This window comes from Vibrio sp. 1CM2L, assembly GCF_023161695.1.
Classification (GTDB): domain Bacteria; phylum Pseudomonadota; class Gammaproteobacteria; order Enterobacterales; family Vibrionaceae; genus Vibrio; species Vibrio coralliirubri.
This window is the reverse complement of the sequence record NZ_JALNTT010000011.1, coordinates 1-82,208: the sequence shown is the minus strand read 5'-3', so window position 1 is coordinate 82,208 and position 82,208 is coordinate 1. Positions and strand designations below refer to the sequence as shown.

The 82,208-nt window shown below is 45.1% G+C and carries 79 protein-coding genes, 5 tRNA genes and 1 other RNA gene; 36 read left to right on the top strand and 49 right to left on the bottom strand.

Annotation, left to right across the window (positions count from 1 at the left end; all coding sequences use genetic code 11):
• Window position 1 precedes the first annotated feature (1 nt).
• From MSG34_RS23210 to MSG34_RS23170, 9 genes are all read right to left on the bottom strand, one after another.
• Window positions 2–75 (bottom strand) — tRNA-Arg (locus MSG34_RS23210).
• A gap of 89 nt (window positions 76–164) precedes the next feature.
• Window positions 165–257, bottom strand: a tRNA-Ser gene (locus tag MSG34_RS23205).
• Between the two features lie 44 nt (window positions 258–301).
• Window positions 302–378: transfer RNA gene (locus tag MSG34_RS23200), tRNA-Arg, on the bottom strand.
• Between the two features lie 43 nt (window positions 379–421).
• Window positions 422–514 (bottom strand) — tRNA-Ser (locus tag MSG34_RS23195).
• A gap of 474 nt (window positions 515–988) precedes the next feature.
• Window positions 989–1,186 (bottom strand): carbon storage regulator CsrA, encoded by a 198-nt coding sequence (gene csrA / locus MSG34_RS23190; protein WP_004415691.1) that lies wholly within the window; start codon window positions 1,184–1,186, stop codon window positions 989–991.
• A gap of 92 nt (window positions 1,187–1,278) precedes the next feature.
• Complete coding sequence (locus tag MSG34_RS23185) at window positions 1,279–2,460, bottom strand: aspartate kinase (protein ID WP_248339522.1); 1,182 nt, start codon at window positions 2,458–2,460, stop codon at window positions 1,279–1,281.
• Between the two features lie 220 nt (window positions 2,461–2,680).
• Window positions 2,681–5,263, bottom strand: coding sequence for an alanine--tRNA ligase (alaS, locus tag MSG34_RS23180; protein ID WP_048615632.1), 2,583 nt, complete (start codon window positions 5,261–5,263; stop codon window positions 2,681–2,683).
• A gap of 332 nt (window positions 5,264–5,595) precedes the next feature.
• Window positions 5,596–6,636 (bottom strand): recombinase RecA, encoded by a 1,041-nt coding sequence (gene recA, locus MSG34_RS23175; protein WP_017056586.1) that lies wholly within the window; start codon window positions 6,634–6,636, stop codon window positions 5,596–5,598.
• 139 nt (window positions 6,637–6,775) lie between these two features.
• Window positions 6,776–7,288: a nicotinamide-nucleotide amidohydrolase family protein gene (locus MSG34_RS23170; RefSeq protein ID WP_050711941.1), complete on the bottom strand. Its 513-nt coding sequence runs from the start codon at window positions 7,286–7,288 to the stop codon at window positions 6,776–6,778.
• A 278-nt stretch (window positions 7,289–7,566) separates the two neighbouring features.
• Between MSG34_RS23170 and cobA the strand changes: the two genes are divergently transcribed.
• The 5 genes from cobA to mutS all read left to right on the top strand — a co-directional run bounded on the left by cobA (window position 7,567) and on the right by mutS (window position 13,958).
• The gene (cobA, locus tag MSG34_RS23165; RefSeq protein WP_248339520.1) at window positions 7,567–8,394 is read left to right on the top strand and encodes a uroporphyrinogen-III C-methyltransferase; all 828 of its coding nucleotides are present in this window, start codon (window positions 7,567–7,569) and stop codon (window positions 8,392–8,394) included.
• Window positions 8,387–9,448 carry an anaerobic sulfite reductase subunit AsrA gene (gene asrA / locus MSG34_RS23160; RefSeq protein ID WP_248339518.1) on the top strand — a complete coding sequence of 354 codons (1,062 nt, stop codon included), beginning with the start codon at window positions 8,387–8,389 and terminating at the stop codon, window positions 9,446–9,448. Before cobA ends, asrA begins: the two co-directional genes overlap by 8 nt.
• On the top strand, window positions 9,435–10,235 hold the full coding sequence (gene asrB, locus MSG34_RS23155; RefSeq protein ID WP_248339517.1) for an anaerobic sulfite reductase subunit AsrB: 801 nt from the start codon (window positions 9,435–9,437) through the stop codon (window positions 10,233–10,235). The genes asrA and asrB overlap by 14 nt, the downstream gene beginning before the upstream one ends.
• A 10-nt stretch (window positions 10,236–10,245) precedes the next feature.
• Window positions 10,246–11,247: a sulfite reductase subunit C gene (asrC, locus tag MSG34_RS23150; RefSeq protein ID WP_048615636.1), complete on the top strand. Its 1,002-nt coding sequence runs from the start codon at window positions 10,246–10,248 to the stop codon at window positions 11,245–11,247.
• Window positions 11,248–11,396: 149 nt separating this feature from the next.
• Window positions 11,397–13,958, top strand: coding sequence for a DNA mismatch repair protein MutS (gene mutS / locus MSG34_RS23145; RefSeq protein WP_248339516.1), 2,562 nt, complete (start codon window positions 11,397–11,399; stop codon window positions 13,956–13,958).
• A gap of 140 nt (window positions 13,959–14,098) precedes the next feature.
• Here mutS and rpoS read toward each other — a convergent pair whose 3' ends face one another.
• The 13 genes from rpoS to rlmD form a co-directional block, all read right to left on the bottom strand.
• A complete protein-coding gene (gene rpoS, locus MSG34_RS23140) occupies window positions 14,099–15,079 on the bottom strand; it encodes an RNA polymerase sigma factor RpoS (RefSeq protein WP_017059027.1) in 981 nt (326 codons plus the stop codon).
• Between the two features lie 98 nt (window positions 15,080–15,177).
• Window positions 15,178–16,092 (bottom strand): murein hydrolase activator NlpD, encoded by a 915-nt coding sequence (gene nlpD / locus MSG34_RS23135; protein WP_248339515.1) that lies wholly within the window; start codon window positions 16,090–16,092, stop codon window positions 15,178–15,180.
• A 34-nt stretch (window positions 16,093–16,126) separates the two neighbouring features.
• Window positions 16,127–16,753, bottom strand: coding sequence for a protein-L-isoaspartate(D-aspartate) O-methyltransferase (locus tag MSG34_RS23130; RefSeq protein WP_017059029.1), 627 nt, complete (start codon window positions 16,751–16,753; stop codon window positions 16,127–16,129).
• A complete protein-coding gene (surE, locus tag MSG34_RS23125; protein ID WP_050644146.1) occupies window positions 16,754–17,497 on the bottom strand; it encodes a 5'/3'-nucleotidase SurE in 744 nt (247 codons plus the stop codon). It lies immediately after the preceding gene.
• A gap of 81 nt (window positions 17,498–17,578) precedes the next feature.
• Complete coding sequence (gene truD / locus MSG34_RS23120; protein ID WP_248339514.1) at window positions 17,579–18,625, bottom strand: tRNA pseudouridine(13) synthase TruD; 1,047 nt, start codon at window positions 18,623–18,625, stop codon at window positions 17,579–17,581.
• A 22-nt stretch (window positions 18,626–18,647) separates the two neighbouring features.
• A complete protein-coding gene (gene ispF / locus MSG34_RS23115; protein ID WP_004739053.1) occupies window positions 18,648–19,127 on the bottom strand; it encodes a 2-C-methyl-D-erythritol 2,4-cyclodiphosphate synthase in 480 nt (159 codons plus the stop codon).
• A 2-nt stretch (window positions 19,128–19,129) separates the two neighbouring features.
• Window positions 19,130–19,831: a 2-C-methyl-D-erythritol 4-phosphate cytidylyltransferase gene (gene ispD, locus MSG34_RS23110; protein ID WP_193841615.1), complete on the bottom strand. Its 702-nt coding sequence runs from the start codon at window positions 19,829–19,831 to the stop codon at window positions 19,130–19,132.
• Window positions 19,831–20,112, bottom strand: coding sequence for a cell division protein FtsB (gene ftsB, locus MSG34_RS23105; protein ID WP_010435786.1), 282 nt, complete (start codon window positions 20,110–20,112; stop codon window positions 19,831–19,833). Before ftsB ends, ispD begins: the two co-directional genes overlap by 1 nt.
• Window positions 20,113–20,676: 564 nt before the next feature.
• On the bottom strand, window positions 20,677–21,975 hold the full coding sequence (eno, locus tag MSG34_RS23100; protein WP_017059033.1) for a phosphopyruvate hydratase: 1,299 nt from the start codon (window positions 21,973–21,975) through the stop codon (window positions 20,677–20,679).
• Window positions 21,976–22,056: 81 nt separating this feature from the next.
• Window positions 22,057–23,697: a CTP synthase gene (locus MSG34_RS23095; RefSeq protein ID WP_048605791.1), complete on the bottom strand. Its 1,641-nt coding sequence runs from the start codon at window positions 23,695–23,697 to the stop codon at window positions 22,057–22,059.
• Window positions 23,698–23,847: 150 nt separating this feature from the next.
• Window positions 23,848–24,645, bottom strand: a complete 798-nt coding sequence (mazG, locus tag MSG34_RS23090) for a nucleoside triphosphate pyrophosphohydrolase (RefSeq protein ID WP_248339512.1) — start codon at window positions 24,643–24,645, stop codon at window positions 23,848–23,850.
• Window positions 24,646–24,855: 210 nt separating this feature from the next.
• Entirely contained in the window at window positions 24,856–27,078 is a 2,223-nt protein-coding gene (gene relA / locus MSG34_RS23085; RefSeq protein WP_050620522.1) for a GTP diphosphokinase, read from the bottom strand.
• 134 nt (window positions 27,079–27,212) lie between these two features.
• On the bottom strand, window positions 27,213–28,532 hold the full coding sequence (gene rlmD, locus MSG34_RS23080) for a 23S rRNA (uracil(1939)-C(5))-methyltransferase RlmD (protein WP_248339511.1): 1,320 nt from the start codon (window positions 28,530–28,532) through the stop codon (window positions 27,213–27,215).
• Between the two features lie 165 nt (window positions 28,533–28,697).
• On the opposite strand from rlmD, the gene barA reads away from it, so the two are divergent.
• Window positions 28,698–31,511: a two-component sensor histidine kinase BarA gene (barA, locus tag MSG34_RS23075; RefSeq protein ID WP_050646161.1), complete on the top strand. Its 2,814-nt coding sequence runs from the start codon at window positions 28,698–28,700 to the stop codon at window positions 31,509–31,511.
• Window positions 31,512–31,636: 125 nt separating this feature from the next.
• Here the strand turns inward: barA and acpS are convergent, their stop codons facing one another.
• The 11 genes from acpS to rpoE form a co-directional block, all read right to left on the bottom strand.
• The gene (gene acpS / locus MSG34_RS23070; RefSeq protein ID WP_017059039.1) at window positions 31,637–32,017 is read right to left on the bottom strand and encodes a holo-ACP synthase; all 381 of its coding nucleotides are present in this window, start codon (window positions 32,015–32,017) and stop codon (window positions 31,637–31,639) included.
• A gap of 78 nt (window positions 32,018–32,095) precedes the next feature.
• Window positions 32,096–32,833 carry a pyridoxine 5'-phosphate synthase gene (gene pdxJ, locus MSG34_RS23065; protein WP_048605801.1) on the bottom strand — a complete coding sequence of 246 codons (738 nt, stop codon included), beginning with the start codon at window positions 32,831–32,833 and terminating at the stop codon, window positions 32,096–32,098.
• Complete coding sequence (recO, locus tag MSG34_RS23060; protein ID WP_019826299.1) at window positions 32,830–33,558, bottom strand: DNA repair protein RecO; 729 nt, start codon at window positions 33,556–33,558, stop codon at window positions 32,830–32,832. Before recO ends, pdxJ begins: the two co-directional genes overlap by 4 nt.
• A 102-nt stretch (window positions 33,559–33,660) precedes the next feature.
• Window positions 33,661–34,632 (bottom strand): GTPase Era, encoded by a 972-nt coding sequence (gene era / locus MSG34_RS23055; RefSeq protein ID WP_017059042.1) that lies wholly within the window; start codon window positions 34,630–34,632, stop codon window positions 33,661–33,663.
• Window positions 34,625–35,302: a ribonuclease III gene (rnc, locus tag MSG34_RS23050; protein ID WP_017059043.1), complete on the bottom strand. Its 678-nt coding sequence runs from the start codon at window positions 35,300–35,302 to the stop codon at window positions 34,625–34,627. Before rnc ends, era begins: the two co-directional genes overlap by 8 nt.
• A 26-nt stretch (window positions 35,303–35,328) precedes the next feature.
• On the bottom strand, window positions 35,329–36,225 hold the full coding sequence (gene lepB, locus MSG34_RS23045) for a signal peptidase I (protein WP_017068697.1): 897 nt from the start codon (window positions 36,223–36,225) through the stop codon (window positions 35,329–35,331).
• A gap of 245 nt (window positions 36,226–36,470) precedes the next feature.
• On the bottom strand, window positions 36,471–38,264 hold the full coding sequence (gene lepA / locus MSG34_RS23040; RefSeq protein ID WP_017059045.1) for a translation elongation factor 4: 1,794 nt from the start codon (window positions 38,262–38,264) through the stop codon (window positions 36,471–36,473).
• 137 nt (window positions 38,265–38,401) lie between these two features.
• On the bottom strand, window positions 38,402–38,872 hold the full coding sequence (locus tag MSG34_RS23035) for a SoxR reducing system RseC family protein (RefSeq protein ID WP_048605807.1): 471 nt from the start codon (window positions 38,870–38,872) through the stop codon (window positions 38,402–38,404).
• Complete coding sequence (gene rseB, locus MSG34_RS23030; protein ID WP_048605809.1) at window positions 38,869–39,831, bottom strand: sigma-E factor regulatory protein RseB; 963 nt, start codon at window positions 39,829–39,831, stop codon at window positions 38,869–38,871. Before rseB ends, MSG34_RS23035 begins: the two co-directional genes overlap by 4 nt.
• A complete protein-coding gene (locus MSG34_RS23025; protein WP_048605810.1) occupies window positions 39,828–40,451 on the bottom strand; it encodes a sigma-E factor negative regulatory protein in 624 nt (207 codons plus the stop codon). The genes rseB and MSG34_RS23025 overlap by 4 nt, the downstream gene beginning before the upstream one ends.
• A gap of 26 nt (window positions 40,452–40,477) precedes the next feature.
• Window positions 40,478–41,056: an RNA polymerase sigma factor RpoE gene (gene rpoE, locus MSG34_RS23020; protein ID WP_008223963.1), complete on the bottom strand. Its 579-nt coding sequence runs from the start codon at window positions 41,054–41,056 to the stop codon at window positions 40,478–40,480.
• A 389-nt stretch (window positions 41,057–41,445) separates the two neighbouring features.
• On the opposite strand from rpoE, the gene nadB reads away from it, so the two are divergent.
• Entirely contained in the window at window positions 41,446–43,062 is a 1,617-nt protein-coding gene (gene nadB / locus MSG34_RS23015; RefSeq protein ID WP_050620518.1) for an L-aspartate oxidase, read from the top strand.
• Window positions 43,063–43,196: 134 nt separating this feature from the next.
• On the opposite strand, the gene MSG34_RS24265 is transcribed toward nadB, so the two are convergent.
• Together MSG34_RS24265 and MSG34_RS23005 are read right to left on the bottom strand one after the other, a co-directional pair.
• On the bottom strand, window positions 43,197–43,616 hold the full coding sequence (locus tag MSG34_RS24265; protein ID WP_348983381.1) for a protein YgfX: 420 nt from the start codon (window positions 43,614–43,616) through the stop codon (window positions 43,197–43,199).
• Window positions 43,564–43,824, bottom strand: a complete 261-nt coding sequence (locus MSG34_RS23005) for a succinate dehydrogenase assembly factor 2 (RefSeq protein ID WP_004735374.1) — start codon at window positions 43,822–43,824, stop codon at window positions 43,564–43,566. The genes MSG34_RS24265 and MSG34_RS23005 overlap by 53 nt, the downstream gene beginning before the upstream one ends.
• 168 nt (window positions 43,825–43,992) lie before the next feature.
• On the opposite strand from MSG34_RS23005, the gene ygfZ reads away from it, so the two are divergent.
• From ygfZ to MSG34_RS22990, 3 genes are all read left to right on the top strand, one after another.
• Window positions 43,993–44,964: a tRNA-modifying protein YgfZ gene (gene ygfZ / locus MSG34_RS23000; protein WP_248339508.1), complete on the top strand. Its 972-nt coding sequence runs from the start codon at window positions 43,993–43,995 to the stop codon at window positions 44,962–44,964.
• 4 nt (window positions 44,965–44,968) lie between these two features.
• Window positions 44,969–45,430 carry a YbaK/EbsC family protein gene (locus tag MSG34_RS22995; protein WP_248339507.1) on the top strand — a complete coding sequence of 154 codons (462 nt, stop codon included), beginning with the start codon at window positions 44,969–44,971 and terminating at the stop codon, window positions 45,428–45,430.
• A gap of 562 nt (window positions 45,431–45,992) precedes the next feature.
• Entirely contained in the window at window positions 45,993–46,199 is a 207-nt protein-coding gene (locus MSG34_RS22990; protein WP_009847660.1) for a DUF1107 domain-containing protein, read from the top strand.
• Window positions 46,200–46,310: 111 nt separating this feature from the next.
• Here the strand turns inward: MSG34_RS22990 and MSG34_RS22985 are convergent, their stop codons facing one another.
• Genes MSG34_RS22985 through MSG34_RS22975 form a run of 3 tightly spaced genes read right to left on the bottom strand, consistent with a single transcriptional unit; the run spans window position 46,311 to window position 49,324 of the window.
• Window positions 46,311–47,534 (bottom strand): FAD-dependent 2-octaprenylphenol hydroxylase, encoded by a 1,224-nt coding sequence (locus MSG34_RS22985; protein WP_050653623.1) that lies wholly within the window; start codon window positions 47,532–47,534, stop codon window positions 46,311–46,313.
• Window positions 47,535–47,545: 11 nt separating this feature from the next.
• Window positions 47,546–48,724: a 2-octaprenyl-6-methoxyphenyl hydroxylase gene (ubiH, locus tag MSG34_RS22980; protein WP_248339521.1), complete on the bottom strand. Its 1,179-nt coding sequence runs from the start codon at window positions 48,722–48,724 to the stop codon at window positions 47,546–47,548.
• A gap of 24 nt (window positions 48,725–48,748) precedes the next feature.
• A complete protein-coding gene (locus tag MSG34_RS22975; protein WP_048605821.1) occupies window positions 48,749–49,324 on the bottom strand; it encodes a YecA family protein in 576 nt (191 codons plus the stop codon).
• Between the two features lie 308 nt (window positions 49,325–49,632).
• On the opposite strand from MSG34_RS22975, the gene zapA reads away from it, so the two are divergent.
• From zapA to serA, 5 genes are all read left to right on the top strand, one after another.
• Window positions 49,633–49,941 (top strand): cell division protein ZapA, encoded by a 309-nt coding sequence (zapA, locus tag MSG34_RS22970; protein ID WP_004735366.1) that lies wholly within the window; start codon window positions 49,633–49,635, stop codon window positions 49,939–49,941.
• An 11-nt stretch (window positions 49,942–49,952) separates the two neighbouring features.
• Window positions 49,953–50,136: non-coding RNA, 6S RNA (gene ssrS, locus MSG34_RS22965), on the top strand.
• Window positions 50,137–50,142: 6 nt separating this feature from the next.
• A complete protein-coding gene (locus tag MSG34_RS22960; RefSeq protein ID WP_050621005.1) occupies window positions 50,143–50,742 on the top strand; it encodes a 5-formyltetrahydrofolate cyclo-ligase in 600 nt (199 codons plus the stop codon).
• 102 nt (window positions 50,743–50,844) lie between these two features.
• Window positions 50,845–51,501 (top strand): ribose-5-phosphate isomerase RpiA, encoded by a 657-nt coding sequence (gene rpiA / locus MSG34_RS22955; protein ID WP_248339506.1) that lies wholly within the window; start codon window positions 50,845–50,847, stop codon window positions 51,499–51,501.
• 261 nt (window positions 51,502–51,762) lie between these two features.
• Window positions 51,763–52,992: a phosphoglycerate dehydrogenase gene (gene serA / locus MSG34_RS22950; RefSeq protein WP_050646169.1), complete on the top strand. Its 1,230-nt coding sequence runs from the start codon at window positions 51,763–51,765 to the stop codon at window positions 52,990–52,992.
• A gap of 112 nt (window positions 52,993–53,104) precedes the next feature.
• Here the strand turns inward: serA and MSG34_RS22945 are convergent, their stop codons facing one another.
• Both MSG34_RS22945 and MSG34_RS22940 read right to left on the bottom strand, forming a co-directional pair.
• Complete coding sequence (locus tag MSG34_RS22945; RefSeq protein ID WP_048611414.1) at window positions 53,105–53,818, bottom strand: oxidative stress defense protein; 714 nt, start codon at window positions 53,816–53,818, stop codon at window positions 53,105–53,107.
• 111 nt (window positions 53,819–53,929) lie between these two features.
• Entirely contained in the window at window positions 53,930–54,826 is an 897-nt protein-coding gene (locus MSG34_RS22940; protein ID WP_248339505.1) for a LysR family transcriptional regulator ArgP, read from the bottom strand.
• Between the two features lie 142 nt (window positions 54,827–54,968).
• On the opposite strand from MSG34_RS22940, the gene MSG34_RS22935 reads away from it, so the two are divergent.
• On the top strand, window positions 54,969–55,598 hold the full coding sequence (locus MSG34_RS22935) for a LysE/ArgO family amino acid transporter (RefSeq protein ID WP_048611419.1): 630 nt from the start codon (window positions 54,969–54,971) through the stop codon (window positions 55,596–55,598).
• Between the two features lie 95 nt (window positions 55,599–55,693).
• Here MSG34_RS22935 and mscS read toward each other — a convergent pair whose 3' ends face one another.
• From mscS to tkt, 5 genes are all read right to left on the bottom strand, one after another.
• A complete protein-coding gene (gene mscS / locus MSG34_RS22930; protein ID WP_048605830.1) occupies window positions 55,694–56,560 on the bottom strand; it encodes a small-conductance mechanosensitive channel MscS in 867 nt (288 codons plus the stop codon).
• 377 nt (window positions 56,561–56,937) lie between these two features.
• Window positions 56,938–58,014 carry a class II fructose-bisphosphate aldolase gene (gene fbaA / locus MSG34_RS22925; protein WP_010435694.1) on the bottom strand — a complete coding sequence of 359 codons (1,077 nt, stop codon included), beginning with the start codon at window positions 58,012–58,014 and terminating at the stop codon, window positions 56,938–56,940.
• A 155-nt stretch (window positions 58,015–58,169) separates the two neighbouring features.
• Window positions 58,170–59,333 carry a phosphoglycerate kinase gene (locus MSG34_RS22920; RefSeq protein WP_017059064.1) on the bottom strand — a complete coding sequence of 388 codons (1,164 nt, stop codon included), beginning with the start codon at window positions 59,331–59,333 and terminating at the stop codon, window positions 58,170–58,172.
• Window positions 59,334–59,499: 166 nt separating this feature from the next.
• A complete protein-coding gene (gene epd, locus MSG34_RS22915; protein ID WP_048611458.1) occupies window positions 59,500–60,549 on the bottom strand; it encodes an erythrose-4-phosphate dehydrogenase in 1,050 nt (349 codons plus the stop codon).
• A 215-nt stretch (window positions 60,550–60,764) separates the two neighbouring features.
• Complete coding sequence (gene tkt / locus MSG34_RS22910; protein WP_248339504.1) at window positions 60,765–62,759, bottom strand: transketolase; 1,995 nt, start codon at window positions 62,757–62,759, stop codon at window positions 60,765–60,767.
• Window positions 62,760–63,116: 357 nt separating this feature from the next.
• Between tkt and metK the strand changes: the two genes are divergently transcribed.
• From metK to MSG34_RS22865, 9 genes are all read left to right on the top strand, one after another.
• The gene (gene metK / locus MSG34_RS22905) at window positions 63,117–64,271 is read left to right on the top strand and encodes a methionine adenosyltransferase (RefSeq protein WP_017062234.1); all 1,155 of its coding nucleotides are present in this window, start codon (window positions 63,117–63,119) and stop codon (window positions 64,269–64,271) included.
• Window positions 64,272–64,639: 368 nt separating this feature from the next.
• Window positions 64,640–65,437: a DUF2189 domain-containing protein gene (locus MSG34_RS22900; protein ID WP_017069586.1), complete on the top strand. Its 798-nt coding sequence runs from the start codon at window positions 64,640–64,642 to the stop codon at window positions 65,435–65,437.
• Window positions 65,438–65,517: 80 nt separating this feature from the next.
• Window positions 65,518–66,018 carry a SprT family zinc-dependent metalloprotease gene (locus MSG34_RS22895; RefSeq protein WP_248339502.1) on the top strand — a complete coding sequence of 167 codons (501 nt, stop codon included), beginning with the start codon at window positions 65,518–65,520 and terminating at the stop codon, window positions 66,016–66,018.
• Between the two features lie 96 nt (window positions 66,019–66,114).
• The gene (locus MSG34_RS22890; protein ID WP_248339500.1) at window positions 66,115–66,846 is read left to right on the top strand and encodes an endonuclease; all 732 of its coding nucleotides are present in this window, start codon (window positions 66,115–66,117) and stop codon (window positions 66,844–66,846) included.
• A gap of 153 nt (window positions 66,847–66,999) precedes the next feature.
• Window positions 67,000–67,731, top strand: coding sequence for a 16S rRNA (uracil(1498)-N(3))-methyltransferase (gene rsmE / locus MSG34_RS22885; protein ID WP_048615674.1), 732 nt, complete (start codon window positions 67,000–67,002; stop codon window positions 67,729–67,731).
• A 9-nt stretch (window positions 67,732–67,740) separates the two neighbouring features.
• Entirely contained in the window at window positions 67,741–68,691 is a 951-nt protein-coding gene (gshB, locus tag MSG34_RS22880) for a glutathione synthase (RefSeq protein WP_248339499.1), read from the top strand.
• A gap of 104 nt (window positions 68,692–68,795) precedes the next feature.
• Window positions 68,796–69,359, top strand: coding sequence for a YqgE/AlgH family protein (locus MSG34_RS22875; protein WP_050653615.1), 564 nt, complete (start codon window positions 68,796–68,798; stop codon window positions 69,357–69,359).
• Between the two features lie 60 nt (window positions 69,360–69,419).
• Window positions 69,420–69,842, top strand: coding sequence for a Holliday junction resolvase RuvX (gene ruvX, locus MSG34_RS22870; RefSeq protein ID WP_017062240.1), 423 nt, complete (start codon window positions 69,420–69,422; stop codon window positions 69,840–69,842).
• Between the two features lie 99 nt (window positions 69,843–69,941).
• Window positions 69,942–70,112 carry a hypothetical protein gene (locus MSG34_RS22865; protein ID WP_156172492.1) on the top strand — a complete coding sequence of 57 codons (171 nt, stop codon included), beginning with the start codon at window positions 69,942–69,944 and terminating at the stop codon, window positions 70,110–70,112.
• Between the two features lie 58 nt (window positions 70,113–70,170).
• Here the strand turns inward: MSG34_RS22865 and MSG34_RS22860 are convergent, their stop codons facing one another.
• Window positions 70,171–71,280, bottom strand: coding sequence for a PilT/PilU family type 4a pilus ATPase (locus MSG34_RS22860; protein WP_017062241.1), 1,110 nt, complete (start codon window positions 71,278–71,280; stop codon window positions 70,171–70,173).
• Window positions 71,281–71,294: 14 nt separating this feature from the next.
• The gene (locus MSG34_RS22855) at window positions 71,295–72,332 is read right to left on the bottom strand and encodes a type IV pilus twitching motility protein PilT (protein WP_017062242.1); all 1,038 of its coding nucleotides are present in this window, start codon (window positions 72,330–72,332) and stop codon (window positions 71,295–71,297) included.
• A 26-nt stretch (window positions 72,333–72,358) separates the two neighbouring features.
• Here MSG34_RS22855 and MSG34_RS22850 point away from each other — a divergent pair, with 26 nt between their 5' ends.
• The 7 genes from MSG34_RS22850 (at window position 72,359) to hemW (ending at window position 77,190) form a co-directional block, all read left to right on the top strand.
• A complete protein-coding gene (locus tag MSG34_RS22850) occupies window positions 72,359–73,063 on the top strand; it encodes a YggS family pyridoxal phosphate-dependent enzyme (RefSeq protein WP_059021997.1) in 705 nt (234 codons plus the stop codon).
• Between the two features lie 78 nt (window positions 73,064–73,141).
• Window positions 73,142–73,960, top strand: a complete 819-nt coding sequence (proC, locus tag MSG34_RS22845) for a pyrroline-5-carboxylate reductase (protein ID WP_248339497.1) — start codon at window positions 73,142–73,144, stop codon at window positions 73,958–73,960.
• 57 nt (window positions 73,961–74,017) lie between these two features.
• Window positions 74,018–74,575: a YggT family protein gene (locus MSG34_RS22840; protein WP_017067798.1), complete on the top strand. Its 558-nt coding sequence runs from the start codon at window positions 74,018–74,020 to the stop codon at window positions 74,573–74,575.
• Between the two features lie 29 nt (window positions 74,576–74,604).
• Window positions 74,605–74,895, top strand: coding sequence for a DUF167 family protein YggU (yggU, locus tag MSG34_RS22835; RefSeq protein ID WP_009847703.1), 291 nt, complete (start codon window positions 74,605–74,607; stop codon window positions 74,893–74,895).
• A gap of 28 nt (window positions 74,896–74,923) precedes the next feature.
• On the top strand, window positions 74,924–75,355 hold the full coding sequence (locus MSG34_RS22830; RefSeq protein ID WP_048605845.1) for a DUF4426 domain-containing protein: 432 nt from the start codon (window positions 74,924–74,926) through the stop codon (window positions 75,353–75,355).
• 48 nt (window positions 75,356–75,403) lie between these two features.
• Window positions 75,404–76,003 (top strand): XTP/dITP diphosphatase, encoded by a 600-nt coding sequence (locus MSG34_RS22825; protein WP_248339496.1) that lies wholly within the window; start codon window positions 75,404–75,406, stop codon window positions 76,001–76,003.
• Window positions 76,003–77,190, top strand: a complete 1,188-nt coding sequence (hemW, locus tag MSG34_RS22820) for a radical SAM family heme chaperone HemW (protein ID WP_248339495.1) — start codon at window positions 76,003–76,005, stop codon at window positions 77,188–77,190. The genes MSG34_RS22825 and hemW overlap by 1 nt, the downstream gene beginning before the upstream one ends.
• Window positions 77,191–77,307: 117 nt before the next feature.
• Here the strand turns inward: hemW and glsB are convergent, their stop codons facing one another.
• Window positions 77,308–78,228, bottom strand: coding sequence for a glutaminase B (gene glsB / locus MSG34_RS22815; protein ID WP_248339494.1), 921 nt, complete (start codon window positions 78,226–78,228; stop codon window positions 77,308–77,310).
• 349 nt (window positions 78,229–78,577) lie between these two features.
• Window positions 78,578–79,297 carry a tRNA (guanosine(46)-N7)-methyltransferase TrmB gene (trmB, locus tag MSG34_RS22810; protein ID WP_248339493.1) on the bottom strand — a complete coding sequence of 240 codons (720 nt, stop codon included), beginning with the start codon at window positions 79,295–79,297 and terminating at the stop codon, window positions 78,578–78,580.
• 165 nt (window positions 79,298–79,462) lie between these two features.
• Between trmB and mutY the strand changes: the two genes are divergently transcribed.
• The 4 genes from mutY (at window position 79,463) to MSG34_RS22790 (ending at window position 82,207) form a co-directional block, all read left to right on the top strand.
• A complete protein-coding gene (mutY, locus tag MSG34_RS22805) occupies window positions 79,463–80,524 on the top strand; it encodes an A/G-specific adenine glycosylase (protein ID WP_248339492.1) in 1,062 nt (353 codons plus the stop codon).
• A 28-nt stretch (window positions 80,525–80,552) separates the two neighbouring features.
• Window positions 80,553–80,825 carry an oxidative damage protection protein gene (locus tag MSG34_RS22800; protein WP_010435637.1) on the top strand — a complete coding sequence of 91 codons (273 nt, stop codon included), beginning with the start codon at window positions 80,553–80,555 and terminating at the stop codon, window positions 80,823–80,825.
• Window positions 80,826–80,894: 69 nt separating this feature from the next.
• Complete coding sequence (gene mltC / locus MSG34_RS22795; RefSeq protein WP_048605852.1) at window positions 80,895–82,028, top strand: membrane-bound lytic murein transglycosylase MltC; 1,134 nt, start codon at window positions 80,895–80,897, stop codon at window positions 82,026–82,028.
• A gap of 103 nt (window positions 82,029–82,131) precedes the next feature.
• Window positions 82,132–82,207, top strand: a tRNA-Phe gene (locus MSG34_RS22790).
• The last annotated feature ends 1 nt before the right edge of the window (window position 82,208 follow it).

The window sequence follows — 82,208 nt, the reverse complement described above, 5'->3', positions numbered from 1 at the left end:
GCGCGTCCTGGAGGATTCGAACCTCCGACCGCCTGGTTCGTAGCCAGGTACTCTATCCAGCTGAGCTAAGGACGCACGGTGTTCATTCATTAAGAATGAAGTTGTGAAATATATCACATTCTTCTTGCTACGAAGAAAAAAAAAGGCCATCGGCCTGTAATGAATGGCGGTGAGGGAGGGATTCGAACCCTCGATGCAGCTACAAACCACATACTCCCTTAGCAGGGGAGCGCCTTCGGCCACTCGGCCACCTCACCTAATTCATTATTCTCAAATCACTTACAAGTAAGAAAAGAGAGAATGGCGCGTCCTGGAGGATTCGAACCTCCGACCGCCTGGTTCGTAGCCAGGTACTCTATCCAGCTGAGCTAAGGACGCACATTTACATTGTCTAAATTGCTAATTTTAGACTCGCAAGAAATGGCGGTGAGGGAGGGATTCGAACCCTCGATGCAGCTACAAACCACATACTCCCTTAGCAGGGGAGCGCCTTCGGCCTCTCGGCCACCTCACCGTCTTGCGGAGGCACATATTACGTTTTACCGAAAATATGTCAAACACTTTATTGAAAAAAATTGGACAAAAACACTCAACCGTTTGCTATTTAATCAAAGCGCTTGCAAATTGAACTTATAAGATTCAAATCGCGCTTTTTCCCTTAAAAATTAAGGTGAAAGATTGGCAATAATAAACAGCCGAAAACAATTATCTAATTTCTCCAGCAGCAAGTGCTACCGCTGATGGCACAATACTACGGGATGCGTATTTGCGCCATAGGGGAAGCGAATAAATCTTGAGTTTTGCCAAACAAAATACAGAGCAACCGTTCTGTTCTACCTTGTCTGTATCTCACAACATCACAAAGCATTCACTTCACCACTTTGAGACAGAACCGTTATCCAACTCATCTATGTCCCAATGAGTGTTTCGATTCCCCAAGATCAAAAAAGGCTAGCAACAATGCTAGCCTCTTCTCTACGCAAAAGTATTAGTAGTTGCCAGATGCAACGTTACCATTACCTTTTTCAGCTTGAATGCGCATGTAGATCTCTTCACGGTGAACAGATACTTCTTTAGGTGCGTTAACACCGATACGTACTTGGTTACCTTTAACGCCTAGTACAGTAACTGTTACTTCATCACCAATCATCAGTGTTTCGCCAACGCGGCGAGTCAAAATTAGCATTCTTTGCTCCTTGAGTAATCTCTAAATTTATCTAGCTACGAGAGCATTATCCAACAAAAGTTATATTTTCGTAAACTATCGATTGAGTTTATTTAACCAAAATGCACTTCTTTTTTAGGATAACCCTGTGTTTCACGCGCTACGATGTATGCATTGTGTAATATGTTAGCAGCCATATCGACTTGCGTTGGTGATATCACCAAAGTTAAAGACTGCTGCTGCAATAAGTGATGCTGTACATCAATTTCGCCTTCAGACAACAATCCATGTGAACTGACCACAATTTCTTGTGTTCGGCTTCCTACCACAGTTAACAAACTAACCTGTTCACTATTACGGATTTTCTCATCAAAAACTAGTTTTAATTTGGCACTTATGTCTTGTTTAATAATGAGTGCTGCCCGTTCTGTTTCCTCGATCACACTACAGACTTCAATCCCCAACAGTTGGCAATGTGAAATGAAAGACGGTAAATCTTCATTCAAACACTCGATACGCACCATATCTCTTTGGATGGCGATGCCAGCAATATCATTCAAACACTGATTACCCGCGATCAATGTGCCCTCGCCTTGTTCAAAGCTTGAAAGCACTCGCAATGGCACGTTGTGCTGCCATGCATACTGAACACAAGGAAGGTGCAATACCTTAGCGCCTCGGCGAGCCATCTCTTCCATAGAAGGGAAGTCTAAAGTATCTAATTTTTGAGATTGCTTTACGACTCTAGGGTCACAAGAGTAAACACCATCTACATCAGTATAGATCTGGCATTCTTTCGCCTGCAAGGCACCTGCAAGCGCTACCGCTGTAGTATCTGAACCACCGCGGCCTAATGTTGTGATATCACCTTTCGCATTGAATCCTTGAAAGCCTGCAACAATAACAATCTGGTTGTCATCTAGCAGAGCTTGAATCGGAGCAGTATCAATACGCTCAATCGCTGCATTATTATGATTAGAATCCGTGTGTATCTTGGCTTGGTAGCCAGTCATCGATGTCGCTTCATAACCTAACTTGTGTAACGTCATTGCTAACAAGGCCATGGAAACTTGCTCGCCAGTCGTTAACAACACATCCAGTTCTCTAGCGTTTGGTACGCTATCAACTTGTGTGGCTAAGTTAACTAACCGATTTGTTTCACCAGACATAGCAGAAACGACAACCACAATCTGGTTCCCTTCATTTTTCGCTTCAATGATTTTTTCTGCTACATGATGGATTCGTTCAATTGAACCCACCGACGTTCCACCAAATTTCTGCACGATAAGAGGCATTTTCACCCGTCCTCACCTTCCCAAGACCAATGTCTATATATGACAAAAAAACACATACTCCGCGTCAGGGCGAAGCAATAAAAAATTAACCAAGGAGTCTAACGCCACCATTAGACTTCTTGGTTAATCTCAATCAAACCTTGTTTAAACACACTTCCAATAAGCCAAATAAAAGATGCCCAATCAACTGATTGGGCATCTTTGTATCAATCACTTAAGCTTAAAGACGTTCTTCTAGCCAAGTACGTACAGATTTAAGCGCTTCTGGCAGTGCTTCAACATCTGTACCGCCCGCTTGAGCCATATCTGGACGACCGCCGCCTTTACCGCCAACTTGCTCAGCAACCATCTTAACGAGATCACCCGCTTTTACTTTGCCGATTAGGTCTTTGGTTACACCAGCAATCAAGCCAACTTTACCGTCTGCTACGTTCGCGATCAGGATGATACCGCTACCCACTTGGTTTTTAGCGTTATCAACCATAGTACGTAGGTTCTTGTTGTCGGCGCCTTCAATTGCAGCAACCAGAACTTTAGTACCAGAGATGTCTTCTACTTTGCCCATGATGTTTGCGCTTTCTGCAGCAGCCATCTTTTCTTTAAGCAGTTGGATTTCTTTCTCTAGCGATTTAGCTTTCTTAGCTGATTCAGCAAGTTTCTCTTCGTAAGCGTTAGCCTGAGCTTCTACTGCATCTAGAGCAGCTTCACCCGTTACCGCTTCAATACGACGAATACCTGCAGCAATACCACCTTCAGAAGTGATCTTGAATAGGCCGATATCACCCGTGTTGCTTGCGTGGATACCGCCACAAAGTTCAGTAGAGAAATCGCCCATAGATAGAACGCGAACTTCATCATCGTACTTCTCGCCAAACAGTGCCATTGCACCTTTTTCTTTCGCTGACTCGATGTCCATGATGTTGGTTTCAATCACGTGGTTCTTACGAACTTGTGCGTTAACCAAACGCTCTACTTCTTTAATCTGTGCCGGTGTTACCGCTTCAAGGTTAGAGAAGTCAAAACGTAGATTGTCTGGCTTAACTAAAGAACCTTTCTGAGCAACGTGCTCACCTAACACTTCGCGCAGTGCAGAGTGAAGTAAGTGAGTTGCAGAGTGGTTTAGTGAGATAGCAGCACGACGCTCAGCGTCAACCGTTGCTTCTACTTTATCGCCCTTAGCAAATACACCCTCAACTAGCTCACCGTGGTGCGCAAATGCGTTACCTAGCTTCTGAGTGTCTTGTACTTTGAAAAGACCCGACGCTGTTTTTAGTGTACCAGCATCACCACATTGACCGCCTGACTCAGCGTAGAATGGTGTCTCTTCAAGGATGATGATTGCTTTGTCGCCAGCCGATAGTGAAGATACTTCTTCGCCGTCAACGAATAGCGCAGAGATTTCACCAGCACCTTCAGTTGCTGTGTAACCACAGAACTCAGTGTTGGTGTCTACTTTGATCGTCGCGTTGTAATCCGTACCGAATTGGCCCGCTTCACGTGCACGCTTACGCTGCGCTTCCATCGCCTTCTCAAAGCCTTCTTCATCGATAGTAAAGTCGCGTTCACGAGCTACATCGTTAGTAAGGTCAGCTGGGAAGCCGTATGTATCGTAAAGTTTGAAAACTGTTTCACCGTCAAGCTCTTTGCCTTCAAGTGCATCTAGTGCGTCATTAAGAATAACCATGCCGCGCTCTAGAGTACGACCAAAGTTCTCTTCTTCAATGCGAAGTACTTTTTCAACAAGCTCTTGCTGTTTCTTAAGTTCATCTGCCGCAGAGCCCATCACTTCAGCCAGTACACCCACAAGTTTGTGGAAGAACACGCCTTGTGCGCCAAGCTTGTTACCGTGACGAACTGCACGACGAATAATACGACGTAGAACGTAGCCACGACCTTCGTTTGAAGGCATCACGCCGTCAGCAATTAGGAATGAACAAGAACGGATGTGGTCAGCAATAACGCGTAGCGATTGGTTAGATAGATCGTCATGACCAACCACTTCTGCTGTCGCTTTGATTAGCTTTTGGAATACATCAATTTCGTAGTTAGAGTGAACGCCCTGCATAATTGCAGAAATACGCTCAATACCCATACCTGTATCTACAGCAGGCTTAGGTAGCGGTTCCATTGTGCCGTCAGCGTGACGGTTGAACTGCATGAATACGTTGTTCCAGATCTCGATGAAACGGTCACCATCTTCTTCAGGTGTGCCAGGACGGCCGCCCCAGATGTGCTCACCGTGATCGTAGAAGATTTCAGTACATGGACCACAAGGACCTGTGTCACCCATCGTCCAGAAGTTATCAGACTCGAACTGTTTACCGCCTTCTTTGTCGCCAATGCGAACGATACGGTCAGCAGGAACACCTACTTTTTTGTTCCAGATATCGAATGCTTCATCATCTGTCTCGTATACCGTTACCAGTAGACGATCTTTTGGCAGTTGAAGAGTTTCTGTCAGGAATTCCCAAGCAAAACCAATCGCTTCTTCTTTGAAGTAGTCGCCAAAGCTGAAGTTGCCTAGCATTTCGAAGAACGTGTGGTGACGAGCCGTGAAACCTACGTTTTCAAGGTCATTGTGTTTACCACCCGCACGTACACAACGCTGAGCCGTAGTTGCTCGAGTGTAGGCACGCTTTTCGGCGCCTAAGAAGCAATCTTTGAATTGGTTCATACCTGCGTTAGTAAATAGCAGGGTTGGATCGTTATGTGGAACTAACGATGAACTGTCTACGATTTGGTGTTCTTTGCTCTCAAAGAACTTAAGGAACGCGTTGCGAACCTCATCAGTGCTCATGTACATGCAGCTCTTCCTGAAAATAGTCGAGTTAGAATTTTGCCGTATTGTAGATCATGGTTAAGGCTTCGACTAGTTTTCTTGTAGAAAAGACACCCTTGGGCAGGATTTTAGTGGGAATTCGATAAAATGAAGAATATTCCACTATATCTAACCGTGGAAAAGCAGAACTAAATTGACGACCTAATACCGAAGAAACTCAGTCAACGAAAGAGAGTTGACCAAAGACATGCTCGACGGAGCTGCTCCAATAAAAAAGCCCCGCATAAAATATGCGAGGCTTTAAGTTCTTTCAAAGCGGATGATTCTTTCAAATATCCACTCTATAAAACGTTAGCTTATAGCTCTTCGTTTTCTTCTTCTTTCTCTACGTCTTTCTCTTCAAGAACAGCAGGAGTCAGTAGTAACTCACGAAGTTTAGTATCGATCTCTAGAGCAACTTCTGGATTTTCACGTAGGTATTTACCAGCGTTAGCTTTACCTTGGCCGATCTTATCGCCTTTGTAGCTGTACCAAGCGCCTGCTTTTTCTACTAGCTTATTCTTAACACCTAAGTCGATAAGCTCACCTTCGCGGTTGAAGCCTTTACCGTAAAGGATTTGAGTTTCAGCTTGTTTGAATGGTGCAGCAATCTTGTTCTTAACGACCTTGATACGAGTTTCGTTACCAACAACTTCATCACCATCTTTAATCGCACCAGTACGGCGAATATCAAGACGAACAGATGCGTAGAACTTAAGTGCGTTACCACCTGTTGTTGTTTCAGGGTTACCGAACATCACACCAATTTTCATACGAATTTGGTTAATGAAGATAGCCATACAGTTAGACTGCTTAAGGTTACCCGTCAGCTTACGCATCGCTTGAGAAAGCATACGAGCCTGAAGACCCATGTGGCTATCGCCCATTTCGCCTTCGATTTCTGCTTTTGGTGTTAGGGCTGCTACTGAGTCAATAACAAGAACGTCGATTGCACCTGAACGAGCGAGTGCATCACAGATTTCAAGCGCTTGCTCACCCGTATCTGGTTGAGAAACAAGAAGTGCATCGATATCAACACCAAGCTTTTGAGCGTAGATAGGGTCTAGTGCGTGCTCCGCATCAACGAATGCACACGTTTTACCCACTTTCTGTGCTGCAGCAATAAGCTCAAGCGTTAGCGTTGTTTTACCTGATGATTCTGGACCGTAAACTTCTACGATACGTCCCATCGGCAGGCCACCAGCACCTAGTGCGATATCTAGAGATAGAGAACCTGTAGAAATAGTTTCTACGTCCATTGTGCGGTTATCACCAAGACGCATGATAGAACCTTTACCAAATTGCTTTTCAATCTGACCAAGGGCTGCGGCTAACGCTTTTTGTTTATTCTCGTCCATTTCTATCTCCACATAATCGGTTGTCTCAACAAGCGATCTAGAATCTATTTCTAACCCACATAGGGGTGACTAATTGGCTTTCATTATACTGTTGATTCATACAGTGTCTATACCTGTATGAAAATAATTTGTACAAATGTTACTTACCTTCCATTGATAGGTAATCATAAATAACTTGCAGGGCATGGTGCGTGGCTTGTTGGCGTACTTGTGATCTGTCGCCTGTAAATACATGCGTTTCTACTTTATCCCAGCCATTTAACGCTTTCCACGCGAAGCATACCGTACCAACAGGCTTATCTTCGGTCGCGCCACCTGGGCCAGCAATGCCACTGATTGATACAGAGATCGTCCCGTTTGAATGTTGCAATGCCCCGCTCGCCATTTCTATTACGACAGGCTCACTAACAGCGCCAAACTCCATTAAGGTTTTAAGCTGTACACCGATCATCTCTTGTTTGGCTTCATTGCTGTACGTAACAAAAGCGCGATCAAACCACCCAGAGCTGCCCGCAATATCGGTGACTGCACTTGCGACACCTCCGCCAGTGCAAGATTCAGCCGTCACTAACACGTGTTTGTGTTTCACTAGTAATACACCTAACTTCTCACATAGTGTCTTTTCTATTTGCACAACGATACTCCTTCTCATGTTTAACGACTAACGATGGAAATGATCATTAAAATTGATTTACAACATCGTATTACTCAACCACAGTAAACGAAAGAGCAAAACCTAAACTCGATAACAAACAGCCTCTCATAACTTCCACGAATTCCAACTCAATGTTGTCGCTATTGCCTAGTTCACACGCAACATCTTTTATCTCTAAATATTCAATAATGATTAACGCATGTTAATTAGAACTTAATTTTCCTGAACACTTCCGTCATTTACCATTCTCATATAACCACAATTTGAGTAATGAAATGAAACTAACCCCAAGTATTAAACAAAAAGGGCATGTGTATATTGTTGGTGCTGGAACCGGTGACCCTGACCTTCTTACGGTTAAGGCATTACGCATCATTTCAACAGCCGATGTAGTTATTTACGACAATCTGATATCCGCTGACATTCTTGCATTTATCCCCGAAGAGACTGAAAAGGTCTACGTCGGCAAAGTTTTCAATTCAAAGTGCATACTTCAATCTGAGATCAACCAGAAGATCCTAAAACACGCAGAGCTAGGCAAGACAGTTTGTCGCCTTAAAGACGGAGACCCTTTCGTATTTGGGCGTGGTGGCGAAGAAGCGCTTTTTCTCGACTATGCAGGCATAGCATTTGACATAGTCCCCGGGATCACAGCTGCAGTTGGTTGTTGCAGTTACGCTGGAATCCCCGTCACTCATCGCGGCATATCTAACGGCGTCACGATTGTCACTGCACGCGACCAACATGATTCAGACCACATTAACTGGAAAGGTCTCGCGAATGTAAATCACACCATTGTGTTTTATATGGGTCTACACAAAGCGGGCAACATTTCAAAGAACCTCATCGACCATGGGCTAAGAAAAGAGACTCCGACAGCCATTATCAGCAACGGTACGCGACATGACCAACGCGTCATTCGGTGCTCGTTAAGTGAACTCCCCGATGCTGTCGATATCTGTAATCCACCCATGCCTGCCGTCATCGTCGTAGGCCACGTCGTCAAACTTTCAGAAACCATTGACTGGTTCACCAAGCGTGAAACGTTCGATGGTTACGTACGCAGATTTTTCACAAAAATGCCAGAGGCAGAACATGTCTAAATTTTTAACTAATGATGAACTCCAAGGTGTCATTTCAGATTTGAAAGAAACCTACCGAGTGATGTCACCGATGTACGAACGTATGGGCGGTCGGTTTGCTCATACTGATAACCTAATCTACGACGAAATAGAGTCTTTTAGCGATATCGTCTGGAAGGAAAAGTCTCATTTCTCTCCAAAAGAAGTGGTTTTTCCTATCACTGAAACTCTGTTTTGGTTAGATGGAAACGAACTCAGAGAGTCAAAAGTCGACCCTCGACCTGTTGTTTTATTTTTGCGAGCTTGCGATATCAATGCCCTAAAAAGCTTGGATCACATGTTCTTAAAAAATGGTGGAAATGAAGATTTCTACTACAAACGTCTACGCGAAAAGCTCAAATTAGTTTTAATTGAGTGCGAATCAAGCTTTGAAAATTGCTTCTGCGTATCAATGAATGCCAATACGACCACTAACTTTGCAGCCTCTATTCGCTTCTCTCTTGGTGGCGGCGCTGATGTGGTAACTCAAGATGAAGTCTTTGCTAAATACTTGGCTGAAGTTGGCATTGAATCAAATCATAAAACAGGTTTTGTTCAAGAAAACCACGTAAAAGTACGCACACCTGACCAAATATGTGGTGACCCAATTAAGGTTCGCGAGATCCTAACAGGCAACCCGGTTTGGAATAAATACGACAGCCGCTGCATTGGCTGTGGTCGCTGTACAACATCATGCCCTACCTGTAGCTGCTACAGCGTATTTGATGTGGTTTACAACCAAGAAGCTAAAGTGGGTGAGCGCCGTCGTCAGCATGCGAGCTGCATGACAGGGAACTTTACCGATATGGCTGGTGGACACCAATTCAGACAGAAGACGGGCGAACGACTTCGTTACCGCGCTCTGCACAAAGTTAATGACTTCAAAGCACGCCAAGGTGAGCACCATATGTGTGTTGGCTGTGGTCGCTGTGATGACCGCTGTCCGCATTACATATCGTTCAGTAACATCATCAATAAAATGTCTGATCAAATTGAATTAACTTTGAAGAATGAGGCCGAAAATGTGCCAGTGTAAAAATCAATTAGTACCTCAACCGTACAAGATCTTGGACATCACTAAGCATACTGAGATCGAATGGAACTTTCGTGTCGAGTGTGACTTCGATGTGAAGTTCGGCCAATTTGTTGAAGTTTCATTACCATTATTCGGTGAAGCACCTATCTCCATTTCAGACTTTGGTGAAGGCTATATCGACCTACTGATCCGTAAAGTCGGTAAGGTTACCGATGAGCTATTTACTAAACATGTTGGTGACATGGTATGGATGCGTGGTGTTCATGGTAATGGTTACCCAATGGAAAAATACCACGGTAAGCACTTAATCGTGATTGCTGGTGGTACTGGTGTCGCGCCTGTAAAAGGTTTGATCAACCACTTCAGTTACGAGACTCAGTTAGTAAAATCAATGGACGTGGTTGTCGGTTACAAAAACGATCAAGCCGTCCTTTACAAAGAAGAAATGAAGCATTGGAACGACACAATCAACCTGATTTGTACGCTGGATGAAGAGTCCAATAACGAGTTTTATCAAACTGGTCTTGTGACTAAATACATCGAAACGCTTGATTTATCAGATATACACGACGTGCAACTGATTGTTGTTGGCCCTCCAATTATGATCAAGTTCGTTGTAAAAGCTTTTCTAGATCTTGGTCTTAAAGAAGAACAAATCTGGGTAGATTACGAGCGAAAAATGGCTTGTGCTGTAGGTAAATGTGGGCACTGCCGTATTGGTGAAAAGTACGTGTGTGTTGACGGGCCTGTATTCCAATACGACGAAGCACAGTCAATGGTTGATTAGGGAGACGACGATGAGTTTAGATGTAGATATTATCAAGATGCGTGCTGATGCGGACTATCGTCTATCGAAAGTTCGTGGCGAATGCATGATCAGTGTCCGAATCCCTGGTGGCATCATGCCCGCTCACCTACTTGCAACAGCGCAAGAGATTGCCGAGAAATGGGGTAACGGTGTTATCCACCTCACAACTCGCCAAAAATTGGCGATGCCAGGTATACGCTACGAAGATATTCCAGAAGTAAATAAAGCACTGCGCCCATTTATTGAAGACATTACTCAAGATATTTGTGGCATTGAAGTGGAAGATCTTGAGGCTGGTTACCAATCAATTGGTGGACGAAATATTGTTGCTTGCCAAGGCAGCCAAATTTGTCAAAAAGCCAATACAGATACAACAGGACTAGCACAGCGCTTAGAGCATCACGTATACCCAAGCAAATATCACTTGAAGATTGTCGCTGCGGGCTGCCCTAATGATTGCGCTAAAGCCAACATGGCTGACTTCGGTATATTAGGCATAGCAAAGATTGATTTCACATCAGAGCGTTGTATTGGTTGTGGTGCTTGTGTTGACGCTTGCTCCCACCATGCTGTGAACTGCCTATCTATTGTCGATGGCAAAGCAACCAAAGAAGAAAGCAAGTGCATCGGTTGCGGTGAGTGTGTTCTTGCCTGCCCAACTTTGGCATGGCAACGTAATCCAAAACAGTTGTACATGGTTAAGCTAGGTGGACGTACGTCGAAGAAAACCCCACGTGTGGGTAAATTATTCTTAAATTGGGTAACCGAAGAAGTGATTCATCAGGTTATTGAAAACCTATTTGAGTTTGAGAAAGAAATGCTGAAAGGTATTCCTAAGTATTTACATATGGGTCACCTCATTGACCAAGGTGGCTACCTAAGATTCAAAGAACGCGTATTAGACGGTGTTGAATTGAATCCAGAAGCCAAAGTAGCACAACGAATGTACTGGGCTGAAGATGAATATATGGCGAACATACATGTAAAATAAGCCGATAAAATCAGACAGCACAAAAACAAAACACCTCTCACGAGGTGTTTTTTGTTAGGGCTTTTGCATCTTTTCGCTTGAGCTGCTTTTCGCACGAAACGCTTTCACGTATCCTAAGCCGCAATAGAAATAAACGAAAGAAGTTAACTGTGAAAGCCGATCAAAAACATACTCCCATGATGCAGCAGTACCTAAAACTGAAAGCAGAAAACCCAGAAATTCTGCTGTTCTACCGCATGGGCGATTTCTACGAGCTTTTCTACGATGATGCTAAAAAAGCTTCTCAACTCCTCGATATTTCACTGACTAAACGCGGTTCATCAAACGGTGAACCTATTCCTATGGCGGGTGTTCCTTACCATGCCGTTGAAGGGTACCTTGCAAAGTTAGTGCAACTTGGTGAATCCGTAGCTATTTGTGAACAGATTGGTAATCCAGCAACTTCAAAAGGCCCTGTTGAACGTGCTGTTGTACGTATCGTTACACCCGGTACCGTGACCGATGAGGCATTGCTTTCTGAGCGCGTTGATAACCTGATTGCTGCCATCTACCATCACAACGGTAAGTTTGGTTACGCGACACTGGATATTACCTCCGGTCGATTCCAACTCTGCGAGCCAGAAACCGAAGAAGCAATGGCCGCAGAACTGCAGAGAACCTCACCACGTGAGCTACTGTTCCCTGAAGATTTCGAGCCAGTCAATCTAATGGCAACCCGTAATGGCAACCGCCGCCGCCCGGTATGGGAATTTGAATTAGACACCGCTAAGCAGCAATTGAATAAGCAGTTTGGTACTCGCGATCTGGTTGGCTTTGGCGTAGAAGGTGCGAAACTGGGCCTATGTGCGGCTGGTTGTTTGATCCAATACGTAAAAGATACCCAACGAACTGCCCTTCCACATATCCGTTCTTTAACGATGGATAAGCAAGATCACTCGGTGATCCTTGATGCTGCGACTCGACGCAATCTAGAGATCACGCAAAATCTTGGTGGTGGTACTGATAACACCCTTGCCGAAGTACTTGATCATACTGCTACGGCAATGGGCAGTCGTATGTTGAAGCGTTGGTTACATCAACCAATGCGCAATATCTCTGCACTTGATCAACGCTTAGATGCGATTGGTGAAATGAAAGATTTGGCTCTATTTACAGAGCTACAACCAACCTTAAAGCAGATTGGTGATATCGAACGTATTCTTGCTCGATTAGCACTTCGCTCTGCTCGCCCTCGCGATATGGCACGACTTCGCCAAGCGATGGAATATTTACCAGAGCTTGCAGAGACACTGACGCAACTTAAGCATCCGTACCTAACTCAACTTGCTCAATATGCTTCTCCTGTGAATGAGGTTTCTGAACTGCTTGAGCGTGCAATCAAAGAGAACCCACCGGTGGTTATCCGTGACGGTGGTGTGATTGCAGAAGGCTACAATGCCGAGTTAGACGAATGGCGCGACCTTGCAGCAGGCGCAACCGAATTTCTTGATAAGCTTGAGCAAGAAGAGCGTGAGCGCCATGGCATCGACACGCTTAAAGTTGGCTACAACAACGTACATGGTTTCTTCATTCAGGTAAGCCGTGGGCAAAGCCACCTTGTGCCGCCACACTATGTTCGTCGTCAAACGTTGAAAAATGCAGAGCGTTACATCATTCCTGAGCTAAAAGAGCACGAAGACAAAGTACTTAACTCTAAGTCGAAAGCACTCGCTATCGAGAAACAACTGTGGGAAGAGTTGTTTGACTTACTACTGCCGTATCTAGAGCGCCTACAAAATATCGCCTCTTCAGTATCTCAGCTTGATGTTCTACAGAACTTGGCTGAGCGTGCAGATACCCTTGATTACTGTCGTCCAACCATGACAGAGTCTGCTGGCGTACAAATTCAGGCCGGTCGTCACCCTGTTGTTGAACAAGTGATGGACGAACCTTTCATTGCTAACCCTATCGACCTGAATGATCAACGTAAGATGCTGATCATCACGGGTCCCAACATGGGTGGTAAATCGACCTACATGCGCCAAACGGCACTCATCGCATTGATGGCTCATATCGGTTGTTATGTTCCTGCAGAAAGCGCAACCATCGGCTCTATCGACCGTATCTTTACGCGTATTGGCGCATCCGATGATTTGGCTTCTGGTCGTTCAACCTTCATGGTTGAGATGACAGAAACCGCAAATATCCTGCACAACGCGACACCAAATAGCCTAGTGCTAATGGATGAAATCGGTCGTGGCACCAGTACTTACGATGGTCTGTCTCTGGCTTGGGCAAGTGCAGAGTGGCTAGCTAATCAAATCAATGCGATGACACTGTTTGCAACGCACTACTTTGAGCTAACTGAACTGCCTAACCAACTTCCAACTCTAGCAAACGTACACTTAGATGCGGTTGAGCATGGTGACAGCATTGCCTTTATGCACGCAGTTCAGGAAGGTGCAGCAAGTAAATCTTACGGCCTAGCGGTTGCAGGTTTAGCTGGCGTACCGAAAGCGGTGATTAAGAATGCTCGTGCGAAGCTGACTCAGTTAGAAGCGTTAAGTATGGAGTCGCCAACATCGAAGCCAAGCGGTGTCGATATCGCAAATCAGCTGAGCCTGATCCCAGAACCGAGTGAAGTAGAGCAAGCACTGGCGAATGTTGATCCTGATGATCTAACTCCTCGCCAAGCATTAGAAGAACTTTACCGCTTGAAGAAGCTGCTTTAGTTTCTTACCAAGTAGCTTGTTATGGCCGTACTGCTATTTTCATTAGACGGCATGAAATACCAAAGCCACAAACAAAAAAACGCTGACTTAAAGTCAGCGTTTTTATTTGTCTTCTATTTAGAGAAGCATCATCCGTTCAATTAGTCGTTTTCTACGTTGAACAGGTTTTCCATATTCAGACCTTGCTTGATAAGAATCTCACGTAGACGGCGAAGACCTTCAACTTGGATTTGACGAACACGTTCACGAGTCAGGCTAATTTCACGGCCTACTTCTTCTAGTGTTGACGGTTCGTAACCCAGTAGTCCAAAGCGACGTGCAAGCACCTCTTTCTGCTTAGGATTCAGTTCATCAAGCCAGAAAATCAACGAGTTCTTGATATCGCTATCTTGAGTTGAAACCTCAGGATCTGAATTGTTGATGTCTGGAATAATATCCAACAGCGCTTTCTCACCGTCACCACCAATTGGCGTATCAACAGAGCTCACTCGTTCGTTTAGACGAAGCATCTTGCTCACATCACCAACCGGTTTATCTAGCTTAGAAGCAATTTCTTCTGCCGTTGGTTCATGGTCAAGCTTTTGTGATAGCTCTCTTGCAGTACGTAGGTAGATGTTCAGCTCTTTCACAACATGGATTGGCAAACGGATAGTGCGAGTCTGATTCATTAACGCACGTTCAATGGTTTGACGAATCCACCATGTCGCGTAAGTTGAGAAGCGGAAGCCACGCTCTGGATCAAACTTCTCTACGGCGCGAATTAAACCTAGGTTGCCTTCTTCGATTAGATCGAGAAGTGCAAGGCCGCGGTTGCTATAACGACGTGAAATTTTTACCACCAAACGCAGGTTACTTTCGATCATGCGTTTACGTGCTGCTTCATCACCGCGTAGAGCTCGACGTGCGTATAGCACTTCTTCTTCAGCGGTTAGTAGTGGTGAGAAACCGATTTCGCCTAAGTAGAGTTGAGTGGCATCTAAACTTTTAGACGTAACTTCAACTTCTTCTTTTGCTTCGGTTTTCTTAGTGACTGTTCGTTTTGCTTTTCCAAGAGCTTCCGGTTCCGTGGTTGCTTGGTCAAGATCGAACTCTTCTTTGGTTACTGCATTGCTTATACTCATAACGCCTCCCCCTGGCGAAATTAGCATGACATTACAACTTCATATGTCGCTAAATAACTATGTCACTCCATACAATACGTAATTTTTGCATATTGTATTTAAGGTAAATATCGTTTTGGATTAACGGATTTACCTTGGTAACGAATCTCAAAGTGCAGCCTAACACTGCTGGCTCCAGAGCTTCCCATTGTTGCAATCTTCTGCCCTGGTTTCACACTTTGCCCTTCAGATACTAATAGTCGGTCGTTATGCGCGTATGCACTTAAGTAATTATCATTGTGCTTCACAATCACTAGATTGCCGTAGCCTCGTAGTGCATTACCCGAATAAACAACCGTTCCCCCTGCAGTAGATACTATTGGCTGACCTCGCTGTCCTGCTATGTCTATGCCTTTATTTCCTTGTTCGCCTACAGAGAAATTCTTGATTACTCTCCCTTTAGTTGGCCATAACCATTTGGATACTTTATCACTTGTTGGTTTGGTGGACGGTGTAACATTCTGTTTACCTTTAGAACCAACATACTCCTTTGATTTGGATTGTTCAACCTTCTTTGGTGGATCATTTTTCACCACTTTGGTGGTAGTTTGAGCTGGAGCCGGTTTAGAGTTTTTGCTCTTTTGTGATGTGGTTTTTGGTTTACTTGCCGTAGATGACGTTGTGGATGCGGCGACAGGCGCAGCAACTGCTGCTGCCGCTACCGTTGACTTACCATACGCTGGCGCATTATAGCTAGGACGCCACAACTTAAGCTTCTGCCCTGGGTGGATAGTGTAAGGAGCAGACAACTTGTTATAACCGATGAGGTCTTTAACGTCTTTATTGGTGACATAAGCAATGAAGTAAAGGGTGTCGCCTTTTTTAACTTCATAGTAACTGCCACGATAACTACCACGATCAATCGATGAGTAATTCTTGTTTAGGCTTGAAACGGGCGCAGGCGAATTCGCTGCACACCCAACAAGGGCACAGCTAAGCAGTAAAGTACTTCCTTTTAACAACTTCGAACGCATCGACTCTCTATCCACCTACACCATTAGTCTTTTATTAAGCTAGCTCACCAGGAACAAGAGGTACAAATCTCACCATCTCGATAACACTCGATAAAAACTCATCGCCGTGTCGAACGATCTTCAATAGTTGCTGTTCGTCATCACCGACTGGAATCAGTAAACGACCGCCATCTTTCAGCTGTTGCAGAAGCGCTTGAGGAATCGACTCTGCAGCAGCGGTTACAATAATCGCATCAAAAGGGGCTTTTGAAGACCACCCTTGCCAACCATCACCATGCTTAGTTGAGATATTGTAGAAATCGAGTTGCTTCAACCTACGTTTCGCATCCCATTGTAGCGACTTTATTCTTTCAACCGAATACACATGATCAACAAGTTGAGCCAATACCGCAGTTTGGTAACCAGAACCCGTTCCGATCTCCAAGACACGGCTATCTTGTTGTAATTCAAGTAGCTCTGTCATTTTAGCAACAATGTATGGCTGTGAGATTGTCTGACCCTGACCGATAGGCAGCGCATTATTATCATAGGCTTGGTGATACATCGCCTGTGATAAAAAGCTCTCTCTCGGCAGTTGGTAAATCGCATCAAGAACCTTTTGATCCTGAATACCATTTTCAATCAGGAAAGTAATTAAACGCTCAGCTTGCGGATTACTCACTTACTTCTCCCCTAACCATGTGGCCATCGCACCCAACGACTCATGCGCCGTTAGATCAACTTGTAACGGTGTTACCGACACAAAGCCATGCTCAATCGCGTAAAAATCGGTACCTTCACCGGCATCTTGCTCTTTACCCGGAGGGCCAAGCCAATAGATATCGTGACCACGCGGGTCTTTTTGCTTGATCATATCTTCAGCGTGATGACGAGCACCTAAGCGCGTCACCTGAGTACCAGACAATTGTTCTAAGGCTAAATCAGGAACGTTTACGTTCAACAAGCGGTTGGTCGGGATTGGATTCGCTAAATGTTGTTCGACAATACGACGAGCAATCGCTGCCGCTGTCTTAAAATGTTTTTTTCCCACCAGAGAAAACGCTACCGATTGAACGCCTAGAAAGTGCCCTTCCATTGCTGCAGCCACCGTGCCTGAATAAAGCACGTCATCACCCAGGTTAGCACCGTGATTAATGCCCGTTAATACCAGATCTGGCATGTCATTCTTTAGCAGTTCGTTTAACGCAAAATGCACACAGTCGGTCGGTGTTCCTTGTACCGAATAGGTATTTTCAGCAATCTCTTGAACACGCAGAGGCTGTTCTAAAGTTAATGAATTTGACGCACCCGAGCGATTACGGTCAGGGGCAACAATGATAACTTCAGCAAGATCACGTAGCTCATTTGCCAGCTCATGAATACCTTGAGCGTGCACACCATCATCATTGCTGAGTAAAATCTTCATCTTGTATCCTTTCTTTTGTTCCCATACTAAGCCAAGTCACTTAAATTCCAATATCAAGTGACCCAGCTCCAAGCAGAATCGTTATTGCTCGTAGGTTCTTTCTACGTGTACTTCTTCAACCAACTCACGAACGATAGCGGTTGCGAAACAACCTGCGTCCAGAGAGAACTTAAGAGTGACATTATCTTCGTTCACCTCCCAAGTTAGATCGGTTGGTTTTAACGATGCTTCACGACGGTCATGGCGCATGCGGTTACCGCGAATCAGCGCCATTAGGTCAGGTTCAGAATCAAGATGTTTTTGCTCTAACGCTTGAGACTCATCAGTCGTTGGCAAAGCATTATCGCCAGCCAAAGCAACAGTAACCCATGCAGATCCATTCGCGACGTCTTGGTTTACTGCTTCGATATTGTCCGCTGTTACCGTTAGTTGAGCGCCTTCTTTCATGACAATATCGCCAACCAATGCCGATGCAAACGCATCTTGCTCAATACGGTCTGACAGGATCAGGTTGTAAATCCACGAGCGAGCCGCAGAAAGGTACAAGCTGCGCTTATTCTGGTTACGAGTACGAACGTTATCACGGCCCCAACGACGAGCTTCAGATAAGTTGTTACCTTCATTACCAAAACGCTGAGCACCGAAGTAATTAGGCACGCCGACTTGAGCGACTTTTTCCAAACGTTTTACGACATCATCACAGTCTGTTACTTCAGACAAAGTCAGCTCGAATTGGTTGCCAACTAAATCACCCGGACGTAACTTTTTGTTATGTCGTGCTGTCGCCAAGATCTCAATGCTTGGGTACTGTGCTAAGAAAGCTGAAAAGTCAGGTTCACCTTTTGGTAGGTGCACACTCAACCACTGCTCAGTTACTGCGTGACGGTCTTTTAAACCTGCCCAGCTCACGTCTTTCGACTTAACACCGCAAGCTTTAGCCAGCTCGTTTGCTACGAAGCTCGTGTTTTCACCAGTTTTACGAATACGAACCATTAAGTGCTCGCCTTCACCAGTAAACTCAAAACCCAAGTCTTCATTAACGACAAAGTGTTCGGCTTTTGCTTTTAGTTTTGCTTTCGCAGTTGGTTTACCGTTTAGATAAGCCAATGAAGATAAAATATCTGACATGCTGTTCTTTTCGTGTTGGTGCTTACGCACTTTTAGTAATTAGGACCACCGCTTCACATGCGATGCCCTCTTTGCGACCTGTAAAGCCTAAACGCTCAGTAGTCGTCGCTTTTACATTCACATTGCTAATGCTGGTTTCTAGGTCTTGAGCAATAGCTTGGCACATAGAGTCTATATGAGGTGCCATCTTTGGAGCTTGCGCCATGATAGTAATATCGGCATTACCAATCACGTAACCTTGTTCTTTTACTCGACGGTAAACATCTTTCAGTAATTCACGGCTATCCGCGCCTTTCCATTCGTCATCGGTATCAGGGAAATGACGACCAATATCACCCGCAGCAATCGCACCCAATAAAGCGTCACACAACGCATGAAGGGCAACATCACCGTCTGAGTGTGCAATAAGACCTTGCTCGTAAGGGATGCTTACACCACCAATAATTACCGGGCCTTCACCACCAAACTTATGTACATCAAAGCCATGGCCAATACGAATCATCATTATTCCTTATTCTGACTTAAATAGAACTCAGCAAGCGCTAAATCTTCAGGCTGAGTAATCTTAAAATTATCTGAACGCCCTGCTACTAAAGCGGGCGATAAACCTTTCCATTCAAAGGCTGAGGCTTCATCAGTAATTGAAGCGCCTTGTTGCAACGCCTCACTTAATGCCTTCCACAGAGGCTTTGCTCTGAACATTTGTGGCGTAAGTGCATGCCATAAATCGGCACGCTCAACGGTATGCTCGATCTGCCCTTGGGCACCTCGCTTCATCGTGTCACGAACTGGAGCCGCTAGAATAGCACCCACATCATGGCTCATCGCGCCGGAAATTAGCTTGTCGATATCACTTAGCTGAACACACGGCCTTGCCGCATCGTGAACCATGACCCAATCACTAAGCTGCTGCTCAGCGATATAGTTTAGCGCAGAGAGTACAGAGTCTGCTCGCTCGCTTCCGCCAGACACTCTGATCACTTGCGGGTTCAGGTTGAGAGCTAGCTCTGGGTAGTATGGGTCATCATCGCTGATCGCAACGACAATTTGAGCGACTTGTGGGTGAGACAGTAATTTCTCAACGGTGTGCTCTAAAATTGTTTTGCCGTGAATCTTGAGATATTGCTTAGGGCGGTCTGCCTTCATTCGGCTACCGACGCCCGCCGCAGGTACAACGGCAATCACGCTTTGAAGTTGAGTCGACATTAATGGGATTCCTCACCAATGATGCGATAAAACGTTTCGCCTTCTTTGACCATTCCAAGTTCATGACGTGCGCGTTCTTCTATCGCGTCTAAGCCTTGGCGTAGATCGTCAATTTCAGCAAACATTTCTGCATTTCGAATATGTAGCTTTTCATTTACTTGCTGTTGAACTTGGATTTCGTTGTTAACACCGTAGTAATCAGAGATACCATTTTTACCGAGCCACAGTGTGTGTTGTAGCCAGCCAAACACTATGAGCAGTACTAAAGCAAAAATTCGCATAACACCTTTCGCCGGTTGAAAAAGAAGGAACTAGAATAAGGCACATATATACCATAATGAGCTTATTGGTGCGAGATATGTGGTGTCAGGGAATCAATAAGTCCGGGAATTATTGTTATTCAAAATCCACAATGAGATTCCCGACTCCCTCCTCCATCAGTCTTGAGAATGACGGGTAATGCAAATCACTGCAGGCAAAAAACTCAAAGAGATAGTACCTTCCTTAAGCCACATACTCTCGTCATTCCCAAGAAGGAGGAACGACTGAGTTGGGGATATATCGCGTCAAAGGTAAATCAGAGATTCCCTATTCCTTCCTTCGTCAGTCTAGGGAATGACGAATTTTAGGCAAAAAAAACGCCCTACCGAAGTAGAGCGTTTTCAAAAGCTTTAAGTTAATAATTCAGAGTGAATTATTAACTTTTAACTTCTTTAAGGCCGCTTTCGTTGTAAAAAGGAGGAGCTTTAGAACCTAGAGCCTCTATACCTCACTTTCCTACAGACAAAAAAATGCCCCGCATAAGCGAGGCATTTAAAAAGCTTAGATGAATAATTCGCTAGGAATTATTGACCTTTAACTTCTTTAAGACCGTTGTAAGGAGCTTTAGAACCTAGAGCTTCTTCGATACGGATAAGTTGGTTGTACTTAGCAACACGGTCAGAACGGCTCATAGAACCAGTTTTGATTTGACCTGCAGCTGTACCTACCGCTAGATCAGCGATAGTTGCATCTTCAGTTTCGCCAGAACGGTGAGAGATTACTGCAGTGTAGCCAGCGTCTTTAGCCATCTTGATAGCAGCTAGAGTCTCTGTTAGAGAACCGATTTGGTTGAACTTGATAAGGATAGAGTTAGCTACGCCTTTCTCGATACCTTCAGCAAGAATCTTAGTGTTTGTAACGAACAGGTCGTCACCAACGATTTGAAGCTTGTCGCCTAGAAGTTCAGTTTGGTGCTTGAAGCCATCCCAATCTGACTCGTCAAGACCGTCTTCGATAGAAACGATTGGGAAGTTGTTCGCTAGCTCAGCTAGGTAGTGGTTGAACTCTTCAGAAGTGAAAGTTTTACCTTCGCCCTTCATGTTGTAGATGCCAGCTTCTTTGTCGAAGAACTCAGATGCTGCACAGTCCATAGCAAGAGTAACGTCTTTACCTAGTTCGTAACCAGCAGCTGCAACAGCTTCTGCGATAACTTCTAGAGCTTCAGCGTTAGACTTAAGGTTAGGAGCGAAACCACCTTCATCACCAACTGCAGTGCTGTAGCCTTTAGACTTAAGAACTTTAGCTAGGTTGTGGAATACTTCAGCGCCGATACGTAGACCTTCTTTAAGAGTTTTAGCGCCAACTGGTTGGATCATGAACTCTTGGATGTCAACGTTGTTATCTGCGTGCTCACCACCGTTGATGATGTTCATCATTGGTAGAGGCATAGAGAACTGACCAGCAGTACCGTTTAGCTCAGCGATGTGCTCGTATAGAGGCATGCCTTTCGCAGCAGCAGCAGCTTTTGCGTTAGCTAGAGATACAGCTAGGATAGCGTTCGCGCCGAACTTAGACTTGTTATCAGTACCGTCTAGGTCAAGCATGATTTGGTCAACGTCAGCTTGTGCTTTAGCGTCAGTACCAACTAGAGCTTCAGCGATTGGGCCGTTTACAGCTTCAATAGCTTTAAGAACACCTTTACCTAGGAAACGTGATTTGTCGCCGTCACGTAGCTCAAGAGCTTCGCGAGAACCAGTAGATGCGCCAGATGGAGCAGCAGCCATACCTACGAAACCGCCTTCTAGGTGTACTTCAGCTTCTACAGTTGGGTTACCACGTGAATCGATGATTTCACGACCTAGAACTTTAACGATCTTAGACATTGAATGTTTCCTTCTCGTTGAATATATAAATGTCAAATTTAAAGGTAGCAGCACAACTTACGCAGCTACCTGTATTCCTTTTTACTTCTCTAACTCGCCGCGCTGGAACTCGCCAGCCGCTTTAACGAAACCTGCAAACAATGGGTGACCATCGCGAGGTGTTGAAGTGAACTCTGGGTGGAATTGAGCAGCAACGAACCATGGGTGGTTCGGGTTCTCAATAACTTCAACCAGTTTCTTGTCCGCAGATAGACCCGATACTTTTAGGCCCGCTTTTTCGATTTGTGGACGAAGATTGTTGTTCACTTCGTAACGGTGACGGTGACGTTCATGGATCGTCGCGCTACCGTATAATTCGTAAGCTTTGGTCCCTTTCGCTAGGTGACAAAGCTGTGAACCAAGACGCATTGTGCCGCCAAGGTCAGATGTTTCTGTACGCTCTTCAACTTTACCTTCGCCATCAGTCCACTCCGTGATAAGACCAACAACTGGGTACTTAGTTTCAGTACAGAATTCAGAAGAGTGTGCCCCTTCCATTTTCGCAACGTTACGAGCGTACTCGATAAGTGCTACTTGCATACCTAGACAGATACCTAAGTACGGTACTTTGTTTTCACGAGCGTATTGAGCAGCAAGAATCTTACCTTCAACACCACGGTCACCAAAGCCACCAGGAACTAGGATTGCATCTAGGCCTTCTAAAACTTCTACGCCACGAGACTCAACGTCTTGTGAATCTACGTATTTAATATTAACGCTTAGGCGATTTTTCAAGCCCGCGTGTTTTAGCGCTTCATTTACTGATTTGTATGCGTCTGGTAGTTCAATGTACTTACCAACCATACCAATCGTCACTTCACCCGTTGGGTTAGCTTCTTCGTAAATTACTTGTTCCCATTCAGACAGGTCTGCTTCTGGAGCTGTGATGCCGAAACGCTTACATACAAGTTCATCAGTGCCTTGAGCTTTAATAAGCTGAGGGATCTTGTAGATAGAGTCAACATCGCGCATAGAAATAACTGCATTTTCTTGCACATTACAGAACAGAGCAATTTTCTTACGCTCGTTCGAAGGAATGTTGCGGTCTGAACGACAAACTAAGATGTCTGGCTGAATACCGATAGACAGTAGCTCTTTTACAGAGTGTTGCGTTGGCTTAGTTTTCACTTCGCCTGCAGCTGCTAGGTATGGCACTAGAGTAAGGTGCATGAACATTGCGCGTTCACGGCCTAGTTCTACTGCTAGCTGACGAATCGCTTCCATGAATGGTAGAGATTCGATATCACCAACCGTACCACCAACTTCAACGATCGCGATATCGTGGCCAGATGCGCCAGAAATTACACGCTCTTTGATAGAGTTAGTGATGTGTGGGATAACCTGAATAGTTGCACCTAGGTAATCACCGCGACGCTCTTTAGCGAGTACGTCTGAGTAAACACGACCTGCAGTGAAGTTGTTACGCTTAGTCATCTTGGTGCGAATGAATCGCTCATAGTGACCAAGGTCAAGGTCTGTTTCAGCGCCATCTTCCGTAACGAACACTTCACCGTGCTGAGTCGGGCTCATAGTGCCTGGATCAACGTTGATGTAAGGGTCAAGCTTCATCATAGTCACTTTAAGACCACGAGCTTCTAAAATAGCCGCAAGAGATGCTGCAGCAATACCTTTACCTAGAGAGGATACAACCCCGCCAGTAACAAAAATGTAATTTGTCGTCATGTTTAACCTGAAATTGGTTGAATGAGGGAAATGGACTACTTCTGGACGGGATGAAAATATACCAGAAGCCCCTTATCGCCACAACGTGAAATCTATCACACTGCTATTTTTTATTTTTTGCTTCAAATCAATTCATGATAAAAGCTTTGGTTATCTTTTCTCCGCCACCTTGACTTCATCCCACATGGAATCAAGCTGTTGTAGTGAAAAATCGGTCAAAATTTTATCTTGCTGACGAACTTTTTGTTCCACCCCTTTAAAGCGACGTGAAAACTTCAGATTGGCTTTATTGAGAGCAGACTCTGGATTTTCACCCAAATGTCGCACCAAATTGACCGTCGCAAACAGCAAGTCTCCCAACTCTTCTTCAACCAAATCTTCGTTTGGCGTCACTTGAAGTGCCTCTTCCAGCACCTCATCAACTTCCTCTAAAACCTTATTCGCCACAGGGCCAATAGAGTCCCAATCAAAGCCATATTTCGCTACCTGTTTTTGAATCTTTGTAGCACGTGAAAGCGCAGGTAGAGAGTTTGGTATTGAGTCTAGAATACTTTCTTGAGTTTTGCCTGCCTGAGCTTTTTCTTTGGCTTTTTCAGCTTCCCAGTTGGCATTAATTTCTTCATCGCTCGCAAACTCGGTATCAGAAAACACATGCGGATGGCGGCGCGTTAGCTTCTCATTGATGCCATCGACCACATCAGAGAACTCAAACAGCCCCTGCTCTTTGGCGAGCTGGCTGTAAAAAATCACCTGAAATAGCAGGTCACCCAGTTCTTCTTGTAGGTTCGGCCAATCTTTGTTGTGAATCGCGTCCACCACCTCGTAGGTTTCTTCGATAGTATGCGGCACAATTGTTTCAAAATTTTGTTTCAAATCCCAAGGACAGCCACCTTCTGGATCGCGCAGCTTAGTCATGATCTGTTCAAGTTGTTCAATCGGGTGATTCATTGTTTTCTTCCTATTCACTCTCTTTGATTTTTAAATTTATAACGTCTTCTAAAACTAAAAAAGGTGAGCAGTCAAAACCACTCACCTTTCTATTCTTTCCGTCATCCTCAAGAGCGAAGAATGAGCGAGTTGGGAATCTTAAATCGCTTGGCGAGATTCCCTATCACGTTCGTCCCTCACTGTAGGGAATGACGAGGATGATACCAAGTATCATCCTAATCTCTTGACACTCATAACATCTTTGATCTGCTCAACTCGACTGGTCACTCGACTCAGAATTTCAATATTGGTCACTTCCAAATCGAAATCCATTACCGATAGCTGACGTTTGTAGTCGATTCGGCTCTTCATTGTGGTCACGCTGATCTTTTCATTCGAGAACAGTGAGGTGATGTCTTTCAACAAGCCATTACGCTCTAGCGCTTCAACACGCAGCGTTAGGATGTATGAACCAACAAAGCCATTGCCCCAAACAGTATCAATGATACGTTCTGGCGCATGCATACTAAGCTCGCCTAGCTGTTCACAGTCAGCGCGGTGCACTGAGATACCACGACCTTGAGTGATGTAACCTTTAATCACATCACCTGGGATTGGCTGACAGCAACGCGCTAGGTGCGTCATTAAGTTATCAACGCCCTCAACCACTACTGCGTCTTTCTTCGGACGACTCTGTTGTGCTGGCTTGTTTTCCGACTCAAGCAATTTCTCGAGCGCTTTCTTGTCTTCTTCTTCCGCCGTAGGCTTGTTGACCAACGCATTGATGTGATTAACCACTTGGTTGATACGTAAGTCACCACTGCCAATACCAGCATAAAGCTCATCTGGCGTATTGACGTTAAAGCGTCTCAGAGCGTATTGGTCTGCATCTTTTAAGGTTGCACCCACTTTCGCAAGTTCCGCTTCAAGAATGTCACGGCCTGCCTCTAGATTCTTCTCACGACTTTGCGCGCGGAACCATGCGTTGATTTTCGCGCGAGCACGACCAGAGTGAACGAAGCCTGTGGTTGGGTTTAACCAATCACGTGATGGGTTCGGTTCTTTCTGAGTAATGATTTCAACCTGATCACCCATCGATAATTTATGAGTGAACGGTACGATACGGCCTGCTACTTTGGCACCGATACAGCGGTGTCCAACCATCGAGTGGATGTGGTAAGCGAAGTCCAGTGGGGTTGCACCCATAGGTAAATCGACCACATCACCGCGCGGTGTAAAGGCATATACGCGATCATCGAATACTTGGCTACGAACTTCATCCAGCATCTCGCCAGAATCCGACATCTCTTCTTGCCAATCGATAAGTTTACGCAACCAAGTGATTTTCTCGTCGTAACCACTGCGTCCGCTTGAAGCACCTTCTTTGTACTTCCAGTGCGCAGCTACACCAAGCTCAGAGTCTTCGTGCATCTGCTTGGTACGGATCTGAATCTCAATGGTCTTGCCTTCTGGTCCCAGAACCACGGTGTGAATAGACTGGTAACCATTTGGCTTAGGGTTCGCCACGTAGTCATCAAATTCACTTGGTAGATGTTTGTATTTGGTATGAACCACACCTAGGCCGGCATAGCAGTCTTGGAGCTGGTCGGCGATGATACGTACCGCACGTACGTCAAAGAGCTCATCGAAGTCCAAGCCTTTCTTCTGCATTTTACGCCAGATGCTGTAGATGTGTTTTGGTCGACCGCTGACTTCAGCATTGATGCTTGAACGGTTCATTTCCGCCGTTAAGTCGTCAACGAAGTCTGTGATGTATTGTTCACGTACGATGCGACGCTCAGACAGCTGTTTAGCAATCTGCTTGTAGGTATCTGGCTGTTGGTAGCGGAATGCGTAATCTTCGATTTCCCACTTAAGCTGACCAATACCTAAACGGTTAGCGAGCGGAGCGTAGATGTTAGAACACTCTTTTGCTGCCGCGCGACGCACAGCATCAGGCGCTTTTTTCACCTCAATAAGGTTACAGATTCGTTCAGCGAGTTTGATGACTACGCAGCGGAAGTCGTCAACCATCGCCAGTAGCATGCGGCGAACGTTATCAACTTGACCCGAGGCAGCACTGCCTTCAAGAGTCACGTTTAACTGGCCTAAAGCCGCCATTTCTTCAACGCCATCGATCAACTTTACGGTTTCTTTACCGTAGCTTTCTTCAAACGCTTCGCGCTCAAAAACGCCGCTTGAGACGACGGGGAAAAGTTGCGCTGCAATTAAAGTGGCACGGTCCATGGACAGCGTAACCAAGATTTCGATCATCTCGCGGCCACGCCAAAGCAAGAGCGATGCTTGCTCGTGATCTTTTAATAGCTCTTCACAGTGACGATAAACTTTGATCAGTTTATTCGAGGTTTTTGCGTCTTGATTCAATGACGCAATCCAACTTTCTAGCTCAAACTGTTCGCTTGGGTTTAAATGTGCGCTTCGTACCGCAACCATCATGCCTTCCTAGTTATTATGTTTTATACCCAATTCAATATGACTAACTGGTTCCAAGTTAGTTCGACCATATTGATATCAGCGCAGGCTTCCCTGCGCCTTTGTGATTCATTTGAAGCCTTGTTTAAGGGCCTCTAAGCCTTGATAAAGAGAGCCATCGATTCGAGATGACTGGTGTGTGGGAACATGTCCAACATACCCAGTTTGGCTAATTGATAGCCTTGTTTTTCTAAGCTCTCAGAATCTCTAGCTAGAGTAGCAGGATTACACGAAACATAAACCACACGCTTCGCTCCTAACGCTGAAATTTGATCAACGATCCCACTCGCTCCCGCACGTGCCGGGTCAAGCAATACTTTATCGAATTTCTCTTTTGCCCAAGGCTGTGAAGATAAGTCTTCTTCAAGGTTAGCTTGGTAAAATTCCGTATTGCTTAACTGGTTTAACGCTGCGTTAGATGCGGCTTGCTGAACCATTTCATCAACGCCTTCTACGCCAACCACAAACGCCGATTGTTGCGCTATCGGCAGACTGAAGTTCCCTAAGCCGCAAAACAGGTCGAGCACTCGCTCATCCGCTTGAGGTTCTAGCCACTCAATCGCTTGAGCCACCATCTGCTGATTCACTTTCTGATTGACTTGGATAAAGTGGTTTGGCTCAAACGGTAACGTCACGCCAGTTTCACTATAAGAAGGTGCACCGCCTACTAAGCGAACCAACTTATCGGTTTCAGGCATCGAGTACAGCGTAGCGCCTTCTTCTTTTGCTAACGCAATCAGCGCTTGCTCATCTTTTTCAACCAAAGGCTTAAGGTGACGTAGCACCATTACAGGGCCAGTATCGCCCAACACCAATTCAACGTGTCCTAAAGACGTAAGGTTGTTGAAAGTGTTCAGTAAATTTTTCAGTTTTGGCAGCAATACATTGAGGCGAGGATCAAGCACGGCACAGTCGGTGATATTTTCAATCTGCTTACTCTGCTTCTTACGGAAACCGAATTGAAGCAGCTGTGTCTTCTTATCAACAAATAGGCTGATACGTGCGCGACGTCGATAACCGGTTTCATCACCGACAATAGGTTGTGCAACTTCAGTGTTGGCCGTTTGGTATTGGCTCATCAGGTGCGTCAGAGATTGCGATTTATGCTCAACCTGAGAAGAGTAACCAAGGTGTTGAAGGTGACAGCCACCACACTGATTAAAGTGCTTACAAAACGGCTTTAAACGTTGCTCGCTCGGCTTCAATAACTTGATGAGTTTAGCTCGCGAAAACTTACTTTTGCTCTCAGTAAGTTGAATAACCACCTGCTCACCGGGCAACGCGCCATCAATGAAAACCGGTTTATTCTTTTGATAAGCGATGCCAGCGCCATTGTGATCCATTCGTTCAACCAAAACCGATTGATGCTTGGTCTCGAGTTGAGTTTTCTTTTTTGGTTGGAAAAAACGTGCCATTGCTTGTGCCTAATGTATCTTTTAATAAGTAATTGGTATCCAGGACTCACTATTATGTCTTGGAATCATTGTCGAACGTCACGGCTTTGATTAAGCTTACCGTTCACTTAACCGCCATTGTGTGCGTTATTTTCCCATATCCAGACCTCGATGTAATTAAAGAACATGACCAGATATGGCTTAAGAGCCCGTGTAATTACCTTAACTCTAGCTCCAACCCTGATTATTGGGCTGCTATTGAGTGCATTTTTCTCATTTAACCGCTATCAAGACCTTGAGGGTCAGGTGGTTAACACTGGTACTAGCATCATTGAACCACTTGCGATTGCGAGTGAATCAGGCATGAAGCTCGAAAGTCGAGAGTCTGTTCGTCAGCTTATTAGCTATGCGCATCGAAAAAACTCTAAGCTGGTGCGCAGTATCGCGGTGTTTGATGAACGTCATGAGTTGTTTGTAACCTCAAACTTCCACCCCGATTTTGAAAGCCTAACCTATCCGAAAGATAAACCGATCCCGCATTTAAGCTCATCGAACCTGCTCGATAATACGCTGATCCTGCGGACACCTATCATCGCCGAAGGCCAGTACATCAACTCAGCCAACGGTCAATCTCAAGCCAATCAAGCGATCGGCTATATTGCGATTGAGTTAGATCTGTCATCACTTCGATTGCAACAATATCAAGAAGTATTCTCTGCCTTCTTGGTATTGATTCTCGGGCTTGGTTTATCGGGCGTGTTTGCGTTCCGCTTAATGCACGATGTGACTCAACCGATCACGCACATGAAAAATATGGTCGACCGAATTCGTCGAGGTCACCTAGATGTACGTATCGAAGGCAAGATGCATGGTGAGCTAGATTCGCTGAAAAACGGTATCAACGCGATGGCGGTATCGCTTTCAGAATACCACGTCGAGATGCAGCACAGTATCGACCAAGCCACATCAGATTTGCGTGAAACCCTTGAACAGCTAGAGATTCAAAACGTTGAGTTAGACATCGCGAAGAAACGCGCTCAAGAAGCAGCTCGTGTTAAATCGGAGTTCTTGGCGAATATGTCTCACGAACTGAGAACCCCATTGAACGGTGTGATTGGCTTTACTCGTCAGATGCTAAAGACTCACCTATCGAACAGTCAAACCGATTACCTGCAAACCATTGAACGCTCGGCAAACAACCTGCTTAGCATCATCAACGATATCTTGGACTTCTCGAAACTTGAAGCCGGTAAGTTAGCGCTAGAGAACATTCCATTTGAGTTCCAAGCCAGCCTTGAAGAGGTAGTAAACCTTCAAGCAACCAACGCTCATGAGAAAGGCCTAGAGCTGACACTGAAGATCGATCCTAAAGTGCCGCCAGGCGTGGTAGGCGATCCACTGCGTATTCAGCAGATCCTAACTAACCTAGTGGGTAACTCAATCAAGTTTACCGAGCGCGGCAACATTGATATCAGCGTTGAGCTTCGTTCACAAAGTGAAGACAACATCGAGCTGCAGTTCATGGTTCGCGATACGGGTATTGGTATTTCTGAGCGTCAACAAGCTCAACTGTTCCAAGCCTTCAGCCAAGCCGATGCAAGTATCTCTCGTCGTTATGGCGGTACAGGCTTAGGTCTGGTTATCACCCAAAAACTGGTCAGCCAAATGGGCGGAGAGATCAGCCTAACCAGTCGTCTGCACCAAGGTTCCACCTTCTGGTTCACCTTGAGGCTATCAACGACTGATATGCCGATGACTGAGCTGATTGAGACTCAGTGTCTGCAAGACAAACAACTGCTGCTTATCGAGCCAAACATGCAAGCGGCATCGATTACTCAGCAAATCCTAACTCAAGAAGGCTTAGTGGTAACGTATCGTTCGGTGATGCCAGACGAGACCACCTCGTATGACTACGTTCTGCTTAACCTAGCCGCCAACCAAGAATATCAATTTGATACCGTGAGTGGTTGGGCGATAGGTGCGAAGAAGATTGCTCAAAACGTGATTATTGGTACACCAAGTACCGAGCTAGCGTTAGGTGAGCAACTAATGAAAGAGGTCGATGTTCAGTGCATCACTAAACCTCTTTCTCGTAAGAAGTTGCTGCAAACTCTGGTATCGAATCAGGCACCAACCTTGATTGCACCAGCGATTGAAACACATTCAGAAGAGAAGCTTCCGCTTACGGTATTAGCGGTCGACGACAACCCAGCCAACCTAAAACTGATCACCGCACTGCTCAAAGAGCGAGTAGAAACCGTCATCAGTTGTACCAGTGGTCAGCAAGCGATAGACAAAGCGACAGAGACGCCATTTGATATCGTCTTCATGGATATTCAAATGCCACAGATGGACGGTGTGACCGCTTGTCAGAACATCAAAAAACTGGCGAACAATGCGCATACACCTGTAATTGCCGTGACCGCACATGCAATGATTGGCGAACGAGACCGACTGCTTGAAGCGGGCATGGATGACTACCTAACCAAACCTATTGAAGAGCATGTTTTACAGCAGGTTCTGATTCATTGGAGCTCGACCTCTGAGGTTGAGCACATCGAAAAAATAGATCCGGACCACCCAGCGGTCTCTGCTGAAGTCGACAACGGTCCGGTGTCAGAAACTGAAGCCAGCGTACACACAAACATCATCATTGATTGGCAAGCTGCGATGAAGCAGGCCGCCAATAAAGAAGACCTCGCACGCGATATGCTGCAAATGCTCGTAGACTTTATTCCAGAGGTGTATGAGGCAGCAGACAAAGCGATAGAAGACAGTGACTACCCAGTTGAAGAGCTGATACACATCATCCACAAGATGCATGGCAGCAGCTCGTACAGCGGTGTACCAAGACTAAAATCGGTGTGTGCGACGATAGAGAAAGAGCTGCGTTCAGGCACTTCTGTTGAAGACATTGAACCGGAGCTTTTCGAGCTTCAGGATGAATTAGATAAGGTTCAAGCAACCGCGATTCATTACTTGAAACCGGCGAAGACCTAGCGGGCACTTGTTACTCACCAGTATTCGTTAGAGGGTTTACCCGCTAATAAAAAAGCAGAGCTCATGAGCTCTGCTTTTTTCTGTCTAGAGCCAAGAGCACTAGATATAAAGTAGCGATAATCTGTTTACGATTCGAGTAACACCGTTGCCACTGCGTAGTGACGCTCATCCGAGATCGTAAGATGAATTGATGTTGTGCCGTTCGCCTCTGCGATTTCACGCGCTTTTTTATGCAGGCTCAGAACTGGCTTGCCATGCTCATCGTTTGAAATCTCAAAGTCGTGGAAAGTCACACCCAGCGCGATCCCCGTGCCCAACGCCTTAGATGCCGCTTCTTTGGCAGCAAAACGTTTTGCAAGGTAACGTCCTTTTTGCTTCAGTTGCTGGAATACTTCAAATTCAGAATCGGTCAAAATACGCTGAGCAAAAGCGTCACCACTTCGTGACAATGCCTTTTCAACACGTTCAATTTCTGCGATATCTGTACCTAATCCAACAACAGCCATGCTTACCCTACTACTAAACTTCTATCTATTAATTCTACTAATTCGTCGCTTACGACTTAACGCTTACGGTTTAGGAAATTAAGCGTTGTTGCGTGCTGTTTCCATCACGGCTTTCATGTCTGCAACGGCTTTGTTCAAACCATCAAACACTGCACGTCCCATGATCGAGTGACCGATGTTCAGCTCGTAGATCTCAGGAAGAGCCGCAATCGGTGCAACGTTGTGGTAAGTCAGACCATGACCCGCATTGACAGTGATACCAAGATCGTCCGCGTAGCTTGCGCCTGCAGCAATCTTTTTCAGCTCGTCTTGTTGATCTTCTTCTGTTTTAGCATCCGCGTAATGGCCAGTGTGCAGTTCAATGAACGGTGCGCCACACGCTTTTGCTGCGTCGATTTGCTCACGATCTGCATCGATAAACAGAGACACCTTAATGCCAGCAGCAGACAGTTTTTCCGTCGCCGCTTTGATCTTTTCAAGTTGACCAACCACGTCCAAGCCACCTTCAGTGGTTAGCTCTTCACGCTTCTCTGGAACCAGACAAACAAACTCAGGATTAGTATCGAGGGCAATTTGAACCATCTCGTCCGTTACTGCCATCTCCAAATTCATACGAGTTTGAAGTGTTTCAGCCAGAATACGCACATCGCGGTCAACGATATGACGACGGTCTTCACGCAGGTGAACAGTAATGCCGTCAGCACCCGCACGTTCAGCAATTTCAGCTGCGTGTACTGGATCTGGGTATTTAGTACCACGTGCATTACGTAGTGTTGCAATATGGTCGATATTAACGCCTAAAAGGATTGAGCTCATTTTCCAATACTCCGTGCTCTAGAGAGGGCTATTGTTGGCATAAATAGCTCTCTACTTTTTAATGGTTTGCCGCCAAGATACGGCTTTAAGGCTATGCGTGTAAAGCGTTTTGCCGCTTTTAACTGCTCTTTAGTGATAAACCTACGTTCACTGATTGCGATAAGTTCATCGCCCATAAAAGTCAGGTTGTCTCGACGCACCGAAGCGATGAAACCTTTCTGCTCTCGATAGCGATAAGTCATGCTCGGATCGATCGCTTCGCCAGTGCCCGCGCAGTGTAAAAAGTCGACGCCATAACCCATAGCGGATAATAGAGCCAGCTCAAAGCGACGCAGTGCTGGCTCAGGGTTATCATTATGCGCCAGCTCTGTTAAAGCATGAAGATAGTCGTGAAAAAGTGCAGGCATCGGTACTTCTGCCATCAATACGCGACCGATAAGCTCGTTCACGTACATGCCTGAATACAGATTAATACCGGCGAGAGGAAGCCCCAAGCTAATCGGTTCAGCTTGGCGTAAGGTTTTCATCGAACCATTACCAGACCACTTCAGCAGTAGCGGCGTAAAAGGTTGTAATGCACCTTTCAAATTGGAACGCTTGCTGCGAGCGCCTTTAGACATCAACGTCACCCGACCGAACTCTTCGCTGAAGACGTCCAAGATCAGGCTCGACTCACTGTATGGTCGACGGTGCAACACAAAGCATCGCTGTAACCCTTCGCTCAATCACTTACCCTTATTACAGATACAAAAAGAGAGAGTTCGCACTCTCTCTTGGATTTATCTTCAGTTCAACTTTCTTAATCTCAGAAAGTGACGTTCAATATATTATAGATCGTCGATGTAGCCTAACGAGCGAAGTGCACGCTCATCATCAGCCCAGCCAGATTTAACCTTGACCCAAGTCTCTAGGTAAACCTTACGGCCGAATAGCTCTTCCATATCGATACGCGCTTCACGACCAATCGTTTTGATCTTCTCGCCCGCTTTACCAATCACCATTTTCTTCTGGCCTGTACGCTCAACAAGAATCAGTGCATTGATGTGGAAGCCATCGTTATCTGGGTTGTAATCGAAACGTTCGATTTCAACCGTTACTGAGTAAGGTAGCTCGTCACCCGTAAAGCGCATCAGCTTTTCACGGATAATTTCAGAGGCCATAAAACGTTGCGAGCGATCAGTCACGTATTCTTCAGGGAAGTGGTGTGTCGCTTTAGGTAAATGTTCACGTACGTGCTTACGCAGTACATCAATATTTTTACCTTGCTTCGCTGAGATTGGCACTACATCAATGAAGTCCATCTTCTTAGAGACTTCCATCATGTGCTGCATCACGTTAGTACGGTCTTGAACGTTATCTACTTTGTTGATGCAAAGTACAACTGGGAAGTCAGTCTTCTTCAGTTTGTTCAGAACCATCTCATCGTCGTCAGTCCAGTGAGTACCATCGACAAGGAAGAATACTAGGTTTACATCACTCAATGAGCTATTCGCCGCACGGTTCATCAAGCGGTTGATGGCACGCTTTTCTTCAATATGAAGTCCAGGAGTATCAACAAAGATCGCTTGGTAATCACCCTCAGTTTCAACGCCCATAATACGGTGACGTGTCGTCTGTGGTTTACGTGATGTAATAGAAATCTTCTGACCCAGAATATGGTTCAGAAGCGTCGACTTACCTACGTTTGGGCGACCGACAATAGCGATGAAGCCACAGTGTTGGTTTTCCGGTAGGCCTGTTTTTTTGCTATCAGATGAAAAGAATGCATCGATATCGAAATCTTGGTTGTTATCAGACATTGCTTAGTTGCTCTAATGCTGTTTCAGCAGCCGCTTGTTCTGCCTTGCGGCGGCTAGTGCCTTTACCGATAACAGGTTTATCCACACCTGCCACTTCACACTCAACCGTAAACTCTTGGTTGTGTGCTTCACCTTTAATATTAGTCACTGTGTAGACAGGTAGAGGGTTTCTTCGACCTTGCAAAAACTCTTGTAGGCGAGTTTTCGGATCTTTTTGAGATACTCCAGGCTGAATAGCATCTAGGCGAGATTGGTACCAGCTTAAAATAATGCCGCGAACCGTCTCGGTATCACTGTCTAAATAGACAGCGCCGATGATCGCTTCAACCGCATCCGCTAGAATAGAATCACGACGGAAACCGCCACTCTTCAACTCACCTGGACCTAATTTTAAGTAATCTCCTAGCTCGAATTCACGACCTAGTTCTGCCAATGTATGACCACGTACTAATGTTGCGCGCATGCGGCTCATATCACCTTCGTTTACCTTAGGAAAACGGTGGTAAAGATCATCAGCGATAACAAAACTTAAAATTGAATCGCCCAGAAACTCAAGACGTTCGTTATGTTTACCTGCGGCGCTGCGGTGAGTCAGCGCCAAGTGGATAAGATCGGCATCATTAAACTGATAGCCAATCTTTCTCTCTAGTTTATCAATTGGAGAATTCATGCTCTCTCGATGTGTTATGTGATCGATTAATGAATCCCACCGATGCGATTAAAACGCACACCAGTAGGAATCCATGTTGGAAGTACACTGTCTGAACCGCGTTCGAATTCGAAGCTGATCCAAATAGCAACGGCCTTACCAACAAGGTTTGCTTCAGGGACAAAGCCCCAGTAACGGCTATCTGCACTGTTGTCACGGTTATCACCCATCACAAAGTACTGGCCTTCTGGAACGACCCATTCGTTAACACCATTGCGAGGCTGATATGCTTGCACACGATCACGGCGTAATGGGTTAACTAAAATCTGGTGCTCTACGTCTCCAAGCTGTTCGTTCAGCTGAATCAGAGGCACACCATCTTGAATAAATTGGCTCTCTTCAACATTACTTAGTTTCACTGGTTCACAGCTACTTGTACCCTTCGCCTGAATGCAGATCTCTTTACGACTGCTGTAGCGAATCGTGTCACCAGGCATACCAACAACACGCTTAATGTAGTCGATGTTTGGCTGAGGTGGGTACTTAAATACGATTGAATCACCGCGTTCTGGCTTGCCTGTTTCTACCAATTGAGTGCGCCATACTGGGTCTTTTAGACCGTACGCGTACTTCTCTACCAAGATGAAATCACCAACCAAAAGGGTTGGCATCATCGAGCCAGAAGGGATTTGAAACGGTTCATAAATAAATGAACGCAGAACCAAAACAAATGCAATTACCGGGAAAATGGACACACTGTTCTCAACCCACCAAGGCTGAGCCGTAACTTTTGCGCTGGTTTCAGCGTCTAGGCCATTCGATTGTGCTTCAACGTCAGCAAGTTTTTGCTGGCGCTTCTTCGCCCACACAAACTTTTCCAACGCCCATACAATGCCGGTCACTAGAGTTACGATCACTAAGATAAGCGAAAATGTATTAGCCATTGATATCCCTTAAATTTCATTTCTTTAAAAATAACGAAAGTGAAAGAGTATAACCCTTTCACTCTGCTTAATATTTCTAATCTGTATCAATCATGCTGACTAAATGCTGGGGAGATTTCGCAGGAAAAATCGTTTAGTTCGAGGCGCAAAGTGCAGTGACTAGTGGGCCTAATTGCAATCTTTGCAACAAAGAAATAAACGATTTTAACCAGTAATGTTCAGCAGATAGTTAGTGCGATTGATACCTAGTCTTTACCAACATGAAGAATTGCTAAGAATGCTTCTTGAGGCAGTTCAACGTTACCGATCTGCTTCATACGCTTCTTACCTTCTTTTTGTTTCTTAAGAAGTTTCTTCTTACGACTGATATCACCACCGTAACATTTTGCGATTACGTTCTTACGCAGTTGTTTCACTGTAGAACGAGCAATGATGTGGTTACCAATCGCTGCTTGAATCGCGATATCGAACATCTGACGAGGGATGAATTCTTTCATCTTCTCTACCAGTAGACGACCACGAGACTGAGCAATATCTTTGTGCGTAATGATCGCTAGTGCATCAACCGTTTCGCCATTCAGCAGTACGTCTACACGTACCATGTTTGATGGCTCGTAACGTTGGAAGTTGTAATCCAATGATGCGTAACCGCGAGACGTTGACTTCAGACGGTCGAAGAAGTCTAGAACTACTTCTGCCATAGGAAGGTCGTACGTTACAGCAACTTGGTTACCGTGGTAAACCATGTCTACTTGTACGCCACGCTTCTCAACACACAGTGTAATTACGTTACCTAGGTAGTCCGAAGGTACCAAAATATTACAGCGTGCAATTGGTTCACGAATTTCTTCTAGGTCATTAACCGCTGGCAGTTTAGCCGGGCTATCAACGTACAGAACTGTTTTATCTGTTTTTACAACTTCATACACTACTGTTGGTGCAGTTGTGATTAGGTCTAGGTCATATTCACGCTCTAGACGCTCTTGGATGATCTCCATATGAAGCATTCCTAAGAAGCCACAACGGAAACCAAAACCAAGTGCTGCTGAACTTTCTGGTTCAAAGAACAGTGATGCATCGTTCAGGCTTAGTTTGCCTAACGCGTCACGGAAGTTTTCGTAATCATCAGATGATACAGGGAATAGACCTGCGTATACCTGAGGCTTCACTTTTTGGAAACCAGGTAGACGTTCAGTGCTGCCGCCTTTTGCAAGCGTCAACGTATCACCAACTGGTGCACCTAGGATGTCTTTAATACCACAAACAACCCAACCTACTTCGCCAGTATTTAGCTCTGTAGTATCGATTTGCTTAGGCGTGAAGATACCTAGACGGTCAACACCCCAAACTTGGTCTGTCGACATTACTTTGATCTTGTCATTCTTCTTCAGCTTACCGTTTTTGATACGAACCAAAGAAACTACGCCAAGGTAGTTATCGAACCAAGAGTCAATGATCAACGCTTGCAGAGGCGCTTCAGGATCACCTTCCGGTGGCGGGATTGCCGTTACGATGTTTTCTAGAACATCATCAACACCCAAACCTGTTTTCGCAGAACAGCGAGTCGCTTCCATCGCATCGATGCCAACGATCTCTTCGATTTCTTCAGCAACACGTTCTGGTTCAGCTGCAGGTAAGTCAATCTTGTTCAAGATTGGTACTACTTCCAGTTCCATTTCGATTGCTGTGTAACAGTTTGCTAGAGTTTGTGCTTCAACACCTTGGCCAGCATCCACTACAAGTAGTGCGCCTTCACAAGCCGCTAGAGAACGAGATACTTCGTAAGAGAAGTCTACGTGTCCAGGAGTGTCGATAAAGTTAAGTTGGTAAGTTTCACCATCTTTAGCTTTGTAATCTAAAGTCACACTCTGCGCTTTAATTGTAATACCACGCTCGCGTTCTATATCCATAGAATCGAGGACTTGAGCTGCCATCTCACGTTCACTTAATCCTCCACAAACTTGGATTAAGCGGTCAGAAAGGGTCGACTTACCGTGGTCGATGTGGGCGATAATCGAAAAATTACGAATGTGCTTCATAGGCTTGGTGTGACTAAACTCTTTGAATAGGGATAATAAGAAAGCCGCGACACGTCCAATCTACAGTCAGCATTGGTGGCGGCATTTCAATCAAGTTGGCAGATTCTACCCAATTTAAGGGCAAGAAGCATCATAAATTAGACGAGAGACTCACCTAGGATTCGAATCAAGACGACTTCTTGCTTGGATTTGTCTTCCATGGGTTTGGCTAACCGCTTCGCTAAGGCAATCCCACCAGCAGTAAACAGCGCTGCACTTAAGATAACAATGCCCTCGCCCCCTTGGAGTAAGGGTTGTAACAAGAGTTGTCCAAAACCAGCACCAATCATCAGCATGAAAAGTGGGATGAGATAAACAATCGCCGCCGACTGAAGTAGGCTTTTTTCTGGAAAGCCAATTTCTACGATTTGTCCTGCTTTGACTAAGCTTTTGGTTTTAAGCTGCCAAAACAAAGATTTATTGCCAACAGCCTTGGTCACAATACCGGTGCCACAGCTTTTTTGAGAAGAACAGCTACTACAACTGGTTTGTTGTTCGCAGCTCAGTTGAACAAAGTATTGCTTACCTTTTTGTTCAACCGAGCTAACGGTCGCCAGCGCGGTCATCATTGCGCTTGTACCGATTTATTGAATGTAACTGACTGAGCAATACGTTTTGCAGTTGCCGGCGGAATGTCACCAACCACTGAGATCTCTTTGTCGCCAATCACTAAACTGTGCAAAGTTCTACGCCCTTGACGTACTAGCTGCCCTTTCAATGAATGCTCGTCTTTTTCAGCGATATAAACCGAAAAGCTAAACAATCCATCACTGAAAAGCTGACTTTCAACCATTTTATCGGTCGCAGCCATTTGATAGCGGCTAAGCTCTTTTGACTTAAACCCTTCAGGAATCCACGACGCTTGCCAGTTAGTTTCACTCACTAAGCCTTCCGGCAGTGATAAAACTTTCGGCAATTGAGCTTGGTTCAAGCCACCCATTGCCTCAGCAATCTTATCGTTCACCACGTAAGAGATAGTGCGGTACTGTTCAAGCACTTCGCCATCACGATCCAAAAGGTCGGCACGCAAAGGAAGACTCGTTTTTTCATCGACCCAAACCACGTAAGAGTAGCGAAGGCCGTCTTTCGGCACGACACGTAACACTTGAGTGGTGCTGCCCGCTTCACGAGAGCGCCCAACTTTCACAAAGTCGTAGTACTGATTCAGAGATTCGATATCTCGATTAATCATCGGAATAACAGGTGCAACCATGCTGCCAGACTGAATCGTAAATGGCTCTGTACCCGGTTCGATGTAGCTAACTTCATTGCCACGTCGAATGACTTCACGAACAGGGCCACTTAGATAAACAAGGTGTGCAAGTTGTTGGTCGTCGTTAACCGCATGGCGATAAACAAGAGGCTCAATACTGCTCTTCTTTATCAAGATGTAGGAGAGTTCGTAATTTAGATGCTGACTGGCCTCGTTCATTTGATGCAACAACGCCTTTGCAGTGGTTTCCTCTGCAAAGGCTGTTGGAGACATCAAGCTGAACAGTGTCAGTGCACTGACCAGGATTTTCTTCATTCAATGTCCGATTCTAGATGTGCATCTTGCATTGGCGATGCATCACTGTTTAATCTTAGCTGCAGCTCATAATCTTCTAACATTGCATGAACGCGTTTGCGCTGCTCTTGCAAGTTAGCTTCAGATGCTGGTTTCTCAACAGAGTCACGCGTTAAGCTTACTGGTTCCGCAGAACCGGCAAATGGAATCGTCTGGAGTACAGGCAACTGCTCTGGTGCTGCAGGGTCGCTGCCACCATATTGTTGAACACCTAGTACAACGGCTAATGAAACACACGCTGCCACGGCAACTTGTCCAAACTGTTGTAACCACGCCGGAAGCTGACGCTTCGCTTGCTGAGGTTTAGGTTGCTCTTCAATTGGAGCAACAGTAGGTTCAACATTCACTTGGTGCAGGTTCGACATTGAACCATGTGCAGGCTCGTTCTCAAGCGCTGCCGCTACACTATTAGCAATGTTCCACTCTGGAGTTTCTGGCGCATCCCCACGCATAACATCACCAATTAAATGGTAACTCTGCCAGGTATCCATGCTTTCTTGATCGGATTCAAGATCTACAATGAGAGCTTTATCGATCGTTTCACCATCCATGAGTGCCGAAAGCTTTTCTTTATCAGCCATTATTTTCACCATAATTATTACAAGTTCTAGCGTTGCAAAAGAGGTTTAATTTTCTTTTCCACCGCTTCACGAGCTCGGAAAATACGCGAACGTACGGTTCCTACAGGGCAATCCATTACTTCTGCAATCTCTTCGTAGCTCAAACCTTCGAGCTCTCGCAACGTCATTGCAGTTTTTAAGTCTTCTGGTAGCGCTTCAATCGCTCCAAAAACGACTTGTTTCAATTCTTTTGACAGCGTTAAGTTCTCAGGGTTCGATATTTCTTTTAACGCGCTGCCTGTTTCGTAATATTCTGCATCTTCTGCATCTACATCGGTTGCTGGCGGCCTACGGCTTTGGGCAACGATATGATTTTTAGCGGTGTTCACGGCAATTCGGTATAACCATGTATAGAAGGCACTCTCGCCACGAAAGTTAGGTATCGCGCGGTAAGCTTTAATAAAAGCTTCTTGTGCTACATCAGGTACATCACCGGAATTATTCACGTATCGAGAGATAAGATTACAAACTTTGTTTTGATACTTAACCACTAGTAAGTTAAATGCCTGCTTATCTCCACTCTGAACTCGCTCAATCAACACTTGATCGGTTAGCTGCTCGTTCATTCGAGCGGGTACTCCTATTGTTATAACCCTCACCTTCACAGATATGGGTACTAATTATGCGAAATGTAGTATTGACACCACCGTCTACAAGAGCACTATTGTGACTAAGCCAAATACCGAAAGTTCCAACTTTCTTAAAATTATTTGCCATTATTGTTTCACAATGTGATGTAATAAAAATAGCTATCCCTATCAATTTGGGGAAACTTGAGCAAAAGCAATGGTATTGAGCAATTAAATATTTCTAGATAGCTGTCTATATATTGATTTTGCATAGCGTTTAAGGATGACTCTGGAGAGATTATAACAGTCTTACCCAAACTCCTAAAACAAGACAAAGTCAATTGAGAGTGGACAACTCGACTATAGCCCGGGATTTAATAAGTTTTATGAACGCAAACCGTGAACATCAGTGTGATGTATTAGTGGTAGGAAGTGGTGCGGCAGGCTTGTCATTAGCCTTACGCGTAGCAGAACATGCAAAAGTAATTGTATTAAGCAAAGGACCACGCAGCGAAGGATCGACGTATTACGCACAAGGTGGTATCGCCGCGGTGTTCGATGAGTCGGACAGTATTGAGTCTCATGTAGAGGATACTCAAATAGCTGGGGCTGGGTTATGCGAAGAAGATACAGTTCAATTCATTGCTGAAAATGCGAAAGAGTGTGTGCAATGGCTGATTGATGGTGGTGTTCCATTTGATAAAGATGAGAACAGCACAGAAGGCCAACCAAAATATCACCTCACTCGTGAGGGTGGCCACAGTCACCGCAGAATTCTGCACGCTGCCGATGCAACTGGCATGGCGATGCAAACCTCACTACAAGATAACGTCAACAACCACCCAAATATCGAGATCTTCGAGCGCCACAATGCGCTGGATTTGATCACTGAAGATAAGATTGGTGGTTCAAAAGACAAGGTGATCGGTGCCTACATTTGGAACCGTAACCAAGAACACGTTGAAACCGTGCGCGCTAAATTTGTTGTACTAGCAACAGGCGGCGCTTCAAAGGTTTACCAGTACACCTCTAACCCAGATGTCTCTTCAGGTGATGGTATTGCTATCGCTTGGCGTGCGGGTTGTCGTGTGGCAAACCTTGAGTTCAACCAGTTCCACCCAACGTGTTTATTCCACCCAGAAGCGCGTAACTTCCTACTAACGGAAGCACTGCGTGGCGAAGGTGCTTACTTGCGTCGTCCAGATGGTTCTCGCTTTATGAAGGACTTCGATGAGCGCGGTGAACTGGCGCCACGTGATGTGGTTGCTCGTGCAATTGACTTCGAAATGAAGCGCTTGGGTGCCGACTGTATGTATGTTGATATCAGCCACAAGCCTGAAGAATTCATCACAACGCACTTCCCAATGATCCATACTCGCTTGATGGACTTGGGCATCGATATGACCAAAGAGCCGATCCCTATCGTGCCGGCCGCTCACTACACATGTGGTGGTGTCATGGTGAATAAGCAAGGTCAAACCGACCTAACGAACTTGTATGCGATTGGCGAAGTGAGCTACACCGGCTTACACGGTGCAAACCGTATGGCTTCTAACTCACTGCTTGAGTGTGTGGTTTACGCATGGGCAGCAGCAAAAGATATCGTTGAGAACATCGACCAATCTCAACTGTGCGCTGAACTACCAGCATGGGATGAAAGCCAAGTCACCAACAGTGATGAAGAAGTTATCATTCAACACAACTGGCACGAACTGCGCCTGTTCATGTGGGACTACATGGGCATTGTTCGAACGGATAAACGACTAGAGCGTGCATTGCGTCGCATTCAGATGCTGCAACAAGAAACTCACGAGTACTACAGCTACTTCAAGGTTTCGAATAACCTATTAGAACTGCGTAACTTGCTACAAGTGGCAGAGCTGATGGTTCGTTGTGCAATGCAACGCAAAGAAAGCCGCGGCCTTCACTACACGTTGGATTACCCTGAACTTGCAGAAGACAGTGGCCCAACGATTCTGACGCCAGAGAAACGCCAAGCATAATAATTGGTTAAACGCGATTAGCGAATTAGTCGTCAGCGAAAAATAATTAAACGAAGGGAGCCGAGTGCTCCCTTTTCTTTTGTCTAACGCTTTCTTTTATCTAATACTTTCTTTCATCGAATAGTTTGGCTTATCTAGCGTGCTCGTTGTAAGTTCGCCAGAAAGTGACGATATTCGCGCTCGCAACAGCTGTCCCGCCAAAGCAGTACCGAATACCCGCATTCAAACTGCAATTTAACGAAGAACTGCGCCCAGATTCTATCAACGGACTTGAGGCGGTAAGTTCGGTCGTTGAGTCGAATATCACCATCCTCTTTGTAATCAAAACGCCCATAGGCACTATTTAGAATAACATGATTATTTCTGAACAAGCGGATCATTAAAGCTAAGCAATAAAGGCTGGCGGCAAGCGGGATAGAAGACAGGACGATGAAAAACAAAAGGCACCCAAAAATAGTGCCTTTTGCAAATAATGCGGAATACGAAGGGTTAAGCTGAAGCTTAACGAACCTTGCTGAGGTTGTGTGCGACAATTTTATCAACCATTGATGCATGGCCTAGGTTTTCACTGCGTCCGTGTCCCATTACCCAAGTAAACAAATCTGGGTCATCACACTCTAACAGAGAAACAAACTCGCGCTGTTCCTGCTCTTGCAATGAATCAAAACACTCTTCGAAAAATGGCATGATGACTACATCAAGTTCTAACATGCCGCGACGGCAACCCCATTTAATTCGTGCTTTCTGCTCTGCAGTGTACATTGGCTATCCTCACCTATAATTTTTCTTTCTCGGAGTGTAACAAGTCATACGCCCTGCAACTACTATGTGAGTCACAGTCCCTATCTAAGCTCACAAAAAAACCTAGGCTGACAAAGAAACAGAACCGGATTAACATAGAGCCAAATAAAAATTCTTAGGAAAGATAAAATGGATTGGAAAAACACATTTCAGCCACTCGCTCATACGCAAAATGAATCGCTTCCAGAACTGATGATGACACACGTGTCAGACTGGAGCGCAATCACCATGATAGGCGATGACAAAAAGTCGTACCTACAGGGTCAAGTAACGTGCGATGTCGTCACTCTTCCTAATGATGAATCCACGTTAGGTGCGCACTGTGATGCAAAAGGAAAGGTATGGAGTATCTTCCGCCTGTTCCATCACAATGGCGGTTACGCACTCATGCAGCCTAAATCTGCGATTGAAGTAGAGCTGGCCGAAATCAAAAAATACGCCGTGTTCTCTAAGGTTGATATCGAGCAAACGACAGATGTTGTTATCGGTGTGATGGGCGCATCTGCGGATCAATACATTGATTCAATTTCAGAAGGCCAAGGTAACGTGCGTGCTATCTCTGGTGGCACAGCGGTTAAAGTCTCTGACAATCGTTGGGCGCTGCTTATTACGGAAGATGTTGCTGCAACCTTAGTATCAAGTAGCTCAGCAGAAAAAGTATCAGAGGCGCTTTGGCAATATCATGAAATTCTAGATGCTCAGCCTAACCTATCGAAAGCAGAGCAAAACGAACACATTCCTCAAGCGCTTAACCTGCAAGCGATTGGCGGTATCAGCTTTTCAAAAGGCTGCTACACAGGTCAAGAAACGGTAGCTCGTGCCAAGTACCGTGGCATGAACAAGCGTGAAATGCGCATTGTTTCAGGAACAACAGCAGAAGTATTGTCTCTAGAGAACCCTATTGAACTAGAGCGCAGCGTAGGTGAGAACTGGCGTGGCGCAGGCCGACTATTAAACGTCTATCAATTTGCTGATAACCAAGCAATGGGTTTGATGGTACTGCCAAACAACCTTGATGACGATGTTCAGCTTCGACTGACCGCGCAGCCTGATCAAACATGGAATATCCTGCCACTGCCGTACAGCCTTGACGACGAGTAACCATGTGGAAACGCTGATTACACAATGGCTGGATCAACAGCAGGTGAACTATCGCCTGCTGACGCAAAGCAAGCCAACCACCAGCATTGAAGAAACGGCACAAGAGCGAGGCATCGACGCCTCTCAAATGGTGAAGTGCATCCTGCTTAAGGATATGGGTAACCAGTATGCGTTAGCCTGTACTGCTGGTGATCGCTCTGTCGACCCCAAAAAAGTACGCTCGGTACTGAATTGCCGTCGAATGACCTGCGTGTCGCTCGCTGATGTTGAAACAATCACCGGATTTAAAGTGGGTTGTGTTGGTCCGCTTGCTCTCAAGAGACACATGCCGATCATTTTTGATCCTTCCATTCAGAACAACTCGACCGTGACCATTAGCTCGGGTGATCGAATGGCTGGCGTTGCGTTGGATCTCAATGATCTTATGGCGCTATGTGCACCGACCATCGCGGACATCAGTCGATGATCGTTTCGATCAGATCATGCTTCGCAAACTTCATTCGAATATTTCATTGAGTACATTTTTAGTGTGAACTTCGTCATAAGAAGAACACACCACTAATAAATAGTTACTCAAAATAAAAGCATAAGTAGTCACAAAGTTAAATTTGCGTTATTGTAAATTTACTGACTAGCTATTAAGCAAATCAGTGCAAGTGAATCCACTGAGTAACATCAGTATCCACTTTTGTGTAATGCATCTGTGACTATTCGCCCGTTTTAGACGGGCTTTTTTTTGTCCGAAATTTACAATTTGATTACACAAACAAAAAAATCCCGCCTATTCTTATACTTGTAACATTATCACTGCTTAATACCGAACAGGAAAGTTCATGGCAGTTCACTACTCAGTATTATTTTGGGGAGGAGCTCACGTAAAAATAGATATTTACTGAAGAAAGTGCTTAGAACAGCACAAATATCTAATTAACGTCAACTCTACTGCATATTACTCCATGCTTATCACAATTATTATCTCGGAGTTTTTCTATAATATGCAGGCTAGGTAAATATAAGGATAATTAAGAATGAGACTGTTTAAGCGCTATACACCGAGTATGATTGCTAAACATGTAAGTCGACTTTTCAAAGGACGAATCTACATTTACGGCGTAGGAAAATTTGAGTTTGATAACGGTAAGCTAGTGCTACCAGACCGAGCAGAAAAACGTCACTTTCAAACAGTGAAAGAAATAAATAGTGAAATCATGAAACTGCGCTGCGCGTACGCATGACCTGATTATCTACAGAATTAAAAACAAAAAGGGTTGGCATTATGCCAACCCTTTTTTCGTACCAAGTTTCGTATCAATGATGATTCGATAAATCACCAGAACACTATTTCATTATCGATGAGTCACTGGACGCTTAGCTAAGTCAGGAAGATTGCCTGACAAACCCAGTGCGCGCTTCATGATCTCATCTTTCGCACCCGGCAATTGACCCGCAAGCTTCATACCAATGCCACGAATCAGCTTCTTAGCTGGGTTATCGCCTTCAAACAGATCTTTAAAGCCCTGCATTGAAGCAATCATTTTCGCCGCCTCTGCTTTTCTCCAGCGCTCGTAGCCGCGAAGATTACGCTTGGTGCCAATGTCTTCACCCGCAGACCATAGCTTTAACAGCTCTTGCGCTAAGCTTGCTGCGTCTAATAGGCCAAGGTTCACGCCCTGCCCTGCTAATGGGTGAATGGTATGAGCAGCATCACCAACCAAAGCCACACGCTCTACCGCAAAGTCACGCGCATAACGCATGCGCAGTGGGAAGGCAAAACGGTCACCAACCACTTCGCACAATCCAAGCTTCGAGTCGAACTCTGCCGTTAGCTGCTTATTAAAATCAGCATCCGACATAGATACCAGCTTCTCGGCACGGTTTGGTTCCGTAGACCAAACAATCGAGCTCATGTTGCTTGGTTGCATTGGTAGGAATGCCAATGGGCCTTGAGGCGTGAATATTTGACGAGCAACGCTGTAGTGCGGCTCTGTGGTTTTGATGTTCGCGACAATCGCACTGTGTCCGTAATCCCAATGTGTTAGTGGGATATCTTGCTGCTTACGAACCCAAGAATTTGCGCCGTCTGCTCCAACAACCAACTTAGCTGTCAGTGCTTGACCATTGTCCAATGTTAACCAAGCTTCACTTTCACCAATCGCCATCGTTTTACACGTTGCGGGCATATACAGGCTGACATTATCTTGCTTCTTAACCTGATCAAGCAGTGCTAGTTGAATCACGCGGTTTTCAACGATATGACCAAGATTAGGCTGAGCCAAGCGTGTCGAGTCAAACTCAATACGAGCAAAGCTGTCTTGCTCCCACACTTCCATCGCTTGATAAGGTGCAGCGCGTCTTTGTTCGATACCTTGCCATGCGCCTAAGTTACGAAGAATCACTTCACTAGAACGACTCAACGCGGATACACGTACATCAGGCAGCTCACTCAGCCCTTCGCTGGGAGCCCTGCCTTCAATGACAGCAATTCTTAGGTCACTATCTTTCAGGGCAGCAGCAAGCGCTAGGCCAACCATGCCACCACCAACAATCGCGATATCAACACTTTGCATCATTATTTATTACCTTATCTTTCTACTAGGCCAAGCGTATGACGCAAAAGTGGACCTTTAAGTGGTGGAAGGTTATCTATTACGGCTAACCCAAGATTACGCCCAATGCGAGCGGTCATATAATCGTTTGAGAACAGGTGAACTAGGCTTGAAGTCAACGTAATCGTTGCGTCTCTGTCTTGTTCTCTACGTTTTCTAAAGTTAACAAGACCACGGTAACGACCCACATCATCTAACTGGGTACACAACTCTTCTGCCAAGGAAGCCACATCTCGGATACCTAGGTTAAAGCCTTGCCCCGCAATTGGGTGAAGCGTTTGAGCGGCATTACCAACAATGGCAAATCGATGAGAGATGTTTTGCTGTCGGTGACGAAGAATCAGAGGGTAGCTCGCACGCTTGCCGACTTTCTCTAATCGGCCAAGTCGCCAGCCAAAGTCATTCTGCAGCTGCTCAAGAAATTCATTGTCGTTTAGCGTCATCACTTTTTGTGCTTGTTCTGGTGTTAAACACCAAACCAGCGATAAACGGTTGTCACTCATTGGTAATAGAGCAACTGGCCCATGATGGGTAAAACGCTCAAATGCGCGACCTTGGTGGGGTTCACTCGCCACGATATTGGCAATCACAGCAACTTGCTCAAAGTCGTGCTCACTCAATGAGATATTGAACTGTTGGCAACAGGTTGAGATTGCACCGTCAGCAGCAACCAATAACTTAGTGGTTACTGTTTGCCCACTTGTCAGTTCAATCGTCGTCAAAGCTTCTTCACGTTCAACTTTACTAACAGACTCAGGACAAAGCATGGTAATTGCCGCTTCTGATTCAAGTTTCTGCTGATAGATTCGACCCACATCTGCTAACTCGACCACGTAGCCAAGCGCATCTACAGCAAGCTCTTCACTGTAGATGTCTGTCATTCCGGCATGCCCGCGATCCGAAACATGGATATCTTTAATCGGGGTCGCGACCGGAGCGATAGATTGCCACAAGCGCAAAGAATCCAGGATCTGCACCGTGCCATAGGACAAAGCGATCGAACGAGAATCAAACCCTGGGTGAGCTTGATGATCAACCTGATAAGGCTCCACTACCGCAATCGACAGTGAACCTTGGCTTAGGTGATTCAAAGCAAGGGCTAAGGTTGCCCCTGCCATTGCGCCACCAGCAATTACAACATCATACTGAGCCATCATAACCTCAAACCGGCCAACGAATTAATGAATGGTAGGCGCCGCATCTTCAGATGGGCGAGCACCAAATTCAGCATGAATCGTTAGTGCGCACGCTTTTACGTGCTCAATAACGTGTTCTAGAAGCTGCGCTTGCTCTTCCATATCATCTTCTTCGTCAATGCCTAGCTTAGCCATCTCTTCTAGATCAGCTAATGCTTCTTTTGCACTGTCAGACGCTTTGTTCAATTGAGCGCCAACCAAGCCTAAACCAGAAATGAAATGGTTAATCCAATCAGACACACCATCAGCCAAGTCAAACAGGCTTGCGCTTGCGTCTTCATCAGGCAGCAACATAGACAATTCCATACCTGAGCCTGTGATTTCACTGGTCGTGACTTTCAGTGTCGCTTCCGCTAGCGTTAATGCGCGATCTGGCCAACCCATGCCTTCATTGGTGTAATCGAAGATCAGTGGTTGCCAGCTTTTATCTGCAAGGCTTAAGCCTCCGCTTAACATACCCGTTAATAAACCGTGCATCTCAGCAGGGGTTACGGCTAGACTTGCCGATTGAAGTTCAGTCGCAACCGTTAGGTAGTCAGGTAAAGTAGTTTCGCTCATCAGATAGCTCGCTCAGTTATTCTTTATATCGATTGTATAATCGTACCACTTCACCCCAATTCTGGTAAGCATCGATCCCCAGCAATTGAAGGATGACTGACTACCAATTGTTCAATTTGCTGAATTACTGTGTGCTCAAGCTCTCATTTACAAACAGTCACTCTGAAAAGCTTGAATCTTAATAGCGGTTTACCTATAGTTTCTCCCTCAGAGGAGATTGCTTCCTCATCGGTACTTGCACTTTTTCTTTCTCAAAAAATGGCGAAGGGCAACAGCCTTAAAATAGCGCGTTAAAGAGTTCATCCATCATGAGTAATCAAGCGGTAGACGTTGAAATATTAGGAAAACTGACTCGAGTGAATTGTCCACCAGGGCAAGAAGAGTCATTGATTGCAGCGGCGGCCGATCTTGATAATCGATTGAAAGAGATGGCTGAACGTACTAAGGTAACCAATGAAGTGAAGCTGCTGACTATCGCAGCTCTGAATATTTGCTACGAATTACAAACCAAGAAGTTTGAAGCAAATGATGAACAAAACGCACTGACCGAGCGAATGGAACAGCTCACGACATCACTTTCAGATGTCCTCAGTAAAGTTAAGCACGGACAGCAATAGCGTACACAAAATTTACCCTGGAGTGTTTGTCAGAGGATTCACGTCCCCGAGCCGATAAGCAATCCCTAAGGGTTAGTACTTGAGTGCTATTGAGCATGCTCGGCCCGACCGAGAAGCCTACGGTAATCATTGCTGATCCGCCTTGAACTCGCTGGTTCAAGGGCCATCTATTCTCAACGGCACTTTGGGGTATCCCTTCTTATGAAGACGCTCACACGCAGCGAATTTCGCAAACAGATCCGTATCAAGCGCAATGCCTTATCTGGCGACCAACAAACTCAATCCGGTATAGACTTAGTTAAGCAGTGCATGCAGCTTGATGAGATTCAGTCTGCTCAGCATATTGCCCTCTATATCTCTATCGATGGCGAACTCGATACTCAGCCTTTAATCGAATGGTTATGGGCGCAAGGTAAGCAAACTTATTTACCAGTATTGCACCCCTTCTCTGCCGGACACCTGCTGTTTTTGCACTACTCGCCAACCACACCGACGGTCTTGAATAAGTACGGCATTGTCGAACCTCAGCTCAATCAAATGCTGGTTAAACCTTGTCAGCAACTCGACCTTATTCTTACGCCCCTTGTCGGCTTTGACTCTCATGGCCATCGTTTAGGTATGGGCGGCGGATATTACGATCGCACCTTGGCGAAGTGGTTCGAGACGGGGGAAGGCGCAACTCCTATTGGTTTGGCTCATGATTGCCAACATGTTGATACCCTACCGATTGAAGAATGGGACATTCCGTTACCTAAAATCGTGACTCCGAGTAAAACTTGGCAATGGGAAAACAACCATTAAAGCGCTATAATCGCGCCGCAAACGTTAACCTCGATATATAAACGTTAACTTCAATACGCGAACGATTAATTCAAAGCGCAAGACCTTATTCAGGAGAATGGCATGACTCAAGATGAAATGAAAAAAGCAGCGGGCTGGGCAGCACTTCAATATGTTGAAGAAGGCAGCATTGTAGGTGTAGGTACTGGCTCTACAGTAAATCACTTCATCGACGCACTTGGCACAATGAAAGACAAAATCAAAGGTGCGGTTTCAAGCTCTGTAGCCTCTACTGAAAAACTAGAAGCACTAGAAATCAAAGTATTTGAGTGCAACGACGTATTCAAACTAGACATCTATGTTGATGGCGCAGACGAGATTAACGCTTCACGCGATATGATCAAAGGCGGCGGTGCGGCTTTGACTCGTGAAAAAATCGTAGCGGCTATCTCTAATAAGTTTGTGTGTATTGTTGACGGCACTAAAGCAGTTGATGTGTTGGGCAAATTCCCACTGCCTGTTGAAGTAATCCCAATGGCACGTTCATACGTGGCACGTGAACTGGTTAAGCTTGGTGGTGACCCAGTGTACCGCGAAGGCTGCACAACCGATAACGGCAACGTGATCCTAGATGTGTACGGCATGGCGATCGAAAACCCGAAACAACTAGAAGATATCATCAATGGTATTGCTGGTGTGGTGACGGTTGGTCTGTTCGCTCACCGTGGCGCTGATGTGGTTATCACCGGCACGCCTGAAGGTGCAAAAATCGAAGAATAAATAATAGAAGATTGAGTTTTTCTGTTACTTCATTACATACGGTGCCCTAGGGCGCCGTTTTTTTTGCTTTATTGCTGTAAAATTATGTCTTATTCCGTAATTTTCTTACCCAAAACATTTTTTTTTTGTTACTTTATTGTTCAGAAGACGCACAGGGAAAACGTTTGTCTCCTAACAAAGTGGTGAATTTGTTCCCCTTTCAGCCATTTTGTAGCACGTGCGCCGCATTTGCCCAACCTTTCCATTTTAAGGACGAGAACAATGGCCAAAGTTTCACTGGAAAAAGAAAAAATAAAAATTCTACTTCTAGAAGGTCTTCACCCTTCTTCTGTAGAAGTACTGCAAGCCGCTGGTTACACAAACATTGAGTACCACAAAGGCTCGCTACCGGAAGATGAACTTCTTGAAGCAGTAAAAGATGCTCACTTCATTGGTATTCGTTCTCGCACTAACATCTCCCAAGAAGTTATTGATGCAGCTGAAAAGCTGGTTGCCGTTGGTTGTTTCTGTATTGGTACAAACCAAGTCAACCTTCAAGCAGCAGCAAAACGCGGTATCCCTGTGTTCAATGCACCGTTCTCAAACACTCGAAGCGTTGCTGAGCTCGTTCTAGGTCAGATTCTATTGCTACTACGTGGCATTCCAGAAAAGAACGCTCTTGCTCACCGTGGCATCTGGAAAAAGAGTGCCGACAACTCTTACGAAGCTCGTGGTAAACGTTTAGGTATTATTGGCTACGGTCACATCGGTACTCAGCTGGGTATTATTGCTGAAAACCTTGGCATGCGTGTTTACTTCTACGACATTGAAAACAAGCTGTCTCTAGGTAATGCAACGCAAGTTCATACAATGACGGAATTACTGAACAAATGTGACGTAATCTCTTTGCATGTACCTGAAACCAACGAAACAAAAGACATGATGGGTAAAGAAGAATTCGAGCGCATGAAGCCTGGTTCTATCTTTATCAACGCAGCTCGTGGCACGGTAGTCGATATTCCTGCTCTGTGTGGCGCTCTGGAATCTGGTCACCTTGCAGGTGCGGCGATTGATGTTTTTCCAACAGAACCAAAAACCAATGCAGACCCGTTTGAGTCTCCATTAATGCAGTTCGATAACGTGATCCTAACGCCTCACGTGGGTGGTTCAACTCAAGAAGCACAAGAGAACATTGGTGTTGAAGTGGCTGGTAAGCTAGCGAAATACTCTGATAACGGCTCTACGCTATCAAGTGTTAACTTCCCAGAGGTATCACTGCCACTGCATACTGGAACGTCTCGTTTATTACACATTCACGAAAACCGCCCAGGCATCCTAACTCAGATCAACACCATCTTCGCTGAAGAAGGGATCAACATCGCGGGTCAATACCTACAGACTGCGGCTGATATGGGTTATGTCGTTATTGATGTAGAAGCCGATCGCTCTGAAGAAGCGCTGCTTAAACTGAAAGAGATTGAAGGCACAATCCGTGCTCGTCTTCTTCACTAATCATCGCACTCAAAATGCATAAAAAAGGCTCTCATTATGAGAGCCTTTTTAGTATTTGGCCTATCGTAGGTAATTAGATCACTATGATCTAAAACCTTTTATAGCGTTATCATTACTCTTCGATCTGGTAGATCACATTCACTCGATCACGAATGGTGATCGTTGAGTCTTCATAAGAGTTCGATTCTGTTCTTGCATCCATTGCCATTGAACGCATGAGTACTGGCTGAGAAGATTGGGCGTTGTAGTCCACGCGCCATACATCACCCAACTCGCGTTCAAAACCACTCGCTAATGATTTAGCTTTTGATGTCGCATCTTTAATGGCTTCTAAACGCGCTTGCTCTTGATATTTAGCTTGGTCGCGAACTTGCAGCTGGATGTTGTCGATCTGATTAATGCCCTGCCCGATAGCAATATCCATGTACTCGTTCAGATTAGCGAGTTCATTGACTTGAACGGTCACATTACGTGAGGCGCGGTAGCCAACCAGTTCCGGTTTGCCATCTTTCGGGTAATGATATTGAGGAGATAAATACAGGTTCGAGCTGTGAACACTCGCCTCATCAACACCTGCTTGATGCAGCTTATTTAGAAAGCCTGTCACGACTTTATCAACGGTATTTTTAGCCTGTTCAGCAGTCATCGTCGATTCCACGACTCTCACAGAGAATGTCGCCATATCAGGTGTCGCGATCACTTCACCATAGCCTGTCGTTGAAATATGAGGAAAGGATGGAGAGTCAGCCAATGATGGAAAACTCACAGCACTCAACGCCGCAGTAAGAGTAAGAGACGTTGCTAACATCTTTGGTACAAGCTTCATTAGGTATGACCTATGCTAAACAAATGTACTTTCATCATAGAGCAATTTATCGTTTAGCCAATCCAGAGCACGCACTTCTAACAGAACTTTGACGCTGAAAAAACCAACAGTTTACTGAGGTAAGTGATTGTGAGCAAAACTTAATATCGCTTGGGATACCTCTTTTAATACCCCACTCTCAAGCTGCCAATGGTGCCAATAGATGCGATAAGAGAGCAGAAAGCCAGGGGTAATATCAATCAGAGCACCAGACTCGAGCTCATCGATAATCTGTAATCGAGGAATCAAGCAATAGGCGACACCCGATAATGCCAAGCGCACAAACGCTTCTGAACTGCCGACAGTATGGTTGATCACACTGTCTCTCGGGACGTTAAAATGATCATGCAGAAACTTCTTATGCAGATCATCGTATTGATCATAGGAAACCGCAGGCGCTTTGCTTAAGGTGGCGTAGTTTACGCCCTCTGCGAAGTAACGCTGATGAAAGTCAGGGCTAGCCACACACACATAATCCATCCTACCGAGATAGTCAGCACTGCAGCCAGGAATCGCTTGAGACTCCAAACTGATTGCACCGGCCACCTCGCCACTTTTAATCTTTTCAATGGTTCTCGACTCACCATGAATCGCGAGGTTCAACTCGACTTGGCGAGACTTCATCACATCCGACAATGCTGGTAGCAACCATGTCGCCAAACTATCAGCGTTGGTCGCTATGGATATCGATAGTGGTTGATTACCCTCTTCATTCATCAACTCAGGCACAAGCTCGTGCTCTAACAAACGAACACGGCGATATAAGCCCAGTAGTTTTTTACCCGCAGGCGTTGGCCTAGGCGGGCTTTCTCTCACTAAGGCAGGCTGAGCTAACCACTTTTCCAGCTGTTTGATGCGCTGAGATACCGCCGACTGGGAGATATATAACTGCTCAGCAGCCCTTTCGAAGCTACGTTGTTTTACTACGGCATCCAGTGCTTCTATCCATTTATAATCCAATCCGCGCATCAACTTGCTTCCTTTTTAAGCTACCTGACCGCCACATTAGCAACTCTAATAATAGATTAAAATCATTAATTATACTTATTTAAAGGGTCGGAGTATCTTCGCCATATAGCACGTAAATATCGTTAAATAAGTGGAGGTTAAAATGAGTTTTTGGGTTTTATTACAAGGTTTTGGTCTAGGGGCAAGCATGATCATCCCTATTGGCGCGCAGAATGCGTACGTCCTAAATCAAGGGATAAAACGCAATCATCATTTAACGACAGCAACGATTTGTAGCCTGCTCGATACTCTGTTTATCTCATTGGGTATTTTTGGCGGCGGAGCAATATTGTCGCAAAATGAATTACTGCTTACCTCCGTGACATTAGGTGGCATCGCTTTTCTGACTGTGTATGGTTTGCTATCACTACGCAGTGCATTCAAAGTGCGCACCAGTGATGAATCGAAAGGTGAGATATTGGCGCGTGGCAAGCGCACCGTTATTTTGGGAGCATTGGCAGTAACAGTATTAAACCCACACCTCTACTTGGATACCGTGGTAATTCTTGGATCCATTGGTGGGCAATTTGAAGGCAACGACAGAATTGCGTTTGCTATGGGGACTATATTGGCTTCGTTCGTCTGGTTTTACTCCTTATCACTGGGTGCGGCAAAGCTAGGCCCGACGCTATCTAAACCTAAGGTTAAGAAAGGCATCGATATCGCGGTAGCAACCATGATGTTCGCCATAGCAGCTGTGCTTACCAATGGGCTTATTGAACAATACTGGTAAATCTGTTTTTCTTAGAAAACCAACAAAAAAGGCGGATAACCTAAGTTATCCGCCTTTCCTTATAAAAGCTTATAGTTATAAAAACTAACTAGAAATTAAGCTTCTACTTTATTCATGTGTACATCCATTTGCGGGAATGGAATTTCGATACCTTCGTTATCCAAGCCTTCTTTGATTGCTTGCATAAGGTCAAAATACACATCCCAGTACTCTGCTGTGTTAACCCATGGGCGAACAACAAAGTTAACTGAAGAATCAGCAAGTGTATGAACACCAACTTGAACACCAGGCTCTTTCAGTACACGCTCATCAGATTCACAGATCTTAGTCAGTAGCGCTTTTGTCTTTTGAAGATCAGCGTTGTAAGAAACACCAATCATCAAATCAATACGACGAGTATTATGACGAGAGTAGTTAGTAATTGGGCTACCGATAACGCTACCGTTTGGTACCACTACCATTTTGTTATCTGGCGTTGTTAGAACAGTTTGGAAGATCTGAATTGAATCAACTGAACCTGCTACACCACCAATTTCCACATAGTCACCAGACTTGAATGGACGGAATGCAACGATAAGTACACCAGCAGCAAAGTTAGAGAGTGAGCCTTGTAGTGCAAGACCAACGGCTAAACCAGCCGCACCAATAACAGCAACTACAGATGCCGTTTGAACACCTAAACGACCAAGTGCAGCAATTAAAACAATAACAAACAATAGGTAGCGAACTAAGCCGTGAATAAATTCCACAACAGCTCGGTCCATTTTCTTCTTCTGAAGAACCTTAGACACGCTATTCGCTACTGCTTTAACAATAAGGTTACCAATAAATAGAATTATCAGTGCTGAAATGATATTTACGCCATATTGGATAAATAAATCTGAATTATTTGTTAACCACTGCTCTGCTTGAGACAAACCATCCACAAGTGGAGTCTCAATCGCTGTCGAACTATCAGCCATAATGTGCATCCTCTATATAATATGCTATGGGCTAAACTGCCTTAAGCCTAATTTACTCTGCAATATAATAAACAGTCTAATTACCGTTAAGTCATTGTGTTAAAAGTAAATTAAAGCCAAGTCCTTTTTATAAACTGAACCAAGTTCAGTTTTTCGGCACGATATCCTATCTTTGACAGATTGCAAAGTCATATTTATGTAAGCTTTTGAATTACTAAAACTTACCGATAAACACAAATACCGATAACTAAAAGACTACGAAATTTATTCACCGTAGGCTAGGTTTTTCACATATTTAATACAAGTTTTTATCAGACATAAAAAAACCCGCTCGATGAGCGGGTTTTTAAAACTTAAAGAGTACTTAATTCAAAGAATTATAGTACGTCTACAGCGTTAAGGTCAGCAAATGCTTTCTCTAGACGAGCAACCATTGAAGCTTGACCAGCACGTAGCCATACGCGTGGATCGTAGTACTTCTTGTTTGGAGCAGCTTCGCCAGTTGGGTTACCGATTTGACCTTGTAGGAAATCGAAGTTGTCAGCAGAGTACTGACGGATACCGTCCCAAGTTGCCCACTGTGTATCAGTATCGATGTTCATTTTGATAACACCGTAGCCGATAGACTCTTGGATTTCTGCTTCAGAAGAACCAGAACCACCGTGGAATACGAAGTTTAGAGCGTTAGGTGCGATACCGAACTTCTCTGCACAGTATGCTTGAGAGTCACGTAGGATAGTTGGAGTAAGTACAACGTTACCAGCTTGGTAAACACCGTGTACGTTACCGAAAGATGCAGCGATAGTGAAACGTGGGCTAACAGCCATTAGTTTCTCGTAAGCGTATGCTACGTCTTCTGGAGAAGTGTAAAGCTCAGATGCGTCCATATCAGAGTTATCAACGCCGTCTTCTTCACCACCAGTACAACCAAGTTCGATCTCGATTGTCATGTTCATTTTAGCCATGCGCTCTAGGTACTTAGCACATGTTTCGATGTTCTCTTCTAGAGACTCTTCAGAAAGGTCTAGCATGTGAGAAGAGAATAGAGGCTTACCAGTTTGTGCGAAGAACTCTTCACCAGCGTCTAGTAGACCGTCGATCCATGGAAGAAGTTTCTTAGCAGCGTGGTCAGTGTGCAGGATAACTGGAACACCGTAAGCTTCAGCTACAGCGTGTACGTATTTTGCACCAGCTACAGCGCCAAGAACTTGTGCGCCTTGACCTTCAAGTTTAACGCCTTTACCTGCGAAGAATGCAGCGCCGCCGTTAGAGAACTGAACAACTACTGGAGCTTTAACTTTAGCAGCTGCTTCTAGTACTGCGTTTACAGAGTCAGTACCAACAACGTTTACAGCAGGAAGAGCAAATTTGTTTTCTTTTGCTACTTCAAATACTTTCTGTACGTCATCGCCAGAAATCACACCAGGTTTTACAAAATCGAAGATCTTAGACATGGAAATAGTCCTATTTATTCTATCGTTTTAAGATTAAAAAACTTAAGTTTAAAAACTTGCAATCGTTTGCTCACAACTTATGCCATTCTAGCAAAAAAGTGTGATATGCAGCAAACGTTAAAAGGCGAGATTCACATCTCGCCTTTCTAAATCAATTATGCTTTAGCACGCTCTTCAAGCATTGCTACTGCAGGAAGTACTTTACCTTCAACGAATTCAAGGAAAGCGCCACCGCCAGTAGAGATGTAAGAAACGTCAGCTTTGATACCGAACTTGTCGATAGCTGCTAGCGTGTCACCACCACCTGCTACAGAGAAACCTGCAGACTCAGCGATTGCTTTAGAGATACCAGCTGTACCCGCTTCGAAGTTCTTGAATTCGAATACGCCTACAGGGCCGTTCCAAAGGATAGTTTTCGCGTTACCGATGATTTCAGCTAGTGCCGCAGTTGAATCTGGACCAAGGTCGAAGATCATGTCGTCGTCTTGAACTTCAGAAACGTGCTTGATTTCAGCTTCTGCGTTTTCGTCGAATGCTTTAGCACATGCAACGTCAGTTGCTACTGGGATAGCACACTCTTTCATTAGCTTTTGAGCCGTTTCAACTAGGTCAGCTTCGTATAGAGACTTACCTACGTTGTGACCTTCAGCAGCGATGAATGTGTTCGCGATACCACCACCAACAACAAGCTGGTCAGCAATTTTAGAAAGAGATTCTAGAACGGTTAGTTTAGTAGAAACTTTAGAACCACCAACGATAGCCACTAGTGGGCGAGCTGGGTTGTCCATTGCTTTACCAAGCGCTTCAAGCTCAGCAGCTAGAAGAGGGCCAGCACATGCTACAGGAGCGTAAGTACCAACGCCGTGTGTAGAAGCTTGAGCACGGTGAGCTGTACCGAATGCATCCATTACGAAGATGTCACATAGTGCAGCGTATTGCTTAGAAAGTGCTTCTTCGTTCTTCTTCTCGCCTTTGTTAAAGCGAACGTTTTCAAGAACAACAAGTTCACCAGCGTTTAGCTCTAGGCCGTTTACGTAATCTTTAGCTAGTTTAACTTCGCAGTCTAGTGCGTCGTTTAGGTAGTTAACTACAGGAGCTAGAGAGAACTCTTCGTTGTATTCGCCTTCAGTAGGACGACCAAGGTGAGAAGTAACCATTACCTTTGCGCCAGCTTCTAGGCAAAGTTTGATAGTTGGTAGAGATGCAAGGATACGTGCATCTGAAGTTACTTTACCGTCTTTTACTGGTACGTTTAGGTCAGCACGGATAAATACGCGTTTACCTGCAAGTTCCAGGTCAGTCATCTTGATCACAGACATGATTTGTCCTCTCAAATTTAAATAAATATAAAGTTTTGGAAACTCAGCAACCCTGCTAAGCCTATAAATTATTCAACTGGTAATTCTTTCACTACTAATAATATGTGGACTCTTAATATTTATTTCAAGCTAAAAAATAAATAATCCGCACATTTGCTTCTAGGTCTTACTTCTTGCCTTCAGAAGCTTGCATTGCAAGAACCGTATCCAGCATTCGGTTCGCAAAGCCCCATTCATTATCACACCACACTAGCATTTTAACTAAGTGGCCGTTGCTCACTCGCGTTTGTGAACCATCAACGATTGCGCTATGGGGATCGTGATTAAAGTCGATGGAAACGAGCGGCGCTTCAGTATAGTCAACTATATTGTGTAATGTACACTGGGATGCATTAACAATGGTTTGATTTACGTCATTAACTTTCACATTTGCATTAATTGTGACACTTAAATCCATCGCTGTTACGTTTACCGTCGGCACACGCACAGATATAGCTTCAAATTTGTTGGAAAATTTCGGGAAGATTCTTTCAATACCTTTATGCAACTTGGTATCGACAGGAATGATCGATTGGCTTGCTGCTCGAGTACGACGCAAGTCGCTGTGATACGCATCGATAACTTGTTGATCATTCATTGAAGAGTGAATAGTCGTAATCGTACCGGACTCAATGCCAAAGGCGTCATCAAGAACCTTAATGATAGGGACAATACAGTTGGTGGTGCATGAACCATTGGAAACGATTCGGTGGTCCGCTTCGATGGTATCGTGATTCACACCATAGATAATGGTGTTATCGAGGTCATTGGCACCTGGGTGAGAGAACAGTACCTTTTTTGCCCCTGCAGCGATGTGCGCGAGGCCGTCATCTCGGCAACCATAAACACCGGTACAGTCGAGAACAATATCCACCTCAAGGTCACGCCAAGGCAACAGATCAATATCAGCAAGATGTAAGATACGAATGGTATCAAACTCGCCCTTGTCTTCAGCACCAATGCCATGATGGACATAGATGTGCTCTTGATCGTTAGAGATTTTCTTACCGAAGCGGCCGTGACTGGTGTCGTACTGCAATAGGTGAGCCATAGCGTCAGGCTGAGCAAGCTCATTGACCGCTACTACTTTGATTTGTTGGCTTTTGCCACTTTCATAGACAGCGCGTAATACGTTACGCCCTATTCGTCCAAATCCGTTTATCGCGACTTTTAGCATAGTTCCGTACATCTAACCAAAATTTCGTGCAACAGATGATAACTGAATCCTACCCAAAAGGCATTACTTGAATAACTCAGCTTGCTCATGACAGGTTGATCTGTTGCTAGTAGAGATAAGCCTAGAATAAAACAAATCCCAAATACAAAAAAACCGAGCTCAGCGCTCGGTTTTTTTATTCATTTCATTGTTAGCACAAAGCTAGCAATCAATGATTAAGCAAGAAGCTCTTTCGCTGTGTTTACTACGTTTTCAGTAGTGAAACCGAACATCTTGAATAGTTCGCCTGCTGGTGCAGATTCGCCGAATGTTGTCATACCGATGATCTTGCCACCGAAACCAACGTACTTGTACCAGAAGTCAGCGATGCCAGCTTCTACTGCAATACGTGCTGTAACGTCAGATGGAAGTACAGACTCGCGGTACTCAGCATCTTGCTTGTCGAACGCGTCAGTTGCAGGCATAGACACTACGCGTACTGCTTTACCTTCAGCGGTTAGTTGTGCAGCAGCTTCAACTGCAAGCTCAACTTCAGAACCAGTTGCAATGATGATTAACTCTGGCTTGCCTTCACAATCTTTCAGGATGTAACCACCCTTAGCGATGTTAGCTACTTGCTCAGCGTTACGATCTTGTTGTGCAAGGTTTTGACGAGAGAAGATTAAAGATGAAGGACCATCTTTACGCTCAATAGCCAGTTTCCAAGCCACTGCTGATTCAACTTGGTCGCATGGGCGCCATGTGCTCATGTTTGGAGTTAAACGTAGAGAAGCGATCTGCTCAACCGGTTGGTGAGTCGGACCATCTTCGCCTAGACCGATAGAGTCGTGCGTGTAAACTTGGATGTTCTGAACTTTCATCAGAGCAGCCATACGCATTGCGTTACGCGCGTATTCCATGAACATTAGGAACGTTGCGCCGTATGGTACGAAACCACCGTGCAGAGCGATACCGTTCATGATAGCCGTCATACCGAATTCACGTACACCGTAGTGGATGTAGTTACCAGAGAAGTCAGTCGCTTCAAGAGACTTAGAACCAGACCACATAGTTAGGTTAGAAGGCGCAAGGTCAGCAGAGCCGCCCATGAATTCTGGAAGCATTTGACCAAACGCTTCTAGTGCGTTTTGAGATGCTTTACGTGAAGCGATGTTTGCTGGGTTAGCTTGAAGAGCAGCAATGATTGCGTTTGCTTTCTCTTCCCACTCAGCTGGTAGTTCGCCGTTAGTACGACGTTTGAATTCTGCTGCTAGCTCAGGGTAAGCCGCTGCGTATGCGTCAAACTTAGCATTCCACGCTGCTTCTTTCGCTGCGCCTGCTTCTTTTGCATTCCACTCAGCTGCAATATCCGCTGGGATTTCGAAAGGACCGTGTTCCCAACCCAGTGCCGCTTTAGTTGCTGTGATTTCATCAGCACCTAGTGGAGCACCGTGACAGTCGTGCGTACCTGCTTTGTTTGGAGAACCAAAACCGATGATAGTTTTAGTACAGATAAGTGTTGGACGAGGATCCGCTTTAGCCGCTTCAATTGCTGCGTTGATAGCGTCAGAGTCGTGACCATCTACCGCTGGGATTACATGCCAGCCGTAAGCTTCAAAACGCTTAGGTGTATCGTCAGAGAACCAACCTTCAACTTCACCATCGATAGAGATACCGTTGTCATCCCAGAAAGCAACCAACTTACCAAGACCAAGCGTACCTGCTAGAGAACATGCTTCGTGAGAGATACCTTCCATCAGACAGCCATCACCCATGAATGCATAAGTGTAGTGGTCTACGATGTCGTGGCCTTCTTTGTTGAACTGGGCAGCAAGCGCTTTCTCAGCCATTGCCATACCAACAGCGTTAGTGATGCCTTGACCTAGAGGACCAGTCGTTGTCTCGATACCAGGAGCGTAACCGTACTCTGGGTGACCTGGAGTCTTAGAGTGCAGTTGACGGAAGTTTTTCAGGTCTTCAATTGAAAGCTCGTAACCTGCAAGGTGAAGCAGAGAGTAAATCAACATTGAACCATGGCCGTTAGACAAGATAAAACGGTCGCGGTCAGCCCACTCTGGGTTTGCTGGGTTGTGGTTCAAGTGGCCACGCCAAAGAACTTCAGCGATGTCAGCCATGCCCATAGGTGCGCCTGGGTGGCCTGAATTTGCTTGTTGAACACCGTCCATGCTAAGTGCGCGGATTGCATTGGCTAGATCTTTACGAGAAGGCATGTCTGCTCCTGAGTACATAAGCGATTTAAAAAAGAGATAATTGCTAAAGTTTTCATTTTTATTAGCGCGGGTATTCTCTCAAACGACTATTGCGACTGCAAACGTTTTACTGGCATTTTAACGGTCATTTTTCGCAATTTTCGAACATTTACATCACTTGGCAGTGGCTTATCTCAATCGATACGCAAACGATTAGTTATGACATATCATAAAAAAGAGCTTGTAATTCGACCGCTGGAATTTAGAATAGCCGTCTAGATGTAGAAACACCTACAAAATATACTGTATTTAATGGCGGCGCTTCCTAGCTTGCGACGCCATAAACTATTTACACCAAAAACTAAAAGTGGAGCTCTCATGGCTAAGCACCTATTCACTTCTGAATCTGTTTCAGAAGGCCATCCAGATAAAATTGCAGACCAAATCTCTGATGCTGTTCTTGATGCCATCTTGGAACAAGATCCAAAAGCACGTGTTGCTTGTGAGACTTACGTTAAAACCGGCATGGTTATGGTTGGCGGTGAAGTAACAACGTCTGCATGGGTTGATATCGAAGAAATCACTCGTGAAACAGTACGTGAAATTGGTTACGTTCATTCTGATATGGGCTTTGACGCTGACTCTTGTGCTGTTCTAAACACCATTGGTAAGCAGTCTCCAGACATCAACCAAGGTGTTGATAAAGAAGACCCTAAAGAGCAAGGCGCAGGCGACCAAGGCATCATGTTTGGTTACGCGACTAACGAAACACCTATCCTAATGCCAGCTCCAATTACTTACTCTCACCTTCTTGTTAAGAAGCAAGCTGAAGTACGTAAGAGCGGTAAGCTTGACTTCCTTCGCCCAGATGCGAAATCTCAAGTTACGTTCCAATACGACCAAGGTAAGATCGTTGGTATCGACGCTGTTGTTCTTTCGACTCAACACTGCGATTCAGTAACAACACCTGACCTACGTGAAGCAGTAATGGAAGAGATCATCAAGCCAGTACTTCCTGCTGAGTGGATCAACAAAGACACTAACTTCTTCATCAACCCAACAGGTCGTTTCGTAATCGGTGGCCCAATGGGTGACTGTGGTCTAACAGGTCGTAAGATCATCGTTGATACCTACGGCGGTGCAGCTCGTCACGGTGGCGGTGCATTCTCTGGTAAAGATCCATCAAAAGTTGACCGTTCTGCAGCTTACGCGGCTCGTTACGTTGCGAAAAACATCGTTGCTGCTGGCATGGCTGATCGTTGTGAGATTCAACTGTCTTACGCTATCGGTGTTGCTGATCCAACATCTATCATGGTTGAAACGTTTGGTACTGAAAAAGTAGCTCACGAAATCATCATCGAAGCAGTTCGTCAAAACTTCGACCTACGTCCATACGGTCTTCAAGAGATGCTGAACCTTCTTCAGCCTATCTACAAGCAGACTGCTGCATACGGCCACTTCGGTCGTGAAGAGTTCCCTTGGGAAGCGACTGACAAAGCAGCAATCCTTGCGGACTTCGCTGGCCTAAAATAATTTAGCCACTGCGATTTGTTTCTTTAAAGCCCTTACTTCTTAGTAAGGGCTTTATTTTTATATACTTACCGAACTCTCACTCGCCATCCCCTTCTCTAATGCCCTTCTTTACCGTTAACCACTTAGTATAAAAAACCGCTGATAATTTGTGTTTTCTAACACTACTGACAATAGTTAAGGTAACTCCTAAGCGATCAAGCTCACATTTAACTTAAATTAATTCAGTCTGATAACGCTCGTTAAATGCACGCTAGAACAAAAACTGGGATGACAAAGAGCAATTTAGCTCAACACCATAACTCTCACACAAGCCACATCGATGAGCCTTATGGAATTATAACTAGGACGTTATTTAACTAGGAGGATCTATGCCTCGTACCGCGCACCCATCCGAACTGAACGATAAAAAACACAAGGTCAGCGATAAGGATTACGCTCGCACCATTCCTTGTAACCAAATCAGTATTTCCGCACCCTTTCATTGGTTGTCGCTTGCTCTGCATGACTTAGTAAGAATGCCATTAATCAGCGCATTCTACGGTTTGTGCTTTATGGGAGCAGCAATCGCCATTGTTCAACTTGTCCAATGGCAAGGAACACACTTGGTCGTGATGCCCAGCCTGATCGTGTACATGCTGATAGGACCGTTTCTTGCTCTGGGCTTGTATGACGCAGCTTGGGAAAGAGAAAAAGGCCACAACGCCAGCCTACTGCACTCGATGAAAGCCATCACTCGCAACTCCACCCACCAATGGGCCTTTGCGATTGTATTGATGGTTGCGATGATATTCTGGATGCGTATCGCTGCGTTATTGCACGCACTCTACCCTTCAGTGCAAGGCGCGCCACTGGCAGAGTTCGCTCCCTTCTTGATTACGGGTTCTGTGATTGGTTTTGTTATCGCAAGCCTCATATTTAGCATCTCAGCATTTTCAATTCCGTTAATGATGGAGAGACGCGTCGATGTGATGAGTGCGATTTTCACTAGCTTTAATGCCGTGAAATCGAACATCCCTGCGATGGTGGTATGGGCGAGTATTATTTGTGCCGGTATTCTGGTGGGGTTTGCTACCTACGGCATCGGAATGATCGTCACTATGCCGCTGCTTGGCTATGGTACATGGCACGCTTATCACGAGATCATTAAGAAGAATCACCATCTATAAATAATCGCCATATTAACCAGCAATGTTATGATGAGGCCTTAGCTTAAACGCTGAGGCCTTTTATTTGGAGTTAACAACGTTTGTCTTACACCCCGCAACAACATCGAGCAAATAAGAAATTGGCCGAGTGCCTAGCTATCGCAAATCAACATTTCTCTCGTGATTTTCCGCACCCAACTATCACCTTCAAGTTAAGAGGTAAAGCGGCAGGAAAGGCCTACCTTCAGCTCAACGAAATTAAGCTCAACCACGTACTATTCTCTGAAAATGAAGACGCATTCATCAACGAGGTTGTGCCGCATGAACTCGCACACCTAATCACCCATCAGGTTTTCGGACGTGTTAGGCCTCACGGAAACGAGTGGAAATACGTGATGGAAAAAGTATTCAACGTGCCAGCCAGAACAACTCACAGCTTTGAAATCGCGTCAGTTCAAGGGAAAACCTTTGAATATCGATGTGAGTGCACCACTTATCCATTATCAATCAGACGACACAACAAAGTACTTCGAAATCAATCGACCTACCGCTGCCAATTATGCCAGCAAACCTTAGCTTTTACGGGAACTCAGCTAAGCTAGTGAGAGGTTGATTTACTCGGTAGAACAAATCTAATAGAGAGATCTAACATTTGAGTGCTAGACTGATGTTTATCATACTTTTATCAGTCTTTTTCTATGCAAAAACTCACCTTCAAAGCATTTGGCCTACCTGTGTCTTTTTACTTAACGATAGTATTTGGCCTACTGGTAACCCAAAGCGTTTTCGCCGCACCACCGAGCTCATTTTCCAAAGCAAAAAGAGAAGCGGTGAAGATTTATCTCGACCATCCGACTTCATTTTATTGTGGCTGTGACATTACATGGAAGGACAAAAAGAAAGGTATTCCCGATCTTGACGGCTGTGGTTATCAAGTCCGAAAACAACAAAAGCGGGCGAGTCGAATTGAGTGGGAACACGTGGTTCCAGCTTGGCAATTCGGCCACCAGCGTCAGTGTTGGCAAGATGGTGGGCGCAAGAACTGCACTCGCAATGACAAAGTATTCAAATCCATGGAAGCCGATCTTCACAACCTAACTCCGGCCATTGGCGAGGTTAACGGTGATCGCTCCAACTACAATTTCAGTCAATGGAATGGCATGGATGGTGTGAGCTATGGTCAGTGTGAAATGCAGGTCAACTTCAAGCAGCGTAAAGTTATGCCGCCAGACAGAGCAAAAGGCTCTATCGCGCGTACTTACCTTTACATGAGCCAAGAGTATGGTTTCAAGCTATCTAAGCAACAAACCAACCTGATGATGGCGTGGAACAAGCAATTTCCTGTCGACAAGTGGGAATGTACTCGTGATGAGCGAATCTATGCCATCCAAGGTAATCACAACCCATTTGTTTACCCAGCTTGTAAATAACGTCGCTCGTACAATCAACATTCCTAACTATCTCAAACAAGAGTTTCAGAATTGCCCCTGAAACTCTTGCTCTACCCTTGTTTTTTCAACTAAAAGCATCCATGTTAGGCAGAGACAAAATACCCAAATGAACATATTTATAGGTTTACCAGCATGAGAATCCCTCGTATCCATCACCCAGAACGCATTCATCAGTTAGGTTCACTCGCTTTAGGCGAAGATGCCGCGGGTCATGTTGGTCGTGTCCTTCGCATGAAAGAAGGCCAAGATGTCCTTCTATTTGATGGCAGTGGCGCTGAATTCCCTGCGACGATAGCTGAAGTATCAAAGAAAAATGTCACCGTTAATGTTTCTGAACGCATCGAGCGCAGCAGCGAATCTCCGTTAGACTTACATTTAGGCCAAGTGATTTCACGTGGCGACAAAATGGAGTTCACGATTCAGAAATCGGTTGAGCTTGGTGTAAACACCATTACCCCTCTAATTTCAGAACGCTGTGGCGTTAAGCTTGATACAAAACGCTTCGAGAAAAAACTCGCACAGTGGCAAAAGATTGCTATCGCGGCGTGTGAGCAGTGTGGCCGCAATACGGTTCCAGTAATTCGCCCAATTATGCAGCTTGAAGAGTGGTGTAGCGAACCAAGCGAAGCACTAAAGCTAAACCTACACCCTCGCGCAAAGTACTCAATTAACACCCTTCCAGAACCTATCAGCAAGGTGCGCCTATTGATTGGTCCTGAAGGTGGCTTGTCAGCTGAAGAAATCGGCATGACTGAACAATACAAATTTGAAGAGACGCTACTCGGCCCACGTGTACTTCGTACCGAGACAGCAGCTCTAACCGCAATTACTGCCTTACAAGTCCGTTTTGGCGATCTAGGCTAGGAGAAAAAAATGATCAAACTTGGCATCGTAATGGATCCAATTTCATCCATTAACATCAAAAAAGACTCTAGCTTTGCCATGATGCTTGAAGCTCAGCGTCGTGGTTACGAAATCCATTACATGGAAATGGATGATCTACACTTAGATCAAGGCGTAGCCATTGCTGACACTAAGGTTGTAGAACTAAAAGAAGATCCAAACGGTTGGTATGAATTCAAGTCAGTACAGACCATCGCGCTGTCTGATTTAGATGCAGTATTGATGCGTAAAGATCCTCCGTTTGATACTGAATACATTTACGCGACTTACATTCTTGAGCGTGCTGAAGAGAACGGTGCACTGATCGTAAACAAACCACAAAGCCTTCGTGACTGTAACGAGAAGTTGTTCACGGCTTGGTTCCCAGAGCTAACACCGACCACCATCGTGACTCGTAAAGCGGAAAAGATTAAAGAATTCCGCGAGAAGCACGGTGATGTGATCCTTAAACCACTTGATGGTATGGGTGGTGCATCTATCTTCCGCGTGAAGGAAGGCGATCCAAACGTATCGGTGATCATTGAAACGCTGACGAACCACGGTCAAAACTACGCAATGGCACAGACTTTTGTTCCTGACATCAACAATGGTGATAAGCGTATTCTTGTGGTTGACGGTGAGCCAATGCCTTACTGCCTAGCTCGTATTCCTGCTAAAGGGGAAACACGCGGCAACCTAGCAGCCGGCGGTACGGGTGAAGCTCGTCCGTTAAGTGAAACAGACTGGGCTATCGCACGAGCAGTGGCTCCTTCACTAAAAGAAAAAGGCTTAATCTTTGTAGGACTTGACGTTATCGGTGACAAGCTGACAGAAATCAACGTTACTAGCCCCACTTGTATCCGTGAAATTGAAGCTGCTTTTGATATTTCGGTAACAGGTAAATTAATGGACGCAATCGAGCGTCGCGTTAACGCTAAATAGCCTAAACTAAAGAAAGCCTTAGCTATTCGCAAACGGCACAGAATCAATGAGCGGCTTCACGCCGCTCTTTTTCCTTTACTGGGAACACACTGGCAGGAGGCTCTATGAATTTAACGAACCACTTTCTGGTTGCTATGCCCGGAATGAAAGACCCCTACTTTCAAAATTCGGTAATTTACCTTTGTGAGCACAACGACGAAGGTGCGATGGGCTTAATGATCAACGCCCCTATCGATGTCACTGTCGGCAGCATGCTTAAACAAGTTGAGGTTGATTCTGAGCAGCCGAAATCCAACCAAGCAAGTCTTGATAAGCCAGTATTGAACGGTGGGCCGGTCGCAGAAGACCGTGGGTTTATTTTGCACAAACCTAAAGGCAGCTATCAATCCAGCATCAACATGACAGATCAAATCTCAGTGACGACTTCAAAAGATATCTTGATGGTGTTGGGCACAGAAGATGAGCCGATGAATTATTTAGTCGCACTTGGGTATTCAGGATGGGAACCGGGACAACTGGAAACCGAACTGACCGAGAACTCATGGTTAACCGTTGAAGCCGACCCGAAGGTCATCTTCGATACACCGATTTCTGACCGCTGGAAAGTCGCCGTGCAGATGTTAGGAATAAATGCGGCTCAGCTTTCAGCAGACGCTGGCCACGCCTAGTTCAAATCAGCGAAATAAAATAAACAGACACTCTCAAACACAGATAAATTTGGAAACCCCATGTCACGAACAATTATGGCATTTGACTACGGTACAAAAAGTATCGGCAGTGCGATAGGACAAGAAATCACGGGCACCGCAAGCCCTCTAAAAGCTTTTAAAGCCAAAGATGGCATCCCAAATTGGGACGATATCGAAAAGCAAATTAAGGAATGGCAGCCTAACCTGATTGTGGTTGGCCTTCCTACCGACCTTCATGGTAAAGACTTAGCAACCATCACACCTAGAGCGAAGAAGTTCGCTAACCGCCTTAAAGGACGTTTTGGTGTGGATGTTGAGCTACATGATGAAAGACTCTCGACCACAGAAGCAAGGGCCGACCTTTTTGAAATGGGCGGCTATAAAGCGCTAAGCAAAGGCAATGTCGATAACCAGTCTGCAGTCGTCATTTTAGAGAGCTGGTTTGAAGCACAATATTCATAACTAAAATTAAGAGCTCAAAGATTAAACTCCGTTGTGATCCTATAATGATATTACGACGTAATGTCGAAGCAATTCATTAATAGGTAAGTGGGAGTTCACATGAAAATTTTTCTAGCAATCTTCGCCGCTCTAACCATTTCAGCATGCAGCTCAACAGGGTCTAGCAGTGCTGGGTATATGAATGATGGTAAAACCAATTCTAGCTTCACTAGCGGCAACAAATATTACGATGACAGCCGTCGAGAACACGGTTCGCTGAATAATAATTAAGTATCTTCAAACGCCTGAGTTTCACAACTCAGGCGTTCTTCGTTAAAGCCGATAGCTTCTAACCCATATCTATCTTCACACCAGCCAACGCCCCAGTTCCGTAGTCGTCATCACCACGTCTAGTTTTGAGCATTAAGCGCAAGTCATTAGCAGAATCGGCACTGTGGAACGCATCCTCTTCGCTGATCTTGCCTGCTATCACTAAATCATACAAAGCTTGGTCAAAGGTCTGCATACCTATCTCTTTCGATTTAGCCATGGTTGCTTTCAGTTCGTGTAGTTCACCACGACGAATCAAGTCAGAAACACGAGGGCTATTCAGCAGAATCTCGAATACCCCATGACGCCCGCTGCCATTCTTGTCGCGAATGAGTTGCTGAGCGACGACACCACGTAAGTTCATCGATAGGTCAAACAAGAACTGCTCTTTCTGCTCTTTAGGGACCAAGTGGAGAATACGTTCTAACGCTTGGTTAGCGTTATTGGCGTGCAAGGTTGCCATACACAAGTGACCAGTTTCAGCAAAAGTCATCGCGTATTCCATGGTCTCACGGCTACGGATTTCACCAATCAGAATCATATCTGGTGCTTGGCGTAGCGAGTTCTTAAGTGCGACTTCATAGCTCTCGGTATCTAGCCCTACTTCACGCTGAGTCACGATACACTTTTTGTGCTCATGTACGAATTCAATCGGGTCTTCAACCGTCAAGATATGTCCCGAGCGATTGGTGTTGCGATAGCCAGTCATTGCAGCCATTGAGGTCGATTTACCAGAGCCAGTCGCACCGACCACCAACACAAGTCCGCGCTTAGCAATTGAAAGGTCCTGCAGTACATCAGGAAGCTTTAGTTGCTCAAAGGTTGGGATGTTAGTCTCGATACGTCGAATGACCGCTCCAGGCAGCTCTCGCTGAAAGAATGCACTGACACGAAAACGACCAAAGTCACGCACAATCGCAAAATTAGCCTCACGCGTTTGCTGATATTCATCACGTCGGTCTTGTTCCATCATCGCATCAAGTAATTGAGCAACCTGAGCCGCATTCAGCTTCTCTCCTTGGGGGCGTAATTCACCATCCACACGAAACAGGATTGGCGCATCGACCGTGATATAAAGATCCGATGCCTTTTGAGAAAGCATTCCCTCAAGGATTTGATTCAATTCCATTGTGTCCACCTTGATTAAAACATTGAGGTTTCAATTTCGATCTTTTTCTCGACCTCTTCCGAATCAACCAAGCCCTGCGCCATCAGCTGTTTCGCATTTTGTTCCATGGTCTGCATGCCGTGCGCTGCGCCCGTTTGAATGATCGAATACATCTGCGCAACCTTGTCTTCACGAATCAAGTTTCTGATCGCCGGTGTTGCCATCATGATTTCATGACACGCCACACGACCACCACCAACACGTTTTAGCAGCTTCTGGGCTATCACCGAGCGCAGTGATTCAGACAACATCGAACGAACCATATCTTTATCGCTACCTGGGAACACGTCGATAATACGGTCGATAGTTTTAGCCGCAGAACTAGTATGCAGAGTACCAAACACTAAATGACCGGTTTCTGCTGCGGTTAACGCTAAGCTAATCGTCTCTTGGTCACGAAGCTCCCCAACCAGAATCACGTCTGGGTCTTCACGTAACGCACTGCGCAGTGCCGCTTTAAAGCTATGAGTATCACGGTGAACTTCACGCTGGTTGACTAGGCATTTATTATTGGTGTGAACGAATTCAATCGGGTCTTCAATCGTCAGAATATGCTTATTGTGATTGCGATTTACGTAATCAACCATCGCCGCAAGAGTTGTTGATTTACCTGAGCCAGTTGGACCAGTGACGAGCACTAAGCCTTTTTCGTAGTTAGCAATCCTTTCGAATATTTCAGGAGCACCTAATTGATCTAAAGTCGGGATCTCGACGGGAATAGTTCGAAAGACAGCTGAGCAGCCACGAGCTTGGTTAAACGCATTAACACGGAAGCGACCAACATTGGGTAATTCAAAAGAGAAGTCGACTTCCAATTTTTCTTCAAACTCGCCGCGTTGTGAATCGCTCATGATCTCAAAAACCAAACGATGCACATCAGCATGACTCAAAGCTGGGATTCCAAGCTTCCTTACTTCACCATCTATACGTACCATTGGAGATACACCCGCAGAAAGATGTAGATCTGACGCGTTATGCTTTACACTAAAATCTAGTAACTCAGTGATATCCATTTATTTTCCCTTAAGTAAAGTCAGCTATGAGTAGTATTCAACAAAATATCGAACAAATCACCTCACAGATTCGTAGTGCTGAGCAAAAGTGCGGACGAGCTCCAGAGTCCGTGCAACTTTTAGCCGTCAGCAAAACTAAACCTATTGATGCGATTCTAGAAGCCGCACTCGGAGGCCAAGTTGCCTTTGGTGAAAACTATGTTCAAGAAGGTGTAGATAAAGTAAAACACTTTTCAGAACAACATTCTAACCTAAATTTAGAGTGGCATTTTATTGGTCCAATTCAATCCAATAAAACCCGCCCAATCGCGGAAAGCTTCCAATGGGTGCATTCCGTCGATCGCGATAAGATCGCACAAAGGCTTAATGATCAACGACCAAGCGAACTTCCACCTTTGCAAGTGTTGATTCAGGTAAACACCAGTGGTGAAGAGTCCAAGTCTGGAACCTCAGAAGAGACAGTTTTTGCACTCGCGGAGTTGATTTCATCGCTACCCAACCTCACCTTAAGAGGATTGATGTCGATTCCTGCAAACGTATCTGACTATCAATCTCAGCTTAATGCATTTTCTCAACTGGCAGAGCTTAAAAACAAGTTAGCAGCGAAGTATTCAGACATTGATACCCTTTCGATGGGGATGAGTGGTGATATGGATGCAGCAGTTGAGGCTGGTAGCACAATGGTTCGTATTGGAACGGCTATTTTCGGCGCTCGTGATTACGCGAAATAGCCGTAGTAAGTAACGACAAGTACAAGTATTGATACCGCTTCGCCTTATCCGCGCAGCGACACGCTCAGGATTTTATATATGGAACATAAGAACATCGCCTTTATTGGGGCGGGAAACATGGTTCGCTCGATTGTAGCGGGCTTAGTCGCGAGTGGTTATCCAGCGCAAAAGATTACTGCGACAGCACCTTCAGAAACCAGAAGGCTACCGTTAGAACAAGAATACGGCATCAATACCACCAGCGATAATATTGCAGCAGCAGAGCAAGCAGACGTTGTGGTGTTATCCGTGAAGCCACAAATGATGGCTGATGTATGTAAACCCTTACAAGATATCGACTTCAGCAACAAACTGGTTATCTCAATTGCCGCGGGTATTAATGCGAATCGGCTCAATGAGATGTTAAACTGCCAGCTGAACCTTGTTCGTGTGATGCCAAACACGCCATCACTGCTTGGTAAAGGGATGAGTGGTCTTTATGCCGATTCAACCGTTAGCCAAGATGATAAAGACTTTGCTTCTCAGCTGATGCAAGCTGTAGGTGAAGTAAGCTGGGTTGAGCAAGAGTCTGGAATCAACAACATCATTGCGGCGGCGGGTAGTGCTCCGGCTTACTTCTTCCTGTTTATGGAAGCGATGCAAGCTGAAGCAATCAACCAAGGTTTTGACCAAGAAACCGCTCGTAAGCTCGTGCAGCAGTCTGCGTTAGGCGCAGCAGAGATGGTCGTAGCAAACCCAGAGACTGAATTATCAACACTGCGTGAACAAGTGACATCAAAAGGCGGCACGACCGCAGAAGCACTACGCACGTTTAACGAACATCAACTATCAGACATCGTAGCAAAAGCCATGCAAGCAGCGGTTGCTCGAGCTGAAGAGATGGAAAAACTGTTTTAAGCATTTTGCCGCTCGGGTTATATCTAAGCGGCAAGTAAATCCGAAAAAGGAAACAATATGAACTCGATGAGCTTTCTGATCTCGACCGTTTTTGATCTTTACATCATGGTTGTGATCTTGCGTATCTGGCTACAAGCATCACGTGCAGATTTCTACAACCCATTCTCACAATTCATCGTAAAAGCGACACAACCGGTTGTTGCCCCACTACGCCGAGTTATTCCATCAATCGGCAGCCTTGATCTGGCGACCGTTGTTTTCGCTTATGTACTGTGTGTACTTAAGTTCGTTGCCCTAAACCTGATTATCTCTGGCGGTGCTGCCGTTTTCGATATTAGCTTCCTTATCTTTGGTGCACTGTCTCTGCTCAAAGCGGCTGGTGGCTTGATCTTCTGGGTTCTACTTATCCGTGCAATCCTAAGCTGGGTAAGCCAAGGTCGTAGCCCAATCGAGTACGTATTCCATCAACTGACTGAACCAATGCTAGTGCCTATCCGCCGTATCCTTCCGGACATGGGTGGTTTCGACTTAAGCGTACTGGTTCTGTTCATTGTTCTACAATTTGCGAACTTCCTAATGGGCGACATGATTGGTCCTATTTGGTATCAGCTATAATTCAAGTACGAACATCAGGTACTTTGACGATGCCAAAAGCGGTTTGGGCCGAGGAAGACGATATTCTTCTTAGGCTCTATATCCAACCCAAAGCAAGCCGAGACAAAATTGTCGGCTTGCACGGTGAGGAACTGAAAATTGCCATTACTGCACCACCGGTTGATGGCAAAGCCAATGCCCATTTAGCGAAATACCTTGCGAAACAGTTTAAGGTCGCAAAAGGGCAAATTAAGATAGAAAAGGGAGAGCTCGGTAGGCACAAGCAAGTTCGAATATGCTCGCCAAGCCAAATCCCAACTGAAGTCAAAGCCATCCTATGATGGCTTTTTGCTATTTATTGGAGTCATTATGCGTTTATGGATAACAGCACTACTCACAGCTCTTGTTGCCTTACCAAGCTCTGCAGGGCAATTTAAGAACATTAAGGATGTCGAGGTTCATTACTCGGCTTTTAATTCCACGTTCTTAACTGCGCAAGTCGCTAAGCAATACAAGCTAAAGCGAAATGGATACTCAGCAATCCTCAACATCAGTGTGTTAGACAAGGCTTCCCTAGGCAAGCCTGCGACAACGGCTAAAATTACGGGAACAGCGAAGAACCTCGTTGGAAACACCCGTACTTTGAAGTTTCGAGAAATCAAAGAAGGCGATGCGATTTATTACCTTGCTGAGTTCCCCGTAACTCACGAAGAAAACATCACCTTCGACATCGATGTGAACGCAGGCCTAAAAGGCACTGGTCCACTGCGTTTCACACAGAAATTCTATATAGAAGAGTAAGCTCAAACCTTACTTTTCATTTATTAACTTATTTAGAGCTACATTCCCATGAGTAAGATTGTTTTAGCAACAGGCAACCAAGGTAAAGTTCGCGAAATGGCAGATATTCTGTCTGAGTTTGGTTTTGACGTTGTCGCGCAAAATGAATTTAACGTTTCAGAAGTCGCTGAAACAGGAACGACTTTCATTGAAAATGCCATCATCAAAGCTCGCCATGCAGCGAAAGAAACAGGGCTGCCAGCCATTGCTGACGACTCAGGTTTAGAAGTTGATTACTTAAATGGTGCTCCGGGCATCTACTCAGCGCGTTACTCAGGTGAAGGGGCAACCGATAAGCAGAACATCGAAAAATTGCTAAACGCGATGCAAGGTGTCGAAACTGAAAAGCGTACTGCGCGTTTCCACTGTGTGTTGGTGCTAATGCGTCACGAAAACGATCCAACACCTCTAGTGTGTCACGGTAAATGGGAAGGTCGCATCCTTACCGAAGAACACGGTGAGAATGGCTTTGGCTACGATCCTGTATTCTTTGTACAAGAAGATAACTGCGCATCTGCTGAACTCGAATCTACACGTAAAAAACAGCTTTCACACCGCGGCAAAGCCCTTGCTGCACTATTCGAAGCAATCAAAGAGCAAGCTCTGTAATGCACAATGCAGCACTAGTTCCACCAGCTCTTAGCCTTTATGTACACATCCCATGGTGTGTACAAAAGTGTCCGTATTGTGATTTCAACTCTCACGCTCTAAAAGCCGAGATTCCCGAAAAAGAGTACATCGATGCGCTACTTGAGGATCTCGATACTGATATCGAAAAGTACCAACTCAATGGCGCACCTCGCCCACTGCATTCGATCTTTATTGGTGGCGGTACCCCAAGCCTGTTTTCTCCTGAAGGAATTGGCCGATTGCTACAAGGCATTGAACAACGCATCCCGTTCAAACCTGAAATAGAAATCACCATGGAAGCCAACCCGGGAACTATCGAAGCTGAGCGTTTTGCGGGTTACCAAAAGGCAGGGGTGAGTCGAATCTCGGTGGGTGTGCAAAGTTTTGAGCAAGAGAAACTGGAAAGGCTTGGGCGTATTCATGGTCAAGATGAAGCGGTCAACGCAGCTCACTTAGCGCATAAGATTGGATTGAATAGTTTCAACTTAGACTTAATGCACGGCTTACCCGATCAGAGTATTGATCAAGCGTTGGCTGATTTAGACAAAGCGATCGAACTCGATCCTCCACATTTATCTTGGTATCAGCTAACAATAGAACCTAACACCATGTTCTATTACAAAACACCAACGCTGCCTGATGATGATGACCTTTGGGATATCTTCGACCTAGGCCATAAGAAGCTCTCTGACGCAGGTTATGTACAGTACGAAATCTCAGGCTACAGCAAGCCGGGATATCAGTGCCAACATAACCTCAACTACTGGCGCTTTGGTGACTACTTAGGTATTGGCTGTGGCTCTCATGGCAAGCTGAGCTTTGCAGATGGACGCATTGTTCGCACCACTAAGGTTAAGCATCCTAGAGGCTACCTAGCGGCATACCAGAACATGGTAAAACCGTATCTATCCGATGAGTTTGAAGTGCCGAATGAAGATCGCCCTTTTGAGTTCTTCATGAACCGCTTTAGGTTAATGGAAGCATGTCCAAAGCAAGATTTCATCGATACGACTGGGCTTGGTTTTGACGCAGTTCAGTCAACAATAGAGTGGGCAAAAGAGCTAGGCTACTTGAATGAAACCGACACTCATTGGCAGATCACTGAAAAAGGGAAGCTATTCCTAAATGATTTGCTGGAAGCCTTCATGGCAGATGAAGACGAATAGATTCGAGAAGTATTGTGTAAGGGTTGGCTTTAGGGTCAACCCTTTTTATTTTATAGCCCCCCTCGGAGCGAAGCGTTCTATAGGACAACGTCCGTGCTCGAATCTCGCACCTTTCTCTTAGAAAATAGAACGACCGATACGCTCAGAAAGCAGTTCTAGTGCTTTAGTACCTGCTAAAGAGTTACCAGAAGGATCAAGCTCTGGGGACCACACGGCGATTGTCATATCACCCGGAACAATGGCAATAATACCGCCACCGACACCCGACTTTCCTGGCATACCAACACGGTAGGCAAACTCGCCCGCACCATCGTACAAACCACATGTCGCAAGCAAAGCATTCAACTGCTTGGTTTGGACTGGCGTGATGATCTCTTTCTTGGTTTGAACCGAGACACCTTTGTTTGCCAAATAGCTAAAGGTTTTGGCCAAATCAACACACGTCATTTTAAGCGCACAGGCATGAAAGTAGTTATTCAGAACAGGGATAACATCATTTTCAAAGTTACCAAATGAACGCATCAAGTACGCGATAGCCGCATTACGATCGCTGTGCATCATTTCTGAAGCCGCTACTATCTTGTCATACACAATATGAGTATCACCCGACAACTGGCGCACAAACTCTAACAAGCGATGTCTCGGCGCTGACAGGCGGCTTTGTAATAGGTCTGCTACGACAATAGCACCCGCGTTGATAAACGGGTTTCGGGGAATCCCCTGCTCCATCTCAAGCTGAATCATCGAGTTAAAGGCTTGACCAGAAGGCTCTTTGCCTACTCTTTGCCAAATCTCTTCAGGCTTATATAGCACCATAGCTAGCGTAAGGCTCAAGGCTTTAGAGATAGATTGCACAGAAAATGCTTCTTCAGCATCGCCGGCTTTAATCACCTCACCTTCATTGGTGTATACCGCGATCGCCAGTTTCTGGTTCGATACGCGAGCCAGTGCAGGGATATAATCAGCGACCTTTCCCTGTCCAATTAAAGGACGAACTTCGTCTAAGATCTCGGCCAAAATAGCTTGAGTTGGTTTCATGTGTGCTTACTTCTATATTGTTATTTTTGTAGGGGTGTAACATATACCAATCGTAGTAAATAACTGCTCACTCTAGCTTGTTAAAATGCTCGATAACTGCGTTAGAATTTTTGATTGTAGAGTAACTACTTATCGAAAAATGCTGCCTTGTTCTCAAGCCTTTTTCCTACGCTATTTCTGATCACTTACTTACTGTGATTGGTATTACTTTCTGTCCTTAAGCCTTTACTAAAATAAAAGCCTAAGGACAAAAAAGCCAACATTACAATAATGTTGGCTTTAATCAATCCCATAAAGTGTAGGGGTTAAATCCTAAGTCGGATTACCCTTCACTTAATTTGATTCGAAGTTACTTAGTACGCTTGAACTTAATGTCCCAAACACCATGACCTAAACGGTGGCCACGAGCTTCAAACTTAGTTAGCGGGCGCTCATCCGGACGAGGGATGTAATCACCATATTCAGCGATGTTCTCGAAGCCTGGAGCTACGTTCATCACTTCAATCATATGTTCTGCGTAGTTTTCCCAGTCTGTTGCCATGTGGAAAATACCAGTATCAAGTTGAAGCTTGCCGCGAACCATCTCTGCAAACTCAGCCTTAACGATACGACGTTTATGGTGGCGAGCTTTGTGCCATGGGTCAGGGAAGAACAGTTGCAGAGTATGCAGGCTGCTATCTGGAATCATGTGTTCGAATACTTCTACTGCATCGTGACACATTACACGCAGGTTAGTTACGCCAGCATCGCGAGCTGTACCTAAACAGGCACCAACACCTGGGCTATGAACTTCAATACCTAAGAAGTTTTTCTCAGGTGCGTTCTTTGCCATTTCAACCAGTGATGCACCCATACCGAAGCCAATCTCTAGTACAACGGGGTTATCGTTGCCAAATACTTCTTTCCAGTTAAGAAGCTCTGGGTTGTAGTCGATACCCATTGTTGGCCAACATTCATTCATCGCGTTCTCTTGGCCTTTCGTTAAGCGGCCTTCGCGGCGAACAAAACTACGGATCTTACGAACCAGTTTGCCGTCTTCAGTATATTCGTTAGTGGTCACTTCACTCATTGATTTTTGCCTGCACATTGATTAATCAAAGCGGGGATTATCCAAAGAATTGCCTCCGGTGCAAGTCTTTCCGTGGATAAATTCCCACACAATTTGTCTGTTTTACATCCAACGTTAAGTGTGGTGCAATTTCGCTTCTAATAATAGCAAAGCATAGAGCATGTCGTGACTCCTTTCGCAACCGCCATATTAAAGTGGTATGACGCCTACGGGCGTAAAGAATTGCCTTGGCAACAAAACAAAACCGCCTACACCGTTTGGCTATCTGAAATCATGCTTCAGCAGACTCAGGTTGCTACGGTGATTCCATACTACCAACGCTTCTTAGAACGCTTTCCAACGGTTATCGACCTAGCGAACGCCGAACAAGATGAGGTACTCCACTTATGGACAGGGCTTGGTTATTACGCACGAGCTCGCAATCTACATAAAGCAGCCAAGATCGTTGCTGAGCAATATGGTGGTGAATTCCCGCTTTCTATCGAAGAGATGAACGCGCTACCGGGCATCGGTCGCTCAACAGCAGCAGCCGTCTTATCATCGGTTCATAAGCTTCCTCATGCGATTCTTGATGGCAATGTAAAACGAACGCTTGCGAGAAGTTTTGCCGTTGAAGGTTGGCCGGGGCAAAAGAAAGTCGAAAACCAGCTTTGGGAACACGCCGAAGCACATACTCCGAAGAAAGATGTCGATAAGTACAACCAAGCAATGATGGACATGGGTGCGATGGTTTGTACCCGTAGCAAGCCTAAATGTATCTTGTGCCCGATTGAAAGCATGTGTGAGGCCAAGAAGCTCGATAGACAGCTCGACTTCCCAGGCAAAAAGCCTAAGAAAGAAAAGCCAGTAAAAGAAACATGGTTTGTGATTCTGTATCACGATAACCAAGTGTGGCTCGAACAGCGCCCTCAATCTGGTATCTGGGGCGGATTGTTTTGTTTCCCTCAAAATGAAAACGCAGAGATCGAACATCAACTAGATCTTCGCTCGATCAAAGACACTAAAACCAATTCGATCAAGACCATGATTGCGTTTAGACACACTTTCAGTCACTACCACTTAGATATCACGCCAGTATTGGTGAAATTAGATAAACAACCAGATTTGATAATGGAAGGGACTAAAGGTCTCTGGTATAACTTATCAAAACCGGAAGAAATTGGCCTAGCCGCTCCTGTGAAGCAGCTTATTGAGAGCCTACCCTTTGAACTGAACGACGACGTTTGAATCAACGAACGCGATAAGAGGAACCACTATGAGCCGCACTGTATTTTGTGCTCGCCTTCAAAAAGATGCTGAAGGCCTAGATTTTCAACTTTACCCAGGTGACTTAGGTAAGCGTATCTTTGACAACGTGTCTAAAGAAGCTTGGGGACAATGGCAAAGCAAGCAAACTATGCTTATCAATGAAAAGAAGTTAAACATGATGGATCCTGAGCATCGTAAACTTCTTGAAACTGAGATGGTTAACTTCCTTTTCGAAGGTAAAGATGTCGTAATTGATGGCTATACTCCACCAAGCGAATAAGACATTTATTTAAGCAATTTTTAATGACATCATGGTTAACGCTGCGATGTCATTTTTGTATGAGGAACTATGAAAAAGCTAAGTTACTTCCTAACAGCCATGTTATTAACTGGCTGCAGCCGTGAATTTGTCGAAAGCATTTATGATGTTAATTACGAACCGACCAACCGATTTGTAAGCAACTTAGCGGAGCTACCTGGTCAGTTTGAAAAAGACACTGGAGCACTAGATGCTTTGATTAATAGCTTTTCTGGCAATATCCAAAAACGCTGGGGCAGTAGTGAAGTAAAAATGGCAGGTAAGAGTAACTATGTGAAATACATAGATAATTACCTGAGCCGTTCAGAAGTAAACTTTAGCGAAGGCCTCATAACGGTAGAAACCGTCTCCTCGACTGAACCTAAAAAACACCTCAAAAATGCGATCATGACGACGCTTTTGACGCCAGATGATCCGGCGCATGTCGACCTATTCTCTTCCAAAAGCATTAAATTAGAAGGCAAGCCTTTCCTCTACAATCAAGTTGTAGACCAAGAGAAAAAGCCTATTCAATGGACTTGGCGCGCTAACCAGTTCGCTGATTACCTGATCGCCAATAACCTAAAAACCAAAGAAGTCGACTTTAAAAAAGCCTATTACGTTGAAATCCCAATGGTGGCCGATCACGCCAGTCAACGTAGTTATCAATATGCCGATATCGTTCGACGAGCATCTCAGCGTTACGACATCCCTGAAGACTTGATCTACGCGATTATCAAAACAGAGAGTAGTTTCAACCCCTACGCGGTGAGCTGGGCGAATGCATACGGTCTTATGCAGGTGGTGCCTAAAACCGCTGGTCGAGATGTGTTTAAGTTAGTAAAGAACAAGCCTGGAGAGCCCAGCCCTGAGTATTTATTCAATCCAGAAAACAATATTGATGCCGGCACCGCATACTTTTACATACTCAAAAATCGTTATTTGAAAGATGTGAAACACCCGACAACGCTCGAGTACAGCATGATTTCAGCATACAACGGCGGCACGGGTGGCGTACTCAATACCTTCAGCAAGGACAGAAAACGAGCAATGCGAGACCTAAACTCGCTGCAACCTAGCCAAGCGTACTGGGCACTTACTAAAAAGCACCCAAACAAAGAGTCGCGCCGATACTTAGAAAAAGTAACAAAATTCAAGAAAGATTTTAACCAAGGTAAAACGTAAGCCTCACTTTTGAATAAAAAAACAACTAACGAACGTTTTTTTTAATTATTTTTAAAAAAGGTGTTGACGGTTATGAAGAAAATCCGTTTAATAGCGCTCCGTTGCCCGGATAGCTCAGTCGGTAGAGCAGAGGATTGAAAATCCTCGTGTCGGTGGTTCGATTCCGCCTCCGGGCACCAC

Coding starts and splice junctions, on each gene's coding strand:
- pdxJ (WP_048605801.1), bottom strand. CDS start 32,833: ATGAGCTCAATCCTTTTAGGCGTTAATATCGACCATATTGCAACACTA.
- ubiH (WP_248339521.1), bottom strand. CDS start 48,724: ATGGCTCAGTATGATGTTGTAATTGCTGGTGGCGCAATGGCAGGGGCA.
- glsB (WP_248339494.1), bottom strand. CDS start 78,228: ATGAAACCAACTCAAGCTATTTTGGCCGAGATCTTAGACGAAGTTCGT.
- mltC (WP_048605852.1), top strand. CDS start 80,895: ATGAAAAAGCTAAGTTACTTCCTAACAGCCATGTTATTAACTGGCTGC.
- cobA (WP_248339520.1), top strand. CDS start 7,567: ATGAAACTAACCCCAAGTATTAAACAAAAAGGGCATGTGTATATTGTT.
- rpoS (WP_017059027.1), bottom strand. CDS start 15,079: ATGAGTATAAGCAATGCAGTAACCAAAGAAGAGTTCGATCTTGACCAA.
- rpoE (WP_008223963.1), bottom strand. CDS start 41,056: ATGAACGAGCAGCTAACCGATCAAGTGTTGATTGAGCGAGTTCAGAGT.
- mscS (WP_048605830.1), bottom strand. CDS start 56,560: ATGGCTGATAGTTCGACAGCGATTGAGACTCCACTTGTGGATGGTTTG.
- eno (WP_017059033.1), bottom strand. CDS start 21,975: ATGTCTAAGATCGTTAAAGTTCTAGGTCGTGAAATCATCGATTCACGT.
- lepA (WP_017059045.1), bottom strand. CDS start 38,264: ATGAAGCACATTCGTAATTTTTCGATTATCGCCCACATCGACCACGGT.
- MSG34_RS22855 (WP_017062242.1), bottom strand. CDS start 72,332: ATGGATATCACTGAGTTACTAGATTTTAGTGTAAAGCATAACGCGTCA.
- MSG34_RS22990 (WP_009847660.1), top strand. CDS start 45,993: ATGAGACTGTTTAAGCGCTATACACCGAGTATGATTGCTAAACATGTA.
- mazG (WP_248339512.1), bottom strand. CDS start 24,645: ATGAATCACCCGATTGAACAACTTGAACAGATCATGACTAAGCTGCGC.
- surE (WP_050644146.1), bottom strand. CDS start 17,497: ATGAAGATTTTACTCAGCAATGATGATGGTGTGCACGCTCAAGGTATT.
- MSG34_RS23025 (WP_048605810.1), bottom strand. CDS start 40,451: ATGGCTGATAAAGAAAAGCTTTCGGCACTCATGGATGGTGAAACGATC.
- MSG34_RS23035 (WP_048605807.1), bottom strand. CDS start 38,872: ATGATGACCGCGCTGGCGACCGTTAGCTCGGTTGAACAAAAAGGTAAG.
- MSG34_RS23005 (WP_004735374.1), bottom strand. CDS start 43,824: ATGTACACTGCAGAGCAGAAAGCACGAATTAAATGGGGTTGCCGTCGC.
- epd (WP_048611458.1), bottom strand. CDS start 60,549: ATGCTAAAAGTCGCGATAAACGGATTTGGACGAATAGGGCGTAACGTA.
- MSG34_RS22890 (WP_248339500.1), top strand. CDS start 66,115: ATGCAAAAACTCACCTTCAAAGCATTTGGCCTACCTGTGTCTTTTTAC.
- rnc (WP_017059043.1), bottom strand. CDS start 35,302: ATGAATTCTCCAATTGATAAACTAGAGAGAAAGATTGGCTATCAGTTT.
- ispD (WP_193841615.1), bottom strand. CDS start 19,831: ATGTCGACTCAACTTCAAAGCGTGATTGCCGTTGTACCTGCGGCGGGC.
- MSG34_RS22830 (WP_048605845.1), top strand. CDS start 74,924: ATGCGTTTATGGATAACAGCACTACTCACAGCTCTTGTTGCCTTACCA.
- MSG34_RS22840 (WP_017067798.1), top strand. CDS start 74,018: ATGAACTCGATGAGCTTTCTGATCTCGACCGTTTTTGATCTTTACATC.
- MSG34_RS22985 (WP_050653623.1), bottom strand. CDS start 47,534: ATGATGCAAAGTGTTGATATCGCGATTGTTGGTGGTGGCATGGTTGGC.
- asrC (WP_048615636.1), top strand. CDS start 10,246: ATGAGTTTAGATGTAGATATTATCAAGATGCGTGCTGATGCGGACTAT.
- MSG34_RS22975 (WP_048605821.1), bottom strand. CDS start 49,324: ATGAGCGAAACTACTTTACCTGACTACCTAACGGTTGCGACTGAACTT.
- MSG34_RS22900 (WP_017069586.1), top strand. CDS start 64,640: ATGCCTCGTACCGCGCACCCATCCGAACTGAACGATAAAAAACACAAG.
- serA (WP_050646169.1), top strand. CDS start 51,763: ATGGCCAAAGTTTCACTGGAAAAAGAAAAAATAAAAATTCTACTTCTA.
- MSG34_RS22920 (WP_017059064.1), bottom strand. CDS start 59,333: ATGTCTGTGATCAAGATGACTGACCTGGAACTTGCAGGTAAACGCGTA.
- asrA (WP_248339518.1), top strand. CDS start 8,387: ATGTCTAAATTTTTAACTAATGATGAACTCCAAGGTGTCATTTCAGAT.
- MSG34_RS23170 (WP_050711941.1), bottom strand. CDS start 7,288: ATGAGAAGGAGTATCGTTGTGCAAATAGAAAAGACACTATGTGAGAAG.
- metK (WP_017062234.1), top strand. CDS start 63,117: ATGGCTAAGCACCTATTCACTTCTGAATCTGTTTCAGAAGGCCATCCA.
- MSG34_RS22940 (WP_248339505.1), bottom strand. CDS start 54,826: ATGCGCGGATTGGATTATAAATGGATAGAAGCACTGGATGCCGTAGTA.
- MSG34_RS22960 (WP_050621005.1), top strand. CDS start 50,143: ATGAAGACGCTCACACGCAGCGAATTTCGCAAACAGATCCGTATCAAG.
- barA (WP_050646161.1), top strand. CDS start 28,698: ATGACCAGATATGGCTTAAGAGCCCGTGTAATTACCTTAACTCTAGCT.
- hemW (WP_248339495.1), top strand. CDS start 76,003: ATGCACAATGCAGCACTAGTTCCACCAGCTCTTAGCCTTTATGTACAC.
- era (WP_017059042.1), bottom strand. CDS start 34,632: ATGTCTGATAACAACCAAGATTTCGATATCGATGCATTCTTTTCATCT.
- MSG34_RS22800 (WP_010435637.1), top strand. CDS start 80,553: ATGAGCCGCACTGTATTTTGTGCTCGCCTTCAAAAAGATGCTGAAGGC.
- nadB (WP_050620518.1), top strand. CDS start 41,446: ATGAACGCAAACCGTGAACATCAGTGTGATGTATTAGTGGTAGGAAGT.
- MSG34_RS22865 (WP_156172492.1), top strand. CDS start 69,942: ATGAAAATTTTTCTAGCAATCTTCGCCGCTCTAACCATTTCAGCATGC.
- asrB (WP_248339517.1), top strand. CDS start 9,435: ATGTGCCAGTGTAAAAATCAATTAGTACCTCAACCGTACAAGATCTTG.
- MSG34_RS24265 (WP_348983381.1), bottom strand. CDS start 43,616: ATGCATCAATGGTTGATAAAATTGTCGCACACAACCTCAGCAAGGTTC.
- truD (WP_248339514.1), bottom strand. CDS start 18,625: ATGTCAGATATTTTATCTTCATTGGCTTATCTAAACGGTAAACCAACT.
- rseB (WP_048605809.1), bottom strand. CDS start 39,831: ATGAAGAAAATCCTGGTCAGTGCACTGACACTGTTCAGCTTGATGTCT.
- gshB (WP_248339499.1), top strand. CDS start 67,741: ATGATCAAACTTGGCATCGTAATGGATCCAATTTCATCCATTAACATC.
- lepB (WP_017068697.1), bottom strand. CDS start 36,225: ATGGCTAATACATTTTCGCTTATCTTAGTGATCGTAACTCTAGTGACC.
- MSG34_RS22875 (WP_050653615.1), top strand. CDS start 68,796: ATGAATTTAACGAACCACTTTCTGGTTGCTATGCCCGGAATGAAAGAC.
- proC (WP_248339497.1), top strand. CDS start 73,142: ATGGAACATAAGAACATCGCCTTTATTGGGGCGGGAAACATGGTTCGC.
- relA (WP_050620522.1), bottom strand. CDS start 27,078: ATGGTTGCGGTACGAAGCGCACATTTAAACCCAAGCGAACAGTTTGAG.
- MSG34_RS22825 (WP_248339496.1), top strand. CDS start 75,404: ATGAGTAAGATTGTTTTAGCAACAGGCAACCAAGGTAAAGTTCGCGAA.
- acpS (WP_017059039.1), bottom strand. CDS start 32,017: ATGGCTGTTGTTGGATTAGGTACAGATATCGCAGAAATTGAACGTGTT.
- yggU (WP_009847703.1), top strand. CDS start 74,605: ATGCCAAAAGCGGTTTGGGCCGAGGAAGACGATATTCTTCTTAGGCTC.
- csrA (WP_004415691.1), bottom strand. CDS start 1,186: ATGCTAATTTTGACTCGCCGCGTTGGCGAAACACTGATGATTGGTGAT.
- fbaA (WP_010435694.1), bottom strand. CDS start 58,014: ATGTCTAAGATCTTCGATTTTGTAAAACCTGGTGTGATTTCTGGCGAT.
- MSG34_RS22945 (WP_048611414.1), bottom strand. CDS start 53,818: ATGAAGCTTGTACCAAAGATGTTAGCAACGTCTCTTACTCTTACTGCG.
- rsmE (WP_048615674.1), top strand. CDS start 67,000: ATGAGAATCCCTCGTATCCATCACCCAGAACGCATTCATCAGTTAGGT.
- rlmD (WP_248339511.1), bottom strand. CDS start 28,532: ATGGCACGTTTTTTCCAACCAAAAAAGAAAACTCAACTCGAGACCAAG.
- MSG34_RS23095 (WP_048605791.1), bottom strand. CDS start 23,697: ATGACGACAAATTACATTTTTGTTACTGGCGGGGTTGTATCCTCTCTA.
- ruvX (WP_017062240.1), top strand. CDS start 69,420: ATGTCACGAACAATTATGGCATTTGACTACGGTACAAAAAGTATCGGC.
- ftsB (WP_010435786.1), bottom strand. CDS start 20,112: ATGCGAATTTTTGCTTTAGTACTGCTCATAGTGTTTGGCTGGCTACAA.
- MSG34_RS22850 (WP_059021997.1), top strand. CDS start 72,359: ATGAGTAGTATTCAACAAAATATCGAACAAATCACCTCACAGATTCGT.
- ygfZ (WP_248339508.1), top strand. CDS start 43,993: ATGGATTGGAAAAACACATTTCAGCCACTCGCTCATACGCAAAATGAA.
- MSG34_RS23185 (WP_248339522.1), bottom strand. CDS start 2,460: ATGCCTCTTATCGTGCAGAAATTTGGTGGAACGTCGGTGGGTTCAATT.
- alaS (WP_048615632.1), bottom strand. CDS start 5,263: ATGTACATGAGCACTGATGAGGTTCGCAACGCGTTCCTTAAGTTCTTT.
- tkt (WP_248339504.1), bottom strand. CDS start 62,759: ATGCCTTCTCGTAAAGATCTAGCCAATGCAATCCGCGCACTTAGCATG.
- recA (WP_017056586.1), bottom strand. CDS start 6,636: ATGGACGAGAATAAACAAAAAGCGTTAGCCGCAGCCCTTGGTCAGATT.
- trmB (WP_248339493.1), bottom strand. CDS start 79,297: ATGAGTGAAGTGACCACTAACGAATATACTGAAGACGGCAAACTGGTT.
- nlpD (WP_248339515.1), bottom strand. CDS start 16,092: ATGCGTTCGAAGTTGTTAAAAGGAAGTACTTTACTGCTTAGCTGTGCC.
- zapA (WP_004735366.1), top strand. CDS start 49,633: ATGAGTAATCAAGCGGTAGACGTTGAAATATTAGGAAAACTGACTCGA.
- ispF (WP_004739053.1), bottom strand. CDS start 19,127: ATGATTCGTATTGGCCATGGCTTTGATGTACATAAGTTTGGTGGTGAA.
- MSG34_RS22860 (WP_017062241.1), bottom strand. CDS start 71,280: ATGGAATTGAATCAAATCCTTGAGGGAATGCTTTCTCAAAAGGCATCG.
- rpiA (WP_248339506.1), top strand. CDS start 50,845: ATGACTCAAGATGAAATGAAAAAAGCAGCGGGCTGGGCAGCACTTCAA.
- MSG34_RS22935 (WP_048611419.1), top strand. CDS start 54,969: ATGAGTTTTTGGGTTTTATTACAAGGTTTTGGTCTAGGGGCAAGCATG.